The 115343-nt window shown below is 38.1% G+C and carries 115 protein-coding genes, 10 tRNA genes and 2 riboswitches (1 of these 127 running past the window's edge); of the genes, 35 read left to right on the top strand and 90 right to left on the bottom strand.

Features of this window, described 5'->3' with window-relative positions; all coding sequences use genetic code 11:
- The 5 genes from KJS37_RS07535 to KJS37_RS07515 form a co-directional block, all read right to left on the bottom strand.
- On the bottom strand, positions 1-236 hold the 5' end (the start) of the coding sequence (locus KJS37_RS07535; protein ID WP_213496658.1) for a glycoside-pentoside-hexuronide (GPH):cation symporter. The gene continues 1162 nt to the left of window position 1, outside the view; the window shows 236 of its 1398 coding nt (coding positions 1-236); the start codon lies at positions 234-236; its stop codon lies beyond the left edge, outside the window.
- Positions 237-404: 168 nt separating this feature from the next.
- Positions 405-1154 carry a MurR/RpiR family transcriptional regulator gene (locus tag KJS37_RS07530; protein ID WP_017368619.1) on the bottom strand — a complete coding sequence of 250 codons (750 nt, stop codon included), beginning with the start codon at positions 1152-1154 and terminating at the stop codon, positions 405-407.
- A gap of 10 nt (positions 1155-1164) precedes the next feature.
- On the bottom strand, positions 1165-2034 hold the full coding sequence (locus KJS37_RS07525) for an adenylyltransferase/cytidyltransferase family protein (protein ID WP_165713490.1): 870 nt from the start codon (positions 2032-2034) through the stop codon (positions 1165-1167).
- 22 nt (positions 2035-2056) lie between these two features.
- Positions 2057-3346 carry a peptidase U32 family protein gene (locus tag KJS37_RS07520; protein WP_017368621.1) on the bottom strand — a complete coding sequence of 430 codons (1290 nt, stop codon included), beginning with the start codon at positions 3344-3346 and terminating at the stop codon, positions 2057-2059.
- 186 nt (positions 3347-3532) lie between these two features.
- Complete coding sequence (locus KJS37_RS07515; protein ID WP_165714544.1) at positions 3533-4456, bottom strand: peptidase U32 family protein; 924 nt, start codon at positions 4454-4456, stop codon at positions 3533-3535.
- A 171-nt stretch (positions 4457-4627) separates the two neighbouring features.
- Here KJS37_RS07515 and KJS37_RS07510 point away from each other — a divergent pair, with 171 nt between their 5' ends.
- Positions 4628-4906, top strand: a complete 279-nt coding sequence (locus tag KJS37_RS07510) for a DUF3270 domain-containing protein (protein WP_017368623.1) — start codon at positions 4628-4630, stop codon at positions 4904-4906.
- A gap of 43 nt (positions 4907-4949) precedes the next feature.
- On the opposite strand, the gene KJS37_RS07505 is transcribed toward KJS37_RS07510, so the two are convergent.
- From KJS37_RS07505 to KJS37_RS07490, 4 genes are all read right to left on the bottom strand, one after another.
- Positions 4950-5771: a putative RNA methyltransferase gene (locus KJS37_RS07505; RefSeq protein WP_017368624.1), complete on the bottom strand. Its 822-nt coding sequence runs from the start codon at positions 5769-5771 to the stop codon at positions 4950-4952.
- A gap of 183 nt (positions 5772-5954) precedes the next feature.
- Positions 5955-6926: a S66 family peptidase gene (locus tag KJS37_RS07500; RefSeq protein WP_213496656.1), complete on the bottom strand. Its 972-nt coding sequence runs from the start codon at positions 6924-6926 to the stop codon at positions 5955-5957.
- A 124-nt stretch (positions 6927-7050) separates the two neighbouring features.
- Positions 7051-7629 carry a stage II sporulation protein M gene (locus KJS37_RS07495; RefSeq protein WP_213496654.1) on the bottom strand — a complete coding sequence of 193 codons (579 nt, stop codon included), beginning with the start codon at positions 7627-7629 and terminating at the stop codon, positions 7051-7053.
- Between the two features lie 136 nt (positions 7630-7765).
- A complete protein-coding gene (locus tag KJS37_RS07490) occupies positions 7766-8032 on the bottom strand; it encodes a hypothetical protein (RefSeq protein ID WP_213496652.1) in 267 nt (88 codons plus the stop codon).
- 344 nt (positions 8033-8376) lie between these two features.
- Between KJS37_RS07490 and KJS37_RS07485 the strand changes: the two genes are divergently transcribed.
- A complete protein-coding gene (locus KJS37_RS07485) occupies positions 8377-9003 on the top strand; it encodes a copper homeostasis protein CutC (RefSeq protein WP_096369070.1) in 627 nt (208 codons plus the stop codon).
- 22 nt (positions 9004-9025) lie between these two features.
- Here KJS37_RS07485 and KJS37_RS07480 read toward each other — a convergent pair whose 3' ends face one another.
- From KJS37_RS07480 to KJS37_RS07460, 5 genes are all read right to left on the bottom strand, one after another.
- Complete coding sequence (locus tag KJS37_RS07480) at positions 9026-10045, bottom strand: ABC transporter permease (RefSeq protein WP_213496650.1); 1020 nt, start codon at positions 10043-10045, stop codon at positions 9026-9028.
- Complete coding sequence (locus KJS37_RS07475; protein ID WP_165713495.1) at positions 10038-10778, bottom strand: ABC transporter ATP-binding protein; 741 nt, start codon at positions 10776-10778, stop codon at positions 10038-10040. Before KJS37_RS07475 ends, KJS37_RS07480 begins: the two co-directional genes overlap by 8 nt.
- 141 nt (positions 10779-10919) lie before the next feature.
- Complete coding sequence (locus tag KJS37_RS07470; RefSeq protein ID WP_165711941.1) at positions 10920-11765, bottom strand: Rgg/GadR/MutR family transcriptional regulator; 846 nt, start codon at positions 11763-11765, stop codon at positions 10920-10922.
- A gap of 55 nt (positions 11766-11820) precedes the next feature.
- The gene (locus KJS37_RS07465; RefSeq protein ID WP_165714550.1) at positions 11821-12462 is read right to left on the bottom strand and encodes an HAD family hydrolase; all 642 of its coding nucleotides are present in this window, start codon (positions 12460-12462) and stop codon (positions 11821-11823) included.
- Between the two features lie 110 nt (positions 12463-12572).
- Entirely contained in the window at positions 12573-14321 is a 1749-nt protein-coding gene (locus tag KJS37_RS07460) for a MucBP domain-containing protein (RefSeq protein WP_213496647.1), read from the bottom strand.
- Between the two features lie 199 nt (positions 14322-14520).
- Here KJS37_RS07460 and KJS37_RS07455 point away from each other — a divergent pair, with 199 nt between their 5' ends.
- Positions 14521-14916: an HIT family protein gene (locus KJS37_RS07455; protein WP_017368634.1), complete on the top strand. Its 396-nt coding sequence runs from the start codon at positions 14521-14523 to the stop codon at positions 14914-14916.
- Positions 14913-15140, top strand: a complete 228-nt coding sequence (locus KJS37_RS07450; RefSeq protein WP_096369065.1) for a hypothetical protein — start codon at positions 14913-14915, stop codon at positions 15138-15140. The genes KJS37_RS07455 and KJS37_RS07450 overlap by 4 nt, the downstream gene beginning before the upstream one ends.
- Before the next feature lie 4 nt (positions 15141-15144).
- Here the strand turns inward: KJS37_RS07450 and KJS37_RS07445 are convergent, their stop codons facing one another.
- The 9 genes from KJS37_RS07445 to msrA form a co-directional block, all read right to left on the bottom strand.
- Positions 15145-15501: a hypothetical protein gene (locus KJS37_RS07445; RefSeq protein WP_017368636.1), complete on the bottom strand. Its 357-nt coding sequence runs from the start codon at positions 15499-15501 to the stop codon at positions 15145-15147.
- 115 nt (positions 15502-15616) lie between these two features.
- On the bottom strand, positions 15617-16306 hold the full coding sequence (rplA, locus tag KJS37_RS07440; protein ID WP_003133341.1) for a 50S ribosomal protein L1: 690 nt from the start codon (positions 16304-16306) through the stop codon (positions 15617-15619).
- 89 nt (positions 16307-16395) lie between these two features.
- Entirely contained in the window at positions 16396-16821 is a 426-nt protein-coding gene (rplK, locus tag KJS37_RS07435) for a 50S ribosomal protein L11 (protein ID WP_003133340.1), read from the bottom strand.
- Between the two features lie 126 nt (positions 16822-16947).
- Positions 16948-17577 (bottom strand): putative bacteriocin export ABC transporter, encoded by a 630-nt coding sequence (locus KJS37_RS07430; protein ID WP_213496645.1) that lies wholly within the window; start codon positions 17575-17577, stop codon positions 16948-16950.
- A gap of 6 nt (positions 17578-17583) precedes the next feature.
- Positions 17584-19644: a DUF1430 domain-containing protein gene (locus KJS37_RS07425; RefSeq protein WP_213496643.1), complete on the bottom strand. Its 2061-nt coding sequence runs from the start codon at positions 19642-19644 to the stop codon at positions 17584-17586.
- A gap of 6 nt (positions 19645-19650) precedes the next feature.
- Entirely contained in the window at positions 19651-20049 is a 399-nt protein-coding gene (locus KJS37_RS07420) for a hypothetical protein (protein WP_165713499.1), read from the bottom strand.
- Between the two features lie 234 nt (positions 20050-20283).
- The gene (gloA, locus tag KJS37_RS07415) at positions 20284-20655 is read right to left on the bottom strand and encodes a lactoylglutathione lyase (RefSeq protein ID WP_003133332.1); all 372 of its coding nucleotides are present in this window, start codon (positions 20653-20655) and stop codon (positions 20284-20286) included.
- Between the two features lie 17 nt (positions 20656-20672).
- Positions 20673-20888 (bottom strand): YozE family protein, encoded by a 216-nt coding sequence (locus tag KJS37_RS07410; RefSeq protein WP_003133330.1) that lies wholly within the window; start codon positions 20886-20888, stop codon positions 20673-20675.
- Positions 20885-21400 (bottom strand): peptide-methionine (S)-S-oxide reductase MsrA, encoded by a 516-nt coding sequence (msrA, locus tag KJS37_RS07405; protein WP_019292236.1) that lies wholly within the window; start codon positions 21398-21400, stop codon positions 20885-20887. The genes KJS37_RS07410 and msrA overlap by 4 nt, the downstream gene beginning before the upstream one ends.
- A gap of 201 nt (positions 21401-21601) precedes the next feature.
- Between msrA and KJS37_RS07400 the strand changes: the two genes are divergently transcribed.
- The 3 genes from KJS37_RS07400 to KJS37_RS07390 all read left to right on the top strand — a co-directional run bounded on the left by KJS37_RS07400 (position 21602) and on the right by KJS37_RS07390 (position 25179).
- The gene (locus KJS37_RS07400) at positions 21602-22378 is read left to right on the top strand and encodes a MurR/RpiR family transcriptional regulator (RefSeq protein WP_165711935.1); all 777 of its coding nucleotides are present in this window, start codon (positions 21602-21604) and stop codon (positions 22376-22378) included.
- An 80-nt stretch (positions 22379-22458) separates the two neighbouring features.
- Positions 22459-23748, top strand: coding sequence for a PTS cellobiose transporter subunit IIC (celB, locus tag KJS37_RS07395; protein WP_046400840.1), 1290 nt, complete (start codon positions 22459-22461; stop codon positions 23746-23748).
- A gap of 18 nt (positions 23749-23766) precedes the next feature.
- A complete protein-coding gene (locus KJS37_RS07390) occupies positions 23767-25179 on the top strand; it encodes a glycoside hydrolase family 1 protein (RefSeq protein ID WP_213496641.1) in 1413 nt (470 codons plus the stop codon).
- A gap of 53 nt (positions 25180-25232) precedes the next feature.
- Here KJS37_RS07390 and KJS37_RS07385 read toward each other — a convergent pair whose 3' ends face one another.
- From KJS37_RS07385 to typA, 8 genes are all read right to left on the bottom strand, one after another.
- Positions 25233-26093, bottom strand: a complete 861-nt coding sequence (locus KJS37_RS07385; protein WP_017368645.1) for a CvfB family protein — start codon at positions 26091-26093, stop codon at positions 25233-25235.
- Positions 26094-26199: 106 nt separating this feature from the next.
- The gene (frr, locus tag KJS37_RS07380; protein WP_017368646.1) at positions 26200-26757 is read right to left on the bottom strand and encodes a ribosome recycling factor; all 558 of its coding nucleotides are present in this window, start codon (positions 26755-26757) and stop codon (positions 26200-26202) included.
- Between the two features lie 28 nt (positions 26758-26785).
- Positions 26786-27502: a UMP kinase gene (gene pyrH / locus KJS37_RS07375; protein ID WP_019292238.1), complete on the bottom strand. Its 717-nt coding sequence runs from the start codon at positions 27500-27502 to the stop codon at positions 26786-26788.
- Between the two features lie 90 nt (positions 27503-27592).
- On the bottom strand, positions 27593-28786 hold the full coding sequence (locus KJS37_RS07370; protein WP_213496639.1) for an acetate kinase: 1194 nt from the start codon (positions 28784-28786) through the stop codon (positions 27593-27595).
- A gap of 117 nt (positions 28787-28903) precedes the next feature.
- Entirely contained in the window at positions 28904-30097 is a 1194-nt protein-coding gene (locus KJS37_RS07365; RefSeq protein WP_017368649.1) for an acetate kinase, read from the bottom strand.
- Between the two features lie 84 nt (positions 30098-30181).
- The gene (locus KJS37_RS07360; RefSeq protein WP_165713504.1) at positions 30182-31117 is read right to left on the bottom strand and encodes a class I SAM-dependent methyltransferase; all 936 of its coding nucleotides are present in this window, start codon (positions 31115-31117) and stop codon (positions 30182-30184) included.
- 45 nt (positions 31118-31162) lie between these two features.
- Positions 31163-31393 (bottom strand): DUF3165 family protein, encoded by a 231-nt coding sequence (locus KJS37_RS07355; protein ID WP_017368651.1) that lies wholly within the window; start codon positions 31391-31393, stop codon positions 31163-31165.
- 74 nt (positions 31394-31467) lie between these two features.
- Positions 31468-33309: a translational GTPase TypA gene (typA, locus tag KJS37_RS07350; protein ID WP_017368652.1), complete on the bottom strand. Its 1842-nt coding sequence runs from the start codon at positions 33307-33309 to the stop codon at positions 31468-31470.
- A gap of 318 nt (positions 33310-33627) precedes the next feature.
- Here typA and KJS37_RS07345 point away from each other — a divergent pair, with 318 nt between their 5' ends.
- Genes KJS37_RS07345 through KJS37_RS07335 form a run of 3 tightly spaced genes read left to right on the top strand, consistent with a single transcriptional unit; the run spans position 33628 to position 35198 of the window.
- Positions 33628-33840: a YqgQ family protein gene (locus tag KJS37_RS07345; protein ID WP_003133311.1), complete on the top strand. Its 213-nt coding sequence runs from the start codon at positions 33628-33630 to the stop codon at positions 33838-33840.
- On the top strand, positions 33833-34801 hold the full coding sequence (locus KJS37_RS07340; RefSeq protein ID WP_213496637.1) for an ROK family glucokinase: 969 nt from the start codon (positions 33833-33835) through the stop codon (positions 34799-34801). Before KJS37_RS07345 ends, KJS37_RS07340 begins: the two co-directional genes overlap by 8 nt.
- 16 nt (positions 34802-34817) lie before the next feature.
- The gene (locus tag KJS37_RS07335) at positions 34818-35198 is read left to right on the top strand and encodes a rhodanese-like domain-containing protein (RefSeq protein WP_017368654.1); all 381 of its coding nucleotides are present in this window, start codon (positions 34818-34820) and stop codon (positions 35196-35198) included.
- Between the two features lie 39 nt (positions 35199-35237).
- Here the strand turns inward: KJS37_RS07335 and KJS37_RS07330 are convergent, their stop codons facing one another.
- Complete coding sequence (locus tag KJS37_RS07330) at positions 35238-35684, bottom strand: Dps family protein (RefSeq protein ID WP_096369051.1); 447 nt, start codon at positions 35682-35684, stop codon at positions 35238-35240.
- A gap of 110 nt (positions 35685-35794) precedes the next feature.
- Between KJS37_RS07330 and KJS37_RS07325 the strand changes: the two genes are divergently transcribed.
- Entirely contained in the window at positions 35795-36451 is a 657-nt protein-coding gene (locus KJS37_RS07325; protein WP_165713508.1) for a prepilin peptidase, read from the top strand.
- On the opposite strand, the gene dinB is transcribed toward KJS37_RS07325, so the two are convergent.
- The 4 genes from dinB to KJS37_RS07305 all read right to left on the bottom strand — a co-directional run bounded on the left by dinB (position 36399) and on the right by KJS37_RS07305 (position 42926).
- On the bottom strand, positions 36399-37496 hold the full coding sequence (gene dinB / locus KJS37_RS07320; protein ID WP_096369050.1) for a DNA polymerase IV: 1098 nt from the start codon (positions 37494-37496) through the stop codon (positions 36399-36401). The two genes, KJS37_RS07325 and dinB, sit on opposite strands and share 53 nt — an antisense overlap.
- Before the next feature lie 173 nt (positions 37497-37669).
- Positions 37670-39001, bottom strand: coding sequence for a UDP-N-acetylmuramate--L-alanine ligase (murC, locus tag KJS37_RS07315; RefSeq protein ID WP_165713509.1), 1332 nt, complete (start codon positions 38999-39001; stop codon positions 37670-37672).
- Between the two features lie 50 nt (positions 39002-39051).
- Complete coding sequence (locus KJS37_RS07310) at positions 39052-39681, bottom strand: hypothetical protein (RefSeq protein ID WP_017369624.1); 630 nt, start codon at positions 39679-39681, stop codon at positions 39052-39054.
- 134 nt (positions 39682-39815) lie between these two features.
- Positions 39816-42926 (bottom strand): DEAD/DEAH box helicase, encoded by a 3111-nt coding sequence (locus KJS37_RS07305; RefSeq protein WP_213496635.1) that lies wholly within the window; start codon positions 42924-42926, stop codon positions 39816-39818.
- Between the two features lie 556 nt (positions 42927-43482).
- Between KJS37_RS07305 and KJS37_RS07300 the strand changes: the two genes are divergently transcribed.
- Entirely contained in the window at positions 43483-44823 is a 1341-nt protein-coding gene (locus tag KJS37_RS07300) for an amino acid permease (RefSeq protein ID WP_213496633.1), read from the top strand.
- Positions 44824-44899: 76 nt separating this feature from the next.
- Here the strand turns inward: KJS37_RS07300 and KJS37_RS07295 are convergent, their stop codons facing one another.
- Complete coding sequence (locus tag KJS37_RS07295; protein ID WP_213496631.1) at positions 44900-45838, bottom strand: serine hydrolase domain-containing protein; 939 nt, start codon at positions 45836-45838, stop codon at positions 44900-44902.
- The gene (locus tag KJS37_RS07290; protein WP_213496629.1) at positions 45835-46611 is read right to left on the bottom strand and encodes a CppA family protein; all 777 of its coding nucleotides are present in this window, start codon (positions 46609-46611) and stop codon (positions 45835-45837) included. Before KJS37_RS07290 ends, KJS37_RS07295 begins: the two co-directional genes overlap by 4 nt.
- A 77-nt stretch (positions 46612-46688) precedes the next feature.
- Between KJS37_RS07290 and KJS37_RS07285 the strand changes: the two genes are divergently transcribed.
- The 4 genes from KJS37_RS07285 (at position 46689) to KJS37_RS07270 (ending at position 49159) form a co-directional block, all read left to right on the top strand.
- Positions 46689-47477 carry a CPBP family intramembrane glutamic endopeptidase gene (locus KJS37_RS07285; RefSeq protein WP_017369629.1) on the top strand — a complete coding sequence of 263 codons (789 nt, stop codon included), beginning with the start codon at positions 46689-46691 and terminating at the stop codon, positions 47475-47477.
- Between the two features lie 33 nt (positions 47478-47510).
- Positions 47511-47609: riboswitch (TPP riboswitch) on the top strand.
- Positions 47610-47665: 56 nt separating this feature from the next.
- Complete coding sequence (thiT, locus tag KJS37_RS07280) at positions 47666-48202, top strand: energy-coupled thiamine transporter ThiT (RefSeq protein ID WP_017369630.1); 537 nt, start codon at positions 47666-47668, stop codon at positions 48200-48202.
- 12 nt (positions 48203-48214) lie between these two features.
- Entirely contained in the window at positions 48215-48694 is a 480-nt protein-coding gene (locus KJS37_RS07275; RefSeq protein WP_165713514.1) for an aminoacyl-tRNA deacylase, read from the top strand.
- Positions 48695-48802: 108 nt separating this feature from the next.
- Positions 48803-49159, top strand: coding sequence for a DUF3397 domain-containing protein (locus tag KJS37_RS07270; protein WP_165711919.1), 357 nt, complete (start codon positions 48803-48805; stop codon positions 49157-49159).
- Positions 49160-49230: 71 nt separating this feature from the next.
- Here the strand turns inward: KJS37_RS07270 and KJS37_RS07265 are convergent, their stop codons facing one another.
- Entirely contained in the window at positions 49231-49446 is a 216-nt protein-coding gene (locus KJS37_RS07265) for a YdbC family protein (protein ID WP_213496627.1), read from the bottom strand.
- A 48-nt stretch (positions 49447-49494) separates the two neighbouring features.
- On the bottom strand, positions 49495-50760 hold the full coding sequence (murA, locus tag KJS37_RS07260) for a UDP-N-acetylglucosamine 1-carboxyvinyltransferase (RefSeq protein WP_165713516.1): 1266 nt from the start codon (positions 50758-50760) through the stop codon (positions 49495-49497).
- 229 nt (positions 50761-50989) lie between these two features.
- Between murA and KJS37_RS07255 the strand changes: the two genes are divergently transcribed.
- Positions 50990-51709 carry a hypothetical protein gene (locus tag KJS37_RS07255; protein ID WP_213496625.1) on the top strand — a complete coding sequence of 240 codons (720 nt, stop codon included), beginning with the start codon at positions 50990-50992 and terminating at the stop codon, positions 51707-51709.
- Between the two features lie 101 nt (positions 51710-51810).
- On the opposite strand, the gene KJS37_RS07250 is transcribed toward KJS37_RS07255, so the two are convergent.
- The gene (locus KJS37_RS07250) at positions 51811-53904 is read right to left on the bottom strand and encodes an ABC transporter ATP-binding protein (protein ID WP_017369635.1); all 2094 of its coding nucleotides are present in this window, start codon (positions 53902-53904) and stop codon (positions 51811-51813) included.
- Positions 53905-53957: 53 nt separating this feature from the next.
- The gene (locus tag KJS37_RS07245) at positions 53958-55691 is read right to left on the bottom strand and encodes an ABC transporter ATP-binding protein (RefSeq protein ID WP_017369636.1); all 1734 of its coding nucleotides are present in this window, start codon (positions 55689-55691) and stop codon (positions 53958-53960) included.
- Between the two features lie 317 nt (positions 55692-56008).
- On the opposite strand from KJS37_RS07245, the gene KJS37_RS07240 reads away from it, so the two are divergent.
- From KJS37_RS07240 to KJS37_RS07230, 3 genes are all read left to right on the top strand, one after another.
- Complete coding sequence (locus KJS37_RS07240) at positions 56009-57223, top strand: cation diffusion facilitator family transporter (protein WP_213496623.1); 1215 nt, start codon at positions 56009-56011, stop codon at positions 57221-57223.
- 1 nt (position 57224) lies between these two features.
- Complete coding sequence (locus KJS37_RS07235) at positions 57225-57683, top strand: MarR family transcriptional regulator (RefSeq protein ID WP_165713520.1); 459 nt, start codon at positions 57225-57227, stop codon at positions 57681-57683.
- A 96-nt stretch (positions 57684-57779) separates the two neighbouring features.
- Positions 57780-58973 carry an MFS transporter gene (locus tag KJS37_RS07230; protein ID WP_213496621.1) on the top strand — a complete coding sequence of 398 codons (1194 nt, stop codon included), beginning with the start codon at positions 57780-57782 and terminating at the stop codon, positions 58971-58973.
- 10 nt (positions 58974-58983) lie between these two features.
- Here the strand turns inward: KJS37_RS07230 and KJS37_RS07225 are convergent, their stop codons facing one another.
- Both KJS37_RS07225 and KJS37_RS07220 read right to left on the bottom strand, forming a co-directional pair.
- Positions 58984-59523: a folate family ECF transporter S component gene (locus KJS37_RS07225; protein WP_096369033.1), complete on the bottom strand. Its 540-nt coding sequence runs from the start codon at positions 59521-59523 to the stop codon at positions 58984-58986.
- Between the two features lie 43 nt (positions 59524-59566).
- Positions 59567-59665: riboswitch (THF riboswitch) on the bottom strand.
- A gap of 158 nt (positions 59666-59823) precedes the next feature.
- The gene (locus KJS37_RS07220; RefSeq protein WP_096369032.1) at positions 59824-62364 is read right to left on the bottom strand and encodes a M1 family metallopeptidase; all 2541 of its coding nucleotides are present in this window, start codon (positions 62362-62364) and stop codon (positions 59824-59826) included.
- A 236-nt stretch (positions 62365-62600) separates the two neighbouring features.
- Between KJS37_RS07220 and KJS37_RS07215 the strand changes: the two genes are divergently transcribed.
- Positions 62601-63401 (top strand): hypothetical protein, encoded by an 801-nt coding sequence (locus KJS37_RS07215; protein ID WP_213496619.1) that lies wholly within the window; start codon positions 62601-62603, stop codon positions 63399-63401.
- A 9-nt stretch (positions 63402-63410) separates the two neighbouring features.
- Positions 63411-63887 (top strand): effector binding domain-containing protein, encoded by a 477-nt coding sequence (locus tag KJS37_RS07210; RefSeq protein ID WP_096369030.1) that lies wholly within the window; start codon positions 63411-63413, stop codon positions 63885-63887.
- A 33-nt stretch (positions 63888-63920) separates the two neighbouring features.
- Here the strand turns inward: KJS37_RS07210 and tsaD are convergent, their stop codons facing one another.
- Genes tsaD through tsaB form a run of 4 tightly spaced genes read right to left on the bottom strand, consistent with a single transcriptional unit; the run spans position 63921 to position 66596 of the window.
- Positions 63921-64940: a tRNA (adenosine(37)-N6)-threonylcarbamoyltransferase complex transferase subunit TsaD gene (tsaD, locus tag KJS37_RS07205; RefSeq protein ID WP_096369029.1), complete on the bottom strand. Its 1020-nt coding sequence runs from the start codon at positions 64938-64940 to the stop codon at positions 63921-63923.
- A gap of 1 nt (position 64941) precedes the next feature.
- The gene (gene rimI, locus KJS37_RS07200; RefSeq protein ID WP_096369028.1) at positions 64942-65376 is read right to left on the bottom strand and encodes a ribosomal protein S18-alanine N-acetyltransferase; all 435 of its coding nucleotides are present in this window, start codon (positions 65374-65376) and stop codon (positions 64942-64944) included.
- A complete protein-coding gene (gene rimI / locus KJS37_RS07195) occupies positions 65366-65902 on the bottom strand; it encodes a ribosomal protein S18-alanine N-acetyltransferase (RefSeq protein ID WP_213496693.1) in 537 nt (178 codons plus the stop codon). Before rimI (KJS37_RS07195) ends, rimI (KJS37_RS07200) begins: the two co-directional genes overlap by 11 nt.
- Complete coding sequence (tsaB, locus tag KJS37_RS07190) at positions 65886-66596, bottom strand: tRNA (adenosine(37)-N6)-threonylcarbamoyltransferase complex dimerization subunit type 1 TsaB (protein ID WP_165713524.1); 711 nt, start codon at positions 66594-66596, stop codon at positions 65886-65888. The genes rimI (KJS37_RS07195) and tsaB overlap by 17 nt, the downstream gene beginning before the upstream one ends.
- Positions 66597-67004: 408 nt before the next feature.
- Between tsaB and KJS37_RS07185 the strand changes: the two genes are divergently transcribed.
- The 3 genes from KJS37_RS07185 to KJS37_RS07175 all read left to right on the top strand — a co-directional run bounded on the left by KJS37_RS07185 (position 67005) and on the right by KJS37_RS07175 (position 69624).
- Entirely contained in the window at positions 67005-67235 is a 231-nt protein-coding gene (locus KJS37_RS07185; protein ID WP_017369648.1) for a DNA-directed RNA polymerase subunit epsilon, read from the top strand.
- A 120-nt stretch (positions 67236-67355) separates the two neighbouring features.
- A complete protein-coding gene (gene rnjA, locus KJS37_RS07180) occupies positions 67356-69044 on the top strand; it encodes a ribonuclease J1 (RefSeq protein WP_014025424.1) in 1689 nt (562 codons plus the stop codon).
- 118 nt (positions 69045-69162) lie between these two features.
- The gene (locus KJS37_RS07175) at positions 69163-69624 is read left to right on the top strand and encodes a VanZ family protein (RefSeq protein WP_213496617.1); all 462 of its coding nucleotides are present in this window, start codon (positions 69163-69165) and stop codon (positions 69622-69624) included.
- 12 nt (positions 69625-69636) lie between these two features.
- Here the strand turns inward: KJS37_RS07175 and add are convergent, their stop codons facing one another.
- The 4 genes from add to KJS37_RS07155 form a co-directional block, all read right to left on the bottom strand.
- Entirely contained in the window at positions 69637-70671 is a 1035-nt protein-coding gene (gene add / locus KJS37_RS07170; protein ID WP_165711906.1) for an adenosine deaminase, read from the bottom strand.
- 181 nt (positions 70672-70852) lie between these two features.
- The gene (locus tag KJS37_RS07165) at positions 70853-71656 is read right to left on the bottom strand and encodes a DUF6273 domain-containing protein (RefSeq protein WP_213496615.1); all 804 of its coding nucleotides are present in this window, start codon (positions 71654-71656) and stop codon (positions 70853-70855) included.
- Positions 71657-71755: 99 nt separating this feature from the next.
- Entirely contained in the window at positions 71756-72190 is a 435-nt protein-coding gene (locus tag KJS37_RS07160; RefSeq protein WP_213496613.1) for a SprT family protein, read from the bottom strand.
- Positions 72171-74303 (bottom strand): Tex family protein, encoded by a 2133-nt coding sequence (locus KJS37_RS07155; RefSeq protein ID WP_213496611.1) that lies wholly within the window; start codon positions 74301-74303, stop codon positions 72171-72173. Before KJS37_RS07155 ends, KJS37_RS07160 begins: the two co-directional genes overlap by 20 nt.
- A gap of 95 nt (positions 74304-74398) precedes the next feature.
- Here KJS37_RS07155 and KJS37_RS07150 point away from each other — a divergent pair, with 95 nt between their 5' ends.
- The gene (locus KJS37_RS07150; protein WP_213496610.1) at positions 74399-75010 is read left to right on the top strand and encodes a nitroreductase family protein; all 612 of its coding nucleotides are present in this window, start codon (positions 74399-74401) and stop codon (positions 75008-75010) included.
- 68 nt (positions 75011-75078) lie between these two features.
- Here the strand turns inward: KJS37_RS07150 and KJS37_RS07145 are convergent, their stop codons facing one another.
- From KJS37_RS07145 to KJS37_RS07120, 6 genes are read right to left on the bottom strand one after another with little or no spacing between them, the layout of a single operon-like run.
- Positions 75079-76014, bottom strand: coding sequence for a serine hydrolase domain-containing protein (locus tag KJS37_RS07145; RefSeq protein WP_244851372.1), 936 nt, complete (start codon positions 76012-76014; stop codon positions 75079-75081).
- 10 nt (positions 76015-76024) lie between these two features.
- Positions 76025-76927, bottom strand: a complete 903-nt coding sequence (gene murQ, locus KJS37_RS07140) for an N-acetylmuramic acid 6-phosphate etherase (protein WP_213496607.1) — start codon at positions 76925-76927, stop codon at positions 76025-76027.
- Positions 76928-76939: 12 nt separating this feature from the next.
- Positions 76940-77788, bottom strand: coding sequence for a MurR/RpiR family transcriptional regulator (locus KJS37_RS07135; RefSeq protein ID WP_165713529.1), 849 nt, complete (start codon positions 77786-77788; stop codon positions 76940-76942).
- Between the two features lie 15 nt (positions 77789-77803).
- Complete coding sequence (locus KJS37_RS07130) at positions 77804-78283, bottom strand: PTS sugar transporter subunit IIB (protein WP_213496605.1); 480 nt, start codon at positions 78281-78283, stop codon at positions 77804-77806.
- Between the two features lie 38 nt (positions 78284-78321).
- Entirely contained in the window at positions 78322-79158 is an 837-nt protein-coding gene (locus KJS37_RS07125; RefSeq protein WP_061414255.1) for a PTS system mannose/fructose/sorbose family transporter subunit IID, read from the bottom strand.
- Positions 79151-79993, bottom strand: a complete 843-nt coding sequence (locus tag KJS37_RS07120) for a PTS mannose/fructose/sorbose/N-acetylgalactosamine transporter subunit IIC (protein WP_165711896.1) — start codon at positions 79991-79993, stop codon at positions 79151-79153. Before KJS37_RS07120 ends, KJS37_RS07125 begins: the two co-directional genes overlap by 8 nt.
- A 148-nt stretch (positions 79994-80141) precedes the next feature.
- Here KJS37_RS07120 and KJS37_RS07115 point away from each other — a divergent pair, with 148 nt between their 5' ends.
- On the top strand, positions 80142-80915 hold the full coding sequence (locus KJS37_RS07115) for a sulfite exporter TauE/SafE family protein (protein WP_096369013.1): 774 nt from the start codon (positions 80142-80144) through the stop codon (positions 80913-80915).
- Positions 80916-81127: 212 nt separating this feature from the next.
- On the opposite strand, the gene rpsD is transcribed toward KJS37_RS07115, so the two are convergent.
- The 21 genes from rpsD to KJS37_RS07010 all read right to left on the bottom strand — a co-directional run bounded on the left by rpsD (position 81128) and on the right by KJS37_RS07010 (position 103187).
- On the bottom strand, positions 81128-81739 hold the full coding sequence (gene rpsD, locus KJS37_RS07110) for a 30S ribosomal protein S4 (protein WP_003133217.1): 612 nt from the start codon (positions 81737-81739) through the stop codon (positions 81128-81130).
- A 188-nt stretch (positions 81740-81927) separates the two neighbouring features.
- Positions 81928-83298 carry an APC family permease gene (locus tag KJS37_RS07105; RefSeq protein ID WP_213496603.1) on the bottom strand — a complete coding sequence of 457 codons (1371 nt, stop codon included), beginning with the start codon at positions 83296-83298 and terminating at the stop codon, positions 81928-81930.
- Positions 83299-83568: 270 nt separating this feature from the next.
- Complete coding sequence (locus tag KJS37_RS07100; RefSeq protein ID WP_213496601.1) at positions 83569-84018, bottom strand: hypothetical protein; 450 nt, start codon at positions 84016-84018, stop codon at positions 83569-83571.
- A gap of 115 nt (positions 84019-84133) precedes the next feature.
- On the bottom strand, positions 84134-84778 hold the full coding sequence (locus tag KJS37_RS07095) for an ATP-binding cassette domain-containing protein (RefSeq protein WP_213496599.1): 645 nt from the start codon (positions 84776-84778) through the stop codon (positions 84134-84136).
- Positions 84779-84797: 19 nt separating this feature from the next.
- Entirely contained in the window at positions 84798-86834 is a 2037-nt protein-coding gene (locus tag KJS37_RS07090) for a DUF1430 domain-containing protein (protein ID WP_213496597.1), read from the bottom strand.
- 435 nt (positions 86835-87269) lie between these two features.
- A tRNA-Pro gene (locus tag KJS37_RS07085) sits at positions 87270-87343 on the bottom strand.
- A gap of 54 nt (positions 87344-87397) precedes the next feature.
- Positions 87398-87471: transfer RNA gene (locus KJS37_RS07080), tRNA-Arg, on the bottom strand.
- 115 nt (positions 87472-87586) lie between these two features.
- Positions 87587-88390 carry an energy-coupling factor transporter transmembrane component T family protein gene (locus KJS37_RS07075; RefSeq protein ID WP_165712499.1) on the bottom strand — a complete coding sequence of 268 codons (804 nt, stop codon included), beginning with the start codon at positions 88388-88390 and terminating at the stop codon, positions 87587-87589.
- A 1-nt stretch (position 88391) separates the two neighbouring features.
- A complete protein-coding gene (locus KJS37_RS07070) occupies positions 88392-89237 on the bottom strand; it encodes an energy-coupling factor ABC transporter ATP-binding protein (protein ID WP_213496595.1) in 846 nt (281 codons plus the stop codon).
- On the bottom strand, positions 89234-90067 hold the full coding sequence (locus KJS37_RS07065; protein WP_017369677.1) for an energy-coupling factor ABC transporter ATP-binding protein: 834 nt from the start codon (positions 90065-90067) through the stop codon (positions 89234-89236). Before KJS37_RS07065 ends, KJS37_RS07070 begins: the two co-directional genes overlap by 4 nt.
- Positions 90068-90133: 66 nt before the next feature.
- On the bottom strand, positions 90134-90628 hold the full coding sequence (locus KJS37_RS07060; protein ID WP_165712501.1) for a DUF2325 domain-containing protein: 495 nt from the start codon (positions 90626-90628) through the stop codon (positions 90134-90136).
- The gene (gene nrdG / locus KJS37_RS07055) at positions 90625-91224 is read right to left on the bottom strand and encodes an anaerobic ribonucleoside-triphosphate reductase activating protein (RefSeq protein ID WP_096369000.1); all 600 of its coding nucleotides are present in this window, start codon (positions 91222-91224) and stop codon (positions 90625-90627) included. Before nrdG ends, KJS37_RS07060 begins: the two co-directional genes overlap by 4 nt.
- Positions 91225-91417: 193 nt before the next feature.
- The gene (locus KJS37_RS07050; protein ID WP_165712504.1) at positions 91418-92863 is read right to left on the bottom strand and encodes an APC family permease; all 1446 of its coding nucleotides are present in this window, start codon (positions 92861-92863) and stop codon (positions 91418-91420) included.
- A 211-nt stretch (positions 92864-93074) separates the two neighbouring features.
- Entirely contained in the window at positions 93075-95315 is a 2241-nt protein-coding gene (gene nrdD / locus KJS37_RS07045; protein WP_213496689.1) for an anaerobic ribonucleoside-triphosphate reductase, read from the bottom strand.
- A 158-nt stretch (positions 95316-95473) separates the two neighbouring features.
- Entirely contained in the window at positions 95474-95986 is a 513-nt protein-coding gene (locus KJS37_RS07040) for a cysteine hydrolase family protein (protein WP_017369682.1), read from the bottom strand.
- 104 nt (positions 95987-96090) lie between these two features.
- Entirely contained in the window at positions 96091-97452 is a 1362-nt protein-coding gene (locus KJS37_RS07035; RefSeq protein ID WP_017369683.1) for an APC family permease, read from the bottom strand.
- 147 nt (positions 97453-97599) lie between these two features.
- A complete protein-coding gene (locus KJS37_RS07030; RefSeq protein WP_019291514.1) occupies positions 97600-98553 on the bottom strand; it encodes an L-threonine 3-dehydrogenase in 954 nt (317 codons plus the stop codon).
- A gap of 66 nt (positions 98554-98619) precedes the next feature.
- Complete coding sequence (locus KJS37_RS07025) at positions 98620-99810, bottom strand: glycine C-acetyltransferase (protein ID WP_165713558.1); 1191 nt, start codon at positions 99808-99810, stop codon at positions 98620-98622.
- Between the two features lie 226 nt (positions 99811-100036).
- Positions 100037-101044: a bifunctional threonine ammonia-lyase/L-serine ammonia-lyase TdcB gene (gene tdcB, locus KJS37_RS07020; protein ID WP_017369685.1), complete on the bottom strand. Its 1008-nt coding sequence runs from the start codon at positions 101042-101044 to the stop codon at positions 100037-100039.
- A gap of 24 nt (positions 101045-101068) precedes the next feature.
- Complete coding sequence (locus KJS37_RS07015; RefSeq protein WP_213496593.1) at positions 101069-102163, bottom strand: alanine dehydrogenase; 1095 nt, start codon at positions 102161-102163, stop codon at positions 101069-101071.
- Between the two features lie 178 nt (positions 102164-102341).
- Positions 102342-103187, bottom strand: coding sequence for an aldo/keto reductase (locus KJS37_RS07010; protein WP_096368992.1), 846 nt, complete (start codon positions 103185-103187; stop codon positions 102342-102344).
- Between the two features lie 120 nt (positions 103188-103307).
- Here KJS37_RS07010 and KJS37_RS07005 point away from each other — a divergent pair, with 120 nt between their 5' ends.
- From KJS37_RS07005 to KJS37_RS06970, 8 genes are all read left to right on the top strand, one after another.
- The gene (locus KJS37_RS07005; protein ID WP_003133193.1) at positions 103308-103787 is read left to right on the top strand and encodes an S-ribosylhomocysteine lyase; all 480 of its coding nucleotides are present in this window, start codon (positions 103308-103310) and stop codon (positions 103785-103787) included.
- A 14-nt stretch (positions 103788-103801) separates the two neighbouring features.
- Positions 103802-103951, top strand: a complete 150-nt coding sequence (locus KJS37_RS07000) for a hypothetical protein (RefSeq protein WP_017369688.1) — start codon at positions 103802-103804, stop codon at positions 103949-103951.
- The gene (locus KJS37_RS06995; protein WP_213496591.1) at positions 103948-104961 is read left to right on the top strand and encodes a Gfo/Idh/MocA family oxidoreductase; all 1014 of its coding nucleotides are present in this window, start codon (positions 103948-103950) and stop codon (positions 104959-104961) included. Before KJS37_RS07000 ends, KJS37_RS06995 begins: the two co-directional genes overlap by 4 nt.
- Positions 104962-105059: 98 nt before the next feature.
- Positions 105060-105902: an ABC transporter ATP-binding protein gene (locus KJS37_RS06990; protein ID WP_165712531.1), complete on the top strand. Its 843-nt coding sequence runs from the start codon at positions 105060-105062 to the stop codon at positions 105900-105902.
- Positions 105895-107397 carry an ABC transporter permease/substrate-binding protein gene (locus KJS37_RS06985; protein ID WP_213496589.1) on the top strand — a complete coding sequence of 501 codons (1503 nt, stop codon included), beginning with the start codon at positions 105895-105897 and terminating at the stop codon, positions 107395-107397. Before KJS37_RS06990 ends, KJS37_RS06985 begins: the two co-directional genes overlap by 8 nt.
- Positions 107398-107493: 96 nt before the next feature.
- The gene (locus KJS37_RS06980) at positions 107494-108762 is read left to right on the top strand and encodes a BaiN/RdsA family NAD(P)/FAD-dependent oxidoreductase (RefSeq protein WP_213496587.1); all 1269 of its coding nucleotides are present in this window, start codon (positions 107494-107496) and stop codon (positions 108760-108762) included.
- 83 nt (positions 108763-108845) lie between these two features.
- Positions 108846-108931: transfer RNA gene (locus tag KJS37_RS06975), tRNA-Leu, on the top strand.
- A 133-nt stretch (positions 108932-109064) separates the two neighbouring features.
- Complete coding sequence (locus tag KJS37_RS06970; RefSeq protein WP_213496585.1) at positions 109065-110099, top strand: YdcF family protein; 1035 nt, start codon at positions 109065-109067, stop codon at positions 110097-110099.
- A gap of 34 nt (positions 110100-110133) precedes the next feature.
- Here the strand turns inward: KJS37_RS06970 and KJS37_RS06965 are convergent, their stop codons facing one another.
- From KJS37_RS06965 to KJS37_RS06915, 11 genes are all read right to left on the bottom strand, one after another.
- Complete coding sequence (locus KJS37_RS06965) at positions 110134-110928, bottom strand: TraX family protein (RefSeq protein WP_213496584.1); 795 nt, start codon at positions 110926-110928, stop codon at positions 110134-110136.
- 215 nt (positions 110929-111143) lie between these two features.
- Positions 111144-112313 carry a class I SAM-dependent rRNA methyltransferase gene (locus KJS37_RS06960; protein WP_213496582.1) on the bottom strand — a complete coding sequence of 390 codons (1170 nt, stop codon included), beginning with the start codon at positions 112311-112313 and terminating at the stop codon, positions 111144-111146.
- Between the two features lie 47 nt (positions 112314-112360).
- A complete protein-coding gene (locus KJS37_RS06955) occupies positions 112361-113557 on the bottom strand; it encodes a phosphoglycerate kinase (protein ID WP_014025460.1) in 1197 nt (398 codons plus the stop codon).
- A gap of 92 nt (positions 113558-113649) precedes the next feature.
- On the bottom strand, positions 113650-114135 hold the full coding sequence (locus tag KJS37_RS06950) for a hypothetical protein (protein WP_017369695.1): 486 nt from the start codon (positions 114133-114135) through the stop codon (positions 113650-113652).
- A 391-nt stretch (positions 114136-114526) separates the two neighbouring features.
- Positions 114527-114612: transfer RNA gene (locus tag KJS37_RS06945), tRNA-Leu, on the bottom strand.
- A gap of 38 nt (positions 114613-114650) precedes the next feature.
- Positions 114651-114722 (bottom strand) — tRNA-Gly (locus tag KJS37_RS06940).
- A gap of 69 nt (positions 114723-114791) precedes the next feature.
- Positions 114792-114864: transfer RNA gene (locus KJS37_RS06935), tRNA-Thr, on the bottom strand.
- A gap of 11 nt (positions 114865-114875) precedes the next feature.
- A tRNA-Leu gene (locus KJS37_RS06930) sits at positions 114876-114957 on the bottom strand.
- 46 nt (positions 114958-115003) lie between these two features.
- Positions 115004-115076: transfer RNA gene (locus KJS37_RS06925), tRNA-Lys, on the bottom strand.
- A gap of 38 nt (positions 115077-115114) precedes the next feature.
- Positions 115115-115187 (bottom strand) — tRNA-Asp (locus tag KJS37_RS06920).
- Positions 115188-115189: 2 nt separating this feature from the next.
- Positions 115190-115262, bottom strand: a tRNA-Val gene (locus tag KJS37_RS06915).
- Positions 115263-115343 lie beyond the last annotated feature (81 nt).

Below are 115343 nucleotides of genomic sequence, written 5' to 3'. Positions count from 1 at the left end.
GTGCGTGTGTTATCAATAATACTCCCAATAATAGGATCAAAAGCAATTTCTATCAATCGAATAATGACGACAAGTGATGTTACAAGGGCAATCATTTTATCTTCATGTTCACTTCCTGCAAACATTTGACTTGTAACAAAAGCAATAAAGAATACACTAATCGCTGCATAATAGGTATCGTGACCCAAGGCACCTAGTGCATACGAAATTCGTTGTTTCATTTTTCCTCCCTCCATCGGGAACCTCCTTTTTTCGATTTCCTTACACCGAAATCGCTTACATTAATATGATAGCATTTTCTTATTTGGAAAAGTTTCCCATCAAGGAAAGAAGGTAGGAAATACTTCCTAAAATACCGCTTACAAAACAAAAAGCGAGTAGACTATTCACAACTCGCTTAGCTTTTATTTGTTTGTCATTGTTTTTTTATAAATAGAGTAAGCATCAAAGAGAACACGTACTAAAATATACAAGGGCAGTCGACTGTGCACATCAAGATCAAAGTAGTTAACCTCTAGGGTACTTTTATAACCAATCAGAGAGACATCTGCGAGACGTACCAATGGGCTTTGCTCCGTTACAGTCAAGGTCAAAATTTTTGCACCATGCGCTTTTGCTACTTCAGTTGCTTCGATCAGTTCTAAAGTTTCTCCGCTCAAGGACAGATTGATAATCAAACTATTCTCATTAACAAAACTTGCATAATAAGTCATATACTTGTAATCATCATGAAGCGTAACCGACTTATGAAAAAGTTGGAGCTTCTTCATCATCTCTACAGCAGCATGAGTGGACAGGCCACGCGCAAAGAGAATAATTTCATCCGCTTGGTCAATTGCACGCACAGCCTGTTCAATAGCAAGTGCTGAAATATTATGAATCGTACGTAAGAGTTCTTCTTCATTTTTGCCAATGGCAGCTAAAACTTCATTTGAAAAACCATTGATATTGGGAAGAGGCTTTTCTTTTATTGAATAGCGAAATTCAGCATAACCTGAGAAGCCTTTTTTCCTCACCGTGCGATTGATCGTTGATAAAGAACAATGAGCCAACTCTGCCAAATCTGTAATAGAAAGTTGGGGGATCTCGTCATAGTGCTCTTGAATAACTTGCCATGTATAGGCTTCAGCACTTGATAACTGTTGGTTAACCATGTTTCCTCTCCTAATATTTTAATCGGTCAATCTGAACTCCTGTATACTGACTAATCGCATCTATAGCATGATAATATCGCCCAAGATAAGCACGCGTGTCACGTATTGTTTCCTCATCATCCAAACGTACTACTTTTTCAGTAAGTCCTTGTTCTGCTATTTTCTTTAAAAGCGCTGCATCATTATCAGATGGAATCAAAAGAACCAAATCCATATCTGGCGACAAGGTATTGTCAATGAAGACAATGCCTTGATTACCAGCTGAAGTGATAGCCTGTTCAATTTTCTCTGCAAAGGGGGCATTGTTAAAAGAACGGGCTAAACGTCTCGCCAAGGTTGATTTGCCACTTTTTCTACCGCCAATAATGCCAACGATTTTGGTGAAGTGCCTACGAAAGACGGGATTTATCTCATTCCAATGCAATAGTGGATTTTCACGTATCTCCGTTGCAGATATCTTAATATCTTGCCTGTCAGCCATCTCTACCTTATAAGTCCGCGTATCTTGCGGAAAACGCGCACCTAGCTCAGTCACATATTCTGGCTCTCCCACATAAAAAGTAATTTCCTGACTCTGATATTTTTTTAATAAGCCAAATAAACGTGTGAACCACGCATCCCATCCTTGGGGCATTGGAGGCAGATCCGTCTCGTCTAACATTGCAACATTGATATCTGCTTCGTCCGCAAAAGCTTCCTGTAAATACTGATAACGCTGAGATAAAGGCAAACCAATCTTATCACCTCGATCATGGGTATAGCCTGATACAACTAAGAGAACCTGATCATTAAGTGCTGCACACTTATAGATTTGTTGTTGGTGCCCCTTATGAAAAGGAGCAAAAGTACCAAAATAAACACCTAATCTTTTCTTTTCCATTGTACTCCCCTAGTTGATCTTTTTAAGCACGTACTGTTTTAGCCGCTCCTGATTTTTCATAAAGATTGATTAACCCTGCACCTGATTTACGAATCATATCTCCAGGTTGTACAGGTGTTTCCACATCGATATGTAAAAGTGTCATTGGGTTTGGTGCACGGTCGATGGATTCTCCTGTTTCTGCCAAACGCAAGTTTTGAATGGTTGTTTCTGAATGACGGAAGCCCGGACCATAAAATTCAATCGTATCACCTTCAGTGATGACGTTACGTTGACGAATTGTCGCAACCTTGCTGTCTTCATCGTAAGCGACAACTTCGCCAATAAACTTGTATTCTGGAATTTTACGACGTGCACCGAAAAGTTGTTTATTTTCATCAGGAATACCATAATAAAAGCCTGTATCCAATTCACGTTGTGCCACTTTCCAAAGTTCATCAACCAAATCTGGCTTAATAGCCTCAAACTTTTCCGGACTTTCTAGATAAGCATCAATGGCCGCTTTGTAAACATTTGAAACTGTCGAAACGTAGTGAATAGATTTCATACGTCCTTCAATTTTTAAGGAGTTTACACCATTTTTGATCATGTCAGGAATATGTTCAATCATGCTCATATCAACAGCAGACATTGAAAATTCTTCGGGAATTTCACCTTTGATTGATTTGCGCTCACTACCAAAAGGCATATCATAAAGGTCATATTTCCAACGGCAGGACTGTGAACATCCACCACGATTAGCATCACGCATACTCATGTAGTTTGAAAGAACACAGCGTCCACTATAAGAAATACACATGGCACCATGGACAAAAGCTTCAATTTCTACAGATGTATGTTTTCGGATTTCAGCCAATTCTTCCATAGAAACTTCACGGGCTAAGACGACACGTTCCAGTCCTAAACCTTGCCAGAATTCTAAAGTTTCGTAATTTGTTGCTGAAGACTGCGTAGAGAGATGGATTGGTAAACCTGGTGCTTCGGCTGCACAAATTGCGATCAATGCAGGATCCGAAACGATTACTGCAGAAATTCCTAAATCACGCAGTGTACGGAACCATTCGCCTGCTCCTTCTTCATTTCCTTCATGTGTGACCATATTGGCCGCAACATATACCTTAGCATTGTGGGCTGAAGCATACTCTACGCCTTCACGCATCTCATCAAAGGTAAAGTTACCTGCGCGTGATCGCAAACCGTAGGCTTGTCCACCGATATATACAGCATCTGCGCCATAATCAATCGCTACTTTGAGTTTTTCCAGTGTGCCTGCAGGTGAAAGTACCTCAGGTCTTGTATAATTTTCTTGCATTTTTTCTCCTATTTTCAAGATAAGATTTTTGATAAGGTCTGCCGACCAAAACTTTTTTAATAATAAACTATGATTTTAATAAATCCTTGCACACATCTTCCTGAAATCTAAATACGGAAATACTTTCTTTCAAGAAAAAATGAACACTTTCGACCTAGTCCTTCTTTTTGTAATAGAAGGTGTGCATCACTTGATTTTATCAGGATCTAAATCATAAAAACCATGGGATAATGTACGTCCAGCTGGATGAAATTTACGCACTTCTTCTTCTAGCTGGAAAGCCTTGTCTGCAGTGAACTTTCCTGCCTCAATGGTATTTTTAGCTTCCACAAACAACTTCGTAATAGCAACAAAATCCGCGCCACGAGTGAAAATACCATCCAGTTTCCAATGGTCAAAGCCCATTTTAACCAAGTCAGAAAGTTCACTCATCATATTAAGATCATCGTTAGCAAAAATGTGTGTACCATGATTGTCTTCAAAGATACTATAGTGGGTATCTTCCCTTTTAGGTTCCGAAACAAAAAGATTACGTTCACGATCTTTTCCCGTCTCTTCTGTCTTAATAAAATTATAGTAATTTTGCACTAAAGGACGTTTACTTTGATGGATAACAGTTGCTCCATAAACCAATACCTCGCCGGGTACATCTAAGTTTCCCGTCATAGCTTCAAGTTCAGGTTTGGGAATCTCACGTGCCAATACGGCTTCGACAGCACCTTGCCCCGCCCAAAAATTAACTTGTCTACTTGAAGTTACCATTGTAGAGGCATCATAAGTAAAAGGAAGGTCATACTTGTCCCTCTGAAGTACGAAGATAACTCCTGCATCTCCTACAGCGATACGGTCTACTTTAATGTCTTGCAAGAAGTCTAAGAAGGGTTTGATTTTAGCCATCATGTCAACGTGCATTAGCGCATTCACTGCAACAGTAACCGTTTTTCCTGCTGCATGTGCAAGAGCTGTAATCTCACGAATTTCATCATAGCTAAGCGCTGTGGGTAAGCGTAACCCAAACTCGGCTTCACCAATATAAAGGGTGTCAGTTCCAGCAGCTAGTAGGGCTTTGGCTTGCTCCACACTTTCTGCGGTAGTAGTAATTTTAATCATAGACTAAATTATATCACTATTTATCGCTCTTGACACGTCAGATTTTCATTTTATTTTATTTTCCGATTAACAAAAAAGTAACATAAGACATGAAATTGTATTGCAAACATTTACATAATTTGTTATGATGTAGTGTAGAGCTTAATTATCAGGAAAACTTAGGAAAAAACTATGGAATTAAAAAATTTAAACGATTTCTATGAGAAGCAAGAATACTACTCATATGATGAGCTACATGCACAAGAAAGTCATCTGACAAAACGTGTCCATGAGCTGACTTTCTTTCTTAATGTCGCTAGCTTTTCAGTAATCATGGCTATGATGGTCTATATTTTTATTACAATCACAAGTAGTTTAGTTGCTGTGCCAGCTGCTCTTGTTGTTGGTTTTATCGTTTTCCTTGTTTGTAAAAAGGGAATTAAAAAGATTGTACATCTACTCATGAAATAATAAATTTTATTTTCTAACGAAAAAAACCTCTGCTGGAGGTTTTTTATTTTTGCCCTACCAAAACTTGCACATGGATAGTTGCTTGCATTGGGGGATTTTTTCTCGCTATTGTTTTTATCTCAGTGGATACTGCCCACTCTAAAGGACTCATTTCCAGAAAATCTAAACGTAATTCCTCAGGAATTTCAAAATTATAATGAAGTTCTTTTTCCACGGCATTAGGATATTCCTGCTTAAAGCGTTGAATAACCTCTGTATTGTCATAGTTAACTGGAAAGCCATAGACTTTACGTAGCTCTTGAAGATAATATCGGTCAGGTACAATCTTGATGATATTTCCCTCTGACTGTAACACACGGTTAAACTCTTTATAGTTTGAAGGTGTAAAAATATTTAAAACACTCGAAATTGAACCATCAGCAAAAGGCAATCTTGTTAAATCTGCCAAACTTAGAAAAGCTGAAAAGGGCAAATCTGTCGCCATTTCAATACCATCTTTGGCAATATCAAAGCCAAATTTGTTCCCTTGGTAAGACAACAACTCCAAAAACTTACCTTCCCCTGTCCCAACATCCAACAAATTACCAGGCAAAAGGGCTGTTTCAATTTCCTTAAGTACAGGTGCGTACATTCCAGCGGCGATTAAGCGACGTCTCGGCTCAAACATCTTCTTTGTATAGTGTTGCGTATCTGCTTTTGTTTGTAAAAAGTTAATATACCCCTTTTTATTCAAGTTAAAGGTGTGCTTATTCTCACAACGCAGTGCATAGGGTTCCAAAGAAAAGGAAGTATGGCATAAAGGACAGCTTAGGCTTTCTAAGTTTTGTTCTAAGTACATATAGGCTTTTTCGATTTTTTTTAACATAGACCTATTTTAACATACAACTGAAACAACATGTAACTCCTCTCATAAATCAATATCTAATCCTACTTCTTACTTAAATAGATAATAAATAGCTTTCAATAAAGTTCAACTAAAATATAGTAAAAAATATAACTAATTTTTTTCAAGCAAGGAGCTGTAAATCTAGGATATGCAGTCTTTTTATTATCCCTGTGATATTTGAATGACCATAGGGTCAGTAGAAATTTCAGCTATTCCTCCCAGAGGGAAGGTGAATATTGGTTGTGTATGGCCAAAATCAACATCATAAATTACGGGAATAGTCTTTAAAATAGGAAATTTATCCAAAATATAGTAAAGAATCTCTTCAGAAATCTCAGTATCTGTAGGAAAACGACCAATGACTAAACCAGATACATCAGTATGAATTTCTAATATTTGTGCCAAATATCTTGAAAATTCTAGAGGTATTCCGCCTTCTGAAAGTTCTAAAAATAAAATTGGAGACTTAACTTCAGGTAAAAATTTTGTCCCAGCTTGGAGGTTATAGGTTTGCATATTCCCACCCGTAATAACTCCCTTTACCTCTCCATGATTATAGATTTTCCATTTTGTTTTTTTGGGGGATCTAGTTATAGATTTATCAAACCACAAGTCGCTTGTCCATAAATCACTAGGTTCTAATGTATAATTTTTATTTTTCATAGCTTTTATCCAGCTTTGGGTCTGAAACTCTTGAAGTTCATCCATTTTAAAAGATGAATAAGAAGGGCCATAATACGTCACAAGACCTGTCTTGGCTCGTATTGCATTATGTAGACTTGTTGTATCAGAATAACCAATGAACATTTTGGGATTTTGTTTAATCAAATTCCAGTCTATATAAGGAAGCAACTCATTACAATTTAATCCCCCTATTGTGGTTAGTATTGCTTTCACGTTTTCATCAGAAAAAGCTTCATGTATGTCAGAAAGACGGGAGTTAATTGAACTAGAGTATAAACGATCATTTTCTAAGATATGCCTTCCAAAAGTTACTTTAAACCCCAAGTCCTCAAGCCTTATTTTAGATATTATATTGTCCTCAAATCCTCCTACTCTTTCGATCGAAGAACTAGGTGAGATAACTCTAATCTCATCTCCGTATTTTAATTTTGATGCGAATATTTTATCCATAGTATTGGTCACTTTCAAATAATTTACATAGTTTGTATTATAACTATATAATACCATTGAGCCTAATAAAACGATTAAAAAAACTCACAGTTTACTTGCTATGAGAGTTTAATTAATCTGTTTATCAAAATAGTTTTAAAATTAAATCTGCGAGATACGTTTCAAAAATTGCTGCAAGTATGATTACTGGAATAACATGTTTTAAATAGTCTATAAAAAGGGCCCTTATTTCAGAATGAAAGGATGTATTCTGTCTGTGTTTTATTTTGTCTCTAACCCATTTATTAATTTGATAGAGCATTGAAGCTAACATACAGTATGCAAATATCTCCAAGAAAAGATAAGGGAAAGCAGAGCATAAAAAAGTAATTGATTTGGCTATTGAGTAACGAAATAAAGCCCCGAATAAGATACCCGTTAAAATAGATGTAATAATAGCATTTGTTAAATATAAATAGCCTATTGGAATCAATGATAGGATGAACATTTGAAATGGAACCCTCACTCCATTATTTATAACATAGGATAAAATTTGATTTAGTCCCTGATTAGAGTTTGATGTTTCTGGAACATTTGTGCTTACTCCATTTAATAAATTTTCTAAATTAGGATTAATTACATAAGTTATTATCATGGTTACCAGAATTAATATAAACATACCCATAGTAAATTTAGTCGCTAATTTTATTCTTTCTATTTTCAATGTCAGTCCTTTTCTGTGTTAATTATATCCTTTTTCGATAAAAAAATACTTAATTAAAAAATAGTTAAAGAGTGAAAGATACGATAATCAAATTAATAATTGCGCGTATTGGCCACGTTTACAATTCATACTATTACTATTTACCTATTACTTTTTTATAAAAATAATATACCGAGGCACCTAAGAGTGAAACAAGAACCCATGCAAGAATTACAGTACAGACAACAATCGTTCCATATAAAAAAGGAGAATTAGAAAATAGTATTTCATTAAAAAATTCTTTTGTTTCTTGAAACTTAAAAATAAGTTTCTTAATCAGTCTTAGAAGTATGATAATAGCAACTACGATACTCGTATTTTTGAGGCTTTGTTTAAACGTAGTTTCTTGATTTTGTTTATTCATTTTCAATCTCCCTAATTAGTACTATTATCTCACAAAACACTCCAATTACACAAAAGTGCTTTGATTATGTACCACCTATACCTTTCACCTTCTTTGTTGCTTTTGATACTCTATTGTAAGCTTTTATCACACTCCTAATCTCAAAGTAAATCGTGGAATGGCGATATTAAAATCACACAAGAGACTCTATTCTACGCCTATAAATTTCTAGTACTCTCTTTTATTTATGTAATAGTTTCCGTAGCTATACTTGCGATAACATCACTTAGCTAATCGTTAAAAACAGTAACGTTGCTTTTTTTGTTATAATATAGAAAAAGTCAGAAAAGGAAATAAAGAAGCCAATGATTATTCGTGAACTTTGTGTTGAAAATTTTACCGAAATTCCTAAAGCAATCGCTGCAGGTGTGGAACGTATTGAACTTTGTGATAACCTTGCTGTCGGTGGAACAACACCGAGCTATGGTGTTATTCAGCAAGCTGCTGAATTTATCGGAGACCAAAAAACTACTCTAGCCGTTATCATCCGCCCACGTGGAGGCAATTTTGTCTATAATTCTTATGAGTTAAAGATTATGGAAAATGATATTCTCAAGGCTATTGAAGCTGGCGCACAAAACCTTGTTTTAGGAGCTCTAACAGAAGACAATCAAATAGACGTGGAAGCTCTTGAAACACTCATGGTCGCCTCTCAAGGACTTCCTGTGACCTTCCACATGGCCTTTGATGAGATTGAAGACCAACATGCAGCCATTGACACACTGATCGAAGCTGGTGTAGAAAAAATTCTTATGCATGGTGACAGTCTCGACAAGCCACTCAATACCGAAAAAATTGCAGATCTTGTTAAATATGCAAAAGGAAGAATTACTATTATTATCGGTGGCGGAGTAACTGTGGATAACTATGAAGAATATGCAAGCTTAACAGGTACACATTTCGTCCACGGAACAAAGATCATTGCAAAATAAAAAAACAGCTTAAGCTGTTTTTTTATTTGCCTTTCAAGCGCATCTTTATATAAAATTTTATTAACAGCAAATTCACCAGTAAAAGGAGAATCAGATAAAGGCGTGCTTGCAGAAAAATTAAGCCAAAAATAACTTCTACAACGGTTGCAAAAAGCATGATACGTGAGAGGACATCCTTAAGGGCTGTAAATTTTGAAGAGTGACGGAGTGGATAAATCCGCGTCAAAATTTGATATTCAAAAGAATCTTGTAGAGCAAAAAGTTGAAAAAGTAATAAGTAATTAAAGACCGATGCCAAAATAACAGCAAGTAACGGGTTGCCAATGAAAGTCAAGGCAAGTACAGCCAAGGCGATTAAACGTAGAGTCAGAGAAAGATAATCTCCTGAACGTAAAAAGGCACGACTAAAGAGGTATTCATAGGTGCGTAATGTCTTAGGCAGGAGAAAATCTAAATATTTTCGGCGGTGACTTTGAGTTTTCAGACCTTTGACATTGGTAAAAAGGGCAAAGAAACGTAAAGTATTCGTTTTGCGGTTTTCTTCATAGGCAATAAGTCTCTCCCAATAAATAATGCCATTGGGCATAAGTTGACGTAAGCGAAGGCCTAAACCTGCTGCTTTTAACAAGACTAAAAGAGAAAACCATAGTAAGAGATAAAGGAATGACCATTTTAAAAGTGGTGCCACAATCCCAACTAAAATAAGACTAATAAGCGCAGGGAAGACAAGCGAACGAAGGTAAGACAAAAGTAAGTGTTTGCGCACTCCTTTCTCTTGTGGTAGGAGAAACACTTTATCCGCAGGTTCCACAAAGCTTGCCAATCTTCCAAAAATCTGGCTTAAAATTGTGATTAAAAGGACTAAACCAACTTTTCCAACAGTAGTTAAACTGTGAGCTTGTAAAAATTGAGCATACTGTACGGCTAAAGCACCCAATAAAATCATCAAAAAGAGGACAAAATGATCATTAAAAACATAACGCAAATATTTGAGATTTTGCCGATAGTATACTTTGCGGCGTTCTTCAAATAAGCTATTCATGGGTATTTACACCTTTCGTCAATTCTAAATAAATCTCATCGAGGCTGGCGTCTTCCTTGCCAAATTTAGCACGTAAATCTTCCATACTCCCCGCAATTAACACCCTCCCTTCATGGAGAATGACAAATTTGTCACAGAATTTCTCCGCTGTTGAGAGAATGTGCGTACTCATCAAAATGGAAGCTCCAGCATCACGCATGGAAAGCATAAGTGTGATTAAATCTTGAATCGCTAAAGGATCCAAACCTAAAAATGGTTCATCAATAATGTAAAGACTTGGGTCCGTCAAAAAGGCACAAATAATCATTACCTTTTGCTTCATACCTTTAGAAAAATTGACCGGGAACCAGTCTAACTTATCTTCTAAACGGAAGGTTTTCAAGAGATTTTCTGCCCGAGGCATTGCTTCTTCTACAGGAACCCCATAAGCTAATGCTGTAAGCTCGATATGCTCACGAAGGGTGAGTTCTTCATACAAACTTGGTGTTTCTGGAATAAAACCAATCTTTTTGCGATAGCCTTCAAGATCTTCTTGGAGCGTAATTCCATCTAATTCAATCTGGCCAGAGTAAGGTGTGAGCAAGCCCATAATTTCTTGAATAGTTGTTGATTTACCTGCACCATTGAGGCCGATGAGACCAACTAACTCTCCGTTTCCTATCTCAAAGCTTACATCTTCAAGAACCGGATTGCCAAAGTAGCCTCCAGTCACGTTATTTATTTTTAGTGCCACGTTAATATCTCCATTTCTATTCGAATTTAGTATAAGTTAATTTTATCATATCACTCCTTCTTTTGCTTTCCTCTAACGCAACTCTTTTTCTCAATTTTAGTCGTTCAAAAATGAGGACAATATAAAAAACTTACTTATCATTCATGCACTTGATTTATTGCATATTTTCTCAAAATCTTTTTGGAAAACTTCCCGCAGCTCTAAGGCTCCAATCTCGGATAATATTTTTAAAGCACGCGCAATGAGTTTTTTCCCCGTAATTTGATTATCAAATGCGTAAATCCAACAACCTTTTACAAAGAGGGTCGATATTCGAATATAGGTGTCAAAGACTATTGTCAATTCCTCAAGTGCTTTGAGAAAACGTTCTGAATAATCCTTATAGCTTTGACGTATCATTGCAAGTGTCGCTCGAATGACAACACGAATAAGCAGGTTTCTAAATTCGGTTATTTCTTTCAAATAGTATTTATTTTGTGAAAGGATTCGCCAAACAATATCTTGCAGTAAAATAGGGTCGATTTCATCTAAGGTATTCACCAAAATATAGAGTTCATAACTATGCCAAATATAGTAACTTTTTAGTTTCGTCTCAATATAAGAAACTTCAAGCGGCGATAAATGGCTATAACAAGCTTTAGCAGAAAGTGCTATAACCTTATTTTCTTCTAAATCATAGGCATTATTTTCTACATATATATGTTCTAACAAATATAAATTCTTGTTAAAATAAGCGTACTCTATTTTTTTAAACTGATTCAACCAATAATCTTCTTCATCATTGTTGAGCATCAGCATGTAGGATCTGAATGTTGTATGCATTTCCTGTAAAGCAAGATCTAGTTTATCAAATGAAATCAGTGTTTTTCCATTTTCAAAGGAAGATATCGTTGACTTTGATAAACCAATGCGCTCAAAATCACGCAAAGAAAGTTTATGTTGGATACGTAATTTTTTAAAAACTTCCCCATATTTTTTATAAATCATAAAATTCATTTCCTAAATTTCACAAACTCAAAAGCTTTATTCAATACACTTCCGTTTAAAGGTTCAACAACTCGTCCACTTGCTCAATCAGAAAGTTAGGTTGCTGTGCTGCTAACTCGGTTGCATCGTGTGCACCCCAAGTTACAGCACATGTCTGTACCCCTGCAGCTTTCCCCATCTGTATATCGAAAATGGCATCACCAATCATTACTGTTTGCTTTGTACTTAAACCATACTGCTTCACAATGTAGAGCACCCCATCTGGCGCAGGTTTATAATTTTTAACTTGGTCTGAACCAATCACACCTTCAAAATAAGAAGCAATCTCAAGAAATTCTAAATTTCTCTTTAAAGCTGTAGAATGCTTACTTGAAACCACGTAAAGCCTCTTACCGGAATGGTACAGGTTTTGAAGAACTTCTTTGATGTGAGGAAAAAGAGTGAGATTTTCTTGCTCATAAACCTTATAGTACTCTCGAAAAGCACTTAACAGTGCCTCAAATTCTTTCTCCTCAAATATATGATCTGCAGCCATTTTTTTAAAAGATTTTTCGATAGGAATCCCTGTGTAGTAGTTAATCCTCTCTTCTGAGGGAATACTTAAGTTAAACTCTTGAAAAGCGGCTCTTGTTGCCAATATACCCGTGCTTCCCGAATTTGCTAATGTCCCATCAAAATCAAAAATATACCCATCCATGCTGAAGTTCTCCTCATTTATAATTTATTAAAAATTATTATAACATATATTTGATTTTTTTAAGATTTTTAATCTATTTTATATTTTGTGGTGAGTAATATTATTAAAGATTACTTATACTTATTAATCTTTTTTACAAAGAATATCACTCCTCCTATTAAAAATAAGAGAATGGCACCAATGATTGTCAAAAATTTTCCGTTATCTTCTCCTGTAGCTGGGAGATTAATTTGATGCGCTTGATTTTTAGTATACAAGTATTTTACTTCTTGTTTGGCATGAGTAAACACACCTTTGGGATTTCCTTGAACACCTTTTATACTATAACCTGAGAGTTCTTTCGGTGTCGAAACATATTTTTCACCAATGTTGCCTGTAAGAACTGTATCTTCTGCTATTTTTTTACCATCATCGCCTGTGTATTTTACAGTTACTGTTTCACCTTTTACTGGTAATTTAGTATAAACATAAGTAATAGTTTCTTCCTGGTCTGTGAAAGTCCCTGTGGAATTACCTTGTACTTCTTTGAGGGTGTATCCTTCAAATGCTTTTTGTTCTGAAGTATAAGTTTCTCCGACTTTTCCAGTTAGCTTCTCGTCATTAGAAAGTTTTTTACCTGATTCGTCAACATATTGAACAATCACATCACCAGCCACCTTGACAGGTATTTTAGTATAAATATAAGTGATTGTTTGCTCCTGATTCGTAAAGACTCCTGTGGGATTACCTTGTACTTCTTTGAAAGTATATCCTTCAAATTCTTTTTGCTCAGAAGTATAAGTTTGTCCGATACTTCCTTTGAGCACAATATTATCCATAAGGTCATTTCCTAATTCGTCAACATATTTGATGTGCACATCACCGGCAACGTCGCCTGTGCCTCCCCCACTTTGACCGTGGTAGGTTGCAGTAGAAACTGCACTATCAATTAGAGTTGCACCATCATAGGAAAAAGCTTGATTAGGATATTTATTATTGAGAGGATTAGATTTTAATTTTGTCTGATAATGTATGACCACTGAATTTGGTTCGGTGAGAGATGCTTCTGTGTCACCATGGAGATGTCCAAGATTTAAGGAAGTGGATTGACTCCCATCTGCATTGGGATTAAAAACCAAATCCGTTGATTCTGTTTTAATAACAGTATTTTTATAGTTTCTATAATGTATACTGGTCGAACCCGGTATATAATCCTGTGTGTTGCCCATCGTATCAACAAAATTCGCATCGGAAACTTCATAACCACCATTGTTTATGGTTATAGTCCAAGATACTATATTATTTGCTTCATAGTGCAATGTTTTGGCAATTGCACTGTTACCTGAACCTTCACCTGAGCTACTTTTTGAAAAATTAACGTGAATACTATTATTTAAATTATTTTTTGTCGGAAAGGCTAAATCATTCCCCATATCATAATTTAAAGTATTTTTATTAAATCCAGACCAAAAGTTAAAAAATAATGTACGGTTAGATAGATTGTTGATGACGGGCTCAAAAACAATATTAAGCATATTATTTTGGATAGTCACTGAACCTAACAATGTACCATCTTCTTTAGTCAGAAAAATTGGAGCAGTTCCTGTGTACTTTAATTCCTGTGGTAATGGCATTGAGTACGTTTGCGCCGTATCAATGACTGTACCGTTTGGAATACTAAGCGTATAGGTAGCGTTGACCAAAGAAACATCGCTTATTTTATTTGAGCTGATTGGTCCATTGTTATTACTTAGAACAACTTGATCTACAAATTGTATTGCACTTGGAGACTTTGTTTCAGCACTCACCAATGGGGTAAGATTCAAAATGCTCCCCAACATGAGGATGAAAAGCAATAATTGGTTTGTAATTTTTTTCATGACTTTACCTCCTATTTTGTTTTTCTTACCATGATAATACCAATTTTAAACATTAAAAACTATTTATTTGTCTTAACGCTTTCTAAAAAAATTTCTTAACAAGTTACACTAAGCAAAAACAGAAGAATTTGTTATAATTTACTTATAACAAAGTAGTGCTCAACTTTTGAGACTCTACAAATGGACAGGGAGATTTCTTATGGATAATTGTATCTTTTGTAAAATAATTGCTGGTGAAATTCCAAGTACGAAAATCTACGAAGATGATAACTTGGTAGCCTTTCTTGATATCACACAGACCACAAAAGGGCATACTTTAGTTGTACCTAAAACACATACACGAAATTTATTAGCAATGGAACCCGAGCAAGCCTCTCAGCTTTTCTCTAAAATTCCTGAAATCGCCAATAAACTTGTGGATTCTCTAGACGCCAAAGGGATAAATATCCTACAAAACAACGAGGAAATAGCTGGGCAAACTGTCTTCCACACTCATGTACACCTCATTCCACGTTATGCTGAAGATGATGGTTTCTCTGCTGCTTTCACAGCACATACTTATGATCTTAATGCAATTGCGGAGGAAATCTTATGAAAGAATTCATCAATGACGTCTCAGAAATCTTTTCACGGTTAAGCAAAGAAATAGATGAGGTCAAAGCAAACTTAGAAAATGTAAAAATTGAAGCAAAAAAGGCTGAGCTTACCGGACAAGAAATTCAAAGAAAGGTAAATGAATTTCAGGCCCTTGCTCAACCTAAGGTTGATAAAATCAATGAAATTTTAGAAAAACTTTCAGAAAAAAGTAGTGAAGAATGATTCACTACTTTTTATTCGGATGAATATAAAATTGACTGCCCCAAAAGATTCCTAAAATTTGGGAGATAACAAATGATCCAGCGATAATTAAAATTTCAGTCACATCGCTATCATATTGGATATATGTGAAAAAATAACGAGAATTATAAAAGGTAAAGAGGAAAAACACCAAGAAAATATCGATAATGAGTAAATAGGGCCATACACGAGTTCCGTCGAGTTTTACCAAGTGAAAAGTCGTAAAAAGTAATAGTAATGAAATTATTTGTAAACTTATCAAGGGGAATTCAAATACTGTTCCGATATAAATAATTATCCAAACGGCTGCTATAAAGCCTATCAGTAGGGTTATTCGTTTCATATTACCATTGTAACATGAAAAAGATTATTTTTCTAATTCAAATTACTTTAAATTACATAAATGTTTCTTTCAATATACAAAAAAAGCTCCCTAGGAGACTTTTTTAATTTTTAACTTAGAAGCTTGTTGTATCAACTTTAACACCAGCACCCATAGTTGTAGTAACTGAAAGGTTTGTGATGTAAGTACCTTTAGCTGTAGCTGGTTTAGCAGCAACAACTACGGCATTGATAGCTTTGAAGTTTTCGATAAGTTTTTCGTTGTCGAATGAAACTTTACCGATTGGTACGTGGATGTTACCAGCTTTATCAGCACGGTAGTTAACTTTACCAGCTTTTGATTCTTCAATAGCTTTAGTTACGTCCATTGTTACAGTACCAGTTTTAGGGTTTGGCATGAGGTTACGTGGGCCAAGGACACGTCCAAGACGACCTACAACAGCCATCATGTCAGGTGTTGCGATTACAACATCGAAGTCCAACCAACCACCGTTGATTTTAGTTACAAGTTCATCAGCACCAACGAAGTCTGCTCCAGCTGCTTCTGCTTCTTTAGCTTTTTCGCCACGAGCGAAAACAAGAACACGAGCAGTTTTACCAGTACCGTTTGGCAATACCATTGCTCCACGGATTTGTTGGTCAGATTTTTTAGTGTCGATGTTAAGGTTGTATGCAACTTCTACAGATGCATCAAATTTTGCGATTGAAGCTTCTTTAGCGAGTGCTACTGCTTCTTCAACGCTGTAAAGTTTAGTTGCGTCTACTTTTTCGATAGCAGCGCGCATTGATTTGCTTTTTTTAGCCATTTCTATATTTCTCCTTGTGGTAATATCGGTTGTCTGTTATTATAACAGCCTTCCACTTGTGTGGAAAATGAGCGATGATTAATTAAGAATTAACCTTCTACTACAAATCCCATAGATTTCGCAGTACCTTCGATCATTGACATTGCTGCTTCAAGTGAACCAGCGTTAAGGTCAGCCATCTTAGTGTTTGCAATTTCTTCAACTTGTGCTTTTGTTACAGTTGCAACTTTAACTTTGTTAGGTTCACCTGAACCTTTTTCAACTTTAGCTGCTTTTTTCAAAAGAACTGCTGCTGGAGGAGTTTTTGTAATGAATGTAAATGATTTATCTTCATATACTGAGATTACAACTGGGATAAGCATACCAGCTTGGTCAGCTGTACGCGCGTTGAATTCTTTAGTGAATCCCATGATGTTGATACCTGCTTGACCCAAAGCTGGACCAACTGGTGGAGCTGGTGTTGCTTTACCGGCAGGAATTTGCAATTTAACGAGTTTTTCTACTTGTTTAGCCACGATAAATTTCTCCTTATAATATTGTTTTCGTGATGTGGTATGATGATAGACCATTCTATCTTCCACGCCTATATGCTAAAAACATACTTAAATAGTCTATCAAATATGGATGCTTTTGTCAAGTCTCTATATTTCAATAGATTCGTCACATGCCGCAACAACAGCTGGGTCATGCGTGACAATGATGACTGTTTTTCCCTTTTCTACTTCTTGGCGTAACAATCCCAGTATCAAAACTCTATTTTGTCCGTCTAAAGAACCGGTCGGCTCATCAGCCAAGATAATCTTACTGCGTTTCAACAAAGCACGCGCCAGAGCTACACGCTGTTTTTCCCCACCAGACAAAGCGTATACTTTTTCGCTTAGCTTATGAGCAATACCTACTTGATTTAAAATCTCTCTCATCCTACGTCGCTTTTCTTTGCCTTTTATTTTCTCATACACTAGAGAGATATTGAGATTTCGCTCAATGCTCTCATCTTCAATCAAGGCAAAGTTTTGAAAAAGAAATGCTATCAGGTTGCGCCGCATAAGTAACGCTTCTTTGCTGTTTATCTTAGGTGCTTTTTTCCCTGATATATATAACCTCCCAGAATCTGCGCCTTCAATCAGTCCGATAAGATTAAGAAGCGTAGACTTTCCGGCACCACTTCTTCCGAGTATCGCTGTCATTTTCTGAGCTGGAATACTGAGGGAAAAATTTTCAAAACTCTGATGTTTCCCAAACTTTTTACTCACTTCTTGCAGTTCTATCATGTGTTTTTATGCTCCTTTCAAGGTGGTGACCAGTTCTTTCTTTTCGAGACGGGTGAGGAGGTGGAAGACTAAAAATAGCTCAATCAAAGCATAGAGTACGTAAGCTTCAACAATCACTAGTTCATGTCCGCGTAGCGTGGAGTGAACTAAGAAAATCAAATTTTGAATAACAATGAGGATAAACAGTATTTTATATGTTCTAAAATATGAAATGCCTTGCACCCGTCTAAGTACTAACTTCTTCTTATTCACCTTAAAATAGATTACCGTTGTGGATAAAATCATCAGGATAAAAAGCACAAAAGCTAAAACATTCATAAATACCCATGTTATCGGTTCACCAATAAAACGTTTGACCTCAATTTCTGCAATTTTTGATGTAGGAACAAAGGAAACAAAACTTGCAGCTACTAGGTCTTTCTTCAAACTTGGCAGTATCTCTAAATACGTTTTTTCTATGTTCTCTTTTATTGGAATCAAAACGCCTAGGGTATTATTTCCGTAAAACATATTACTATAAGTATTAACCCCAGCGTTATTTACCGTATGCACCTCAATTATATCTGCTACAAGTTCTTGTTTTTTACCATTGGAATAAACACCGCCTGCTTCCCCTTCAAATATAGGCATACTTTGTTTATCTTTCATCAAGAACACCTTGATTTCTGTTGCTCGAAACCAGGCGCCCTGCATCTCTAACAAGTCATTATAAGCTTTTTTTATCTCCTCTACTTTACTTTTATAGCGTTCGTTGACAAGTATAACAGCTTCTTTAGTGCTTTTATCTATGTAAATTGGGTTGTTTTCTCTATCTCTAACGGAATATTTATCGATATAGGTAGAGTTAACCTCTATCCCTTGATAATCTTTGAGGTTCTCATGCCCTAAGATTTTTTTGGTTGCGTGCAAACCACCGTTACTTTCGATATATTTAAATATCTCCGTGTGTCTCGAGCTATCTTTAGCTTCAGAATAACCTAAATTCCAGCCTGCAAAAACACCATAGTCGTCCAAGGGTGTCTTATGCATCAAACCCAAACTGCTATTTAATAAAAGGATAATCCCCATACTTGTAGAGACACTGGCCGCAAAGATATAAACTTTAACCAGATAAACCAAAATGTGGACGCGCTTTAAGAAAGACTTATTATTAGTTTGAGCCACTAAAGATGCTCGATTCACGATACCAATAACAAGCATTACCAGAATCAGACTTAGTCCCATCAACAGGCTGAGACTTATCAAATATTGAAAATCGAAAGCTTTCAGAAGAAAGCTACTGTTTAATAACCCTACAAAAAGCTGTACAAACAGAAAACTCTTCATATAAATCCGCAGAAGAATTTCCCAGTTCCCCATCCCATTAAGAGCATATATAGCAATCTCCTTACTGCGCAAGACCATCCAAACAAGAAGGAAAATAAAATAGAAAAAAAGAATCATCTTGATGAGAAAACGATACATATCGTTCCCACGAGTGATTAAAGGCTGGGGATTGTACCATTCAGGTTGAGAGGTTAAGCTGCTTGAACTGGTTGCCAGATTAAATCTTTGGTTTATTTTTTCACTCAAAGCTTCTAATATTTTTTCTTTCTCACTTGATTCAAAAAATACTGCGGCTCCTTGGTACTCTTCATCAGTTATTTTTTTTAGCGGTTCATTGATCACCGTTACTTTTGAACCGTGATCCATAAACTCTTTTTGACTTTGCTTTTTATAAGCGGTTTGAAAGTATGTGATACTGGCTATTGGTCGACTATAGTAGATATTTCCCTTACCATCATAGTCGGCACCAATAAAGCGGGAACGAACAGTAAAAGGAGTGTTGAACTCCCTTGATACTTCCTCTATAACTGAGATAAAATCTTTTCGTTCAAGTATTTTTACATCATCTGTCTCATAGCACTCAGTATCTCCTATCTCAGGAGGATAGATTTGGGTATAACTTGGCTTACTCACATAACGCGTAAGCCTATCTGACTCAATATCATTGTAGCGCATATAGGCAAGCATCACACTAACGAAAGAGAATAAAAGCAATAATGTAAGCTTTAAGACTTTATTCATTATTACTTACCACTTATTACCCCTTGCTTCATATCGCCACTCCATTTTTCCATAATAATCACCTGTAGAGGAAGTCCAAACTTTCCAACCAGGACCATACCAGCCACTCTTTTCTCGTTTCCCCCCAGACACATAGGCATGACTTTGATGAGACACCGCCCAGTTATAATACTCCGCTGTTAAGGTCTTTTTGCCCCATGCGGCATCTGGCCAAGTCCTAGAATAAGCCACCTGCCGTCCATGACGTGTAAAATTATTCTGTAAGATACGGACTGCGCGCTCTAGCTTTTCAAGGCTATCGCCAAAAACACCATCAGCAGAAGCTTTTTCAGCAGTGGCTAACTGGCTTGCCCCAAACAAAGCGAGTCCTAAAGTTGATAGTGCAATAAGTTTTTTGATTTTCATATAGCTCTCCTTTCAAATATGAATCTTTTTCTTACCTAACAATATTTGTTCATCTCCTTCCTTTGTTTTCTATTTTCTTTTATCAGTCTAACATAATAAGTTCCTTCTATTTTTCATCTATATTTTGTTTCCAAAAAAAATCAGACATACTTTAAGCTTGAAAAATGTAGTTGCTATATTCAATCGGAAATCAAAAAAAGACTGAAATAATTCAGTCTTTTTATTCTTTTTTATTTACTCTGCAATCACTTCAACCTTATAACCATCTGGATCAATGATGAAGTAATAACGTGTGTCGGAGTTAGGAAGGCCTTTAAGTTCTGTCACTTCAAATCCTGCTTGTTTTTGTTTTGTATGCAGTTCTTCCAAATTATCAACCGAAATAGCAATATGTCCATAGCCATTACCCAAATCATACGCTTCATGATTGTAATTATAAGTCAATTCTAATTCGTAGTCATCACCAGGTAAAGTCAGATAAACTAAAGTAAATTCATATTCTAAAAAGTCACGACGACGTTTTTCCTCAAAGCCGAAAGCTTCTTGATAAAACTTGATTGAAGCATCCAAGTCTTTGACGCGGTAACAAGTGTGTGCCATTTTCATTGTGTTTTCCTCCATTTTTAGGCTTCTAGGTACATTGCCCAGATATCGTCAAAAAGTCCCAAGTTAAAGTAAAAAGGGGCATAGGTTTCCAGATATGTGGAGACTTCATCAAAGTCTTTCGATTGTTTGGGAAACTGTGTATCTGCAAAGGCAAGATTAGCCAAACGTGTGACATCATCCACCTCAACTGGCGCCCGATGGCGCATCAAATAAGTATAAAAAGGCTGTCTCATTTCCAGTTTTCCTCCAAAAACTTATGACGTAAGCGGCTGGACAAAGCATAACGCTCAGGATTTGTTTTATAAAATCCTTGATGATAATCCTCTGCCGGCCAGAACTTTTGTGCGGGTTCTATCGTGGTAACAATAGGCTGATCAAAACGTCCAGAATTTTGAAGTGCTTCTTTTGACTTTTCAGCGACTTCTCTCTGTGAGTCAGCAGTATAGAAAATAACTGGACGATAATTATCGCCACGATCCTCAAATTGCCCAAACATATCGGTTGGATCGGTCTGCTCCCAGTAAAGTTCCACTAAATCTTTGTAAGTGATTTTTTCATTATCAAAGATAATCTCCACTGCCTCAGTATGCCCTGTCTGATGATTGCAAACTTGCTCATAAGTTGGATTATCAACATGACCGCCTGTATAACCACTTGTCACAGCAAGAATCCCTGTTTGTTCCTCGAAAGGTTGCACCATGCACCAAAAGCAACCACCCGCAAATATTGCTCTTTCTTTACTCATCCTTTTTACCTCGTCCTTATTAACTGAAAATATTATAACAAAAGTATTCTTTTCATGCACTTATTCTTTTCTTTCAATTTTATTTTTTAGCTTCAATTGTCTTATGATAATTTTTTTAGTACACTACTATTTAGAGAACTCATAACTGAATATCTAGAGTTGGTTTATCCGAAATTATTAATAAACAAAGAGAGGAGTTATATGTCATTTAAAGAAAGAGTATCTATCCACTATACTGAGTTGACAAAGACCGATCGTAAAATAACAGGCGAATTAATGAGAAGACCAGAGGTACTTATTGACCGATCTATTCAAGAGGCTGCCAAGGATCTTGAGGTTTCACCTTCTGCGATTATCCGTGTTGTAAAGAAACTACAATATCGTGGTTTACCGGACTTAAAAAATGCTTTAGAAAGATATATGAGTGAAAAAACTGAACTTGTTCAGAGCTCAAGAGAAGAACTGCTTTCAGAATCCATCATTGGTGAGTATAAGCAACGTCTGAATTTGATTCGTAGCTGTTTGTCGGAAAAACAACTGACCAGCATTGCGCAAATGATACGCGAGGCTAAAACAACACGAGTTTTAGGGATTGGTAGTTCTGGTTTAGCTGCTGAACAATTTGTCTATTCTCTCTTGTATCAAGATAAATATGTCGAAGCCATCACCAGCCGTACCAAAATATTTTACCTATCGCGCGTACTTGATCAAGATACACTATTAATCATCTTTACCGTTTCTGGAAATACGGATCTTTATGAGGAAATTTTTGAGCAAGCCAAGGAAACTGGGGCAAAGATTGTCCTCATCACAATGAATAGAAATTCCAAATTCAAACAAACTTCGACCGAGGTTCTGCTTCTGCCTTCAAATCTGACAGATTTTTCCAAACCAGACATCTATCAGCTGGACAACCGCTTTGCATTTATTGTTTTATCAGAAATTCTGGCAGCTTATTACATCCACTCTTTGGAATAAGTTTTATTTTTATTATTTAATTTGAAATATATTTTATTTCGTGTTATACTCTCTTTATAATATTTAAGGAGAGTTTTTTCATGAACAAATTTATGGTTTTGCTATCAGAAAAAGTTTTACCGGTAGCGTCTCGTTTGGGGCAAAACAAGTACCTCACTGTTTTGCGTGATGCCTTCATGGTCAGTTTCCCTTTAACAATGTTTGGTTCACTTATTGTCGTATTCAATAATTTACCCTTCTGGTCTGACTCGATGAAAGCAAACTTGGGTAACCTTTTTGGTAATGGTCAAAGCGCCACAATGTCAATTATGACCGTGTTCGTTACTTTAGCCATTGGGTACTACTGGGCGAAGTCAGAAGAAATCGAAGCTATTTTCAGTGGTGTCGTTTCTTTAGCTTCATTCTTGATATTGACACCTTTCGCTGCAATTATTACATCAGCTGATGGAGCTACAACTGTTGAAGGTACTGGGCTTCTTACTCTTGACCGATTGGGTGCAAAAGGGATGTTCTTAGGTATCTTTGCTGCCTTCATTGCCGCAAAAATCTTCGCTGCACTGACTAAAAAAGGTTTTACGCTTAAAATGCCAGACGGTGTTCCACCAGCTGTCGCTAAATCTTTCGCCTCTCTAATCCCAGCCCTAGGAACATTGCTTGTTTTCTTACTTATCAATGCGCTTATGGTTGGTGCCTTTACTACAAATCTTCATGATGTTATTTACAATGTTATCCAAAAACCACTGACTGGTTTAGGAACGGGACTTCCAGCAACAATCATTGCCGTATTCCTTGTCCAGTTCCTCTGGTTCTTCGGTCTGCACGGCCAAATCATTGTCAACTCTGTTTTTGAACCTTTCTGGCAAACAAATATGCTCGATAACGCTGCGCTTACGCAACAAGGAGCATCTGCCTTAGCTGAAAATGGACACATCGTTACAAAATCATTCATGGATACATTCACAGTAAGCTTAGGTGGATCAGGATCTACCTTGGCTGTCGTCCTGATTATGGCATTTCTGATGAAACATAAGCAATATAAAAACATTGGACGTCTGGGCTTGGCTCCTGGATTATTTAACGTTAATGAACCTGTAATTTTTGGGCTTCCTATCGTCATGAATGCTACAATCTTCATTCCATGGCTTTTAGCTCCTGTTGTTTCAGTCATTATCGCCTATCTCGGCTTTGCGTCTGGGTTAGTTCCTCTGACCACTGGGGCGCAAGTGCCTTGGACAATGCCAATCTTCCTTTCAGGATTTTTAGCAACAAATTCTATTATGGGTTCTCTACTTCAATTAGTTCAATTTGTGGTCATCGCGCTCATCTGGTTACCCTTCTTGAAAGTCATTGATCGTACTGAAACATTATAAAAAACAAAGGATAAAATAATGCAAGTTAAATTCCCTAATGATTTTTGGTGGGGGGCAGCAACCAGTGGCCCTCAGACCGAAGGTCGTTTTAATAAAAAACATGCCAACATGTTTGATTATTTTTATGAAATCAAACCCGAAAGTTTCTATAAACATCAAGGCCCAGATACAGCAAGTAACTTTTATAATGACTTCAAGAATGATATTCGCTTAATGAAGGAAGCTGGACTAAAAACAGTTCGTACCTCTATACAATGGAGCCGTTTGATTGATGATTTAGAAAAAAACACTGTAAATTCAGACGCTGTAGCATTTTATAATGCAGTCATTGATGAATTTATCGCCCAAGATATTACGCCAATGATTAATCTGCACCATTTTGATTTGCCTGTTGAACTCTACCATAAGTATGGTGGCTGGGAATCAAAAAAAGTTGTTGATCTCTATGCTGGCTTTGCTGAAAAAGCTTTTGAATGCTTTGGTGATCGCATCAAATACTGGTTCACCCACAACGAACCATTGGTTGTCGTGGAAGGAGGCTATTTATTCCAATTCCATTATCCAAATAAAGTCGATGGACACGCTGCTGTCCAAGTTGCTTACAACTTGCAACTTGCCTCAAGCAAAGCCATCGCAAAATACCGCGCGCTACAATTCGATGGAAAAATTGGGATTATCCTCAACCTGACACCGCCGTATCCTTCTACCAAAGAAGCAGCTGACCTTAAAGCCAGCCATATCGCTGACTTATGGTTGAACCGTCTCTATATGGATGCCTCTGTCAATGGCGAGTTTCCTGCTGAACTGGTTGAAATTTTAGATAAGGAAAACGCACTTTGGGAATCAACAGAAGATGAATTAAAACTCATCAGAGATAATACGGTTGACTTACTGGGTATTAATTTCTATCATCCAAATCGCGTACAACGTCCAAAATACTCGGCAAATTCCTTAGCTGTTGACTTTATGCCTAACAAATTCTGGCAAGAATTTGAACTGCCTTCATGCCGTATGAATGTCGATAAAGGTTGGGAAATTTATCCAAAAGCAGTTTACGACATTGCTAAAGATGTTCAAGAAAACTATGGAAATATCGACTGGTTCATTTCCGAAAATGGTATGGGTGTGTCAAACGAGGAAAGATATATGAATAGTCAGGGAATCATTGAAGATGACTATCGTATTCAATTTATCAAAGAGCATCTATACTGGTTAAATAAGGCGATGGAAGAGGGCAGCAATTGCTTAGGCTATCATTTGTGGACACCTATCGACTGTTGGAGCTGGCTCAATGCTTACCGCAATCGGTATGGACTCATCTCGACAAATATTCATACGCAAGTTAAAAGTTTGAAAAAATCAGCCCACTGGTTTAAAGCTTTGTCAGATAGCAATGCCTTTGAAATCGAGCCACTTACTAAGGAAGAATAATATTTTACCCTACTAAAAAAGGTTGGAAATCATTCCAACTTTTTTGCTATTAATCAAATGAGTTCTGTACCCTCAGGACTTTGTTTGATTTTTTTATTCTTCATCAAACCGCCAAGCGCTTTTTTAAATTGTCCTTTAGATATACCAAATGTCGCTTTGATATCATCTGGCGCTGATTTATCATTAAAAGGCATTTTTCCACCCATACTCTCAAGATAAGCAAGGATCATCTGTGCATCAGCATCCAACATCTCATAAGCACGTGGTTTCGCACTAAGGTTTAAACTACGGTCTTGATCACGGAAGCCAATGACACGTACCTGAAGCTCTTGCCCGATACGGAGTGTGCCAAAAGCTTCGTTAGGATGGATGAAACCAAGCATATTATTATCTGGAAGATAGACGAAGGATCCTGTTTCTTTGTTACGGTAAACAATCCCGCGTAAGTCTTGGTTTTGCATATTGTCATAGGCTGGTCCTGACATTTCCCAGAAATCTTGGTGCCAAGCTAATTTACCCCAAAGACGATCTTTCGCATCAACGACAATTTTAACAAAGAGCTTATCCCCTTTTTTAGGCCATTGATCTTTATCTTCTGGTAGCGGAAGATCATCAAGCGAAACCACGATATCTTTCCCAGCTAAACCAATATCAACGAAAGCGCCCAAGTCACGACGAACATCGGTCACTGTGCCCCAGCCGAATTTTTCGCGTGTCGCAGTTGGTTCTTGCGTTGTCATGCACATTTTGTCAGATTTATCCACATAGGCAAAACCTGTGACGATATCTCCTACCTGATGTTCGCCTTCTGATTTTGCAAGACGTATGATATTATCATCTTTCTGCAAAAAGTAAAATTGATCATTCTCAGCTGTAATAATCGCTGAAAATGTTGTTGCTAATAAATTATTCATTCTTTTTCCTTAAAAACGGCTCCGCAGAGCCGTTTATTTCTGATTGTTTTTTTGCTCTCGCGATTATATAGAATAAAATCTTTTACAATCAAATGACGATACAAACTTAAACATCCAAAAGTTCTTTTTCTTTTTCAGCAGCCATTTTATCTGCTTCTTTAACAGCATTATCTGTTATAGTTTGAATGTCTTTTTCGAGTACTTTTAAATCATCTTCTGTGATTTCTTTTGCTTTTTCTTGTTTTTTCGCTGTATCGATAGCATCACGACGGATGTTACGGATTGCAACTTTTGCACCTTCGATGTATTTACCCATCTCTTTAACCAGCTCTTTACGACGTTCTTCTGTCAACATTGGAATAACCAAGCGAATTACTGAACCATCATTTGCTGGTGTAATTCCAATATCACTGGCATTCAAGGCATGCTCGATATCTTTCAAGATTGTTTTATCAAATGGTGTAATCATCAAAACACGCGCTTCTGGGATTGTGATTGATGCCATTTGATTTAGTGGTGTTGGTGCGCCATAGTACTCCACAGAGATGCGGTCAAGCAAGCTCGCATTGGCACGACCTGCACGGATGTGACCAAGGTCACGTTGCAAGCTGTTCAATGAGCTATTCATACGTTCTTTTGCATTATCAATAATTTCGTTTGCCATGATTTTTCCTTTTTATTTTATTATAAATTTATTCTACAGTTGTTCCGATTTCTTCACCTTGAACAACACGTTTAATATTTCCAGATTCATTCATATTGAAGACAACAAGCGGAATGTGGTTGTCCATTGACATTGTTGAAGCCGTTGAGTCCATAACGTGAAGACCTTTTGTGATAACGTCCATGTGTGTAAGATTGTCAAATTTAACTGCTGTTTCGTCAAGTTTAGGATCTGCATTATAGACACCATCAACACCATTTTTAGCCATCAAAATAACATCCGCATTAATTTCTGCTGCACGAAGTGCTGATGTTGTATCTGTGGAGAAGTATGGCGAACCTGTTCCACCTGCGAAAATAACGACCCGACCTTTTTCAAGGTGTCGTTCAGCGCGACGACGGATATAAGGCTCTGCGACAGCTTTCATTTCGATAGCTGTTTGAACACGAGTAGGTACGCCAAGTGCTTCAAGTGTATCTTGAAGAGCTAAGCCGTTCATGATCGTAGCTAGCATGCCCATATAATCTGCTTGGGCACGTTCCATACCGATCTTTTCACCGGTCACGCCGCGCCAGATATTTCCGCCGCCACAAACGATGGCGATTTCTGCACCAAGAGCATATACTTCTTTGAGCTCTTCAGCAACTTTTTTAACTGTTTCAGGATCAATTCCAAATCCTTTTTCTCCAGCTAAAGCTTCGCCAGAAAGTTTCAAAAGTACGCGTTTATATTTAATATCAGCCATAGTTTCCTATCTCTTCTCTATTCTTTTTTATCCCTACTATTTTACCATAAAATTTAGCTGAAAAAAAGACCATATGGTCTTTTAACAAAATTATTTATTTTTTGCCGCTTCCACATCACGCGCAATAACCAACTCTTCGTCTGTTGGTATAACTAGGACTTTAACACGCGATTCTGGTGTAGAAATGATACCATTCGCACCACGGACGTTCTTTTCTGGGTCAATTTCCATACCAAACCATGACAAGCCTGCTACAATATCACGACGTGCATCGGTATCATTTTCCCCAATACCTGCTGTAAAGATAAGCGCATCTGCTCCATTGAGGACCCCAAAGTACTGTGCAATAAACTTTTTCGAACGATCAATAAACATTTCATAAGCCAAAAGTGCTTTTTCATTGCCAGAGTTACGTGCTTCTTCCAAATCTCGCATATCACTTGAAAACTCTGATACACCAAGTAAACCTGATTTCTTATTAAGAACATCAATAACATCCTGCGCCGAACGTAAACTAGGATCACTTTCAAGCATATAAGAAATCACAGAAGGGTCCATTTCGCCAGAACGTGTCCCCATCATTACACCTGCTAGTGGTGTGAAGCCCATTGAAGTATCAACAGACTTTCCACCTTCAATAGCTGTAATTGAAGCACCATTACCAATGTGGGCAGTGATGAGTTTTAAATCTTCAAGCGGTTTTCCGAGTACTTTTGCTGCTTCACGTGACACATACATGTGTGAAGTTCCATGCGCTCCATATTTACGAATAGCATAATCCGTATAGTATTTTGTTGGAATTGGATAACGAAAGGCTTTTTCTGGCAACGTTGTGTGAAAGGCTGTATCAAAGACAGCTACAGCAAGCGCATCTGGAAGCAAGCGTTTAAAAGCCTCGATTCCCAGCACATTTGCGGGGTTGTGGAGAGGGGCTAAAGTTGAAAGGTTTTTTATCTCTTCTAAAACTTCAGGAGTAATTACAGTAGACGTATTGAAAAATTCTCCACCCGCAACAACACGGTGACCAATAGCTGTAATCTCACGGAAACTACTAATGAGTTTAAAATGTATCAACTCGTCCATCAAAAGCAAGACCGCTTGACGGTGGTCAACAATATCCTGCTCTCTTTTATGCACTTGATCATCAAACTTTGTTGTTGAAATAGAATCTTTCAAACCAATACGTTCAAAAATACCTTTAGCAATAACTTTTTCTTCTGGCATATCATAAAGTTGCCATTTTAGTGACGATGATCCAGCGTTAACAGCGAGTGTTTTTTCCATATTTTAAAAATCCCTTCAATATGTAAGTGTTTTCTTTTTGTCTTACTAGTATAACATAACTTTAAAAAATATCTTAAAAGAAATATATAAAAACGGCTTTTTATTAGCCGTTTCTTTTTATTTCGCTTTTGCAGCTTCAACATCGCGTGCAATAACAAGCTCTTCATCCGTTGGAATGACAAAAACTTTAACACGTGATTCTGGTGTTGACATCTCTCCTTCAAAACCAAAAATATTTTTAGAGAAATCAACATCAATACCAAACCATGACAAACCTTTTAAGACACCTTCACGTACTGGTGCTGAGTTTTCACCTACACCTGCCGTAAATACAATTGCATCAGCACCATTCAAAACAGCCAAGTATTGGCCAATGAATTTTTGAATACGGTCAACATACATTTCGAATGCTAAGGCTGCATCCGCATCCCCAGCATCACGAGCAGAGATGATTTCACGCATATCAGAGGACAAACCAGAGACACCAAATAGTCCTGACTCTTTATTCATCATATTGACAACGTCTTGAGCATCCTTGAGTGAATCATCGTTAGCAATAAGATAAGGGAAAACAGAAGGATCCATATCTCCTGTACGTGTCCCCATCATAATACCTGCTAATGGTGTGAAGCCCATTGAAGTATCAATTGACTCACCACCTTTTACAGCAGTGATTGATCCACCATTACCGATATGGGCAGTAATGATTTTTGTATCTTTAATATCTTTACCTAACATTTTTGCAGCTTCTTGTGCCACAAACATATGTGAAGTCCCATGTGCTCCATATTTACGCACGGCGTTTTCAGTGTAATATTTTTTAGGCAATGGGTAACGGAAAGCTTTTTCAGGCATTGTTGTGTGGAAAGCTGTGTCAAAAACAGCTACCGCTGTTGCTTCAGGCAACAACTCCAAGAAAGCCTTTATACCAGCCGCATTTGCTGGATTATGTAGTGGAGCAAGTGGTGAAAGTTCTTCAATTTGTTTTAGTACTTCTTGATTGATCAAAGTAGATTTTTTAAACAACTCTCCACCAGCGACAACACGGTGACCTACTCCGGTAATCTCTGTAAATTCTTCAACAATATGGAAACGTTTCAAGTCTTCAAGTAAAATGTGAACGGCTTGTGTGTGGTCTACAATATCCAATACACGTTCTTCTTTTTGGTCGTCAAATTTTACCGTTGTGACTGAATCTTTCAAGCCAATACGTTCAATCAAGCCCTTTGCAAGAACTTTTTCTTCTGGCATTTCATACATTTGCCATTTCATTGATGATGAACCAGCATTAACCGCAAGAGTTTTTGTCATTTTATCTATCCTTCTTCTTTCAATTTTCTCTTAAATTATATCACAAAACCCAATTGAAGGCAGTGACTGGCTAAGAGTTTTTGGTCAAATCTTGACATTTTTCACAAACTCAGACATAAATTCTTGCAAAATAGAGCGGTCTGCTAAGTCAGACAAGGGGTAAACAAAAGTCGGTGTATTTGTCTGGTTTTTACTTAATAAATAAATCGATTTTCCTGCCCCTTTAAAGAGGGATGAAGGTAATGTAATGACTGCAGCAATATGTGCATGTTCTTTAATCCAGGCCTTCAAAAACTCTGACTGTGCACTTGTCAAAAGATTATCTGGAGCTAAGAAAAGTGCAAAGCCACTCTCTTTCAAATACTTGAAGGATTGCTCGATCATTAAGTGGTGCACATAGGTATGTTCTGATTTGTCATGTACTTGAAAATGGCTAGCAGCTTCATCGTCTGGATAATAACCAACTGGGAGATCACTTAGGACAACGTCCACAGCTTCCAAGGGCTGAGGTTTAACAGCATCCATTTGGAGAAAACTTGCTTCTGTTCCCATGACTTCTGACATTGAAGCAGATAAATCCAACAAGAGGTCGTCTACTTCAAAACCAACATAGTCTACTTCTTTTTGCAGATGAACCAAGAGCGTTTCCGCTAAATTCCCCGTTCCTGAACCAAACTCTAACACGCGAATCGATCGGTCCTTGTGCAACTCTTCAATGATGAAATTAAAGATAAAACCAATAGAGTCCGGTGTTAAATTATGATTTGCTTGCATCGGTGCAATACGAGAGCCTTGTAACAAGACAAACTGAAACAGTTTTTGCCATTCACTTTTCGTAAGATTCATTGAACGAACTTTATCGTTATTTTCCTTCGTCAGTGACGCCAGCTCTAAGGCGCCTAAGTAAGCTGCATTTTGTTCCACAAAAGCATCATAAAAATCCGTCATCAGCTCTGCTTGAATTGCCATGATATTCTCAAGGACCAACCCAAAAGCTTTTTCGATTTTCTCTATATCCATGTAACCTCCAAAAAATAGTCTGCCAGAGACAAACTATTTCTTATTTTATAATTTTTCAATTTCTAAAAGGGCCTTAACAGCGAGAGCTAAGAGTGCAATCACCATTGCGATTTCATATAAGGCTGCACGATGACTGACAGCTTGACCGATAGCTACAGCTACGATAAGGACAATCACTGACGCAAAAACAAAGATATCCGTACTTCTTCTCACATCCTTAGGCATTAAAAAGATGTAGCCCAGGGCAAATAAAACTAAAAGTATCAGATAAAACATGCTTTTCTCCTTATTTTTGGCTTCTTAGTCTTTTCTCAAATCCCTCTGCTGTTTCAAGCACCATGTCAAAACTATTATTCAGCAGTTTTTTTCTTTTTCGTTGCTTTTTCACGCATTGCTTTGTCAAGAATTTGTTTACGCAAGCGGATTGATTCTGGTGTTACTTCCATGTATTCGTCATCACCCAAGAATTCTAATGATTCTTCAAGAGACAAGATTTTAGAAGCGTTAAGCACTGAAGTTGAGTCTTTATTAGATGAACGAACGTTTGTTTGTTGTTTTGCTTTTGTAACATTAACTGTCAAGTCATTATCACGTGAATGTTCACCGATAATCATACCACCATAAACTTCTGTACCCGCTTCAACAAAGAGAACACCACGCTCTTGTACGTATCCCATAGCATATGATGTTACAGAACCTTGGTCCATAGAGATCAAAGCACCACGGCTACGTCCACCGATTGTTCCTTTAACCATAGGCATATATTGGTCAAAGGTGTGGTTCATGATACCATATCCACGTGTCATTGACATAAATTCTGTTGTGAAACCAATCAAACCACGTGCTGGAACTAAGAAGACCAAACGCGCTTGACCGTTACCAGTGATTTCCATGTCCAACATGTCACCCTTACGTTCTGAAAGGGCTTGGATAATTGATCCTTGGTATTCTTCAGGTGTATCAATACGTACACGTTCAAATGGTTCACATTCTACGCCGTCGATTTCTTTAACGATAACTTCTGGACGTGAAACTTGAAGTTCATAGCCTTCACGACGCATTGTTTCGATAAGGATAGACAAGTGTAATTCTCCACGACCTGAAACGATCCATTTATCTGGTGAATCAGTATTTTCAACACGAAGTGATACGTCTGTTTGAAGTTCTGCTTGCAAACGTTCTTCAACTTTACGTGCAGTTACCCATTTACCTTCGCGTCCTGCGAATGGTGAGTTATTTACAAGGAAAGTCATTTGAAGTGTCGGTTCGTCAATGTGAAGTACTGGCAATGGTTCAACAGCATCTGTCGGTGTAACAGTTTCACCAACGAAGATATCATCCATACCAGAGACGGCAATCAAGTCCCCTGCTTTTGCTTCCGTAATTTCTTGACGTTCAAGCCCAAAGAAACCAAAAAGTTTTGTGACACGGAAGTTCTTCGTTGAACCGTCAAGTTTAGACAATGTTACATTGTCACCAACTTTGATTGTACCACGGAAAACACGTCCAATACCAATACGACCAACGAAGTCATTGTAGTCCAAGAGTGAAACTTGGAATTGCAAAGGTTCGTCAGAGTTATCGATAGGCGCTGGGATATGTTCGATGATTGTGTTGAAGATTGGATCCATTGTCGCTTCTTGATCCGCTGGGTTATCGCTTAATGATGATGACCCATTAATCGCTGAAGCATAAACAACTGGGAAGTCCAATTGGTCATCATCGGCACCAAGTTCGATGAAAAGTTCCAAGACTTCATCTACAACTTCTTGTGGACGTGCAGATGGTTTATCGATTTTGTTCACGACAACGATTGGTGTCAAGTTTTGATCCAAAGCTTTTTTCAGCACGAAACGTGTTTGAGGCATTGTACCTTCATAAGCATCCACGACAAGAACAACACCGTCAACCATTTTCATGATACGTTCTACTTCACCACCGAAGTCCGCGTGACCTGGTGTGTCCAAAATGTTAATACGTGTATCGCCATATTCTACGGCTGTATTTTTAGCAAGGATTGTGATCCCGCGTTCTTGTTCAAGGGCGTTAGAGTCCATTGCGCGTTCAGCAAGGTTTGTACGGGCATCAAGCGTTTGTGATTGTTTAAGTAACTCATCAACCAAAGTTGTTTTACCGTGGTCGACGTGGGCAATAATCGCAACGTTTCTGATGTTTTCGCGTAATTTAGTCAATTTATTTCTACCTATTCTTTCGAAAAATTCATACGGAAATCGCGTCTCCGTAGCTTGAACGCTAGCTTTTATGGTGCGCCCAAACAATATATCAGATTTATTATAGCACACTTTTTGTCAAAGGCGAAAATGCACGCGTTTACAAGTTTTCTAAGGAATAAAATTGACAAATTTGACCTACTTCCTACTATGAACTTTAAGTTGTAATTTTGAAATACTCCAAACAGATTATCAGTTTGTAAAAAATTATGGACCAAAAACTCATTGAAAAACTTATCAATACTTGAAAACCGCTTACAGTTGCGGTAAAATAGAACAATGAAAACACTTTATGATGTACAGGAATTGTTAAAAAAATACGGTTTTATTAATTTCATGACCAATCGCTTAGATGCGATTTATTTTATGCAACAGGAACTTACAAATATGGTTGAGCAGGGAATTTTTGAGAAAAGTGATAAAGAATACCTCACTGCCCAACTTATTTTACGTCGTGAAGAAAGAATTGAGAAGGAAAAACTAAATGGCTAACAAAATTATTGGTATCGACCTCGGCGGAACTTCTATCAAGTTCGGTATTTTAACACTCGAAGGTGAAGTTCAAGACAAATGGGCTATCCCGACAAATATTCTCAGTGATGGAAAACACATTGTCCCTGATATCATTGAATCTATCAACCACCGCTTAAATCTTTACAACCTTGATAAGTCTGACTTTATTGGTATTGGAATGGGGACACCTGGTACAGTAGATATTGAAGCTGCTACTGTCCGCGGTGCCTTTAATCTTAACTGGGCAGATGTTCAAGAAGTTGGTGCTCCTATCAGCGAAGGTGTTGGTCTACCATTCATTCTTGATAATGATGCAAATGTTGCAGCTTTAGGCGAACGTTGGGTCGGAGCTGGTGAAAACCAACCTGACGTTGTCTTCATCACTTTAGGGACTGGAGTGGGTGGCGGTATTGTTTCTGCTGGAAACCTTATCCATGGTGTTGTTGGTGCAGCTGGTGAAATCGGACACATCGTGGTAGAGCCTCATGATGGCTTTGCTTGTACTTGCGGAAACTACGGTTGCTTAGAAACAGTAACTTCTGCTACTGGCGTTGTACGCCTTGCAAGAAAATTCGCAGAAGAATACGAAGGAAACAGCGAAATTAAAGCAAATATTGATAATGGTGACGAAGTAACTTCTAAAGACATCTTCATTGCAGCTGAAGCTGGTGATGCTTTTGCACTTAGCGTTGTTGATAAGTTTGCTTATTACCTTGGTTTTGCTTGCGCGAACCTCGGAAGTACGCTCAACCCAGCGGCTATTGTTATCGGAGGCGGAGTTTCTGCAGCTGGAGAATTTCTCCGTTCTAAAGTTGAAACTTATTTCCAAAAATATTCGTTCTCAACAGTACGTGACTCTACAAAAATCAAACTTGCTGAGCTCGGAAATGATGCTGGTATCATCGGTGCCGCAAGCCTTGCTTTAAAATTTAAAAAATAAACTTAGGAGAACTTAAATGATCTGGATCATTGACTTTATACTTTTAGCCCTCATTGTCGTCTTCTTCATCTATCCACGTTGGACGCTCAAACGTAATGCCAAAGTTGTTGAGGCACCTGAATTTGAACGTTTAATGGCTACTTCTCAACTTATCGACGTCCGTGAAGCTGCAGATTTCCGAGTAAAACACATTCTTGGTGCTCGTAATTTACCTGCTTCTCAGATGGAACAAAGTTTAAACGCCATCAATAAAAAGAAACCTGTGCTACTTTACGAAAATGGTAAGCCAACAGCATCAGTCAAAGTTGCTAAACAACTTAAAAAAGCTGGCGTACCAGAAGTTTATATTCTTAAGACTGGCTTGAATAACTGGCCTGGAAAAATTAAAAACGGATAATAAAAAAAGACCTTACCGAGTATGTAAGGTCTTTTTTTATTATCCAAGTTCTGCTTCGAGCATCCAGATTGTTTTTTCAACATCTCCGAGTGCAACTGTATAAAGGTCAACTGTAACCGCGTCATTTTCAGATTCAGCAATATCCATGCCTTCTTGGAAAAGTTTAGCCAAGTATTTGTAAGTATCTAGAACACCATGTAAACGTTCAGACATTGACTTATCCCAAGTAGCTGGTTGAAGTTCAATTTTTGACTTTTCATCAAACTCTTTAAGCGTTGAAACTGGCGAACCACCGATGGTAATTAAACGTTCAGCAAACTCATCTAAATGCTCGTTAAGTGCGTCCATGAACTCGTCCATTTTAGGATGCAGAGTCAAGAAACCAGAACCACGCATATACCAGTGTGTTTGATGTACAAGTGCTGCTGCTTGAGATAAATCTGCAACTGTTTGATTCAAAACTTCTTGTGTTTTTTCCTTAGACATAGAAACCTCCAATTTTTTATTTCTATTACAATTATATAAAAAAAAAGGTCAATTAGAAAATATTTTGCTTAAGATTGTGAGCTTTTTAGCTTTTTCTCGTATTAACAAATATGCTTATTTTTTTCTTCATTATCGGCACTGTATTTGGCTCTTTTCTTGGTTTAGTAAGTGAACGATGGGATACGGAAGCCTCGATTCTTTATGGACGCTCACAGTGTAGCTCTTGTCAGTCGCCTCTCAAATGGTATCAACTTATCCCTTTAATTTCCCAAATTATCTTTAAAAGCAAGTGTCGTTTGTGTGGTGTAAAATTTTCTTATAGTTATTTTATCCTAGAATTTCTTTCAGGAACTCTCTTTGCCGCATTGTGGTTTGATTTAGATTTTCTCCACTTTTTCACCCTTATTATTAGTTTACTTTTGAGCAAATTTGATATTGATTCTTATGCTTACCCTTTAAATATCGGTTTAGCGTTTACTGCTTGCTTCTTTATTTTATTTCCTGTTACCCCTATAGCTTATTTCTTATTAGCGCTTGCTTGTTTCACATTTTTTATCAATATTGGGATTGGTGCTGGAGATATCTTGTGGCTTTTCTTTGCCTCTTTTTCTCTCTCTTTAGAAGAAATGCTTATTCTTATCCAGCTGGCTTCTGCATTGGGACTCTGTTTTTTGCTTATCAAAAAAAGGAAAAAGATCCCCTTTATTCCTTTTCTTAGCTTTTCATATCTAATCGTAATTCTTCTGCCCCAAACCCTGTTAGGGTAACACCCAGCAGTCGTACACCTATTGTTTCATCATAATCAATCTCTTCTAGTAAATCTTGAGCGACATGTGCCAATGCAGTTGTTTCATTTATCTTCTCGGGAAGCTTTTTGCGTTTCGTAATTGTCTTAAAATCAGAATAACGTAACTTGAGGACAACTGTATCTCCCAGAAGTTGATGACGCTTCACATTAGTAGAAACGCGTTCCGAAAGGTTAGTAAGTTCCTGCTTGATGTCCTCTGCATTGTAGAGGAGTTTGCTATAAGTTCTTTCTTTGCCTACTGACTTCCTTTGACGGCTTGTCACTACGGGTGCATGATGAATACCATTAGCCTTCAAAAAAAGATTCCAACCATAAACACCAAACCGTTCTGCCAAGAGTAACGGGTCCGCCGCTTGAATATCAGCACCTGTAAAAATCTCTAACTCATGTAGTTTTGCTCCAGTAGCCTTACCTACGCCGTGAAATTTTTCAACAGGTAACACTGCTAGAAAGTCTTTTGCTGCTTCAGGCATAATTACCGTCAGCCCATGAGGCTTTTCATAATCTGAGGCAATCTTTGCTAAAAATTTATTGTAGGACACACCTGCTGAGCAAGTTAAACCGAGCTCAACAAAAATATCGTGCTGTATAAGTTTTGCAACTCTAATTGCACTGGTTGACCCTATCTTATTCCGAGTGACATCCAGATAAGCTTCATCAATAGATGCTGCCTCTACTTCATCAGTATAGCGGTTAAAAATTTCACGTACTTGTTCTGATATTGCACGATACTTTTCATAATTCCCACTAATGAAAACAGCTTGCGGACAAAGATCATAAGCTTCTTTGGCGCTCATTGCCGAATGAATCCCGAATGCTCGTGCTTCATAAGAACATGTTGAAACAACGCCACGCCCGCCAGTTTCCAGCGGGTTCCGTGCAATAACTACAGGTTTTCCCCTTAATTTTGGATTGTCCCGTATTTCTACTGACGCGAAAAAGGCATCCATATCAATATGGATGATTTTTCGCGACGTATCATTGACCAGTGGAAATGTTAACATGCTTTAATTATATCATAGAGCCGATAAGTGGTATGAATTTACAAACTGTAGTATCTCACTATTTAAAAGGAGACAGTATTTTTAAATAAGGTTAAACCATTGATAATAATTATTACTTTTAATCCTTTTATCTCCTCCTAAACTAAAAAACTTCCTAAAAGGAAGTTTTTATTTTACAAAGTATTTTTAGTTAATTGGCTAAGCAAATCTTCAAATGCCACTTCATACTGTTGGATATTTCCAGCACCCATGAAGACATAGACCCCACGATCATGGTCCAATAAAGGCGAAACGTTTTCCACAGAAATAACGCGTGCAGGTTTACGTACTTTATCAGCAAGATCTTGTGCTGTAATTTCATGGTGGTCAACTTCACGTGCAGAGCCATAAATTTCTGCAAGATACACCGTATCTGCTGAATCAAGAACTTGAGCAAACTCATCAGCAAAGGCAATTGTTCGTGTAAATGTATGGGGTTGGAAAACAGCCACGATTTCACGATCGGGATATTTTTGACGCGCTGCATCAATTGTTGCTTCGATTTCTGTTGGATGGTGCGCGAAGTCATCAATAATAATTGTTTCTCCAACTTTTTTCTCCGTAAATCGACGTTTTACACCAGAGAAAGTCAACAAATGGTCTGCGATATCATTCATATCTAAGCCAAGCTGATGGGTTACACCAACTACTGCTAAGGCGTTCGCAATATTATGCTTCCCGTAAGCAGGAACTACAAAGTGACCGATTTTTTCGCCTCGGAAATAAGCATCAAAAGATGAGCCACGTGTTGAGCGGATGATATCTTTTGCTTGATAATCATCTCCATCTTCAAAACCATAATAGTAAATCGGTGCTTCTGCTGTAATTTTACGTAAATACGGATCTTCTCCAAAAACGAAAATACCTTTTTTGATGTTTTGGGCATAATCTTGGAAAGCTGAGGCGACATCATCAATGTTTTGGAAATAATCTGGATGATCAAAATCAACATTGGTAATAATTGTATATTCTGGATGATAAGGCATGAAATGACGTTCGTATTCATCTGATTCAAATACAAAATATTCGCTGTCCGCATTTCCACGTCCTGTACCATCACCAATCAAGTATGACGTATCCACAGCATTTTTCATGACATGTGCTAGAATTCCTGTCGTTGAAGTTTTACCGTGCGCCCCCGCGACCCCAACGCTGATAAAGTCTTCCATGAAATGTCCTAAAAACTCATGGTAACGTTTAAAAGCAAAGCCGTTTTTTTCAGCAAAAGCAATTTCGACATTATTGTCGGTACGAAAAGCATTCCCTGCAATCAACTCAACTTCTGGTGTAATATTTTTCTCGTCAAAAGGAAGAATAGGAATCCCCGCTTCTTCAAGGCCACGTTGTGTAAAATAGTAGTCCGTCGTATCAGAACCTTGTACTTTTTTACCCATTTGGTGGAGCATAAGAGCGAGTGCACTCATCCCTGAGCCTTTAATTCCTATAAAATGATATACTTTTTCCATGATAAATAAGAAATTTCAGTCGGAACTGAAATCTTTTCTCCTTCTTTTATTTAAAGTCCGCGATCAAACAAGTTCTTCCGTTTGTTATCGAAATACTCGTTTTTTGCAGTTTTAGTCTTATCTTCTCCTTTTTGAGGAGAACCAGAAATAATTGCTTCATCAAGATTTAAACCACGTTTTTTCATGTCTCTGATGGGATTATTAGTTGCTGGACGTCTTGGAGACATCGGCTTTTGTTCGATTGTCTTCTTTTCGCCTGGTGCTGGTTTCGCTGCGTTAAGTACTGCTGATGAACGGCGTAAAGAAAAATCATCTTTATCGCGTTCTAGCGGATGAACATAGCCTTTTGGACGTTTAGGAAGTACTGCCGCTTCTCTTTTGGCCTTTTCTTTTGATTCATCAACACTCGTTTTTTTAGGCATTTTATCAAAAGAACTGTACCCACTATGATTGCTATTTAATGGACGATGTTGAGTGCTGTAGCTAACTTTTGTTTTTATTGGCTTATAGACATCTGAACGTTTTTTATCAGACATTTGAACACCACCAAAAGAAGCCTCGTCTTGTTGACTAGGATTCTTAGTAATCAGTTGTGAATTTGTCATGATGACGCGTGTGTCTTTTTCAAGCATTTCATCATCATCGATGATTGGAAATACGACTCTTCTTCCTTCGTTCATTGCTTGCCCTACTTATTTTTTTGTTTGTCTTGAAACTTTTCCTCTACGTTCCTTAAAAAGTTTGTCTAATCTTATTTTTTTCTTAGGTATGTGTTTCAACTATTATTATATCGCATTTTCAGCGATTTTTAAAGTTATAGTCCTAAAATTTCTCTGATTTCGGCTTCGCTGAGCGTCTTATCAATCACATCGCCATCTAAAACATTTGCAATCAGATCTTTTTTACGCTCCTGAATCTCCATGATTTTTTCTTCAATCGTCCCTTGTGTAATCAAGCGAATGACTTCAACGGTACTCTTTTGTCCCATACGGTGAGCCCTTGCTATAGCTTGTTCTTCAACCGCAGGATTCCACCATAGATCAACAAGGATAACAACATCGGCACTAGTGAGGTTAAGACCTACGCCACCCGCTTTTAGCGAAATGAGGAAGGCATCACGGCTTCCAGCATTAAAGGCTTGAACCATTTCTAAGCGTTCTTTAACTGGAGTTGAGCCTGTTAACTTATAGGCTGTGAGGTCCAATTTTTCCATTGCTTCTTCAATATAGGGAAAAGTCTTAGTAAACTGTGAAAAAATCAAAGGACGATGTCCTGAAGCCTTGACTTGCTCTAACAGCTCCATCAAACTATCTAGCTTACCAGATCCACCTTCATAGTTATCCATGAAAAGAGCTGGCGTGTTACATATTTGACGAAGTCGGGTAATCCCTGCAAGAATTTCAATACGTGATTTTTTAAGGCTTGCACTATCCATTTGGCGGACAGATTGTTGCATTAACTCTAACTGTGCTAAATATAGGAGTTTTTGCTCTTCAACCATGTTATTGCGTAAGGTCATTTCCATCTTATCAGGCAACTCTGTCAAAACTTCTTCTTTTTTACGGCGCATAATAAATGGATGGATAATGCGTGAGATAACTTCGGGTGACATTTTATTAAATGTTTCACGTTTTGGTAAAAAGCCCGGCATTACCACTTGGAAGATTGCCCAAATTTCTTCTAAACGATTTTCTAAAGGCGTTCCAGATAAAGCAAAAGTATGTTCAACATTCAATTGACTAAGCGCTCTATTTGTTTTACTGCTATAGTTTTTCACAGCTTGTGCTTCATCTAAGAGAAGATAGTTAAGCTCCTTCTCTTGATAATCATCAAAGTCCTTAAGGAAGCTGCCATAACTTGTGATATAAACTTGATGCTTCCCATGAATCAAAGCATCGCGATCAGCCTTCATACCGTCAACTACCACGTAATCAACCGTGTCCGTAAATTGATCAAACTCACTGGCCCAGTTGTAAATAAGGCTAGCAGGAGCAGTGACTAAAGCTGTTTCACCTTCTTTCAGATTTGACAATAAATAGGTAATCGCTTGTACTGTTTTACCTAGACCCATGTCATCTGCCAAAACACCACCTAAGTGATAGTGCGTTAACATAGACATCCAACGAACTCCTGTTTCCTGATAACTTCGCAGTTCAGCTTTGACATGCTCAGGTTTTTCGTATGGGAAGGTTTCTGGATGCGTGAGGTGTTCATAGAAGGCTTTAAATTCATTTGAAAAATTACTGCTTGAAATATTTTCAAATATTTTAGAAACTTGAAAACTGCGTGTCACATTGACTTCTAAGCTCGTCCCACTGATCGTAAAATTATCATCCAGTTCTCGTAAAGCTGATTTCAGTTCGCTGAACTTCTGGTCAAAGATAAATAATTTTCCGTTTTCACTGACATAGTATTCCGCATTGTTTTGCAACTGTGCAATAACATTTGCAAATTCATTCTCACCGATGCTTGGCATTTCAAAGGCAATATCTAACAAGCCTCCTCGACGATCAATCATGATTTCAGGGACTTCATCGACTTTCATATCCATTAGTCCAGGAGACAGTTTTACTTGACCTAATTTCTGGAATTGTGGCAGAATCTTGATAAAGAATGTTTCTGCAAATTGTGCCGAAAGCGTCACAGAACTTGTAAAAGAACGTGTGAAACCAAAACGAGCCATGAGCGTAAATATCTTATTTTCTAGGCGTAGGTCCCGAGAGAACTCGAGTGTTTCTAGTTCATGAAAGTGTTCCACTTTAAAATTGCCATAATCAAATTGAACCGAAAGTTCTATATTTTGTCCATCAGGATTAGCAAAGGTAAAAATCGGTGTAAAGGGGCGAATAACGAAATTTTCAGGGGCTGAAATTTGGCCCAAAGTAGAAAGTTGTTGCAGTGCTTGAGCTACTTTGTCCTTGTCCATATATGAAAATTGATTATGCTTCTCACCTTCTAATTCTTTTTGAACCAGCTGCAACAAACGTTTTTGTTCATGATCAACCTTATAAAAGACGTGATTATAGTATAGAAGGGAACCACTATAGAAGGAACTAAAGGCATTATCTTCGATTTTCAACTCGATAAAGTCCCTTTGGCTTGTCACACTAAAATTAAAAATCTCTGACTCTTCATCAAGAGCAACAAAGGTGAAATAGTTAATCAAGGCGCCTGATAACCTCAAGCTAAAACGTGACAAGTTAGAGGCTAAATCCATTGCCTCTTCAATAAAAAGATAAGGGAAATTGAGATAACGTCCATTTTTAATATACAGTTGGTTAGCCATTTGAGCATCAAGCTTGCCATGTATTTTAAGTAGGAAATTCAAAAAGTCCTGACTCGCTTCATCAAAATTATCAAAAAAGAGGTCAACATAATGCAAAGCACCTAACGAATATTGTCCAAAGTTTTGCAATGTTCTCAAAAAATACGGGATATCTTTGATTACATAAGCTCTACCTAAGCGTTCGCTATATAAGCGTAAGTCAAAATACATGAAGTAATCCATAGAAAAAACATCATAGAGTTGCGAGTTATCTTCGACATGGACTTCAATTGAAAATTGCTCAGCTCCAAAATTGACCTGTGTTTCGCCATTCAAAGCATCCAAAAAGGCAGCATTGGCAGCTAATTCGTCATTTGCTACCAACTCAATCTTTTCTATGTTTTTCTTGTCAACTTCAACTTCTTTATTTTCATTCTTGAGGTATTCTTCTACTGCAGCAATGTGCTTACAATAACGGTGATTCCGCTGAAAATCAGCACAAGAACAATAATCCTGTGCCCCGTCCATATCGTAAATTACTTGTTCTCCTTCAACCTCTGCAGAAAGTTTAAAATCCTCTATTGATGGATCAATTAAAAGTCCCTGGCTATACAGGGCTATTCCTTCACTGCGTACACGTGCTGGCATCATTCTGCTCATTTTATGTTTATCCTATTTTTGATGCCTTTTTGCACCAACTCTCTGTCTATTTTTTCTTCTAAATCCCTTTAAAACGTGCATACATTATACCATATTTTGCTATTTTTTTCACGAATTACCTAATAAAAAATAGAAAGTTATCTTCAGATAAAAAATTTTATAACCTCCAATTCCTTTCTGATTTTAATGTAAAGAACTTTTGACATTAAAATTTTAAAAGTCCACTTTTGTTTTTTTAATTTGTGCAAAAATTTGAATTTTTACATTATTTGTATTATACTTTACACTATTAAAATAATGAGGCTCAAAAATGATTAACGCTTATCACACAGTTTTGTTGTTGATTATGGGCTCACACTAAGTGCTGAAAGGTAAAGGTGTGAGTCCTCTTTGGCGTTGGTCAGAAAGGGGCAAAAAGATGTCCCTTTGGGCATCTTTTTTAATTTATTTTTATTGATTATTGCTACTCCAACGTGACAATAAAGTGAGAGGAGGCTTAATTTGACTTAGAATTTTAAATTAAAAATATTTATTTTATAAAGAGAGGAACTTATAATTGGAAAATAATCAAAATTTACAAAAGAGAATGGCAACACGCCATATCACTATGATTGCTCTAGGTGGAGCGATCGGGGCTGGCCTTTTTAAAGGGAGCGCTTCTGCCATTGAGTCTGCTGGTCCTGCTGTCCTTATTTCTTATTTCATCGGAGGTGTGGTTTTATTCTTCGTGATGAAGAGTTTAGAGAAGTTGGTCCTTAGCTCGGATGAACCACATGGTCTTTCAGGATTGGTTCAACCTTATCTGGGTAACCATGCAGCTGATTTTACAGACTGGGTGTATTGGTCACTTTGGATGATTAATATTATTGCCGAAGCTGTCGCTGCTGCTAGCTTTATACAGCTTTGGTTCCCTAATATCCCTTCATGGGCCTTCGTCTTACTCATCGCTATCCTAACATCGCTTATCAACCTACTGTCAGTAACATTCTTTGCCGAAACAGAATATTGGCTTGCTTTTATCAAAATCAGCGTTATCATTCTTCTTATTATTTTTGGTGTCATTTTAGTTGCACAAAACATTTTTAATACCAACTTGATATCTGCATTTTCAGGGATGACAAAATATGGTGGCTTTGCGCCACACGGACTTAAAGGTGTTATCAATTCTTTATTGATTGTTATCTATTCCTACGGGGGCTCTGAACTCATTGCCATTACTGTTAGTGAGACAGAAGATCCTAAAACTGCTATCCCACGCGCTATCCGAGGCGTTATTGGACGCATCATTTCTTTTTATATCGTCCCAATGTTCCTCCTGCTCCTTATCTACAACTGGAACGACCTGGCAACGTCAACAATGAGCCCGTTTGTCATGGTCTTTAACAAAATGCATATTCCTTTTGCTGCAGACATCATTAATTTCATTATTATTCTCGCGCTCTTTTCTTCAATCAACTCTGGCATTTATGCCTCTTCAAGAATTTTATTCTTCCGCTTAAAAAATCATAAAGGCAAGCTTTCGCAAAAGATTGCTACACTGAATAAAAGTAAAGTACCTCAAAGATCTGTTCTTTTCTGCTCTGGAACACTTTATATCGGCGTTGTTCTTTCTTACTTCTTAGGAGACAGCCTATTTAACTATCTTGCCGGTTCTTTATCTTACACTGTCCTTTTAGTTTGGTTTTTAATTAGTCTCGCAGGCTTCTTATTGGCACGCAAAACCAAAGCTTTAGGTACTATGAGCATGAGTCTTATTGCTCTCATTGCTTTGTTATTAATTTTCTTTGGTATCCTTACAACTAATCCTATTGGAGTAACTCTCTTTACCGCACTTCTTTATTTCATTATATTGATAAGTTATCGTAAAAAGAATGATCCTGTAGACAATATTGGATAAAAAAATATTAAACACTTTCTCAATAACAGGAAAGTGTTTTTTTATAGGAAAAGAAAAAACCGACACTCAGGTCAGTTTAAATTTTTATGAGTATTTCAATCAGTCGGTCACGATCTACAATCCACTGTGCCCGCTCATCCTTCAAGTGCACTCGATTGGATAAGAAAATTACCGCTTTCTTTGATTCGAGATTCATCAGAATGAAAGTGCCTGTGTAACCTGTATGAAGCAACCACTGGTCGTGTATAAAATCCCAAGCTAAACTTCTTGGGCGATCTCCCGCTGCATAATTTTTCTGCAAAGCCAAATATTTTGTGTCTGAAAAATAACCTTGAACAAATTTAACCAAATCAATCATCGGTGCAAAAAGTCCTGCTGACCCACAGTGTGTTCCTAGTACTTTTGCTTTTGGATCATGAACCGACCCCACTCGTGTATCCAGACTTGTAGGCACGGCATTAGTAACAGGTCCAAAAGATGTCTCAGACATGTTCCATTTTTCAAAAACCTCTGCTTTAAAGACTTCATCTAAAGATTTCTCATAAAGCTTTTCAAGCATAAAACCCAACAAAATAAAGTTGATATCTGTGTAGTGACAACTTTTATTTTCCGTCACTTCGATATGGTCAATCGCATCCTTTAAACCTTTAAAATCTAACTTATCACGGTTTTCAATAAACGGATTTATACCCGTTGTATGCGTAAGAAGCTGTCTCAAAGTAATACTCTCATCATGAAAATCAGGATAATAATCCGTAAACGGAGCATCAAGCTCTAACTTCCCAGACAAAACGAGATTAATAACAACTGTTCCTGTGCCTACAACTTTTGAAACGGAAGCTAAATCCCATTTTTTACCTGCAACCAATGGTTTTACTTTCGGAAGGATTGCTTGGTTGCCTCGAACAAACTCTTGAACCTCTGCTTCTTCCACAATAGCAACATGGCAGCCCGGGAAAATTTCTTGTGCTATATAGTCATCAATTGTTTCTAAAAATTCTTTTTCATTTTTCATAGGCCTTGCTTTGTAAACCAAAGTTCCATGTGATGTGGAATATCAATAGCTAACGTTTTCGCTTTGTTATCCAAATACAGTTTTTCGTCAGGTAAATTATCAGCGAACTGAGCTAAGTCAAACGACTGCGAAACTTGAAAACGTAAAAGCATCAGGTCAAGTTTTTCATCCATATTAGCTGTCAAATCAGGACCTTCACTTTGGCAAAAGACGAGATGCAAACCAGCAAGGTCTAAAAGATTACCTTGCGCTTTTACACCGAGAATTTTTTCATATTCTGCAATAATAGACACTTCTGGAATATTAATTTGTACCTCTTTGATAGAAAAATCAGATAGTCCTGCAAATTCCCCCTCATCAAAGTCAACATCAGATTTAGCAACCTCTGTTAAATCTGACCAATCGTTTACAGAAACCATCAGATAAACATCATTTTCTGGAGAAACAGCCTCAAAAGCCCAACTGTCTTTGACCTGATAAAGATGTGCTACTTGGTCTAAGTTACGCGCCAAAAGCTGTTCAATTTCTTCCTCATCAGCTTGGATGACTGTGCGTCCATGTTTCTTCATCCCTTGAACAGGAGTCACACCCGGTGACTCCTCTAAGATTAACCTTGGTTCTTTTGCCTCATAACCAGATAAAAAAACTTCTGCATTTTCTTCGTGTAAGACTTTCATGCCAAGCACATCACGATAAAAATTTAAATTTTCTTCGCGATTGAGTACACGATAGCCTGGTAAGCAAACTTCTAAATTGTTTATGAATTCTTTCATTCTGATTCTCCATTTATCTTCTTATATTTTATTAAAACTTATACAAATTATCAATGATTATATGTTAGAATTGTTCTATGATTAAATTTCGAGACCTTATAAAAAAACCTTGGACCTGGACTATTCTCCCTGCTTTTCTCTTCGCTCTTCCTTTTTCTTTAGGAGCTGGCTGGATGCAATGGTTAGGGCTAAGTTTCCTTCTTTACCTAATTAGTTTAATTTTCACTTATAAGAAATCAATCTGGCTGGCTCTCTTTGTGCTTTCTTTACTACCAAGTTTTGCTACAGCACTTATCAGCCAGTTGCATTCTGGAAAAGCCTTTTCTTCTCTTGATCAAATAATATTTTTTGTGATTTTCTTTGTTGCTCTAGGCTTGTCTTACTTTCTTGCTCGCCGTCGAAATATTATTCCGCCGATTGCTATCAAAGAATTCCCCTTGGGCAAAATTGCCCAAGGCTTTGGTTCTCTTTTCTTGGTTTCACTCTGTGTCAATATTTTAGCACAGGCGCTTGGTTTACAAGCAAGTACAGAAAATCAAGAGGCTTTAAACAGTCTCGCCCAGGTTATTCCTTTAGGTATCTTTGCTGTCCAAACGATCTTTGCTGGCTTCTTTGAAGAACTTACTTACCGCGTTGGCCCTTTCGAAGTTCTCTTTACAAAAAATAAAATGCTCGCTTTTTTGACAGCAGCTCTCCTCTTTGCAGGTATGCACAGTCCAACAGATCTTTACAGTTGGCTTGTTTATGGTTCAATGAGTTTAGTGCTCACCATGTTCTACTTTAAATACCGTAATTTCTACCTCAATATGGCCATCCATATGGCTTGGAATTTCCTTGGAATAAGTATGACATTTTTGCTAAAGTAAACATCTTATGATATATTAATACTGTAAAATTAAAATTTGCACAATGGGTGCTCGAGGGAAAACCAAGAGCTGAGAAACACCATTTGACCTGATCTGGTTCGTACCAGCGTAGGAATGTGTTTGTATAGAGGATCGCTATCCTCACTTCTCTCTAACCCTCCTTTGTGCCAACAAAAGGAGATTTTTTTATGTCTGATTCTAAAGTTTTAGAACTTACTGAAACGGCTATTGCTGCTGCATTAGCTCTTGTCTTGAGTTTCATCTCGATAAACTATGCTCAAGTTTTTTATCTTGAGCTGGCAGTTATTCCCTTACTGGTCTTGGCCTTGCGCCGCGGTGTTTTTTGGGGCATGACAGGTGGGCTGGTGTTTGGCTTACTTTTGATTGTATTAGGTCAAGCAACTATCTTGACTCCAGTACAGGCCTTGCTGGAATATATCGTTGCACCGATTTCTCTTGGCTTCGCTGGCATCATACGCAAGAAAGATTCGAGTCAAACACGCACAATCTTTGCTGCTGCTTTTCTCGGCGTTCTTATCAAATATTTTTGGCACTTTGTCGCTGGTGTTATTTTTTGGGGGAAATATGCTTGGAAGGGCTGGGGTGCGATTCCTTATTCATTTGTCGTAAATGGAATGAGTGGACTTGCAACTGCAACACTCGCTGCTCTGGCTCTCGTTATTATCTCTAAGAGTGCAGCTCAGATTTTTCAAGCGAAAAAGTGATATAATGAACGCATGAGCAAGAAAAAGAAACTGAAAAAAACATTAGTTGAACAAATTCTGGACAAAGGTCAAGTCAACCATGAAGGGCTTGCTCTCAATGCTTTAGAAGCAGAGCTCATGCCTGAAGACATCCAACGTCGTGATATCTATAAAACGCTCGCACTTATAGGAGATAAAACGGGTCCAATCGTGGGGATCCTTCCTCTGACAGAGCATCTTTCTGAAAAGAAATTAGCAAAGGTCTCTGGAAATAAGAAGGTCCACATGATTCCTCAAAAAGATTTGCAGAAAACCACTGGATACATCCATGGTGCTAATAATCCTGTCGGTATCTGGCAAACCAAAAGGTTCCCTATCTATATCGATACCATTGCACTGGATGCAGATAAAATCATTGTATCTGCCGGTGAAATCGGCCGTTCTATACGCCTCAATCCAAAAGAACTCGCAACTTTTGTACAAGCTGAATTTGCTGAAATTCGTGAAATTTAAATAAAAAGGAAAGCTTAACTATGGCTTTTCTTTTTATTTTTACATCTCGATTTATTGTTCCGACAAATAACACTTTACAAAAGTACCCAAAACCGCTAAAATTAAGCTATGTTACCTAAGATTATTGCCACCCTATATCCGCTTTTAAGCTGGATTGTATTGGTTTTCGCTTTTAAATTTTTGCGGATTCGCCACTTGACGAATCGAAAACTTCGCATTCCTGATATTTTTGTCCTCTTCTTAATTTTTGGGCTCCAACTTTTTTCAGAGCAATTCACTGCCATTAATATTTTGCCTTATTACTTCTTGATCCTTTCAATTTTAGCTCTCGTCTTATTGTTAATGGATTTATTCTATTTTAAAGACTTCAAATATAAGCGCTTCTTTAAGCTTTTTTGGCGCATTACTTTTGTGATTACTTTTGCTCTTTACATCGCTATGATTGTCATGATTTACATGCATTGATAAAAGAACCATACTAATGGTTTTTCTTTTTATATATGATTCATAAAAAAAAACCAGAAAAACTGGTTTTTTTATTTGTTTCCGAGCTCTTTCAAAAGAACAGCAAATTCTTCATCTGTCAGTGTAATCCCCTTGCCCATCTTTTCATGGTCGGGCGACCACTGACGCAAATCATATTTAGCTTCCATGCCATTCCACGATACACGGTTAAGCTCTTTGGTCCAGCCTTTGGCATTTTCAGATAAGGTAATAAGATGTTCCTCAATTTCATACTTTAAATCAGCCATACGCACCTCCTATATTAATGATACGGAAAAATTTTCAACTTTTCACAGTTAATCTTCAATAAGTTGAATATCAACACCCAAAGCCGTCATTTTTTCAATAATACTATCATATCCACGAAGGATAAATTCAATATTTTCAATCGTCGTTGTACCTTCGGCAATAATACCAGCCAAGACCAGACTTGCCCCCGCACGCAAGTCGGTAGCACGAACATGAGCACCTTGAAGTTTATTAGGTGCTTCATAGATAATATGATCATCCACTGTTGAGATTGCAGCACCCATACGTGCCATTTCTGGCACATGATTGACACGTTTTTCATAAATCGTATCCATTATCCAACCACGTCCTTGTGCTTTTAGTAGAAGCGGAGTAATTGGCTGTTGCAAATCAGTTGCAAACCCAGGATAAGGTACAGTCTTAATATTGATTGCTTTCAAGTTTTCTGAACGATGGACCTCGATAGAGTCCTCACGAATGGTCATACGTACGCCCATTTCTTCGAGTTTAGCAATAAATGATTCTAGATGTTCATAGATAACATTGTCAACGATGACGCCATCTCCCATCGCTGCAGCCAAAGCAAGATAAGTTCCTGCCTCGATACGGTCAGGAATAACCGTATGACGTGCACCATGCATCTCTGTTTTCCCTGTGATACGAATCACATCTGTACCAGCCCCACGAACTTTTGCCCCCATATTATTCAAGAGTGTAGCTACATCAATGATTTCTGGTTCACGTGCTGCATTTTCAATAATGGTTACACCTTCTGCTGTACTAGCCGCAAGCATTGTATTAATTGTTGCACCAACAGAAACCATATCCATATAGATAGTTGTACCGTTTAATTTTTCTTCTTTAGCTTCAAGGTGCATAGCATCTTCAAGATAAGATAATTCTGCTCCTAAAGCTTCAAAAGCTTTAACATGAAGATCCATAGGACGTGGGCCTAAATCGCATCCCCCTGGCAAACCAACCGTTGATTTCCCAAAACGACCAAGAAGCGCTCCATTAAAATAATAAGAAGCACGTAAAGAGTTTATCTTACCATAAGGCAATGGCTTTGAAGTCACATCACGTGTATCAATCGTCAAAATGCCCGCATCAGTATCACGTTGAATTTTTGCCCCCATAATTTCCATGATATCGACCAAACTTGCGACATCAGAAATATCGGGTACACCTTCAAGTGTAACAATATCATTAGCTAAAATCGTTGCCGGAATAAGGGCAACTACGCTGTTCTTGGCTCCCGAAATCGTTACCTTCCCTGAGATACTTTTACCGCCATTGATTACTATTTTTTTCATAAATTATTACTCTATCACTTATTGTTTTATTTGAGACATGAAATACATGTACCCTCTATTCTACCATTTTTCCCGCCTTTTGAATAGATAAAAAGCATCCTTTTTTTCTTGATCATTCTTTAGGAACACTTATTCTTTTCTCTACCTAAAACTTTATTGTATATTACTATTTAACATTAGAAAAAAATGATAATATAACATTGAACACAAAAAACAAAGAAAGGGATAAATGATGAATTTTTCACTTAAAACTTCTTTCATCCCAAATAAAAAGAAATCAAAATTTTTTAAAGCAAATTATTTTTTTAATATTAATAACGATATGCTCAGTCACTTGGAACGTGCTCAAATAAGTCCGGTTCCTTCTCTCAATAAAGCAGATTATCAGGGCTATAATAAAATAATAAACACAGAAGGGAAATGGATTGGTATGAGCTCTGAACTCCTCCCTAAAAATCAGAGCTACTCTCTTAAGAACAAGACCCTCAAACTTTCCGGCTATACCTTTGAAGGCTGGGCTAAAGTACGCAACCGTCACAATGTACTGGCTCACCCTCAATCTCAAGAACAAGCTCAACTTTATGCTGGCCCAACTTCTGTTATACATCGCACGAGGGTCTATAATCCTAACTTCCTTTGGAAACCTCAAGAAAAACATCAGTTTGAACCTCTTGGCCAAATCTATGATTTTCATGCGCAGTGGACACCAATCAAATACCCCGTACGCTACAGTGCTAAGACAATTTGGAACGAGCCTCTCGAATGGCATCATCCTGAAGGTATGCGGAGTATCGAACAAGGCTATATTTCTCCAGCGAAAGTAAAATTACCTCACTATCACTTTGTCGGCTGGCAAATCGATGATTCTCCCTTAAGTAAAGAACAGCTAATCATCCCTTCTGGTATTGGTTCTGTCGATATTATTGCTATCTTCGAACAAATATCATAATTGAAGGTTGATAGATACGTTCTCTTATTTTTGGAATCTGAATCACATCAAAAACGCTCGTTGAGACACGAGCGTTTTTATATTAATATCTATCCTTAATTTTATTCAAAGACAAACTGATTGTGGTAAAGTTCAGAGTAGAAGCCACCAAGATTCACAAGTTCATTATGGTTTCCTTCTTCAATAACTTCACCGTCCTTAAGGACAACAATCTTGTCTGCATTAAGTATTGTTTTCAAACGGTGGGCAATAACAAATGATGTACGACCAGCAATTGCTGCTTCCATAGCCATTTGAATTTGTTCTTCTGTAACCGTATCAACGTTTGATGTTGCTTCATCAAGAATAAGCAAATCTGGGTTAGTCAAGATAGTACGGGCAATCGAAATTTGTTGTTTTTGGCCTACAGAGAAGACATTGTCGTCGTCATCCACCAGCGTTTCATAACCCTCTGGTAAACTCTCAATAAACTCGTGGATATGTGTCGTCTTGGCTACTGTAATAACTTCATCCATAGTCGCATCTTTTTTACCAAACTTGATGTTGTCCGCAATGGTTCCAGAGAAAAGGACAGACTCTTGCAAGACAATCCCGACTTTTGAACGTAATGAATCTAAGTCAAATTCACGAATATCGGTACCATCAAACTTGATCCCACCTTTGTCCACATCATAGAAACGGTTCATGAGGTTCATAACAGTTGTTTTACCTGATCCTGTTGGACCAACTAAGGCAACCATTTGACCTTTGTCCACATTAATATTGACATCTTTAAGGACTGGTTTACCTGGAAGATAACTAAAGTCAATATCTTCAATGTGTACACCTTCAGAAATACCTTCAAAAGTTTTACCATTTTCAGGACGTACTTCTTCTTTTTCATCAAACATCACATTCAGACGTGTTGCACCAGTTACCGCAAGTTGCAATTGACCGAAAGATGAAGAAATCTGCATGATTGGGTTGTAATATTGTTGCGCATATTGGATAAATGTAGCAAGCAAACCAAAGGCTGCAGCAGTTGATAATGAAGCATCATTAAGGAGGATATTAGCACCTGCAAAAATAACCAAAGCCAAAGTCAAGAGGGAGAAGCCATTCATCAATGGGAAAATCATACCTGACCAAGCTTGAGCTGCGAAGGTTGTTTTACGTACTTTATCATTACGTACTTCAAAACCTTCGATTGCATCTGCTTGAAGTCCTTCAACGATAATCGCTTTTTGCCCAGAGATTTTTTCATCCATATAAGCATTAAGTTCGCCGACTTCTTTTTGTTGTCTATCCGTGTATTTCTTAGCTTGAATAATGATAATCACAGCGCAGAGAACGGCCACAGGAGTTGTAGAAATTGTCACTAATGCCATCTTGACATTTTGGTCGAAAATCATATACAAAATCCCGATAAACAGGGCAAAGTTAGTGGTAACGTTCACTGCTGCTTGATTCAATGTGTTTTGAATATTATCCAAGTCTGAGGTAAAGCGGGCGAGAATATCTCCATCCGCATGACGGTCAAAATACGAAATTGTTAGGCGTTCCAACTTACCAAAGAGACCTTTACGCATACGGTTTGTTGAGTGTGCAACGATACGTGTAAAGAGCAAGCTATAGATAAGTTGCGCAATACCTGTCATCACGTAAAAGGCAAGCAACATCCACATTGAACGCATGAAATCAGCCTTGCTTGGTGCTTGTGACGTAGCCACCTTCATCAAGTCAGAAATAGACTGACCGTTAAGGTTGGCACGTATCGCTTCTGGAACATTCGCGTCTGTAAGTTGGTGCCAATCTGTTGGAATCTTAGCCATAGCTTGAAGGCTGTCAATTGTTGTTCCCGAAGGTAAGTTTGAAGTTACCGCTGCTGGAACATTCGCAGATGTCAGACTATGCCAGTCAACCACTTGTCCAGTAGCTTTTCCCATTTGCGCAGCAATTTGTTGCAGAGCATCCTGAGCTTGATTTGCTCCTGCTGCTATTTGTTGTAAACCCTTCACCGCTTCATCAGCGTGTTGATGACTAAAATAATCACCAACATAAGTCGAAAGATGTGTAATAGAATCCCCAAGAAGTACGGGTGCTTTAACTTGCAGATAAGTAGCCGCAATGATAAATATCGCAATCACGAGGAATTGTAATTTATATTTTTTGAAGTAGAGATAGAAGAACTTCAATGCACGAGATGTATCATTCATAATCTTTTTTCATTTTCTTGTTTTTCATAAACAGATTGAAGAACACTGAAAATTTAGTCCTCCTTTGCTTTCTGTGTATCATAGATTTCACGGTAAACGGCAGAGTTCTCAACGAGCTCTGCGTGTGTGCCTTGCGCCACAAGTTTACCTTCATCAAGGACAAGAATATTGTCCGCATGAACGACAGATGAAATCTTTTGAGCGATAATAATAGTTGTCGTATCTTTTAAGTCATTGCTCAAAGCTTCTTGTACTAGTTTTTCAGACTTAGCGTCAAGCGCTGATGTTGAGTCATCCAAGATAAGGACTTTCGGATCTTTGATAATACCACGTGTGATCGACATACGTTGTTTTTGACCACCTGAGAAGTTATTTCCACGTTCTTCAACCTGTGATTCATAATGCTCTGGTAGTTTTTCAATAAACTCTGCTGCCTGCGCAATGCTGGCTGCACGGCTCATTTGCTCCAAGGTCGCATCTGCTTTCCCTTGTTTTAGGTTGCCAGAAATTGTCCCAGAGAAAAGGATTGCTTTTTGCAAGACAATCGAAATCGTGTTTTTCAGAGTAGTTTTAGAAACATGGCGTAAATCTTTCCCACCAACGCTAACTGTGCCTTCAGTTGGGTCGAAAAGGCGTGGAATCAATTGAGCCAGGGTTGATTTACCAGAACCAGTTGCTCCGACAATACCAACCATTTGTCCAGGTTGAATTTCAAAACTGATGTCTTGTAATGTTGGATGTTCATCGTTAGGATAAGCAAAAGAGACATGATCAAACTTAACAGAACCACTAAGTTCCTCATCCGCAACATCTTCAAACTCCATCGCAGGCTCAGTTTTTAAAATTTCGTTAATACGTCCAATCGAAACAAAACCACGAGAGGCAAACATTGACATCATACCACCCATGATAATCGCCATCATGATTTGCATCATGTATTGGATAAAGGACATAATCCCACCAAGCGTATTGGCTGCGGTATTCAAATCACGTGTTACATAAGTAGAAACTAGTAAAATTGCGCCAAAAACAGCCAATTGTGAAATGATTGTAAATGCTGGAATCATTGCCGCAAAAGTATAACCTACAGCCATATTGTGTCCTAATAATTCATCAGATGTAGCATCAAATTTTTGGATTTGATCCTTTTCTTGAACAAAGGATTTAACGACACGGGCACCACGCAGGTTTTCTTTAGCTATTCCATTGATACGATCCATCAATTTTTGGAAGACCATAAAGTGAGGACCCATTGATTTCATTGATAACATCGTTACTAGGACAATAAGAACAACCATCACAATAATAATCCACCAGAGTTCTGGCATTGTTATAATGGACAAGATAAAGGCACCAATAAAGAGCAACGGTACTCGAATCAAGACTTGGAAAGTCATCATCAAAAGTGTTTGTACTTGGTTGATATCATTGGTCATACGAACAACAAGGTTGCCTGCATTAAACTTCTCAATATTTTCATAAGAGAACGTTTGAATTTTTCGGAAGGTTTCTTCACGAATATCCGCAGATACAGACTGAGCAATCTTTGCAGCAGTTACGGTGTTAAGGATTGAACCAATTAATCCCACAGCGGCTATAAGTAGAAGATACACCCCATAATGATTAATTTTATCGACCTTATCTGATATCGAAATAGATTCTGCCATAACACTCAAAATGTTCTTCATATATTGAGGCTGCCAAAGAGCAGCGCCAACTTGAAGAAGCATGGTAGCAAGGGCAGCGAAGACAAGCAATTTGTACTTGCCGATGGCTTTCATTACCATAAATAAAAAAGTTTCCTTTCATTTTCTTGTCAAAAATAACAAGAATAAATACGTTAGCTGAAAAATTATAACATTTAAGCATCTATTTTGCAATGCTAATAACTAACACTATTAGTCTTTTCTTTAGTTTATAACAGAAATAAACTAACAATTTAATTTTAACGTTTTTTTATAAGAGTGTCAATCATTTGCGACAGCTTATTTAAAGCAGAATGTAAGTTCAGAATCATCGGCTTTCAAGGATACAAACGTATTTTTGGGGGTGCTATTTGCTCCCTTAAAAGCACCTCTACTTCTTTTTTGTTATAATTAAGTTTATGAATAATAGCAAAATTTCACGCTCTCACAACCTTAAACTCGCCGAACGAGGCGTGTGGGTCAGTATAGCTGCTTATATATTTCTATCTCTTTTACAACTTGGAGTGGCACAAATCACAAATTCGGCCTCTCTCCTCGCAAACGGCTTTAATAATGTCACCGATATTTTGGGAAATATTGCTATCGTGATTGGTTTACGCATCGCACGCATCCCTTCTGATAACGACCATACATATGGCCACTGGAAGGTTGAATCAATCGCCAGTCTGATCTCTAGTTTCATCATGTTCTTTATCGGTTTTGAAGTACTACGCCAGACAATCGTTGGTTTTATAGAAGGAAGTTCCACTGAAATCAACCCTGTTGGTGCTGCAGTGGCTTTATTTTCTGCTTTTGTGATGATTGCCGTTTACCTCTACTCTAGCCGTTTAGCAAAAAAAACTCAATCGAAAGCACTTGAAGCCTCCAGCAAAGATAATCTTAGTGATGCACTGACCTCCCTGGGTACAACTGTCGCCATTGTGGCAGCAGCTTTACATTGGATATGGCTCGACCGTATTATGGCTCTTGTTATCTGCGGTTTCATCCTTAAAACTGCTTATGATATTTTCCGCGACAGTGTTTTTTCACTCTCTGATGGTTTTGATGACAATCTTTTAGCAGATTATAAAGAAGCGATTGAGCTCGTAAACAAAGTCAAGTCTGTAAAGATGATTCGGGGGCGTACCTATGGCAGTAATATCTTTCTAGATGTAGTTGTTGAGATGTCCCGCGATCTTTCTGTCTATGAAAGCCATGCTGCTACCGAAAAAATAGAACGCATGCTCATGGCTGGTTTTGATGTTTATGATGTTGATGTCCATGTCGAACCCGCTGCGTTACCTGAAGAAGAACACTTTGCTTCACGTGCATTAGAGCTTTTGCCCAAAGAAGAGGCCCTTCTCAACGGTAAACATCTTGATCAACTTTTAGCACCACAATTTCAAGCTATTACGACAAAGGGTAAAATTATTCAGCAGGAAGAATATATGGCAGGTGCTGTTGAAACAGAAGATTTAGCCATTAAAAATTACCAAGCAGAGCAAGTCAGCAAAAAAACATTTATCCTCACCTATCATTACTTAGATAATCAAAAAAGTTACACTGTATCAAGTATCTGGCGCAGAAATGAATATTGGCGTTGCATTTATCGTCAAGTGACAGGAGAAAGCTAGTATGAAACAACAAGAAGAAATTATGCTGAGCCTTACAGATCTCTTTAATAAAATGGATCAACTTCGAAAACCTCAAATGGTCGAAAAATTCAAAGGCTATTCATTTTTGGAAATCGCCTGCATTGAGTTCATTGCCAAGCTTAATAACCCAAATGTCACACGGCTGGCAGAAGAGCTATATGTCACTCGAGGTGCAATTAGTAAAGCAACAAAAAAACTCCTCCAAAAGCAAGACATTATAACATTTAGAAATCCCAACAACAACAAAGAGATTTATTTTAAACTGACTTCAAAAGGAAGGAAAATAAATCAGCAGCACGAGGATCTTCACAAAGCTTTTCTACTCAATGATCAAGCAGTCTTTGATTCCTTCAGCTCTGAAAAATTAGAATCGATACTAGAGTTTACTCAACTTTACAATCAACACCTTGATAAAGAACTCCGTAACAACTCCATATAGCATGGGGTTGTTTTTCTTAATTTATTTTTTGTTGACAAAGAAACAATAATAAGTTATACTTTTATAGTTTCCGGGGAAACATTAATGAGGAGTTATATGTATACACTAAATAAACACGCATTGAGTTTTGGCTTATTTTCCGTTTTTCTTACAGGCCTTGGCTTTACCATTATCAATCCTGTGGTTCCTTTTTTACTGGAGCCCTATACCTCATCACAAAATCAACCCTTAGTCATCAGTTTCTTGACCTCTATTTATGCCTTATGCACTTTTCTTGCAGCCCCAGTTCTAGGAACATTGAGTGATTGCTATGGCCGTAAACCGATTTTACTTTTCTGCTTGCTTGGCTCTGCCTTGGGTTATCTCATCTTTGGTATGGCTGGAGCACTGTGGCTCTTTTTCCTTGGCCGTATCATCGATGGTATTTCCGGAGGAAACATTGCCACTTTATTTGCCTACTTTTCCGATATTACGCCAGCTGCTTCCCGCACTAAAATATTCGGATGGATTTCTGCCCTTGTTGGAGTTGGAACATTGTTAGGTCCAACTTTTGGAGGACTGTTAGCTCATTATGGTAACCGCGTTCCCTTTTATTTTGCTGCTGTTCTCAGCTTATTTAATCTCTTCTACGGTATTTTCTTTATGCCTGAAAGTCTTTCACCAAAAGAAAGACTTGTTAAGCTAGATCCACATCAGCTTTATCCCTTTGCACCTCTCAAAAACTTATTTGAGATAAAACAACTGAACCGGTTATTTCTAGCTGCACTGTTGTTGTGGTTGCCAAATGGTGCATTACAAGCTATTGTTGCTCAGTTTTCTTTAGACAACTTCTCTTGGCAACCGGTGCAAATTGGTCTTCTATTTTCTATTATGGGACTTCAAGATATTTTTAGCCAGGCGCTCATTATGCCTTTTCTATTAAAAAAATTGACGGACCAATACATCATTAAATGTGCGATAGTTGCGGAACTCTTTGGCTATATTTTTATGGCTGTCTCTGCCTTTACCCTGCATCCTTTCTATTTTGTAATTGGTATTTTTATCTACGGTTTTGGTGATTCTATTTTTGCCCCACCATTCAATGGAACTCTTTCTAAATCAGTCGCTGAACACCAACAAGGACAGATTCAAGGGAGTAGCCAAGCTTTGCAAGCACTAACGCGTATTTTAGGTCCTATTATTGGTGGACAACTTTATGTTCTCTTCGGCTCCTCGGCTCCTGCCTGCATGGGAGTTATCCTGTTAATCTTTGCTCTGACAATTTTCAAAACAAAAAACCGTCAAAAATGACGGTTTTCTTTTATGTTTTTAGACGCCTCATAATCTGCGGTAAACGTTGAATATTATCAAATACCAACATGAAAATAACCGTTCTTATAGGAATCTGTACAAGCAAAGGAAGTCGCGTAGCTAAGAGAACCTTAAAAGGTGTCTGATACATGAGCGAAAGCCAAAAAGTATTAAGTAACACGGTTTGAAGAAGCATTGTTACACTTACAACAGCTAAAATGTAGAGCCAATCTTTACCTCGTGTTAGACTGAACTTCTTGTTATAAAAAGCCCAACCATAGATAAAGCCGACTAAAGCTGCTGTTATAGTCATACCTGGCGAGGAAATACTTCCTCGGAACAAAACGCCAAATATATCACCCAGCCCTAAAGCTAAACCTGCCCATAAAGGGCCAACAAAGAAGCCAATCAAACCATCAGCAATAAATCCTGGCGATAACTTCCAAAAACTGCTCCCAAAAGTAAAAGAACGTAAAATGATGGACAATGCCAGCAAAATCGCCAAAAAAACAAGCTGTATGAGTGACAGCTTCACAGTAAATCTTTTCATATAGTACCTCCCAAGGATCTGGTGAGTAACTGATTATATGAGAATCAGCGGATGCAAGCCTCTACCGCACTTGAAAAACTCAAGTTTCGTCTGTGAACGACATCCCATTTCACAGCACTTAACGCATTGGCCCTACTCTGTTAATTTTTTTACTTTTATAGTTTACCACATACCTTGTTCAGATAATTCTCAATTTCAAGGCTTTTCTTTTACATTGGGTTTTAGATGTTTACAGAAGTTTTCTATAGAGAAAAAAACCTCTTAGAATTCAGCGCTTTCTGATTTCTAAGAAGTCTTTTTTTACAATTCTTTTTCTACATCTACGATGGCAGCTTCAACTGCACTCTTTTGATTATTAATCAATGATACACGCGCATCAATTTGTTTAATGGCCATCTCGATTGAACGTTTAAGCCCTGGGTTACTCAATTTTGGTTCAAAGAAAGCTTTATATTCTTCAAACTTTTCGGCTGTCTTAAAGACATTACCTGGATAGATGACAAACTTATCATAGCTCATATCACCCCCAAGTTTTTCGGCAATCCAATCCCAGTTTTCTTGCTCCCAAGTCCATGCAGCATCTTGAGCAAAGTCTTTGGCTAAGAGGTAGAACCAAGAGAATGCAATATCTTGTGGTTTAACAATATCCGCATTTTTGAAATCTTCCAAGAGTCCTTTAATTGCTGCTTCATCACGGACATTGGCTACAGCTGCAGCTAATTCACGTTTTAGTTCTTGGAGGCTTGTTTTCACATAAGTATCCATATAAGAAGCTACAAGTTCCGCAGAATTACTTGTTTTAATTTCGTTATTCAAGACAATTGGACGAATATCTGCAGGAATAGTTGCCACATTGTCTTTATGCGCTGCGTAAATCTCACTTGCTTTTTCTACTGCTTCAGGATTTTCAGAGTAGAGTGTACGTGAGAGCACTGTGCCACGTAAAGTTTCATCTCCAGCTGATTCACCAGCTTTTTTCTCCCATCCCAAACGTGCATAGTTTTTAGCAAAAACTTTACCTACAAGTGATTTGTATGATTTTTCTGTAGTTGATTCATCGTCAATAAAGATGTCTAATTCACTAAAAATTTGGTTGAGCGCTTGATTGACAATATAGCTTTCTTCATTAGCAAAGGCAGGTAAGATTTTCACAACATCAGCGTAACTGATAACCTCACCTTTGGCAAGATACTTACGGTCTTGAAGAATTTGGAATTTCGTAATATCTTCAAGTTTTGTAAGGTTGGCCACAAGATTATCTAAAAGTTCACCTTTATAATCAATAATATAATGTGCTGCATGTGCTTCATTGAAGAAGAGCGGTTGACCTTCATTCTCAGTTTTAAGTGCCGCATATCCTGGAATTTCAACTTTTTCCGTAGTCAATGTATCTGGCAAACCTTTCCAGTTTGTATTCAATGGAATTTGCCACAAACGTCCTTTATCTTCACCTTTACCAATGAAGAATTGTTGTTGGCTTAAAACAAGCGTATCATCCACAACTTCCGCAGTCAAGACAGGATAACCTGGTTGGTTTACCCACGAATGCATAAATTCACCTACATTTTTACCTGATGTACTTGAGAGTGCATCCCAAAGATCATCACCTACGGTATTGCCGTATTGGTGCGTTTCAAAGTATTTGCGTAATCCTGCAGAGAAGTCTTCATCACCCAACCATTTACGTAGCATGACCATCAAGCGTGAGCCCTTAGCATAGACAATAGCAGCATCAAAGAGTGTGCCAATTTCGTCAGGATGGTTAACATCCACGTGAACAGATTGAACACCATCTGTAGCATCACGATCTAAAGCAAGGCTGGCTTCCTTAACAGAGAAGCTTTCCCAAACCTTCCAATCAGGTTCGATGGCATCAATGGCCACATATTCCATATTGTTGGCAAATGATTCATTGAGCCACAAGTCATCCCACCAGCGCATTGTCACCAAATCACCAAACCATTGATGCGCCAACTCATGCGCAATAACTGTTGCTACATACTGTTTGCTGGCAACTGTAGCATTTTCTGGGTCAACTAGCATGCAGACTTCACGATAAGTGATACAGCCCCAGTTTTCCATAGCACCCGCTGAGAAGTCAGGTAGTGCAACATGCCAGCTGTGTGGCAATGGGTAAGGTGTTTTATAGTAGTCTTCGTAAAATTCAATGGAACGAATCGCGATATCTAAAGGAAAATCTAAGACAGCTTCAGAATGTGCTTTCGTTGAGAAAGTACCTACTTCTACACCAGATTTTGTACGTCCTTTTTTATACTGCATATCTCCAAAGACAAAAGCAAGAAGATAAGAACTCATACGAACTGTACGTTCAAAGACGTGAATCCCTTCGATATTGAGAAGTTCTGGCATATTGGAAATGATAATATCACCTGGTTCTTCATCAAATTTAACTGACAGGTCAAAAGTAGCCTTAGCTTCTGGTTCATCAATTGATGGGAAAGCTTGACGGGCAAAATGCGATTCAAATTGGGTACCGATAAGCATTTTCTTCTCACCATTTACTTCGTAATATGAAGGGTAAATTCCCATCATATTATCTGTGATTTTACCTTCATATTCAAACGAAACAGTCACTTGACCTTTTTGGCCAACTTTAACTGTAAGTTCTTCGTTGGCATTATCCACAGTAAAATCTGCTTCAACACTAAAAGCAGAAACTTTAGTAATGTTCAAATCTTTTTGGTGGAAATAAATGGTCTCAGCTTTAGCTTCACCTTTGATCGCTACCTGACCTTTAAAAGTCTTTGATTTGCGGTCAATATCAAGGAAAATTTTATAATTTTCTGGTACAAATGTTTCAATTAAACGTTTTACTGCCATAATGTTGTTCGCTTCCTTTTTCGTTAGTTTACTTAATTATAGCAAATTGTTTAGAAAATTTCGAGAAAAGCTTTGCTTTCCCACATTTAATTTTTAAAGGTGCTTACGTAAATTATTAAATAGACTATTTTTCATTTGTATCAAAAAAATTTGCTTAAATAAGTAGAATTTCTTTGACAAGATAAAGTATATTCAAAAAAAGATGAAAAAATAGACTTTTCTGTTAAAATAAAGTTATGAAAAAAACAAAGTTTTCAGTAACGATTGATGAAAAGGGAAAGCTCCTTCTTGAGCTTTCTTCTGGTGCCACGATCCGTATCTTTGAGAGTAATAATAGTCGTTTTGCCCTCAAACAAGGCGAAATATTTTTTCTAACGAAAAAAAGCCAGATTATTATGATTGCTGCCGATAAAAAAATAATCCCTAAGGTGGAATTTGATAAAGTTATTGTCCTTGATCCTAAGGCATATGAAATAGACACTGCCTATCTTGAAGCTTTTCTCCTCGACAAAGCTCAAGAAGCTTCTATGAAGTTAGCCGTCTTTCCTGAAAGGATTAAACTCCCCTCGAATGTCTACACCCTCTGTAGTAAGGCTGCTGATGAATTTTTGCCTAGCCTTGAAGCGTTCGGTTTTAAACTCGCAAAGAAGAAAGCTTTTTCCGCTAAAGCGCAACACCGCTGGAAAAAGGCTATCTCAGATATTCCATTTCATATTAAACATGAAGGAACATCAGGCACAGTCATCTGGCAAAAATCTACCGAAATGCGTCTGCTTGCAGGTGCAAAAATGCTGCCTAATGATGCAGCGCCTAAAAGGGTCGATGGTACGCTTGGCTTCACTGCAAAATTTGCGTTAAACCTTAGGGAAGAAAACAAAGAAAAATTTAATCCTGAAACTTGGACCACCACTGAAGACATTATCCTACGTTCTGTCAACGAACTCGGTCATTTTCTCTACTTTGCTGGAACAAACAGTTGGTTAGAAATGTTTGATGAAGAAGGCCGTTCAATCCATGAACTAAGCGTCGTTAATTAAGGAGCGATTATGATTGATTATACTCTTGAGCATAAAAACTCTTTTATCCTATCGGCATATGGTTTTCCTATTCAAGCTTCACTGCAAGACTATCACTCTTTAGCCCTTGAAAGAGAAGTATTTGAGACCAGTCTGCAAAAAAATGGTCGTTTAGCAAAACTCAAAAAAAGCGCTAAAAACGAGCGTGAGTGGTCTGTTCATACGGATTACCTCGGAAAACCTTGGAATTATTTTGCAGTGGAAAGCCGAAAGGGATTAAAGGAGGATTGTCGTTTACTTAAATTTCCTGAAAATGACTATATCGTGATTGCTGATACAGCAGATAAAGGAAAAATCTTTGAACATCTGTCTTATCAAGCTTTTCGTAAAATCCTTCCTAAAGTTGTAGATTACGCTTATCTTGGTGGTCCACATCTTGCTTATCGACAAGAGCGAGCTGATGGCAGCTATTACGGCGAAATTTGGTTGCCTGTCGTAAAAAAATAAAAACACTCAGAAGTATTCTGAGTGTTTTTATGCTCAAATATCACCAAATACAAGACTAGGGCGCGCATTAAGTGACAAATCCGCGAACTGTTCTTTTTCTAGCTCGACAGTTGCCGCAGCAGCAATCATCCCAGCATTATCACCACATAGGCGAAGAGGTGGCAAAATAACTTTAATATCCTTCATATCAGTTGCAAGGCGCTCACGTAATCCTTGATTAGCAGATACACCTCCACCAACGATTAAGGTTTTGGCCGGGTATTGTTCAAGTGCGCGTTTTGTTTTCGCAATCAAGACATCGACTACTGCTGCTTGAAAGCTGGCCGCCAAATTTTCTAAATCAGTCGCTACTAAATCTTGCCCTTGCTGTTTTGCATTATGAACAAGATTGATAAATGCCGATTTAAGACCGCTAAAAGACATTTCCAAACCATCTGCTGCAGTCATCATTGCACGTGGAAAAGCATAAGTATCCTCTCCTTTATGTGCCAACTCATCAATTTCCTTACCTGAAGGATAAGTTAATCCCATGACACGGCCGACTTTATCGTAGGCTTCCCCTGCTGCATCATCCCGTGTTTCACCAATTTTTTTGTAGTTTCCCTCAGATTCTACATAAACTAACTCCGTATGGCCACCACTGACTAAAAGAGCCATGGCTGGATATTCAATGGTATCCACCAAAGCTGCAGCCATAAGATGACCAGCCATATGATTAACGGGGATTAATGGGAGCTTGTTGGCCCAGGCAAAAGTTTTAGCGGCCATGATACCCACAAGTAAAGCCCCAACAAGTCCTGGACCTTCTGTTACAGCTACAGCTGAGAGTTCTTTTGCAGTAATTCCAGCTTGCTCTAGAGCTTCGTCAATACAAGCAGTAATTTGTTCCACGTGATGTCGGCTAGCCACCTCAGGGACTACTCCGCCAAAACGTTTATGGCTATTGACCTGACTTGCGATAACATTAGAGAGAAGTTCTGTGCCATTTTTCAAAACGGCGACAGATGTCTCATCACAAGAGGTTTCGAAAGCTAGTATATATTTATCATTCATTTTATTGTATCTTCCTCATTAGAATCGCATCTTCTGTCGGGTGCGAATAGTAGTTTTTTCGGGTATAAAAAGCCTCGAAATTATATTTTTTATAGAGATTTTGCGCCAGTTTGTTGGATTTCCTTACTTCTAAAAAAAGGGTACCAGAAAAGTTATTGATTTGATCCATTAAGGCACTTGCTATTTTTTTGCTTCGAAATTCTGGCTTCACTGCAAGATTGGTAATCTCCATTTCTTCCATGACCACTTGAACTGCTAGAAAACCAACAATCTCATCATCTACTTCTGCTAGAAAATAGACATCCCTTTTCAGATTACTAAGGAGATAAACTTCAGACCAAGGTGACTCTCCATAACAAAGGTCTAGAATTTCTTTTAGTTTAAGAGCTATGTCCCGCGTATCTAACCTTGCAGAATCAAATCGTTTAATTTTCATGTTCAGTTCTCAACTGTCTCGACATCCATACAGCATCGCCACCATCCTCATAATAGTGAGAAATCAGCTTTCCTGTTGAAAAACCTAAACGGCGGTAAAGCCCTTGGGCTTTTGTATTATCCCGACGCACTTCAAGCGTCATCTGTTGCTTACCAAGAAGTGTCATCAGACGAATCATTTGATTGACGAGATTACTCCCAACTCCTTTTCCTTGATAGTCTACAGCAACTGCAAGATTCGTGATATGTACGACTTTCCCGCGTTCAGTAAGACGGATTCCAATGAAACCAATAAGTTTACTATTAACTACTGCCGAAACAAAGAAAGCATTCTCATCTTGAACAATCTCGTGCTCAAAATGCGAAAAAGTCCACGGAACTTCTCCATCATAGACATCACGCTCAATCGCGAGCATGTCTACAATATCTTTACGCTCTGCCAAGCGATAATCTACACCCTCAATATTTGACTTAAAATCTACCTCATCCATATTCAGATAGCGACGCGGTTCAAATCCTTTGAACATATTCGCCAGTAGCGTTTTCAGATTCTTCATGTGTCTCCAACCATTTCTCTTCTGCTTCAACTTTTTTCAAATAATTTGGAGCAAAGCCATGAACCGCTACAGGTTCTAGTTTTTTTCCAAATAGAGCGATTTGATAAGCTGAAGGTAGTTTATCTAAACTGTCTTCAATAATTTCAAAATTTGTAAATCCTGCAGCCTCAATCTCAGTCACAAAGTTTTCTGTTTCACCTGTAAACACAAGCGGAAGATCCTTGTCTAAGTGGGCTAAGAATTCGTGAAAGACACAATGCTGTCCGGGAACAATTTCTTCCTCCCCTTGGTAAAGAGCAGCGTAGGCATTACCACGACGCGCATCCATCACAGGAACAATAGCTCGATCTGTTTTCAGTCTTCTCGCAATAGCAAAAAGACTTGAAACACCAACAATTTCCTTATTTAAACTGTAGGCAAGTGTCTTTCCGACAGTTGCTGCCAAGCGCAAACCAGTATAAGATCCAGGGCCTTGAGCTACGACAATACGATCAAGTTCACTCGCTTCTACTGCGGATTGGTGCATCAGAAAGTCAACAGATGTCATCAGAGTAGTGCTATGATTTTTCTTTAAATTTAGAGTAATCTCTCCCAACAAAACATCATTATCGACAAGTGCCACAGACAAGGCCTTACTCGAACTGTCAAAAGCTAAAATTTTCACGAGATTATATTCTCCATTCTTCTTGTTTTATTATACCCTAATACTTGCAGCTTGATAGGCATTTTTAAACTTATCGCTTACGCAAGTCAGCCCAAAGCATACAGCTCTTTTTTAACATCTAGAAGTATACGATAGCATCTATTATAACATTTTTTATATGTCTTGAAATTTTTCGATTTGCTATTTTAAATTTTTATTTAGTTATGACAAAGTAGTACCATTAATTTTGCTTAATTTTTTGTCTGTCTTTTACTTCTTTGAAAAAGCTTTTCTTGCTGTAAATGCTTTGGCTCTATAAACCTTTACTTTTCATTATTCCCATTTTATGCTAAAATGGAAGTAACTGTAAAACTGAAACACTCGGAAACAAAAGAAAGGAAGGCGAATTTTTATTCGCTCAAATATAATATGATTTTCAAAGCATTTTACCAAGAAGACAAAACTCGTTCACCACGTCGTGAAACAACCAAGGTTCTCTACCTTGACCTCGATGTTACAGATACACGTGAAGGTGTTATCTTAGCACGCGAACTTTTGGCTGCAAACACAGACTATCACGTTGAATTTATCGATTCACTATCAGACGAAGCCGTTGAATATGAAAAAGAAAACGGTGGCCTTGAAATTACAAGCTTTTAATTAAAAGAAGATGCTTGCAACCCGCATCATCAAAAGATTTACTGCAAAACACTTTAGAAAGGGACGAAAGTCACAACTCTAAAGTGATTTTGTCATACAAATATGTATAGAAAGAAAACAATGATTAAACCATTAAAAATTAACTCCGAAGAAGTCGCAGTTTACGCCATTGGCGGACTGGGCGAAATCGGTAAAAACACCTATGGTGTCGAATATCAAGATGAAATTATCATCATCGACGCCGGTATAAAATTCCCAGAAGATGACCTCTTGGGTGTCGATTATGTTATCCCTGATTATAGTTACATTGTCGAAAATATCGATCGTATCAAGGGTCTCTTCATTACCCACGGACATGAAGACCACATCGGTGGTATCCCTTTTTTGCTTAAGCAGGCCAATATCCCTATCTATGCAGGTCCTTTGTCCCTTGCTTTAATTCGTGGAAAATTGGAAGAACATGGTCTTTTGCGTGATGCAAAACTCTTTGAAATCCATGCAGATAGCGAAATTAAGTTTAACAACTTAAGTGTTAACTTCTTCCGCACAACCCACTCCATTCCAGAACCTTTGGGAATTGTTGTTGAAACACCTCAAGGTAAGGTTGTAGCTACAGGTGACTTCAAGTTTGACTTTACACCCGTTGGTGAACCTGCTGACTTGCACCGCATGGCCGCTCTTGGTGAAGAAGGCGTTTTGCTTCTTCTCTCAGACTCAACCAATGCCGAAATTCCAATTTTCTCTCACTCTGAAAAAGTTGTTGGTCAAAACATCATGAAGATTTTTGAGCGCATTGAAGGACGCATTATTTTCGCCTCTTTTGCTTCAAATATTTTCCGTTTACAACAAGCTGTTGATGGCGCTGTGAAAACTGGACGCAAGATTGTTGTCTTCGGTCGCTCTATGGAAAAAGCTATCGTTAACGGCCTTGAACTTGGATATATTAAAGCCCCTAAAGGGACTTTCATTGAGCCAAATGAAGTAAATCAATACAATTCAAGTGAACTGCTCATTATGTGTACAGGTTCTCAAGGTGAGCCAATGGCTGCTCTAAGCCGTATCGCCAATGGTATGCACCGCCATATCACACTGCAAATGGGAGACACCGTTGTCTTCTCATCTAATGCAATCCCTGGTAACACACATGGTGTAAACCAGTTGGCCAACACAATCACTGAAGCTGGCGCAACCGTAGTTTATGGTAAGATGAATAACATTCACACTTCCGGTCATGGAGGTCAACAGGAACAAAAATTAATGCTCCGTTTGATTAAACCAAAATACTTCATGCCTGTTCATGGTGAGTACCGTATGTTAAAAATTCATGCGGGACTTGCCCAGGATACTGGTGTCCCTAAAGAAAATTGTTTCATTTTTGAAAATGGTGATGTTCTTGCCCTAACTGCTGATTCAGCACGTTATGCTGATCATTTCCCTGCTGCGGATACTTATGTTGACGGTTCAGGTATTGGTGATGTCGGTAATGCAGTGCTTCATGACCGTCATGAGCTTGCTGAAGATGGTATTGTCCTGGCTGTTGCCACTGTAGATTTCAAAAATAAAACAGTCCTTGCAGGCCCTGATATGTTAAGCCGTGGATTTATCTACATGCGAGAGTCTGGGGATTTAATCCGTAACGGTCAGCGTGTACTTTTCAACGCTATCCGTGAAGCCATGCTCAATACAGAAAATGTTAACGAAGCTGTCGTTGCACGCGCGATGCGTGAAGCACTGGCTCCTTTCCTCTATAAGCAAACTGAACGTCGTCCACTCATCGTTCCGATGATTATGACACCTGATGAAAAATAATACAAAAACCACATCAGAAGATGTGGTTTTTTATTTGCTATTCTAGGCGCATTAAGCTTATTTTCAGTTATTTTACTATAATTAAGGATAAAAAACGTTTAAATATCTGAGGGCTTTCATGTATAAATTCTCCAAAATTATCTTTGCTTATTATCTTCTATTTCTATTTTGGGGGATTCTTTTTAAATTTGACATTGCACATACGATAAATACAGCCCATTTATTCCCTTCCCGCAGCCTAAATGTGTCACCTTTTGATGCTTCTGGTGGACGTTTAGAAATCCTTTTTAATGTCCTTATTTTTATCCCTTTCGGTTTTTTTATGGGCCGCTTTTCAGAACGGAGCTTTTTTGGAAAATGGGGGGCAATCTTCCTTGTCAGTCTTTTTGTCGAAATTCTTCAATTTATTTTCGGCATCGGAGCCACCGATATAACCGACATCATCACAAATACCTCTGGTGGTTTGATAGGACTGTTGCTTTATCATGCCTTTCAGAAAAACGAAAGAAGACAAGATGTAATAAGCTTGTTTTTTGGTGGCTTTCTTCTTTTCTTTACTTTCGTTCTTTTGCTTCATTAAAAAGAGCTGATGTTACTCAGCTTTTTTTATTTGGGCATACTCAATAGAAAACCGCTGATGGAGAGTTTCTTTTTCTTCCTCACTAATAAAGGCACCATCAATAGCATAATGATTGATTCTTTCAAAATCACTCACTTGAAAATCATACCACGCTGCAATTTTCTCATATTCCTTTTGCAAGTTGGTATTACTTACTGTGCGATTGTCAGTATTTATGGTTACATGAAGACCTTTCTTATACAATTCTAAAAAAGGATATTCTTCAAGATGGCGGATAGCTTTTGTTTGAAAATTACTGGTTGGTGCCATTTCCAAAACGATACCCAACTCTATCAAAACATGTTGATAGTCTGGAAGCTCTTTCGTCATGATGCCATGTCCCAAACGTGTTGCTCCCATCTCGACAGAATCAATAATGTTTTGTTCACAGCCAGGGCATTCTCCTGCATGCAGTGTGACTTGTACCCCACGACATGTCACCTTATCCAGCAAGTTTTTAAATTTTACTTGAGGGTAATTTACCTCATCGCCTGCCATATCAAAGCCAACCAAATGTTCATCGTTTATCTCATCAAAAAGCGGAACCAACTTATCCAAACGCTCGATTGGCACCTGACGAAGACCACAAAGGAGAACATTTGCGACAATATCAAAGTCTTCTTCAGCACGAGAAACACCAGCAATAACAGCTTCTACAGCTTCTTCAAGTTCAAGATTTTTTTCCAGATGCTGACCAGGTGCAAAGCGAATTTCAATATACTTGACATTATCCTCAGCAGCTTGACGAACCACATCATAAGCTGCCAGCTCAAGATTAGTATAGCTTTGTAGTAACGGAAGAACGAAGTCAAAACGCTCCAGATATTCTAAAAGACTTTGAGTTGTTTCTGGCGCTTGTGCACAATTCAGTATTTCATCATCACTCATATTTAAATCGTACCCTATGTTATTAGCCAGCTGCTTAATACAAGGCAAACTGAGTGAACCATCAAGATGACAATGAAGTTCAACTTTCGGCATTAAAGCAATGGTTTCTGAATTAAGCATTAGATTAGAGCCCCCATAAAAATATATTTTTTCTATTTTACGCTTTTTTCTTACGACATGCAAATTTTTTCGTCAAGAAAAAAGATATTGGAACACGATATTCTTACATGCATTGGTGAGCGATTTTATTTTTAAAACTTTAAGCGAAAGGCGTCCAATGTTAATTTTTACCCCGACCTCTTTACTTATCTATTTTAAGCACATATTCCTTATGCCCATTGATTTCTTTCTCCTCCACCTCTGTTTCTGGTGGAAGTGTGAAGGCTGGACGGACATGAGCGGGGTAGACTACGCCCCCGCCTGATAACATTCCCTCGTAGTTAACTGCGCTAACTACTGTGGAGGCTGTCGCAAAAGCCGTACGGAGCCACCAGCTATAAGGGGTAGAATCCCCTTCTAAATAAGCTAGCCTATCCTCCTTTACTCCCCCTTTTCGCTTAAAATACATTAAGTTACGGTCATCTTCAAAACGAACTCTATGCTTATAATTCCCTACATCAACGTCCGAAAGCAAGAAAAGTTGCCGCTTTATTTTTTCTATGTGCCCCGTTCCTGCATTTTCTTCTGAAGGCTTTATCCCTAGCTCTGTGAGAGGAATATTTTCTTGTATACCTTTAGACAAACGCTTGATAAAGTCCTTGTGCATAAAGGCATCCGGTATACTGTGGCCATAATAAGCTTCCTTCCAGCCATCTCGAAAAGACATGGGTGGATCTAGCAGGTATTTGCGAAGCAACAAGACATTGCCTTGATTAATGTAATTTTTCGTGAGCACCAGATAGGGCACCAACTTTCCTTCTTCTTTGATGTGAATGGTGTAGCCCAAGCGTTTGTCCTTGTCATAGGCTAAATCTCTTAATACTTGTGGCTCTTTTGCGGGTAATAGATAAATAAAGTCCTCTCTTTTCACAACTATAAACACAGCAATAAGTATTTGTAGCAAACTTAATCCTAAAAACATCATCATCTTTTTTTTACTTTTCAATCGTCTCTCTCCTTAAAAATCGTGATAAATCCTTCACTAACTAATACGAGAAAAAAACGAAATTAACACTAAAAAGAGCAAAGAAAAAAGAACAAGAAATTATCCTTGCTCTTTTAGTTTCCCTCGGCATTTACCACAGGCATATTTTTTTAGATCAATTTTACGTTGACGTTGATAAATCTGCTGACAGCTTTGACACACATAAGTATGTTTAGCCTCTCTTATCGATGGAGCATAACGTAAACCTCCTACTTGAGCAAGTAAATCCTTAAACTCCCTGTCTTTATGCTTATAACCTCTTTTCTGGGCATAGAGATGATAATGAACCAGCTCATGGAGAATAATACCATCAAACTCTGCTCGATTTGCCATTTTAGGGTTAAAATCCAAATGCATATCCTTAGGAAAAAAGCGGCCTCCCGTACTGCGTAGACGACTATTCCACTGGGCAGTATGCAGAAATGGACGCGCAAATTTCTCTACAGAAAGTTGACGCACATGGTCTGTTAATTCCTCATTGTTCACGTGGCTCAACCAAAGTTAAATTAATCTTACCGCGCTCTTGGTCAATGGATTTTACCCAAACGGTTACGATTTGTCCGACAGCAACAACTTCATGAGGATTTTTCACAAAGTTTTTACTCAAGTCAGAAACGTGAATCAATCCGTCATTTTTAATACCAATATCCACAAAGGCACCAAAATCGACAACGTTACGCACTGCTCCTTCAAGTTTTTGGCCCACACGTAAATCGCTCGCGGAAAGAACATCTTGACGTAAGATTGGTGCATCAAAATTGTCACGTAAATCACGTCCTGGTTTTGTCAAATCAGCAATAATATCTGTCAACGTTTCGCGACCAACACCAAGTTTTTCTGACATTTCCACAATATTTACTTTTTTCAAAATTGCTGCGGAATTCGCATCGAGAGAAGCTATATTAAGTGTTTCAAGTAATTTTTCGACCACCTTATATGACTCTGGATGGACTCCAGTATTATCAAGAAAGTTCTTTGCATCAGGAATACGAAGGAAACCCGCTGCCTGCTCAAAAGCTTTCGCACCTAAACGAGGGACTTTTTTCAACTGTACACGGCTCGCGAGCGCTCCATTTTCCTCGCGAAATTTTACGACATTATTGGCTAAGGTTTTGTTAAAACCAGCAACATGTGAAAGAAGCGCAGGGCTGGCCGTATTTACATTGACACCAACTTGGTTGACCACAGTTTCGACAACAAAGTCCAAGTTTTCGGTAAGTTTCTTCTCTGCAACATCATGTTGATATTGCCCTACACCAATAGCTTTTGGTTCTATTTTCACTAACTCAGCCAGAGGATCTTGCAGCCTTCTTGCAATGGAAATAGCCGAACGCTTTTCTACCGTCAAGTCCGGAAACTCTTCACGCGCCAACTCTGAAGCCGAGTAAACAGAAGCCCCAGATTCACTCACGATGACATAAAAGACATCAGACAGGCTATTTTCTTTTAAGACTTCGGCCACAAATGCTTCGGATTCACGACTGGCTGTTCCATTACCAATAGCTATCATATCAACCTTATATTTAGAAATAAGCGCTGCTAAATCCTTCTTGGCTTGGGCGATTTGACTCGCATTGGCAGGTTTTACGGGGTAGATGACAGTTGTCGTCAAGAGTTTACCTGTCGCATCAACAATGGCAAGCTTTGCTCCTGTACGATAAGCAGGGTCAAAGCCCATCACTGTACGCCCTTTAAGCGGTGCCACCAAGAGCAGGTTTTTCAAATTTTCACCAAACACTTCGATAGCTGCATCTTCAGCTTTTTCTGTTAATTCGGCACGCACTGCACGTTCCATCGCTGGAAGCAGCTTTTTCTTCACTGCTTCTTTAATAGCTAAACTCATATATTTGTTGTTTCGCGCAGCAAAACGATTTTCAAAAAAGCGTAAAATCTTATCTTCATTATGTTCAAATTTCACAGAAAGAACGCCCATCTTTTCGCCACGATTTAAAGCAAGCACACGGTGGTTTGGAAGTTCAGAGATTTTCTCCGCAAATTCATAATAAATTTGGAACACTTTTTTCTCATCAAGGCTTTGCTCTTTCAGACGACTTTCTAAGAGACTGTTTTGTTTCACTTCACTCAAAAGCCAGCTCCGCAATTTAGCATCCTCAGAGATCGCCTCTGCCAGAATATCCATCGCACCTTGAAGTGCCTTTGCTGCCGTAGCGAAAGTTTCATTCGTATACTTCTCTGCTTCTTCTTCAAGACTTGGTGTATTTTTAACAATGAGTTGCGCAAGAGGGAAGAGACCGTTTTCTTTCGCCACTGTGGCTTTTGTGCGACGTTTTTCTTTATAAGGAAGATAAAGGTCTTCAACTTCGGACAGCTTCTCAGCCGCTGCTATTTGAGTCTTAAGCGCATCCGTTAATTTTCCTTGCTCCTCAATCTTGGACAGAACCGCTGTTTTACGATCCGAAAGTTTTGTCAGGCTGTCATTTTCGTCAATAATTTTTTTGATTTCAACTTCGTCTAAGCTTCCTGTAGCTTCTTTACGATAACGGGCAATAAAAGGTACTGTGTTACCTTCTGCTGTAAGTTCAAGTACTTTTTGAACTTGTGAACTTTTAATCTTTAGCAATTCAGCTATTTTTTTCGTATTTTCCATTCTTCCATTTTACCATATTATCCTCATTTTCAATTCATGTGATTTCGATGTTTATTTGCTAAAATAGCTCTAGTAAAAAGTAGAAAGCGAAAGAAATGGAATATTTAAAATTAGCTCACTCACGCCATGCGGTCAAAAAGTTTGATAAAAAGAAAGTCCCTCTCGAAGAGATTAAAGACATTATTAAAATAGCCCGTTTAGCCCCTTCAGGCATCAATATACAAAGTTGGCACTTTGTCGTTATTGATTCAACTGAAGCCAAAGCCGAACTTTTAAAAGAAGTCAATCCTTCAAACCATGAGCAGATTGAAACAGCAGGTGGCTTGATCATGATTTTTGCGGACAGTCAATATGCCGAACGCCTTAGACTTATTAGCGAGCGTGGAAGTGACGAGCTGTCAAGTCTTGACATTGAACGTTTCACCCAACGCTATCAAGCTTATGTAAATAGCTTTGATTCTGAATATCTCAATACCTATATGTCTATGACAACTGGCCTTGTCACAATGAACTTGCTCTATGCCATCTATGATAAAGGTTATAAGGCCAATGTTGTCCTTGGCTATAAACGCACAGAAAAAATCAATGAGATTCTCAACGTCGATAAAAAATACCGTCCAGAACTCATCATCCCTTTTGGAACTTCTGAGGAAACTGGCCAACCAAGCTTTCGTTTGGGGCTTGAGGATATTATGGAAATTCGGTGATAAAAAATCTGCTTCAATGCAGATTTTTTTATTTTATCTCATAAAGCTAAAGTATCTTGGAATCTTTCCTAAATCTCACTTTCAAAAAATTTTTCTATTATATCTTGGCGAACACAAATATAACTCTTGTTTTCCCGATTAGGATATGTTCGATTACTCAGCACAACTAAAGCACGCATCTGTAAAAGATCTAAACATATTACACCTCCCGTAAAACCTGTATGATAGAGCTGCCCAGCACCACGAGAAAGCCAGCCTAGTGTCCGCCCCGAAACCTCGAGTGTCTGCAAAGTCGTTAACAGCTCATCAGATAAAATATCCCCTGAAAAAACTGCTCTAACAAAAGTTTCTAAATCTCCAATCGTGCTGAAAAGTCCCGCATGACCTGCTTCTTTTTCCCAGAGATAGGCTTTCCCATCGTGAACAATACCTTTAATCTTACCTCGAGATAGCGTAATCTCTGTCGGTACAGCAGAACTTTCATTTGGAAAATAGGTCGTCGATACCATACCCAAAGGCTCAAAGACATGAGTGCGAAAACTCTCCTCAAGTCCACAACCGTCTATTTTTTCAATGATTTCTCCCAGGAGTAAATAACCAATGTCAGAGTAAATCGTGTACCTTTCATTAGGCAAAGGGAGGTCAGTTTTCTTCAAAAAGTTCCAAAAAAAGTCTTGTGAAAAGTCTGTTTTATCTGTGAAGTCCGCAGGAAATCCCGCACGATGTAAGAGAAGGTCTTCGATTGTTATTTTCAACTCTGTAAGCACAGGAAAAAAATGGCCAATCGAATCTGAAAGAGATATTTCTTCGCGGTCTATGAGTTGAAGGATACGCGTTGTTGTCCCGACCGCTTTAGTTAGGCTAGCCATGTCATAAAGGGACGATGACGTGACTCCCTCATCATAATCTATTGTCCCACCACATACTGTTTGACTGTCTTGATTTTCCATATAAAAAGCCGCAAAGCCAGGTGTATCTTCCCGAACTACTGCAGCTTCCAACATTTTAAAAATATTACTTGCTTTCTCGGATAACATTGGCAATATTCCCATCTTTTTCCTTAAGTAACTTTTTAGCTTCAATGCTTGAAACATTTAATTCCAGCATCAAAATTGCGACATTAACACGCTCCCCAGACTCGTAAAAGACCTTCTCTGCCTCTTCGAAACTCACGCCTGTCGCCTGAGAAACGATACGAATCCCACGATTCACTAATTTCTCATTTGTCGCTTGGACGTTAATCATCAAATTCTGGTAAACCTTACCTGTTTTAACCATAATTCCTGAAGAAATCATATTGAGCACCATCTTTTGTGCAGTTCCTGATTTCATACGGGTTGAACCTGTAATAACTTCAGGACCAACAGCAACATCTATCCCTACATCAGCTACGGCAGCCATTTCACTGTTTGGATTTGCAGATACTGAAATCGTCAGTGCGCCCACTTTTTTGGCATATTCCAACGCTGCCAAAACATAGGGCGTCCGGCCACTTGCAGATAACCCAATCAATATATCTTGAGGCGTTAGCTCAACTGCTTTTATATCAGCTAATCCTAGTTCACGAGAGTCTTCGGCACCTTCAATAGCCTTGTAAACTGCTTCGTCCCCTCCTGCGATAATTCCAAAAGCCCGTGTGGCGGGAACGCTGTAAGTTGGCGTTAATTCAACACCATCCAAAAGTCCTAACCGGCCACTCGTTCCTGCCCCTATATAAATGATACGACCGCCTGCCGCGAAACGTTCAGCAGCATGATCAATAGCTCGAGCAATTTCAGGTAATACAGCTGCAATCCCCGCTGCTACTTTCGCATCTTCATTGTTCATGATTTTAACCATTTCTAAAGTCGAAACTTGGTCTAAATTCATGGAATTCGGATTACGTCCTTCTGTAGATAAATTCTCAATTTTATTCAATTTTTTCTCGCTTTATTTAATTTTTTTTATATTTTCAGCCGTTTCCTTCATACGCTCCGTCAATTTCGGTCCAATCATCTCTTCAATAACACCGAGATATAACACTGTAGCTACTTGAAATGATGACTCAAAAGAAGCAATCGCGCCTACCCGTAACAAGTGCTCTGTTGTAGGGATTGCAATCACACCACTCACACGCCCACTCAGTTCATCTGACTGATTTTTAGTAATAATATAAGATTGAGCACCACGTTCACGCGCAATATCTAAAGCAGCTAACACTTCTTTTGTTTCTCCAGAGTAAGAAAAACTTAAAACAACGTCTTGCTCATTGAGGTAAGCCAAATTTTCCATCACCATATGCCCATCCCAACTATGCAAAGCCAGAAAACCAGCACGGTTAAATTTGTGAGCCAAATCATAAGCAATGACACCTGATGAACCTACACCAATAAGATAAATTCTCCTCGCTTTTTTCAAAGCAAAAATAGCATCTTGTATCACTTTCTCATCTAGAAAATTAGCAGTATCTGAAACCGTCGTGGAGAGCATAACAGCAACCTTATCAATAATCATTGATAAGTCATCATTTTTTTGGACAATGGGATCAATCTCTATGATATCGCTTGAAGCCACAGTATGAGAACTTTGTGCCATGGCAATCCTAAATGTATCCAAACCATCATAGCCAAATTTACGAACAAACCGTGTGATAGCGGAAGCAGATGTATCCGACTGTGCTGCAATTTCAGCAATACTCATAGTCAAAACATCAGGATGTCGCAAAAAAGTATCCGCCACCCTTTTTTGACTTTGGTTGAGCGCTTCATAATTTTGCTTGATTTCCATTCTGATATTCATAAGTACTTCCTTTTTCTATTTATCATCAATCATACTCATAATGGAGACGTCACTTTCACCTGGTACCATACGAGCAGTAATTTTTGTTCCTTTTTCTGTTAGTTCCCTGAGCTGTGCAATATCTTGGGGCGTTAAAAATACAGATTTTTTGATTTGAACTGCATCTTCTCCTTGTTTAGAGATATTTCCTACATTAAATTCATCCAATACGCCAGCATCAACTAAAGCTTTCATATCACCAATTGTTTTTGTTAAAACAAAAACACGTTCATCACCAAAGCGATTTTCCTTAAAATTCACAATTGCACGACGAACACTGGACACGGTCAATTTTTTCCCCGCTGGTTTTGCCAGTTGCAATGCACCGAGAACCATGTCATCCTTCCATGCACTATCATTTGCCACATAGAGTCGCTCTGCATTAACTACATTTAACCACACGGCAGCAACCTGCCCATGAATCAAACGCTCATCTACCCTTGCATGTATAATCATTTTACTATTTCCTCATTCTTCTTTCAATTAAAATTCTACTAGTTAAAGAGGTTACCAACAGCATTTAACATAGGCTGTAAATTTCCTAAAATCATACCCAAAGCAATCAGGACAAAAATCAAGCGTGTAGAGTTCATCTTCTTTTTACCTAGAAGCCAGTAGCTAAGTCCGACAATTGCAAGTGGCACAAGCCCTGGTAGAATTTTATCCAACATTTCTTGCACATTCATTGTTACTTCGCCCATTTTATAGGAAAGTTCAAGTTTATAGGTAATCACAGAAGGAATTAAGCCCCCTACCACGGTCAAACCAAGAATAGCTGCTGCATCAGTCAAGACTTTCATTTGTGATGCAAAACCAACAGCAATTTTTTTACCTTGTGCATAACCAATCTGAAGGAATTTCCAGCGCACGACGAGTACAGCCAGTCCAATAATCAAAGGAATAATTAAGCTAACAACTTGTCCTGCTTGAGCTAAGTAAGCCGCCATTGAAAAGACCACAGCACGGTAGATAGCAATAAAAAGCGTATCCCCGACACCAGCAAATGGCCCCATTAAACCCGTTTTAAGACCGATAACTGCTTCTTCATCTGTTTCATTGAGTTCTTCTTCCATAGCTATATTCGCACCAATAATCAGATGACTCATGGCTGGTGTTGTATTAAAGAAGCCAATATGTGTTTTCAAGGCTTTAGCCATTTTTTCTTTATTGTTACCATAAAGGCGACGTAAAGCTGGCATAATGGTGTAGGCATAGCCTAGACCTTGCATACTTTCATAATTCCATCCCCATTGGAAACCAAAGAGATTGCGAATGTAAACTTTTTTTAAATCTTTTTTTGTGATTTCTGGTTTATTATATTGTTCAGTCATTGAAGTTGACCTCCTCATCTGCGTAGAGATTATCAGATAAATCTGATCCTGTAGCTGTAGCAGCTACAGGTTGTGGCGCTGCAGCTTCTTTCACTTTATTTTGTTGATTGATTACCGCGATACCAGCAAGTGCAAGTCCAATAAGAGCGACTCCCAGCACTGAAAATGTCTCAGAAAAGTAAGCCATTAAGGCAAAACCGATAATAAAATAAGACCAATATTTTTTAATCGGGAGGTAGTGAAGCAAAATTGCAATACCCATAGCAGGAAGAATTGCTCCTGCCGCTTTTAGCCCATTCATTACCCAAACAGGTATTGCTTCATTAATAAGATTAACAACATGCTCTCCGAAATAAAGACCAATAAATACTGGAATCATCCGTGATAATGTCCACGAAAATATTCCAAATACGTTGCTCATTTCCACACCCCGAGCATTGCCGACTTCAGCAAATTTGGCTGCTCGCTTTTGCCAGAATAAATTAACCATACGACCCAAAATATCCATTTGTGTGAGCAAAAGTCCAATCGGAATAGCGATACCAATGCCGTATTCTACACCTTTACCTGAAAGAATGGCATAGGCTGTTCCCATAATAGCTCCGCTTAAAAAATCAGGAACAGTAGCCCCACCATAAGTTGCGACTCCAAGTGTCATCAACTGTAGCGTTGCACCGACCAGAAGTCCTGTTGTAAGATCTCCCATAACAAACCCTGTAAATGCAGCTGCAAAAAGTGGCGTGTAAGGACCGATTTGAATAGAAATCTGATCTAGTACACCAATGGCTGTATAGACCAGAAGAACAATGATGATTCCAATGGAAAGTGTATCCATATTTCCTCCTCCGCCTTCTTTTGAAAGCGTTTTTATATTTTAGATAATCCTATTGTAGCGAAAACGAAAATATTTGTCAATTATTTTAAAATAAAACAACAAACGAAAATTAATTTCGTTTGTTGTTTTTTTATGTTATACTGTTCGTATGAATATTTTACAATTTTTTCTCTATCCTTTTATCATTATCATAGCAAATGTGATTGGAGCAATCAGTGGCATGGGCGGTGGATTAATCATCAAACCCCTGCTGTCCCTACTTGGATTTCACTCACTGCCTGAAATCGTATTTTATTCTAGCGTGGCTGTCCTTGTTATGGCACTTTCTTCAACAGCGCGCCAAATTAAAAACGGCATCAAAATTAACGCTCGAAATGTTACTTTTTTGTCTATCGGCTCCGTCTTAGGCGGAATGCTCGGACAGCGGGTTTTACAATTTTCTTTTAAAATTATTGGAAATGAAAATACAGGTCAACTCCAAGCTTTCCTACTCATTATTTTATTATCTGGCGTTTTACTCTTAGGACGTTTAAACATTCAGTTTAATAAACAACTCAATACTCTTTATTTCTTATGTGGACTGTCTCTTGGGACCGTATCTGTATTTCTAGGAATTGGGGGAGGACCTTTCAATGTCGCTCTTCTTTTACTGATTTTCCCTCTAAAAATCAAAGAAGCAACGACCTACTCTATCGTTTCTATTTTATTCTCACAAGTTTCAAATTTAGTTACAACTTTAATTTTTTCGAATGTATTTGCATATGATTTAAATATCTTATGGGTAATCATTCCTGCTGCATTTATTGGAGGAAATCTTGGCGCATTACTTAGCGGAAAACTTAGTGATCGGAGTATTAACAGACTCTTTAATATCGTAGTCATCATGATAATGCTTATTACTCTTATTCCAGCTTTATTTTAATCACTCTATCAATTCCATCATAATTGGTAATAATATATTCTTACTATACTAATTTAATAGATCCTTTTAGTATCAGCTCAATAAAAGCACTGAAAAACAGTGTTTTTATTTTTATGAAATGTAATTGAAACCACAATCTATCATGTAAATTTTGAAAATAAAAAAACTCTAAGCCAAATATGACTTAGAGTTATAACTCGTGTGAAACGAGATTACATCATTTTGTTGTAGAATTCGACGATAAGTGCTTCGTTGATTTCTGTGTTGATTTCATCGCGTTCTGGAAGACGAACGAGTGAACCTTCAAGTTTATCAGCATCGAAAGATACGAAGTTTGGACGTCCTTTAGTTGCTTCAACAGCTTCAAGGATTGCAGGAACTTTCATAGATTTTTCACGAACTGAAATAACTTGACCAGGTGCTACGCGGTATGATGGGATATCAACGCGTTTGCCGTCAACGAGGATGTGACCGTGGTTTACGAATTGACGTGCTTGACGACGTGTAGTTGCAAGACCAAGACGGAACACAACATTATCCAAACGTTGTTCAAGCAAAGTCATGAAGTTGAAACCAAGAGTTCCTTCTTTAACACGTGTAGCTGCTACAAACAAGTTACGGAATTGACGTTCAGAAACACCGTAAGTGAAACGCAGTTTTTGTTTTTCAGCCAATTGCAAACCGTATTCAGAAAGTTTTGAACGGTTGTTAGGGCCGTGTTGACCAGGTACGTAGTTACGACGTGCAAGTTCTTTACCAGAACCTGTAAGTGAAATGCCGAGACGGCGTGATTGTTTCCAAGATGGACCAGTATAACGTGACATGTTAATGTCTCCTTCAAATTTTTTTGAAGAATATTGACAGCCTCGAATTCGTGCATTTCACTTTCGCCTTACAGCTTCGGTTACTTCGTAACAAGGGAAATGTTGACGAGTTTTCTAGCTGACTGCTATATTCAACTTTACTATTTTAGCAAAATTACCAAAAACTGTCAACATGACAAGTGAATCATTTATAGTATTCTTCTTAATTTAGATTTTACTTTAACAACTGCTGCAACACTATCGCTGCTTCGCTTCATTTTCGTCTGGTAATAAAACACAGGAATACCGGCAAGCGTAATAGCAATCCCAATCATCGCAAGAACGGGCTGCTGTGTAATAGTCGTCCACATGATAAACAAGGCACCCAACATTCCAATGACAGGGAGGACTGGATAAAGGACTACTTTATAAGGGCGGTGCAAGTTTGGCTCCTTTTTGCGGAGGATAAATACTGCAAGAATTAACAAGAAGGAGAAAAACCACATTACAAAGATGACCAGATTTGTCAGGATATCAAAGGAACCTGCTGCCATAAAGATGCAAGCTAAACTCCCAACCAAGGCCGTTGAAACAAAGGGAATGGCATTTTTATTGAGTTTACTCAAGTGTTTTGAGAAAGGAAGTGAGTTTTCTAAAGCTAGAGCATAAGGCACACGAATTGCTGTCATCGTGTAGCCATTGAGCGTGCCATAAACAGAAACTAAAATCCCAATCGTTACGAGCTTACCACCATTTACACCAAATAATTTTTGTGCAGCATCTGAAGCTGTATTTGCATTTCCTGCAATCTGATCCAGAGGCAGAACTTTCAAAAATCCTAAGCTAATAGCAATATAAATAAATGAAATAACCAATAAACCGATAGTGATGACTTTAGACAAATGTTTTTGCGGGTTTTTCATCTCCCCCGCGATATTCCCTACATTCATCCAACCGTCAAAGGCAAACAAGCTCGCGACCAAAGCGCCACCAAGACCGGCAAAGAATCCGATATTTTGTCCCGCCTGAATTGGAAACAACTGTACATCCACTTGCGAATTAGTAGTCAAACCAAAAATAATAATCAAAAAGATTGGGATTAACTTTAAAATCGAAGTCAACTGCTGAAAACGTGAAGTAAAACGTGATCCCAGTAGATTAATAGACATGATAGTCAAAATAGAAGCAATAGCGATGGGTAATAGTAAACTATTAGGCAAACCAAGCAAATTCAGCACTTGTGTCGCAAAAATGATTCCCAAGGCTGCCATATTTCCAGGATTATAAATTAATACTTGTACCCAGCCAAAAAGAAAGCCTACTAGTTTTCCATAACTACGCTCTAAATATTTTACAGCACCACCTGTTTCCGGAATGGCCGCGGCCAGTTCCGCGATACTGAGTCCTGCACATATCGTTAAAATACCACCCACCACCCAAGCAAGCAAAGTTAGCGATGCAGATTGGGTTACTGCGACCATCGCAGCAATTTTAAAGAATACTCCAGCTCCAATAACGGTTCCCACAACAATAGATAAGGCTCCGAAAAAACCAACATCATTTTTCAAGTCTTTTTCCATATAATATCTTCCTTAAGTAATATATTCACTAATTTTTTTAGTGTTATGCACTATTATACTTTAAGTACTTCTACACGCCTAACAATTTGCGGGGCTTTAGAAGATTGTTAAGCAAATGTAATTCTTTAGATGAATTAAAGAACAAAAAACTCAGCTACGAAAACTCCTCAGCAAACACAACTCAACGGCTGTCCGAAGACAACAGCTTTTTATCCACTGCTATTTTTTCAAACCACCCTTACAGAAGACCATGAACAATCTCCTTAAAAATTAATACCAGTTTGTCGGATTATACCAACAAGAAAAAGTATCAAAAGTTCTTCCGTGAGCAGTAGCAAATGCCCATTTTTTAAATACAGCATTTGCTATTCTGGTGTCCGTACCTACTTTAGCTTTCGCACCATGTCTTTGATATTTAGAGCTGTAATGGTTAGAATGTCCTTTTTTCCTTCTCCCCAAATCATAAAGGTCAGAAAAATATACCCATCTCCCTGAAGCATGATTAATAGCTGGTCTTGCTTTCTTATTAGTGTTAGACCCTAAATTACTTTCTACAATATTACCCTTAGAGTCAAAATGGATATATCCCTCAGAATCTGATGTGTGTGTGATATCCCCATACGGCTCTAGTTTATCCGCAAAAGCAGCTGAACCCCCTAGTAAACTTCCTAACAGTCCAAAAGAAAGTACTAAAGTTGCTAAATATAACGTTTTTTTCATATTTACCTCCAAAATATTTTTTATATACAATGTTGCTGTGTCTCCGAGAATTTTAAAGACTTAGATTGTTCATGATCTTGTGTAAGACTGATTTTTAAAAAAGGGCAGTGGAAATTTAAAGTTCTATGGTTTTATTTCCTTTCTTTGCCAGTTCCTCATCATGAGTGACAATGATTACTGCTTTCCCATTTATTGATTGTTGAAATAAAATATCAGTGACGATATCTCTGTTGAGTGAATCTAAAGAGCCTGTAGGTTCATCTGCTAAAATAAGTATGGATGGTTTTAAAATAATTCGCGCGAGTGCCACGCGCTGTTTTTCTCCTCCAGATAAACTGCTAATCGTTGTGGATAGTTTTTTATTTAAATTGACCGCATTCAGTGCCTCCTTTTTTTGTATTACTTTCTCTTTCCTGCTTAATTTGCTATATTTTAAGCCTATTTCTAAATTAAAATTAATTGTTTCTTCTTCAACTAGACCGAAGTCTTGAAATAAAAAAGATATTTTATTTCTCTTTATTTTTAGTTTTTCTTTTGCTTTCAGCTTTGCTGTTTCAACACCTTCAAATAAATATTCTCCTGAACTTACCGTGTCGTTCATCCCTAGTATGTTTAACAGCGTTGTCTTTCCAGAGCCGCTCACACCTTTGATGGTAACAAAATCACCCTTATTTACAGTAAACGCATTAATTGAAAAAATGGGATTATCCTGTATTTTTTTTTGGACATTAGATAGAGAGACTATTTCGTTTTTATTCATCACTTTCCCCTTTAAAGATTTAATTAGACTTTCTTTTTTCAACTCTAAACAAAGTCATACTGACTATAATGACATTAAGTACCATGGCCAGAAAGATATTAATAACAAATTCTTTGCTGATTTCAGACAAGAATCCAGCTATAGTTAAACCCATCATTAGTTCGAATAGCAACAATAAAAAGACGGATGCATAAGTTTCAAAAAAGGAATAACCGTTTAGCCTTAGCAAATAAAATTTTTTATTATTATACTGGAAAAAATAGGCCGTCGTAAGTAAGCAAACAATAGAAAAGACAAATACAGTCAATAAGGAGCTGATTAATAAATAGCTGAGCGAACCGGACAGTCTTTTTATTAGCGTAATCTCTGACTTTTCATAGGGGACAAAAGAAGGTAAATTATCCGTCAGCCTGTTTTTCTCTAAAAGCCCGCCAAGCTTTTTACTTGACTGCCCAGCTGTTTTTATTTTGATTGGCGGATACCTATCACCATTAAAAATATTCCTGTCCCAACTGTCACTGTTTTTGAGTGTTAAAATATCTAAAATAGGATAGTCATCAATCCATGGCTTATTGGGAACAAAACTGTAGACAGGTTGTTTATCTTTGATATAGATAATCTCCGTTAATTTATCCTCAAATTGGAGTAAGTCTTTAAAATAGTATTCTTCTATCTTCTTTAAGTCATCAGTTCCCTTGAATCTTTCGGGAATAAGTAATATCCTTTTTTCTTCACTTTCTTCTATAAAGATTCTCTGATTATTTTCATCTAAAATCTCAAATTTTTTTAAATAATTAGGGTTAAGTTGTATCTCTCTCCCAAACACTTCGTTCTCTTTTATATTATAATGCTCTATATTTACGAGCAAGCTTCCGTTTTGGTTTAAGTAGCGATAAATTTCTTCCTCTTCTTCTGCTCTAGAATCCTTGTCATGGTCAAATTCAAGTTGATTTTTTCCCACAACAACGGGGTAAAAAACATGATAGTTATCTTCACTTATTTTTTTAGGCACTTCACTATTAAAAGTGATATTGGATGCTTGATACATAATCCTTGCTAAATCTAGGTGCATTACGACTAACATCATCAGAAAAATAAGTTTTATCACTGTTGGCAATACGTTGATAAATAACTTTTCTCCTTTATTTTTACTCTCTTTTTTTCTCCGACTTAACTTTTCCACGACATAAACCATCATCATCAACCAAATATAACTCAAGGATAGGAGGAGACCAATGTTGATCATAAAATTGACACAATAGATGCGTGAAATGCTTCCTAATAAATAGGTAAGTAAAGCAATGGATGCAAAAATACAAGTTGCATACCCCTTGCCGATAAAGTTATTGATACTCGCTACGATAGAATAGCCATTTTGTCGTAAAATATGAATTTTTTTATGAACCGAAAAAATCCAAAAACTTAACATCACTATAAAAAAGGCTATGCCAATCTTTAAATAGCTTGAAATATTGTAAATATCCCGACCTGATACTAAGTCGTAATTTTCACTTTTTTCAAAATCCGAAAAATCTTTATAAGTATAGTTCTGACCAAAAGCTTTGTTATAAGCGTTTTTTATCTGTTCTACCGTATCTTTATATTTATTTTTATCCTCTGTTTTTATAAAAACTTGCCACTCAAATTCATTTTTGTTTTTTAAATTATCTATACTGTCTATAGTTAAGACTGATTTACTCAACGGAGGAGTGTACACGCTTTTTTGATGTGTCTGAGGTGCATACAAGGTTATCTCTGCTTTTTCTAAGAACTTAAAATTAATCCCTTCTTTGATAAAGTACCCTTGGTCTACAACTTTGTAGAGCGTAAATAATCCCTCCTGTTTTGAAATTTTTTCTATAATATCAATTGCTCTATCATTCTCTTCTTTACTGGTTATTTTTTTAGGTTTTTTTACAGGAGAATAACTGTCCGTATACCTAAAAAAGTCTGTCACTTTATCTCTTGAATATTGCTCTACCTGAAAAATAAACATTCCAAATAAAATGCTGAGTAGAAGAATAGCAAGATTAAATTTTAAAATTCTTTTTTTCAAAAAAGCCTCATTTCATGTAGTTCTTTTTCTCTAAGAGTCTATTTATAATACTTTTTGATAGATTATGCATTTTTCCTTTCGAACCCTCAAAAGATTTGACTGGCCAATCTCCTAAAGCTAACAAAGCAATGCTCATCATTCTAAAAGACTTTCTTAGTTTTTTCCTCTTCATGCGTTTCCTCTTTTCAAATAATTTTTATTTATGCCTACACTATTATTCGTAAAAAAACGTGATATATAACAAAAAAAAGCAGAAAGTCCATTTTTTAATGTGCTGCTTCTAGAATGACCGGATTACTGATAATTTAGGACAAAACAAAAATAGACTCCGAAGAGTCTATTATTTAACTTAATGAGTTCAGCCACAATGCAAGGCTCTTTTTATTTCCAACAAAAAAACTCATCCACGAAAGATGAGTTAGGGTTAGTCGGTAATCGGGAAGACAGGATTCGAACCTGCGACACCTTGGTCCCAAACCAAGTACTCTACCAAGCTGAGCTACTTCCCGAAGGTATGAAAATTTTTTACAATAATAAAACGGGCAAGCCCGAATTGATTATTATGCACCCGGCAGGATTCGAACCTGCAACCGCCTGATTCGTAGTCAGGTACTCTATCCAGTTGAGCCACGGGTGCTTTTCTTAACTACCTGACTATTATAGCAAATCAATTTTACGAATGCAAGAATAAACTCATAAATAAACAAAAAAAACTGAAATTATTCAGTTTTTCTATAAGAATTGCTCTACAATTAGTGGTTAAAGACGTTCCATGTGAGTAAAACAGCTGCCAATACAAAAATGCTCAATAATAAAATAAAATCATTTTTTGACCATTTGAGCTGACGATATTTACTACGTCCATCGCCTCCTTGATAACCTCGTGACTCCATGGCAACTGCTAAATCTTCTGCACGACGGAAGCTCGAAACAAAGAGTGGAATCAATATTGGGATAATTGAGCGAACTTTTTGCAAGAGATTCCCTTCACCAAAATCCATACCTCGTGCCTTTTGGGCATTCATAATCATGGTTGTATCGTCCATCAATGTTGGAATAAAGCGAAGTGAAATCGAAAGCATAAGACCTAATTCATGTACTGGAACCTTGATTTTCTTCAACGGCGCTAATCCAGTTTCAATACCATCTGCCAATGTTAACGGCGGAGTGGTTAACGTAAGCACTGTTGACATAAAAATAATCAGCACAAACCGAAAAAAGATATAGAGCGCGTTAATCAAGCTCTCTGTTGAAATCTTCAATATCCAAAATTGAAAAATAATATGTTCTCCAGGTGTAAACAGCATCTGAAAAATAACGGTAAATAAAATCAAGCCAATCATCGGTCTTAGTCCTTTAAGGAAATAAGAAATAGAAATTCCTGATAAAAGTACACCGGCGAAAGTATAAAGAATTAAGAGTAAATAGCCTAACCAGTCATGTGCAAAGAAAATCACGATAACAAAAATAAACATGACTAAAAGTTTACTGCGAGGATCCAAGCGATGAATCAGCGAATTTCCGGGAATATAACGTCCCATGAGCATATTTTGCATTCTATTTTTTCGCCTCCTTCAGCATTTGAATCAACTCTTGACGTTTGATTGGTAAACGGTCAAAGGCAATGCCTCGTTGCTCTAACTTTACGGCAAATTCCGTTGTTTTAGGTACGCCAAGCTCATGTTGCATCAAGAAGTCAACATCTTGAAAAACATCTTGAGGTGTGCCTGATGAAATAACACGTCCTTTTTCTAAAAGGTATACCTTGTCCGCATATTCAGCCACATCATCCATATTATGTGTAACCAAAACGACTGTCTGACCTTCCTGATGCAGATGACTAAAGAGCTCCATCATCTCAATACGTGCTTTAGGGTCCAAGCCAGCTGTCGGTTCATCAAGAACGAGCACTTTGGGCTCCATTGCTAAAATCCCAGCAATGGCAACGCGACGCATTTGTCCGCCTGATAATTCAAAGGGTGATTTTTCAAAGTTTTTTTCTGCTAAACCAACAAGTTCGAGTTTTTCACGCGCAATTTTAAGCGCCTCTTTTTGTGAGACACCAAAGTTTTGAGGACCAAAAGCAACATCCTTCAAAACCGTTTCTTCAAAAAGCTGACTTTCTGGAAACTGGAAAACAACCCCCACTTTTTTACGTGCCGGTTTAATTTCTTTTTGCTTACTGCTGGCCTGAATAACAATATCGTCAATATTAACCTTACCTTCTGTGGGTTGCAGCAAGCCATTAAAGTGTTGTAATAGTGTTGATTTTCCTGAACCGGTATGGCCAATAAGTGCAGTATAACTTCCTTCTGCCACCTCTAAATTGATGTCAAAGAGCGCTCGACTCGCAAAAGGAGTATTCGGTTGGTAAGTGAAATTTACCTTATCAAATTTAATCATTTTCTCAGTCTTTCTGCTAAGAGTTCTGCCAGTTCTTCTTCATTTAAATATTTTTCTGGCAAGTTAAAGTCCGCTCGTAAATCCTCGGCTAAGTTCGATGTGAAAGGCATGTCTAAACCAAAATTAATCATATCCTCACCAGAACCAAAAAGTTCCTCTGGCTTGGCAGATTTGATAATTTTACCCGCACGCATGACCAATACACGATCAGAAAGGGTAGCTTCATCAAGGTCATGGGTAATTGAGAGTACTGTCAGATTATATTCTGCCTTAATCTCACGGATTACGCGCATGATTTCCGCACGTCCTGTCGGATCAAGCATGGAAGTTGCCTCATCAAGGATAATAATTTCTGGACGTAATGCGATAATCCCTGCAATAGCAACACGTTGTTTTTGCCCTCCAGATAATCGCGCAGGTTCCTTGCCTTTAAACTCCAGCATATTGACTTGTTTTAAAGCCTGATCCACACGCAAAATCATCTCCTCACGCGGAATCCCCTGATTTTCCATTCCAAAGGCAACATCATCCTCGACAGTTGCTCCAACAAATTGATTATCAGGGTTTTGGAAAACCATGCCTATTTTTTGACGAAGTGCCCAAACGTTCTCCGCACTTAAAATTTGACCATCAATTTTTATATTTCCTGATACATTTTCAAGTAATCCATCAATAGCGCGAGCTGTTGTTGATTTTCCCGAACCATTTTGACCAATGATAGAAACCCACTCTCCTGATTGGACAGCAAAAGATACCCCATCTAAGGTGGGCGCTTCTTGATTTTCTTCATATTTGAAAGTTAGATTTTCTACTTCGAGGATTTTATTCATAAAACTAATTATACCAAATGACTTGCATTTTCGCTATCTCTCATTTTTACAAAAAAAGCCCTAATGTCAAGGCTTAAATATTTTTGCAAAATCAACTTCCTCTTCCGTAACTTTAAAGTCCTTCAGAGCCGTTTTCAAGGCAAGATTTTTTGCTTTTTTAGGAAGCTGATAATTCCCCTTAAAGTCGCGTATAGTAGGCTCACTCAACTTTTGTTGAGAGCTTTTTTTCTTTGAGACTTTTGGTTTCATAGCTTTTTCAGCCAACTTCATTTCCGGAAAGGCAAACCTAAGCTTTTCAATAATCTTTTCTACACCAAAATTACTGCCTATCCAGAAAGGCGTATCACTTGCTTTTGCTGCTTCCTTTGCAAATCGTACTGAAGCATGAGCGACATTGAGGTTCCGAATCATCACAAAGTCCGCTTGCGCCACTAATTGGTCAATTTCTGAACGCTTGGGCTTTTTCTTATCAAAACCGAGAAAACCGATTTCTACAGCCGCTAACCCTTCACGTAAATCATGCCAATAGCCTGATTCACAAATTACTAACACAGTCTTCATATTAACTTTTCCTTATGAATTTGTTCCACAGCTGCCTTGCCGTCATTGAGCTTTTCCCAGATAACTACTCGATTTTCAGCTAAGGACTTTTTCACATCGATAATCCGTTGATTTGAAGAGCCTCTAAATTGGAGCAATAAGTTTTTCTTGCTAAGTTTAAAACGTCCATCAACAAGTATATCGATATTTCGCAAAAGTTCAAGTTTAGTTTCATCTTCTTGTAAAAGCTCTTCCCAAGTGTAACCCGTCCAAGACCAGATGTCCTTTTCAGGCAGCTCTTCGCGTATACGCTTGACAAGCGGTAAAGCTACACCAGTGTTGAGGAAAGGCTCACCGCCTAGTAATGTCAAGCCTTGAACATAAGATTGGCTCAAGTCTGACATGATCCTTTCTTCTAATTCCTTTGTATATGGACTACCGTAACGAAAATTCCAGGTTGCTTGATTATAGCACCCTTCGCAGTGGAATTTACAGCCGGATAAGTAAAGCGAGCAACGTACACCTTCACCATCAACGAAATTGAAAGGCTTATAATCTGAAACATAACCTTGTTCCAAATCTGAAGCAAGCCACTCTTGTGGTTTTGGATTATTCATCTGTCATCACTCCTATCTCTATTTTATCTAAAATTTCGCAATTCATCCTCTTAATCACAATGAAGAGGATATCATGCAGACAAGCCTGATAAAGCTTGACGTTCCTCATTAGACCCTTTAGGGGCAATGAGGGTAGCGTATCAAAAAATGAGCAATTTCTCCCGAAACTACTCATTCTATTATACTACTTTTTTTAGACTAAATCATTTGACTTTTTTTGCTCACGACGTGCAATAAACGGAAGAAGCATCCCAAGAAGAATCAAGACAACTGGTGTCAAGATATTGGAAGTCAATTGGAACCACCAAGCAGATGGGTCGGTAGCAAAATCAACTTTTGGTACCATACCAAGGACACATGCTATTAAAGTGAACAAGAAACACCAGATACCTGCAAACATCGCCAAGCGTTTTTGCTTGATAAATTTGTACTCAGAAGTAAAGTGTTTAATTGCACGGTTAAGCATGATGAAGGCAAAGAATACCCACATGTAACGCATTGGCATCACGACTGAGTTTAAGTTTGTCAGCCATTTGACCAATTCGTTCATATTACCAATTCCAAGCAAAGGCATCAAAATAACGATACTTACCAAAATTCCTGTCAAGACGAAACCATTGATCAATGTTCCCTTCGCAGTTGTTTTACGTAGCCAAGCTGGAACAAATTGTGGGTCTGCGTCAGCAAGCAAAATACGCAATGGTGCATCAATCGAAAAGGCAAGCGCAGCAATTTGACCGATACCTTGTGTAAAGGCATAAACATACATCAGGCTATTGCCGATGCCATAGTGTTCGCCAAGCATTTGAAAGGCTGCATAGGCACCATTGGCCATGAGGTCATCAGGCAGGTTACCACTTGTAAAGAGCATACCCATCGCAACTGAACCAAGAACAGCACAGACACCTACCATAGCAGCAAGCATAAACATTGCTTTTGGAAATTCACGTGCAGGATTCTTCATTTGGTTGACATAAGGCGAGATTTTTTCGGCACCACCAACAGCAAAAACCAACATTGAGATGGTTGTGAAGTAACTGAAGTCGAATTTAGGGATATATGTGTTGATATTCCCCATGTCTGGTGTTGCAATCGCAAAGTCTTTTGCAATGAAAGGAACGCTGACAGCCATCACGATAAAGAGCAAGCTCATGACAAACATCGCTGTTCCTGCGAGACCCCCAATAACTTTAAGCGTATTTAATCCTTTTGTTGCGAGCCAGAGGAAAAGAAGGAAAATAACCAATGAAATGATTGCGACCATCGGAACAGACATCAAACTTACGAGCTGCCCATCCCCACGACCAATCCAACCAAAGGCAATCAAAATCGCTTGAGGTTTTTGGGCTAAGTACGGGATATGCACAACCCAATACGTCCATGCTGCATAATAGGCAAGACGTTTTGTTGAAGTTTGTTCAACCCACGAGCTCACACCACCTTTACTGTCTTTAAAAGTCGAGCCCAACTGCCCAACAATAAGTGCGTAAGGTACAAAATAAAGTGCCAAAATTAAAATCCATGAGGTAACAACTGTAATCCCTTGCTGTGCAAAGTTATTGACCACATTTCCCATACCCCAAACCATGTTGAAGGCAATAAATGCGACGGTAAACCATCTTATTTTTTTAGTGTCCATATTACTCCTTAAATTTTTTTATCACTCTGCGGACAAGACAAAGTAATTTTTTTACGCGCTTTTTACAAATATAAAAAAGCGGTTGCATTAAAATTATAAAATAAAACTTAAACACTGTCAATATTATTCTTGAATTTTCAATAAAATTTTAAAATTATCCCTGCTTCTTTATCTTCTAATAAAAAAAGTGAACCTTAAGATTCACTCTCTTTTATTTTACAAATTTACTCTTTGCATGGTCTACAGCTTCACTGTCAATACTTTCACCATCTTCCAGAACACCTACGGAACCATTCATATGTTTCACACGCGCTGAGATTTCTTTATGGCGGCCATGAACCATTGGTCGGGCTTGGGGGTTACCTAAGTACCCACATGTTCGTTTTACCACATCACATGTTTGCGGGTTATCATTGTCACATTGAGGGCATTTAAAGCCACGTTCTGTTGCTGTGAAGTCTCCTTCGAAACCACATTCATAACAGTGGTCAATCGGTGCATTTGTTCCTAAATAACCGATGCGATCATACGCAAAGTCCCAAACGGCTTCAAGTGCACGAGGATTTTGTTGAATCATTGGATATTCCGCATAGTGGATAAAGCCACCATTTGCATAAACGGGATAATCTTTTTCAAACTCCAATTTTTCAAATGGTGTTGGATTTTTACGTACATCATAGTGGAAACTATTTGTATAGTAATCTTTATCAGTAATATCAGCTACTGAACCAAATTTTTCTTTATCCATACGGCAGAATCGGTCGGTCAGACTTTCACTTGGTGTAGAGTAAACAGAAAAATGATAGCCAGTTTCTTTGCTCCAGTCTTTACAGTCTTGGTTCATGCGTTTTACTATGTCCAGTGTAAAGTCTTTGGCTTCCTTGTTATTTTCCCAAGTTGGCCCATAGAAACTTGTCGCAACTTCATAGAGACCGATATAACCAAGGGAAACTGTCGCACGCTCATTTTTATACAACTCATCGACTGAATCTTCAGCTTTCAAGCGGCCCAATGCACCATTCATAAATAGGATGGGGGCATTTTTGGGTTGAGCTTCTTTTGTGCGGTTAACACGGAAAACCAAAGCATCTTTAGCAATTGCAATACGCTCATTAAAGATGTCCCAGAATTTTTCTTTATCACCTGCTGCTTCAAGCGCAATGCGTGGAAGGTTTACCGTTACAACTCCAAGGTTGTTACGCCCAGCAGTAACTTCATTACCATTTTCATCTTTCCAGCCATGAAGGAAGCTACGACAACCCATACTTGCCTTAAATGACCCTGTTAACTCGACAATCTTATCATAAGACAAGATATCTGGATACATACGCTTTGTGGCACATTCTAGCGCCAAGTTTTTAATGTCATAGTTTGGTGTACCCACTTCGAGATTTAACCCGCGTTTCAGTGTGAAAATTAATTTAGGGAAAATTGCTGTACGATGCTCTTTTCCCAAACCTCCAATACGCACTTTCAGGATAGCTTTTTGGATTTCACGTGCATACCAATCTTCTCCCAAACCGAAACCAACGGTAACAAAAGGTGTTTGGCCATTTGAAGTGAAAAGCGTATTGATTTCATATTCCAAAGATTGCATCGCATCATAAATATCTTTTTTAGTTTTTGCTTGAGCATAGGCTTCACGTTTTTCCGGCTGCTCAATCCACTCTTCTGCATCTTTTAAATGCTTCGCATAGTTCAATTTTGCATAAGGTGCCAAAATTTCATCAGCACGATCAAATGAACAGCCACCGTATTGTGAACTGGCCACATTCGCAATAATTTGTGAAGCTTGAGCAGTCGCTGTTTGAATAGACTTAGGTGAATCTACTTGAGCATTTCCTAATTTAAAGCCATTTTCAAACATATTTTTAAAGTCAATCAAGCAACAGTTTGACATCGTTGTGAAGGGAGAATAATCCAAATCATGATAGTGAATCTCCCCTTTTTGGTGGGCATTCGCTACATGAGGAGGAAGCATTTTTAAACCAATGGCTTTAGAAACAGCACCCGCAGTTAAATCACGTTGCGTATTGAAAACATCACTGTCCTTGTTGGCATTCTCGTTGACGACCGTTTGATCTTTGTTGATTAGTTTTTCGATAGTAAAGTTAATATCTGTTGCTTTACTTCTTTCAAGGTCACGTTGTGTCCGATAAGTTGTATAAACTTCCGCCCATTTCGTTTCGCCAAGTTCCATCAATAGATGTTCCACAATACTTTGAATTTCATAAATTTTAACATTATCCGTAAAACGCGTGAATATTTCACACACCACACGATCACAAATTTCAGCTATACGATCTTCTGAAGCTGGCGGAACTATTTCATCTCCAGCTTTTTGCAATGCCTCAAAAATTTTGCTGCTGTCAAACTTTACGGAGCGACCATCACGCTTAATCACACTAATTTCTTGATCCATTACGATGGTGCTTTCCTCAACCATTTTCATTCTTTGTTCCCCCATTTTTAATTCCTTGTGCCTCTATTCTATCAAATATAATTCCCTTTTTCCACTATATCTAGTAGTATTTTTTATGAAAATAAAAGAAAGCATACTATATATAGTGTTTCGTAGAAAAATAAAAAAAGAGCTTTTTTTCACTCTTTTTAATCGTTAATTACATTAATTTGGCAAGATTTCATTGTTTCCAAGGCTGCACGGTGACTTTCTGGAGTCACACCCGCACAGCATGAGGCATCAACAGTAATTTTTACTTCTGGAGCAAATGACTTGATCAATAAAGCGTTTGAAACTACGCATATATCTGTACATATACCAATAAGTTCTACTTGTTCAACGTTCTCGTCACGTATGTATTCTGCAAGCTCTACTGAACCAAAGATATTCTTTTCGAAAACGCGTTTAAAGCCAACTTGTGCTTCTTTACGTATCTCCCAACCCTGAGTCCCATTTTGACAGTGAATCACTGGCAAGTTTTGACCTTCTTGAGATGTCAAATAATCCTCAAAGTGTGTATCTTGTGTGGCTAAACGTTCATTTCTGGCATAGGTTGCCAGCTTCTCAATAACCTTTGGAACAATGTCTTGCGCTTCTTTTGTGCCCAAAGAACCATCTATAAAATCATTTTGAAAGTCAATCAGTACCAGTAATTTTTTCATAAGCAAATTATAGCAAATTTACTTTAAAAAGCAAAGACAAGGTAAAAGCCAACTAGTATACTAGACACCAAAATAAAAAACTCCACCAACGGAGTTTTTATATCTTAGCGATGGTATTTCTTATCTAAATGATTGTAAACAGGAAGACCGATTAAAGTAAAGACAACACCAACCAAGGCTGGGATTTGGTTACTCATATAATCTGAACTGATCAAAGTCATTACTAAGATGAAGACACCACCAACAATTGCGATAATTGGAACAACTGGATAAAGTGGTACTTTATATGGACGTACTAATTCTGGTTCACGTTTACGTAAGATAAAGACCGTAATGAAGACCATAGTGTAGAAAATCCAAATGACGAAAACCAACATATTTGTTAAGAAATCAAAAGCATCGCTTGAAAGCATTGTTACTACCAACATAATCGCTGCGATAGCAACTTGAAGGATACCTGAGTTTACGGGAACACCACTCGCTGAGAGTTTCTTGAATGTTTTCCAGAAGGGGAAAGATTTTTCTGTTGCTAAAGCGTATGAAGCACGCATACCTGTCATAGAGTAACCATTAATCGTACCATATACAGAAATCAAGATACCAATTGTGACAAGTTTACCACCCATACCACCAAATATTTTATTGGCAACAATAGCAGGAAGATTTGGATCATTTTCCATCAAAGTTGGAATACCTAAAGTACGGATATAAGCCGCATTGATAAAGACATATACAAACATGATGGCAACAATACCGAGAATAATCGCACGTGGCAAATGTTTTGCTGGGTTTTTCATTTCGCCAGCAATATTACCAGCATAGATCCATCCATCATAGGCAAACATAGTTGCTAAGAGGCCTGAACCAATAGCAGATGCTAGGGACAGATTTTCTCCTGCTGTGATAGGGAGCAATTGGAACTCAACACCACCAGGACGGAGTAAGCCAACAACAACAATCAAGGCAATAGGAATCAGCTTGATAACCGTCGTAACAGACTGCAAGCCGCCTGCAGCTTTAGAACTGATGAAGTTAATCAAGGTAACTGTAACAGCCGCAATTACACCAACTATAGCTGTATTGGCGGCACTCACATTCATGCCAAACAAATTTAAAAATTGTGTACCAAATACAACAGATAGCGCTGCAATATTTGCAGGGAAGTAGATAATAGATTGTGCCCAACCTAAGAGAAATGACCAACGTTTACCAAAACCACGTTGAATGTAACGAATCATCCCACCTGTTTCAGGGATAGCGGCGGCAAGTTCAGCGGCAGTCAAACCACCACAAATTGAAATGATACCACCAAGTACCCAAACCAATATGTGCAATCCTGGTTGGCCAGTAAGTTCCGCCACGCGGCCAGCCTTGAAGAATACACCTGCACCGATAACCGTACCCATTACTGTTGTAAGGGCAGGGAAGAAACCAAGCGTTCGCTTCATTTCATTTTTTTGTTCCATAAGAGCTCCTCTTTCAAAGATAAATTTTTGATAAGATTAATAATAACAATGCTGATTCCTAACATCAGCATTAGAGAGTAACCTTGTAACCGATTACTCTCTTATTTTAACATAATTTTTAATTTTGTGATGGAATGAACTTAGTTTTTAGCCTTTTAATTTTTCAGTAAGTTTTTCAAGCATTTCTTTAGTCATTGCATCCAAATCATATTTAGGATTGAAGCCCCATTCTTCTTTGGCACAAGTTGCATCGATAGAGTTTGGCCAGCTATCAGCAATACCTTGGCGGACTGGATCTACATCATAATCCATTGTGAAGTCTGGCATGAATTTTTTGATTGATGCAGCAATTTCTTCAGGCTCAAAGCTCATCGCTGTGATATTGAAAGCGTTGCGGTTTACTAATTTGTCTGCAGGTGCATTCATCAAGTCAACAATCGCATCGATAGCATCCGGCATATACATCATATCCATCTTTGTTCCTTCAGCGATGAAGCTTGAGTAATGACCATTTTTAATTGCTTCATAGTAGATGTCAACAGCATAGTCTGTTGTTCCTCCACCAGGCAATGTTTTATATGAAATCAAGCCTGGGAAGCGTACACCACGTGTATCAACACCAAATTTAGTGTAGTAGTAATCACAAAGCAATTCCATAGAAACTTTAGTCACACCATACATTGTATTTGGACGTTGAATTGTAACTTGAGGCGTGTTGTCCATTGGAGTACTTGGTCCAAAGGCAGCAATAGATGATGGTGAGAAGTATTGGAGGTTAAGTTCACGCGCTGTTTCCAAAGCATTAACCAAGCCGCCCATGTTCAAGTTCCAAGCAAATTGAGGTTTTGCTTCAGCAACAGCTGAAAGAAGTGAAGCTAAGTGAATAATAGTGTCAACACCATTATCTTTAGCAATTGCCATCATTTTGTCACGGTCCATTACATCCAAAATTTCAAAATGACCATCAGTGACAACTGGATTACCTTCAACTTCACGTACATCTGTTGCAATAACATTATCAACACCAAGATCTTTACGAAGACGTTCAGTTAATTCTGATCCAATTTGTCCGAGTGCGCCTGTGATGAGTACTTTTTTCATTATATTTTCTCCAATATATTTATTATATGCTTATTTGTAATAGAAAGTTTTTCTTACCTTAAGAGATTAAATCAATCCGATTTCTTTACCCACTTTGGCAAAAACAGCAACGGCTTCATCCAACATTTCTTTTGTATGTGCCGCTGTAGGCATTGCACGTACACGTCCTGTTCCAAGTGGTACAGTTGGGAATACGATAGGTTTAACATAGACACCATTTTCAATCAATTTCTTAGAAAACTCTTGTGTTTTTGCTTCATCTCCGAGAATTACTGGTGTGATTGGTGTTTCAGATACACCTGTATCAAAGCCGGCTTTTTGCAATTCTTCTTTGAAGTATTTTGCGTTATCCCAAAGTGTTTCAACATACTCTGGATGATCATGCATTAAGACAAAGGCTTCTTTTGCTGCTGCTGCTGCACCTGGTGTCAATGAAGTTGAAAAGAGGAAAGGACGACCTTGTGATTTGAGCCAATCAACCAAAAGTTTTGAACCTGCTACATATCCGCCCACTACACCAATCGCTTTTGAAAGTGTACCGATTTGGAAGTCAATTTTGTCTTGTAAGCCAAAGTGTTTTACTGTGCCGGCTCCGCCGCCCATAACACCAGAACCATGCGCATCATCAACATATGTAATCAAATCATATTTTTCGGCAATTTCGACAATTTCTGGCAGTTTTGCAACGTCACCATCCATTGAGAAGACACCGTCTGTGATGTACATTACTTTATTATATTCACCAGACGCGGTAGCTTCTTTTGCTTTTGCTTCAAGATCAGCCATATCTTGGTGTTTCACGCGAATAATTTTAGCACCTGAGAGACGACACCCGTCAATAATTGAGGCGTGATTCAATTCATCAGAAAGAATTGCATCACCTTTTTTCATGACAGCGCTAATCGCTCCCATGTTACAATTGAAACCAGATTGAAACGCAATAGCAGCCTCTGTACCTTTAAATTCAGCAATTGTTTTCTCCAATTCAATATGGATGTCTAAAGTACCGTTGATTGTACGTACGGCACCTGCTCCTGCTCCATATTTATCTGTTGCATCTTTTGTCGCTTGAATTAATTCAGGGCGTGTTGCAAATCCCAAATAGTTATTTGAAGCAAGGTTAATCATCTTGTTGCCCGCAACTGTAATCTCAGGACCATTGGCGCTATCTAAGACATCAATGGTGTTGAGCAAACCTTTTTGTTTAAGGTCTCCAAGCCCATTTTCGAGGAACTGTGTTAAAACTTTTGAAGTCATTCTATAACCTTCTTTCAATTTTTAGTTACATGTTTTGTAACCGTTTACAGTAAGTTTAACACTTTTTTTTTACTCATGCAAGGATTTTTTGCACTTTGATTAAATTTTAATTTAAATTACATGTCTTTGTGAATTTCGTGATATCAGGGTAAATTATCTCACGATTAAAAAAAGACTGAACTATACAAAAAAAGACACTGAAATTCAGAGTCTTTTGTTTTAAAAATTATTGATCATTGTCATTGGCAATAAGGAAGTGATCTACGACATCTTCGATACGGGCCAAGTCAACATTCCCACCTGAAACGATAGAAACAACTTTTTTCCCTTTCACATAATCATCAACTTTACCTGAGAGAATGGCAGCTGTAGCAAGAGCTCCGGCACCTTCCACCACGATTTTTGTACGTTGAATTAAATCTTTGATTGCCAATTCGATTTCTTCTTCTGTCACAAGAACCATATTATCAACGATTTGATTGACTACTTCAAACGTTAGTTCCCCAGGGTAAGCCACATGACACCCATCTGCAATCGTTGGAGCTTCGTCATGGTGTACTTTTTTACGCTCTCTAAAGGATGCAGTCATACCATGACAGTTTTCAGCTTGAACACCAATAACTTGGATATTAGGATTGAAGGATTTCAGGGCAACAGCAACACCCGAAATCAAACCACCACCGCCTACTGGTACCAATACTGTGTCAACATCCCAAAGATGATCTAAGATTTCAAGACCAATTGTTCCTTGTCCAGCCATTACCTCTGCATCGTCATATGGTGGAATATAGGTAATGTTATTTTCTTTAGCGTAAGCTTCACAAAAGGCTTTGGAGTCGTCAAACTGTTCACCTTCAAGCATTACTTCTGCGCCATAACCACGTGTGGCATCAACTTTGGCTTGAGGTGCTCCTTTTGGCATAACAATAATACTTTTGATCCCCAAAAGTTTTGATGTTAAAGCCACACCTTGAGCGTGATTTCCTGCTGAACAAGCAATAACTCCACGGTCCTTTTCTTCTTGTGACAATTGAGCAATCTTATTGAAAGCACCACGGAACTTGAATGAACCTGTTAATTGCATATTTTCAAGTTTCAAGTAAACTTCACCACCTGTTCTAGCAGTCAAGAACATTGACTGAATCAAAGGTGTTTCACGTGCATATTGTTTGACAGTATTTTGAGCTTTTTTAATATCTTTAATTGTAATTGGCAGATTTGCTAAATTTGGCATAATTCTTTTTCCTTAGATTTATTTTTAGAGTTCCGTATAAGTAACATCGATTGAATCCGCAAGTGCTTTGGAAACGACTTTTCCTTTGTAAACACTCAAACCAGATAAAAGTTCTTTTGATTTCAGCGCCTCATCTAAGCCTTTGACTGAAATATCCTTAAGGAAAGAGATATTGCCTTGAGCCAAAGCTATCGTCGCTGTACGAGGTGTTGCTCCTGGCATATTTGGAACAGCATAATGAATAATACCGTGTTTGATAAAGACTGGATCTGCATGGTTTGTTGCATGATCAATTGTTTCAACTGTACCACCTTGGTCAATAGCAATATCCACGATAACAGATCCTGGTTTCATAGATTCAACCATATATTCTTTAACTAATTTTGGTGGTTTAGCGCCTGGAATCAAGATTGTTGAAATAAAGACATCTGCAAGTTTAATATTTTCTTCCAGAGCTTCAGTTGTTGATTTAACGATTTCAACTGTTTTGCCTGCATAGCGTTCTTTAAGTTGGGCGATACGCGCATCACCAAGTTCAATGATAACAACTTTACATCCCAAAGCAACAGCCATATCGGCAGCATTTTCTGCAGCATTACCACCACCGAAGATAACAACTGTACCAGCCTCGATACCTTCAATACCAGGAAGAAGAATTCCTTCCCCTTCATGTTGTTTTTCAAGATAATATTGCCCAATATTAACTGCACGACGTCCCGCAATAGCTGACATTGGCTTAAGCAACTCTAGCACACCATTGATTGAAATATTTTCACCAGAAATAGCTGTTACGCCGACTTCCATCATTTTTTCAACACAAGCTTTGTTCGCTGCCAAGTGTAAGAATCCCCAAATTATTTGTCCTGGTTTGAAATATTTATATTCAGATTCCATTGGTTCTTTGACTTTAACAATAAGCTCTGCTTCCCAAGCAGTTTCTGTATCAACGATTTGTCCTCCTGCTGCTTCGTAAAGGTCATTTGTAAAACCACAACCTGCACCAGCATTGCTATCGACAAATACTTCATTACCTGCTTCAACGAGAATTTTTACGTTTTCTGGAGTCATCCCTACACGCGCTTCACCTTGTTTTGGGTCTTTAATTACACCAATTTTCATTTTGTTTCTCCTTTGTGAATTCTTTATCAATTAAATGATAGCACTTTCATTCTTTTTTAGCAATCATTTTTGTGAAATAAAACACTTTTTTAACGCTTTATTATTCTTCCTGTCTATATTCTGTCAATTATAAAAAAAGACATTCAAATCTTACAATTTGAATGTCTTTCAACTTATTTTAGTGATCAACTTCGTCTGGGTTGCGTGCTAGACCCGCTTTACCATGAAGGCTGTCGATAAAAGTAATATCTTCTTCGGTCAAATCAAAATCAAAGATATCCGCATTTTCTTTAATACGGCTGGCCGTCACAGACTTAGGTAAAGGAAGATAGCCTTTGTGTAAACTCCAACGTAAAACGACTTGGGCAACTGTTTTACCATATTTATCTGCAATATCAGTCAACTCAGTAACCGCAAATATTTTTCCAGTACCAAGTGGACTATAAGCCTCTGTCAAGATATCATGTGCTTTATTGAAGGCAACAACCTCTTCTTGCTGATCCGAGGGATTAACCATAATTTGGTTGACAACTGGTTTAATTTCGGCTACTTCTAGTAAAGGTTCTAAATGTCGTGGATGGAAGTTAGACACTCCAATAGCACGGACTTTCTTATCACGTACGCCTTCTTCCATTGCTTTCCAGACTGCAGCATTGCGCTCTGCAAAGTTCGGGCGAAATGCTTTTGGGTTTGGCCAGTGAATAAGATAAAGGTCTACATAGTCTAAGCCTAATTTTTCCAAACTTTCATCAAGAGCCGCTCGCGCATCTTCTGTTGTGCCAACAGCCCAAAGTTTTGTCGTAATAAACAAGTCTTCGCGTGCAATCCCACTATCTTTAATCGCTCGACCAACGGACTCTTCATTTCCATAAACAGCTGCTGTATCAATATGACGGTATCCAACTTCTAAGGCTGTTTTAACAGCTTGATACGCTTCTTCGCCATCTTTAGATTGCCATGTTCCAAAACCAACTTTTGGAATTGTCATACCATTTGCGAGAGTGTAAGTTTCTGTAAGTGACATAATTTCTCCTTTTCTTTACTTTCTAGCTTCATTCTATCACTTTACGAGGTCAGACAAAAAAATTTTGGTTCAAAAAATGGTAAAATAGAAGAATACTAAAGAATACTGGAGGTAAGAAAAATGGCTGAAGTAGAATCATTCCAGCTCGATCACACAAAAGTTTTAGCACCCTATGTGCGTCTAATTGGGACAGAAACAGGCCCTAAGGGTGACATTATTACCAACTTTGACGTCCGTTTTGTGCAACCTAATCACGGTGAAATTCCTACAAGCGGACTACACACTATCGAACACTCAATGGCAAGTCTGATACGTGACCGTATTGATGGTATGATTGACTTTTCTCCCTTTGGATGTCGCACTGGTTTCCATATGATTATGTGGGGCGAGCCAACTGCTGAAGAGATTGCTAAAGTAATCACTTCATCTTTGGAAGAGCTCGCAGGAGACAGTTTCACTTGGGATAATGTCCCAGGTGTTGCCGAAAAAGAATGTGGTAATTATCGTGATCACTCATTGTTTTCAGCAAAAGAATGGGCGAAGAAAATATTGAGTGAGGGTATCTCCTCGGATGCTTTCGAACGTCGCCTTGTAAAATAGAGAGAAAGAGAACTATGGGAAAGTATCAATTAGACTATAAAGGACAAGCCTCTGTCCAAAAATTCCACGAGAAAAATTCAAATAAAAAGACAGACAAGTTGTCAAAAATTGAAGAATTAAAAAAACAACACTTAGCTAAAAAGAAAAAAGAGAAGAAAGCATGAAAAAGTTAAACATTGCTTATGTTGGTTTTGGGAAGTCCACCAATCGCTATCATATTCCGTATGTTAAAATTCGTGAGCACTTCAACATTGCGCGCATTGTCAATCGTAGCCTAGGTAAACGTCCTGAGCAAGCTATTCTTGAGGCTGAAGGAACCGTTTTTTCAACAGACATCAATGATATTATTCAAGATGATTCAATTGATTTAGTCGTTGTCGTCACTCCAGGTGCTGCACATTACGAAACGAGTAAAAAGCTTTTACTGGGTGGAAAAAATGTTATCTGTGATAAACCGTTAGTGGAAACGTTAGAACAAGCCAAAGAATTAGTTGGTATCGCTCAAGAAAATAATCTCTTCTTTATGCCTTTCCAAAACCGTCGTTTTGACAGTGATTTTTTGACGATTAAAAAAGTTTTGGATGCGGGTTACTTAGGAGATTTGCTTGACATTACTGTCACTATGGATCACTATCGTCCAACAGATACAACTGCTGGAAAAAACTTTGACGGTGCCTGGTATGGCCATGGTGTACACATGGTTGACCAAATGGTTTCACTCTTTGGACATCCAAAAGATGTACAGTACGATATCCGTTCAACACGCGATTCAAATGCTGTGGACGATTACTTCTCTGTAAACTTGCTTTACACTGATTTCCGAGCAACCGTCCAAGCCACTGAACTGGCTGCGCTCAAACGTCCCAAATGGGTGCTTTATGGTTCTAGAGGAACTTTAATTAAAGAAAACGTTGACCAACAGGAAAATGATTTGAAGGTAGGAATCTTCCCAGGAAGTGAAGGTTTTGGGGCCGATACACCGCAAGATTTTGCTCAATTGACATACTACAATCAAAATGGAGATCGTATTGAAAAGTCAATTCCTACAGTTTCAGGCGATTATGGTCGTGTCTATGATGCGGCTTATGATTCACTCGTGAATGGAGCTGAAAAACTTGTTTCGGATGAGCAAATTTTGACGGTTATTGAAACTTTAGAAAATGGCTTTAAATAAAAAAGTCCTCTTTGAGGGCTTTTTCTATACCCTTCCATCCAGAAAAATAGTAATCCATTTCCTGAAAGAACTGAAAGATAAAATGTTAAAATGACACTATGACTATTACATTTAAAAATGTTACTAAAAAATACGGAGACAAAGCCGTACTTTCAGATATCAACTTATCCATAAAAAGTCATGAGTTTTTTGTCCTCGCAGGCTCTTCGGGTGGTGGAAAAACAACATTACTCAAGATGATTAACCGGCTCATCGAACCCAATCAAGGACAGGTTCTCATTGATGATCAAGATATTCAAACAATTAACTTAAGGGACTTGCGTCTTCAAATAGGATATGTTCTCCAACAAATTGCGCTCTTTCCTAACATGACCGTTTTAGAAAATATTAGTATCATCCCAACCATGAAAGGTTGGAGCAAAAGAGAAATACGTGAGCGTGTACTCGAACTCCTTCCTTTAGTTGGTCTAGATGCCGAAAAGTATCTTAACCGCTATCCTCACGAACTTTCTGGGGGTGAAGCACAGCGGATTGGTATTTTACGTGCTATCGCCTGTAAACCAAAGATTATTTTAATGGACGAACCTTTCTCCGCTCTGGATCCTATCTCCCGTAAACAGCTACAGGAACTGGTCAAAGATTTACAAAAAACCTTAAAAATCACAACGGTTTTTGTTACCCACGATATGTCTGAAGGAATGGCGATGGCTGACCGTATCGCTATTCTCAAAGATGGTGAACTTCAACAAGTGGGACGCCCCCAAGAAATTTTAAATGCTCCAGCAAATACTTTTGTAGCGGACTTCTTCACTGATTATCAGCAAGATCTATCTCAATATAAATTAAAAAATCTTGAACAAGTCCTTGCAACTCATGATTTTTCGGAAGAAACGCCTTTGGGGGAAATCTTAAACAGTCTGGAGGACGATACTCATGAATAATTTGATTGCTACCTTTCAACAGCAAGAACATCAGTTTTGGACTGCTCTTTTAGAGCATGTCCAAATTTCTTTAGTTTCTCTGTTTATCGCTATTTTAATCGCGCTTCCTCTTGCTTTACTTTTAAGACGTTATCCCAAAACTGCTGAGCCTGCACTACAAATTACAGGAATTTTCCAAACTATTCCAAGTTTGGCCCTTCTTGGATTATTGATTCCTTTCATTGGTATTGGCTCTTTGCCAGCCATTGTTGCATTAGTTGTCTATGCCCTTTTTCCCATTATCCAAAATACCTACACAGGACTTCAACAAATTGATCCATCCTTAATTGAAGCTGCAACGGCTTTTGGAATGAATCGGCGGGAGCGCTTGATGAAGTTTGAACTGATACTTGCTCTACCCTTTATTATGGCAGGTATTCGTACAAGTGCAGTCATGATTATTGGGACCGCAACTTTAGCTGCACTTATTGGAGCAGGCGGACTCGGAAATTTCATCCTCTTAGGCATTAACTCCAATGATGTTAACCTTATCCTGATTGGAGCGCTTTCCTCTGCTTTACTGGCCGTTATTTTCTCAACCTTACTCCGCTTCTTGGAAAAAGCAAAAATTCGGACCATTCTGATTAGCTTCTTTGCTGGGCTTTTACTCTTGTTGGGTTCATATTATCAGCCTCATTCTAATACTCATCCACAGATTACTATTGCTGGAAAACTCGGAGCTGAGCCGACACTTTTGATAAATATGTACAAGGAAGTTATTGAGAAGAACAGTGATATCGAAGTCACACTCAAGTCCAACTTTGGAGACACAACCTTCCTTTACAATGCTTTAAAATCAAATAAAATCGATATTTATCCTGAATTTTCTGGAACAGTCTTAACGACATTTTTGAAAAAAAATACGACTTCCACCGACCCCAAAAAAGTTTATGAAGAGGCGCGCGCAGGCATTGCTAAGCTTGACAACTTTACTTATCTTGCACCTATGGAGTTCCAGGATACTTATGCATTAGCTGTTAAAAATAGCTATGCCCAGAAACATCACCTTAAAAATATTTCTGATCTGCAAAGCTTGCCTTCCGTTAAAGCTGGATTCGACTTAGAATTTGCACACCGTCAGGATGGCTATATCGGAATTCAAAGTTTATATGGGTTAAGTTTTGATGTGAAGACAATGCAAACAAGCCTGATCTACAATGCTTTAAACAGTAATAACATTGATTTGGCACAAGTCTACTCCACAGACAGTCAAATCAAGCAATATGAACTCACTGTACTGAATGATGATAAAAATCTTTTCCCACCCTATCAAGCCGCTCCTTTGATGAACAACAGTCTCCTAAAAAAATATCCCCAATTAGAAAAAATTTTAAACGAACTCTCAGGAAAAATAACCAATAAGGAAATGATTGACATGAATTACGCTGTCAATGTTGAACAAAAAGATCCCGCTGCTGTAGCCCACGATTTTCTGGTGAAACATAGTTTGGTTTAAAGACTGAGCTTAAGAACTCTTACCTAAGAGTTCTTTTTATATATTTCGTAAGCGAGCTCCAGAAATCAGCACCAGAAACTATGCTATAATGAAGTTATGAAAAAATATGATGTAATCGTTGTTGGTGCTGGACCTTCAGGTATGATGGCTGCCATAGCTGCTGCTGAAAATGGTGCCCACACAGCTTTAATTGATAAGAACAAAAAGGTTGGAAAAAAACTATTGATGACTGGAGGTGGACGATGTAACGTTACTAACAGTCATTCTGTGGATGCGATTATTACTCATGTTCCTGGAAACGGGCGCTTTTTACATAGTGCTTTTGCTCAATTTTCAAACTTGGATATTATTGATTTCTTTGAGAAAAATGGTATTCCGCTCAAGGAAGAAGATCATGGCCGTATGTTCCCTGTAACAGATAAATCTCGCACAATTGTTGAGGGACTTTTCAGTAAAATAGAGGAACTTCAAGTGGACTATTTTCCAAACTCTGCCGTAACTGAGCTCAACATAGAGCATGGCACTATTACCGGACTCGAAACAGAAACAGACAGCTTCGCGGCCTCTTGTGTTGTCTTATCTACTGGCGGTCGCGCCTATCCATCAACAGGCTCCACCGGCGATGGTTATAAATTAACACGAAGTGCTGGACATACAATCACAACCCTTTATCCGACAGAATCTCCATTAGTTTCTTCTGAAACATTTATCAGTGAGAAAAGTTTACAAGGTATCTCCCTTCGAGATATTCGATTGAGTGTACTTAATGCTAAAGGGAAAGTCATCATTGACCACCAAATGGATATGCTCTTTACACACTTTGGTATTAGCGGACCAGCAGCACTTCGCTGTTCTAGCTTTATCAACCAAGAGCTGGCTAAAGGCGCAGAAAGCGTGACTGTACAGCTGGACAGCTTCCCTGACATATCTGTAGCACAACTCTTAAACGACTTGAAAAATACTGCGCGTGACAATGGAAAGGCTGTGAAAAATGCTTTTGCAGCACTGACTCAGGAACGCTACTTACTTTTCTTACTCGATAAAGTTCAAATCGACGCAGATATGCCTGCAAAGCAACTCACTGAAAAACAATTAGAGAGACTCTCCCATATCCTTAAAGCATTTCCAATCCAAATCGATAAAACTTTTCCGATTGAGAAATCTTTTGTCACTGGTGGCGGTGTACACCTTAAAGAAGTTAATCCAAAGACAATGGAAAGTAAATTAACACCCGGTCTCTATATGACAGGAGAATTACTTGATATCAACGGTTATACTGGTGGCTATAACATTACATGTGCTTTTGTAACAGGGCGTGTAGCAGGTACCCATGCTGCAGAAATGGCTTCTTATATGAAATACTGAACAATCTTTATAAAAACATCTAAAAAATAAGTTCATCCTTGCATTCTTCTTCGTGAAATGGTATTATATTAAAGTACCAATTCGCGGAAGTGGCGGAATTGGCAGACGCGCAGGATTAAGGATCCTGTGGCCTATCTTGGCTGTGCGGGTTCAAGTCCCGCCTTCCGCATCGTAAAAACACCGGTTTCATGCCGGTGTTTTTTTATATTTCTTATTTCAAACAAATACCGCTTCAGTAATACAAAATACTAGTTTACCGAGGTGCGAACATGATATACTAATTTTAACTATTGGAGGATTCTATGCTTTATCTACTCTTTTTTCTTGCTATTTCTGGGATAGGCTATTTGCTAATTAAATTTAAAGACCGCAGTATCTTTGGGGGGCTACTTCTTGCTGCCGGCTTGATTCTCTCATTTTTCACCCTTTTAATTCTTGGACTCGTTTTCCTTGATAAAACCTCCTCTCATGGTTCAATGCTTGCTTTAGCAATTTTTTATTTACTTCTCCCTCTCATCTTTTTAGCTGTATGCATCTATCTCATTTTCAATTCACAAACGATGCGTACTAAAGAAGGAAAAAGTTTAACTGCAAAGCTCTCCGCTGCCATGGGCTTAAACTTAATCATCAGTTTCCCTCTTTTTCTATTTTTAATCACAGGTGTATTCAAACTACCACTTTTTCTGGATATAATTTTGTTATTTATCCTCTTACTTGATTTAATACTATCCTTCATCTTTATTGCTTACCTCTTTTATTCTTGGATGTACCAGATGCTACCGCTTAAAAAGCATATTGACTATATTATTGTACTTGGATCTGGTATTTCTAGTGAAGACGTTCCACCGCTTCTAAAAAGCCGCTTGGACAAAGGGATTGAATATTTCTACAAAAATCCGAATGCGAAATTTGTTGTGAGTGGTGGGCAAGGTACTGATGAACCTGTTTCTGAAGCTTATGCTATGCGTAAATACCTCCTCTCTCAGCATATTCCTGAAAATATGATTATTTTAGAAGATCAATCAACTACAACTTATGAAAATATGCTTTTTTCAAAACAGCTTATTGAAGAAGATTGGCTCACAAGATTTGAGGGTGGACACCCAGCGCCAAGTATTATCTTTTCAACCAATAATTATCATGTACTCCGTGCACGTTTATATGCCCGTAGAGTGCATCTTAAGGCTGAAGGGGTTGGTGCACCAACAGCACTTTATTTCTTACCCACAGCCCTCATACGTGAATACGTGGCCCTCTTATCACACAATAAAATATGGGTTATGAGCCTCATTGGTTTTGTTTTCTTCGCTTTATTATATAGCTTTTTACCAATATAAAAACACACGGTTAATAAATGACCGTGTGTTTTTGTTATACTACACCTACCAAGACATAGCGTAAGATGTACAGAATAAGCAAATGTGCGGGATAAAAATAATAGAAAAGATCTCTTTGCCACTGTGCGCCATTACCGCCACGTTGACCATTGTAGAGGAAAATGAAAGGTAAAACAGTAATAATCATAAATTCATTTGAAAAACTGAGTACCTGGTAAAGCGTGCCTGCTGCACTCCCTGTAAAATAGCCCACCAAACTCCATACAAGCAACAGAAGACTAAAAGTAATAATTCCTGCTGAAATTTTTGCCCATCTTCCTCGGAAAAAATAGAAAATGAGAACCAATACAAGCTCGTACGGGCCACCCTCACTCAACAGGATAAGGGGCAAAAGCAATAGAATGACTAAGCTATATGAAAAACACTTAAGCTTCGTCCCTTGATTTTTACGAATAATATCAATTGCCCAGATCAAAGCAAATAGGAGTGCCAGCGTCATGAAAATATTTTGACCTGCAAGAAGTAAAAATATATCAAATTGCCCATAAGGATCCTCAAAACTGCTCCGTGTCAGCAAGTTGAAGCTAATGTTGATGGCATACATCAGTAGACCACCACCTAAAAGCCTTAAAAAATATTTTTTTCGACTTCTTGTATAATGAAAGCCTTCGACCATCATAAATACAAATAGAGGTGCGACAAATCGCCCTAAAAATCCTACCCGGGTAGGTAAGCCAAAGTAGCTTCCAAGATAAATGTTAATATGATCGATAACCATAAATACTATACCTATGATTTTTAAATCATAGCTAGAAAATATTTTTTTCATACTCTGTTCTCCTTTATTTGTGAAACAGATTTTCTAGAAGAAACCAGCCTAGGTGAAGAAGATGAAGAAACAAGAGAACTGCTTCTACTGAGACGGCTTTTTTTAGAAAAACTGATACCCTTTTATTATAAAGGAGAATTGTACATCCTCTCTTACATTTCAGTAATTTATGGCTTATTAAAAAACTGCTGAAGCAACTTTCCAACAGTTTTTTCTTATTTTTTGATTTGAATAAACAAGACTTTCAAATAATCACCTTCCGGGAAAGAAGAAGCCACCTTGAAGTCGGCAGGCAAGTGCTCTTCCTGAAAAATATCAAATTTAACATTTTTATTTTTAAGAGCCTGTTCTACCATTTTACGGAATTTCTCACGGCTAACATTAGCAGCGTTTGTAGAGGCAATCAAAAGTCCTTCTTTATTTAAAATATCGATTGATTCTTGAACGAGTTCCCCATAATTCTTCGCCACCGAAAAAGTCTTCTTCTTGTTACGAGCAAAGCTTGGTGGATCTAAAACTACTACATCATAACTTAATTCTTTTTTCTTGGCATAATTAAAATAACCAAAAACATCCATAACGTAGATGCGTTGACTCTCAGGATCGATGCCATTCATTGTAAATTGTTCTCGCGTTTTATCCAAAGAACGTTTAGCTAAATCAACTGAGGTTGTTTGGCTTGCTCCACCAAACGCTGCTGCGACCGAAAAAGCGCCCGTATAACTAAACATATTAAGAAGGGTCTTACCTGCCACTAAACCACTTGCTAAAGTACCTCTGACTTCTTTTTGATCTAAGAAAATCCCTGTCATTAACCCTTCATTCATATATGTTGCATAGGTCACACCATTTTCCTTAACGGCCAAGGGTTCTGGGGCAACTTCCCCCCATACATGTCGTGTTTCAAAATTTGGACCATCAAACCGAATTTTTTCATAAATTCCTTTGATTTCAGGATAAACAGAGCGAAAAGCAGCTATAATGTCTGTACTTTGCGTATAGATAAAAGGGTTGTACCAGCTAAAAACAGCATAATCAGCATAATAATCTACAGTTACCCCACCTAATCCGTCTCCTTCACCATTAAAAAGCCGGAAAGCTGTAGTAAGCTCATCTTGGAAAAAAGAAAGACGTGCGCGCTTAGCTTCTTCAAATTTCGCTGCATAGAAGCTTAGATTTATATCCTCTGAGATCGGACTTAAAAGCCAACCAGCGCCTTTATTTTGTTTTGATAAATAGCCTCTTCCCAGAAAGTTTTCTTGTTCATCAACAAAGTCAATAAACCCGTCTTCCTGAGGAGTAGACTTTAAATCTTCGGCAACAATTAAGGGAAAAGCGCGGCGGAGCTTTTGTGCAGCCTGCTTTTTTACTGTGATTTTCTTCATAGTATTATTGTATCAAAAAAACAGACCATGGTCTGTTTTTTATTGCATTATTTTTCTGTAAGAGCATCAAGTCCTGGAAGAACTTTACCTTCGAGAAGTTCCATAGAAGCACCACCACCAGTAGAGATCCATGAGAATTTATCTGCACGGCCAAGGTTGATTGCTGCAGCTGCTGAGTCTCCACCACCAATGATTGATTTTACACCTGGTTGAGCAATGATGGCATCCATAACACCGATAGTACCTGCTTGGAAGTCAGGGTTTTCAAAGACACCCATAGGACCGTTCCAAACAACTGTTTTAGCACCTTCAAGTTCTTTAGCAAAACGTTCAACTGATTTAGGACCTGCATCAAGACCAAGGAAACCAGCATCAACTGCTTCACCTTCAGTGTCTTTTACTTCAGTGTAACCAGCAAAAGCATTAGCTTCTTTTGAGTCTACTGGCAAGATAAGTTTCCCGTCTGCTTTTTCAAGCAATTCTTTCGCCAAGTCAAGTTTATCTTCTTCAACCAAAGAGTCTCCGATTTCGATGCCTTGTGCTTTGAAAAATGTGTACGCCATACCACCACCGATGATAACTTTGTCTGCTTTACCAAGCAAGTTTTCAATAACACCGATTTTATCTGAAACTTTTGAACCACCAAGGATCGCTACGAATGGGCGAACTGGGTTTTCAACAGCTTCTTGGATGTAAGCAATTTCGTTTTCAAGCAAGAAACCAGCTACTGCTTTATCCACGTTAGCAGAAATACCTACGTTTGAAGCGTGCGCACGGTGAGCAGTACCAAATGCATCATTTACGAAGATACCGTCTCCAAGTGAAGCCCAGTATTTACCAAGTTCAGGATCATTTTTAGATTCTTTTTTACCATCAACATCTTCAAAACGAGTGTTTTCAACAAGCAAGATATCGCCATCTTTTAATTCAGCAATAGCAGCTTCCAACTCAGCACCACGAGTAGTTCCTGGGAAAACAACTTCTTTGCCCAATTTTTCGCCCAAAGCTGCTGCTACTGGAGCAAGAGATTTACCAGCTTTATCTGCTTCTTCTTTAACACGACCAAGGTGAGAGAAGAGAATTGCACGTCCGCCTTGTTCAAGTACATACTTGATTGTTGGAAGAGCTGCAGTAATACGGTTATCATTAGTAATTACACCATCTTTAAGTGGGACATTGAAGTCCACACGAATAAGAACTTTTTTACCTTTAAGATCTACATCTTTAACAGTCAATTTTGCCATTTTCTGGAAATCTCCTATAAATTTTTATTTAGTAATAAAGTAATTATATCACAATTTGAACAAAACTTTCTCTTCAAGCATTGTTAATAAAGTCACTGTTCATCATATAATATTTTTATTATTTTTTCTTTCAAACGATGTTTTTCCATTCGATGCAGTTCATCACCAGCAAGGTAACTTTTAAGAAGAGCACGGTAGCGTAAATTTAAGTTTTCTAAAACTTCTTCAAGCAAACTGCCAGAAATCAGAGTATGTTCTGGACTGGCTACTTTTCCTTTTAAAGCATCTGAATATTCGTAAATATCTAGCCCAGTCCCACAGTCAAAACCCCTTTTAAAAGCCCGCTCCCTTCTTTTAATATCAATAAGTCTCTGCTTATAACGTACTTTAAAATGGCAAAAAAGTTTTCTTTGTGTCACACCATCCTCAAGTAAATCATATAATACCAAACGCCCTTCCTGCTGATAGTCATCTATCGTCCAAAAATTTATCGGAATCAAACGACTATTCTTCCATACAATATGTTGAACAGAATGAAATATTTCTTCCAGCTGCTCCATATCTAAATTATGCTCCATCCTTCTACATTTCTCTCCCCTCTAGAATAACATCCAACTTATCGTAACTTATTTGTTTCCTCCTTTTGTAATGTGTTCTACTCCTATATAGTAGAATACCATAGCTAGAAATAAATACAATTATCAAATTATTTTTATTCTTTAAATTTCTAAAACATAATCGAAATTATGGACATTTTTTAAGTTCCAGAATACAAATTGACATTTTATCAAAAAAACTAGAATATTAGCACGTATCTTTTCATCTTAGAGTAATAAATAACAATTCTCTGATATTTAACAAATCAACTCATAACCTCATATTTCAACAAAAAAACAACTCGCTTAATGTACCAGTTGTTAATATAATCTATAAAAAAACCAAGAGTTAGTAAACTCTTGGTATAAGTGATGCCGAGGACCGGTTTCGAACCGGTACGAAGGTTACCCTTCGCAGGATTTTAAGTCCTGTGCGTCTGCCAGTTCCGCCACCCCGGCAAAATATGGAAAATCCCCCACTAAGGGAGAACTAACAAAGCGAACGACGAGATTCGAACTCGCGACCCCAACCATGGCAAGGTTGTGTTCTACCCCTGAACTACGTTCGCAACGCTTAAAGAAAGACAAGCTCTCTCAAACCCTCTATCTGGCTTCACTAGGTCCAACAGTTAAAGGAATGCCGACTACATGATTCGAACACGCGACCCTCTGATTACAAATCAGATGCTCTACCAACTGAGCTAAGTCGGCTATAAAAGAAATGCGGATGAAGGGACTTGAACCCCCACGCCCTAAAGCACTAGAACCTAAATCTAGCGTGTCTGCCAATTTCACCACATCCGCTTGACAAGTTCTTTTACGCTTTATACCTCAACCTAATGTTAAAGTATGACCCGTGCTGGGCTCGAACCAGCGACCCTTTGATTAAAAGTCAAATGCTCTACCAACTGAGCTAACGAGTCTATTTCTTTTATTACCTTTCAAGTAAGTCTACTTGAAACGGTTCCGACGGGAATCGAACCCGCGATCTTCGCCGTGACAGGGCGACGTGATAACCGCTACACTACGGAACCTATGGGAGTTAACGGGATCGAACCGCTGACCCTCTGCTTGTAAGGCAGATGCTCTCCCAGCTGAGCTAAACTCCCAATCACTTGGCATTTACCATATCTCACAGGGGGCAACCCCCAACTACTTCCGGCGTAATAGGACTTAACTTCTGTGTTCGA

This window comes from Lactococcus formosensis (assembly GCF_018403745.1).
GTDB lineage: Bacteria > Bacillota > Bacilli > Lactobacillales > Streptococcaceae > Lactococcus > Lactococcus formosensis.
Note: the sequence above shows the minus strand (reverse complement) of the source record. Positions and strands in the feature narration are given on the sequence as shown.

Bases quoted from the DNA above. Each gene is read 5' to 3' on its own strand.
- KJS37_RS07530 (WP_017368619.1), bottom strand. From the start codon at position 1,154: ATGGTTAACCAACAGTTATCAAGTGCTGAAGCCTATACATGGCAAGTT.
- KJS37_RS07525 (WP_165713490.1), bottom strand. From the start codon at position 2,034: ATGGAAAAGAAAAGATTAGGTGTTTATTTTGGTACTTTTGCTCCTTTT.
- KJS37_RS07520 (WP_017368621.1), bottom strand. From the start codon at position 3,346: ATGCAAGAAAATTATACAAGACCTGAGGTACTTTCACCTGCAGGCACA.
- KJS37_RS07515 (WP_165714544.1), bottom strand. From the start codon at position 4,456: ATGATTAAAATTACTACTACCGCAGAAAGTGTGGAGCAAGCCAAAGCC.
- KJS37_RS07510 (WP_017368623.1), top strand. From the start codon at position 4,628: ATGGAATTAAAAAATTTAAACGATTTCTATGAGAAGCAAGAATACTAC.
- KJS37_RS07505 (WP_017368624.1), bottom strand. From the start codon at position 5,771: ATGTTAAAAAAAATCGAAAAAGCCTATATGTACTTAGAACAAAACTTA.
- KJS37_RS07500 (WP_213496656.1), bottom strand. From the start codon at position 6,926: ATGGATAAAATATTCGCATCAAAATTAAAATACGGAGATGAGATTAGA.
- KJS37_RS07490 (WP_213496652.1), bottom strand. From the start codon at position 8,032: ATGAATAAACAAAATCAAGAAACTACGTTTAAACAAAGCCTCAAAAAT.
- KJS37_RS07485 (WP_096369070.1), top strand. From the start codon at position 8,377: ATGATTATTCGTGAACTTTGTGTTGAAAATTTTACCGAAATTCCTAAA.
- KJS37_RS07480 (WP_213496650.1), bottom strand. From the start codon at position 10,045: ATGAATAGCTTATTTGAAGAACGCCGCAAAGTATACTATCGGCAAAAT.
- KJS37_RS07470 (WP_165711941.1), bottom strand. From the start codon at position 11,765: ATGATTTATAAAAAATATGGGGAAGTTTTTAAAAAATTACGTATCCAA.
- KJS37_RS07465 (WP_165714550.1), bottom strand. From the start codon at position 12,462: ATGGATGGGTATATTTTTGATTTTGATGGGACATTAGCAAATTCGGGA.
- KJS37_RS07460 (WP_213496647.1), bottom strand. From the start codon at position 14,321: ATGAAAAAAATTACAAACCAATTATTGCTTTTCATCCTCATGTTGGGG.
- KJS37_RS07455 (WP_017368634.1), top strand. From the start codon at position 14,521: ATGGATAATTGTATCTTTTGTAAAATAATTGCTGGTGAAATTCCAAGT.
- KJS37_RS07450 (WP_096369065.1), top strand. From the start codon at position 14,913: ATGAAAGAATTCATCAATGACGTCTCAGAAATCTTTTCACGGTTAAGC.
- KJS37_RS07445 (WP_017368636.1), bottom strand. From the start codon at position 15,501: ATGAAACGAATAACCCTACTGATAGGCTTTATAGCAGCCGTTTGGATA.
- rplA (WP_003133341.1), bottom strand. From the start codon at position 16,306: ATGGCTAAAAAAAGCAAATCAATGCGCGCTGCTATCGAAAAAGTAGAC.
- KJS37_RS07430 (WP_213496645.1), bottom strand. From the start codon at position 17,577: ATGATAGAACTGCAAGAAGTGAGTAAAAAGTTTGGGAAACATCAGAGT.
- KJS37_RS07425 (WP_213496643.1), bottom strand. From the start codon at position 19,644: ATGAATAAAGTCTTAAAGCTTACATTATTGCTTTTATTCTCTTTCGTT.
- KJS37_RS07420 (WP_165713499.1), bottom strand. From the start codon at position 20,049: ATGAAAATCAAAAAACTTATTGCACTATCAACTTTAGGACTCGCTTTG.
- gloA (WP_003133332.1), bottom strand. From the start codon at position 20,655: ATGAAAATGGCACACACTTGTTACCGCGTCAAAGACTTGGATGCTTCA.
- KJS37_RS07410 (WP_003133330.1), bottom strand. From the start codon at position 20,888: ATGAGACAGCCTTTTTATACTTATTTGATGCGCCATCGGGCGCCAGTT.
- msrA (WP_019292236.1), bottom strand. From the start codon at position 21,400: ATGAGTAAAGAAAGAGCAATATTTGCGGGTGGTTGCTTTTGGTGCATG.
- KJS37_RS07400 (WP_165711935.1), top strand. From the start codon at position 21,602: ATGTCATTTAAAGAAAGAGTATCTATCCACTATACTGAGTTGACAAAG.
- celB (WP_046400840.1), top strand. From the start codon at position 22,459: ATGAACAAATTTATGGTTTTGCTATCAGAAAAAGTTTTACCGGTAGCG.
- KJS37_RS07390 (WP_213496641.1), top strand. From the start codon at position 23,767: ATGCAAGTTAAATTCCCTAATGATTTTTGGTGGGGGGCAGCAACCAGT.
- KJS37_RS07385 (WP_017368645.1), bottom strand. From the start codon at position 26,093: ATGAATAATTTATTAGCAACAACATTTTCAGCGATTATTACAGCTGAG.
- frr (WP_017368646.1), bottom strand. From the start codon at position 26,757: ATGGCAAACGAAATTATTGATAATGCAAAAGAACGTATGAATAGCTCA.
- pyrH (WP_019292238.1), bottom strand. From the start codon at position 27,502: ATGGCTGATATTAAATATAAACGCGTACTTTTGAAACTTTCTGGCGAA.
- KJS37_RS07370 (WP_213496639.1), bottom strand. From the start codon at position 28,786: ATGGAAAAAACACTCGCTGTTAACGCTGGATCATCGTCACTAAAATGG.
- KJS37_RS07365 (WP_017368649.1), bottom strand. From the start codon at position 30,097: ATGACAAAAACTCTTGCGGTTAATGCTGGTTCATCATCAATGAAATGG.
- KJS37_RS07360 (WP_165713504.1), bottom strand. From the start codon at position 31,117: ATGGATATAGAGAAAATCGAAAAAGCTTTTGGGTTGGTCCTTGAGAAT.
- KJS37_RS07355 (WP_017368651.1), bottom strand. From the start codon at position 31,393: ATGTTTTATCTGATACTTTTAGTTTTATTTGCCCTGGGCTACATCTTT.
- KJS37_RS07345 (WP_003133311.1), top strand. From the start codon at position 33,628: ATGAAAACACTTTATGATGTACAGGAATTGTTAAAAAAATACGGTTTT.
- KJS37_RS07340 (WP_213496637.1), top strand. From the start codon at position 33,833: ATGGCTAACAAAATTATTGGTATCGACCTCGGCGGAACTTCTATCAAG.
- KJS37_RS07335 (WP_017368654.1), top strand. From the start codon at position 34,818: ATGATCTGGATCATTGACTTTATACTTTTAGCCCTCATTGTCGTCTTC.
- KJS37_RS07330 (WP_096369051.1), bottom strand. From the start codon at position 35,684: ATGTCTAAGGAAAAAACACAAGAAGTTTTGAATCAAACAGTTGCAGAT.
- KJS37_RS07325 (WP_165713508.1), top strand. From the start codon at position 35,795: ATGCTTATTTTTTTCTTCATTATCGGCACTGTATTTGGCTCTTTTCTT.
- dinB (WP_096369050.1), bottom strand. From the start codon at position 37,496: ATGTTAACATTTCCACTGGTCAATGATACGTCGCGAAAAATCATCCAT.
- murC (WP_165713509.1), bottom strand. From the start codon at position 39,001: ATGGAAAAAGTATATCATTTTATAGGAATTAAAGGCTCAGGGATGAGT.
- KJS37_RS07310 (WP_017369624.1), bottom strand. From the start codon at position 39,681: ATGAACGAAGGAAGAAGAGTCGTATTTCCAATCATCGATGATGATGAA.
- KJS37_RS07305 (WP_213496635.1), bottom strand. From the start codon at position 42,926: ATGAGCAGAATGATGCCAGCACGTGTACGCAGTGAAGGAATAGCCCTG.
- KJS37_RS07295 (WP_213496631.1), bottom strand. From the start codon at position 45,838: ATGAAAAATGAAAAAGAATTTTTAGAAACAATTGATGACTATATAGCA.
- KJS37_RS07290 (WP_213496629.1), bottom strand. From the start codon at position 46,611: ATGAAAGAATTCATAAACAATTTAGAAGTTTGCTTACCAGGCTATCGT.
- KJS37_RS07285 (WP_017369629.1), top strand. From the start codon at position 46,689: ATGATTAAATTTCGAGACCTTATAAAAAAACCTTGGACCTGGACTATT.
- thiT (WP_017369630.1), top strand. From the start codon at position 47,666: ATGTCTGATTCTAAAGTTTTAGAACTTACTGAAACGGCTATTGCTGCT.
- KJS37_RS07275 (WP_165713514.1), top strand. From the start codon at position 48,215: ATGAGCAAGAAAAAGAAACTGAAAAAAACATTAGTTGAACAAATTCTG.
- KJS37_RS07270 (WP_165711919.1), top strand. From the start codon at position 48,803: ATGTTACCTAAGATTATTGCCACCCTATATCCGCTTTTAAGCTGGATT.
- KJS37_RS07265 (WP_213496627.1), bottom strand. From the start codon at position 49,446: ATGGCTGATTTAAAGTATGAAATTGAGGAACATCTTATTACCTTATCT.
- murA (WP_165713516.1), bottom strand. From the start codon at position 50,760: ATGAAAAAAATAGTAATCAATGGCGGTAAAAGTATCTCAGGGAAGGTA.
- KJS37_RS07255 (WP_213496625.1), top strand. From the start codon at position 50,990: ATGATGAATTTTTCACTTAAAACTTCTTTCATCCCAAATAAAAAGAAA.
- KJS37_RS07250 (WP_017369635.1), bottom strand. From the start codon at position 53,904: ATGAATGATACATCTCGTGCATTGAAGTTCTTCTATCTCTACTTCAAA.
- KJS37_RS07245 (WP_017369636.1), bottom strand. From the start codon at position 55,691: ATGGTAATGAAAGCCATCGGCAAGTACAAATTGCTTGTCTTCGCTGCC.
- KJS37_RS07240 (WP_213496623.1), top strand. From the start codon at position 56,009: ATGAATAATAGCAAAATTTCACGCTCTCACAACCTTAAACTCGCCGAA.
- KJS37_RS07235 (WP_165713520.1), top strand. From the start codon at position 57,225: ATGAAACAACAAGAAGAAATTATGCTGAGCCTTACAGATCTCTTTAAT.
- KJS37_RS07230 (WP_213496621.1), top strand. From the start codon at position 57,780: ATGTATACACTAAATAAACACGCATTGAGTTTTGGCTTATTTTCCGTT.
- KJS37_RS07225 (WP_096369033.1), bottom strand. From the start codon at position 59,523: ATGAAAAGATTTACTGTGAAGCTGTCACTCATACAGCTTGTTTTTTTG.
- KJS37_RS07220 (WP_096369032.1), bottom strand. From the start codon at position 62,364: ATGGCAGTAAAACGTTTAATTGAAACATTTGTACCAGAAAATTATAAA.
- KJS37_RS07215 (WP_213496619.1), top strand. From the start codon at position 62,601: ATGAAAAAAACAAAGTTTTCAGTAACGATTGATGAAAAGGGAAAGCTC.
- KJS37_RS07210 (WP_096369030.1), top strand. From the start codon at position 63,411: ATGATTGATTATACTCTTGAGCATAAAAACTCTTTTATCCTATCGGCA.
- tsaD (WP_096369029.1), bottom strand. From the start codon at position 64,940: ATGAATGATAAATATATACTAGCTTTCGAAACCTCTTGTGATGAGACA.
- rimI (WP_096369028.1), bottom strand. From the start codon at position 65,376: ATGAAAATTAAACGATTTGATTCTGCAAGGTTAGATACGCGGGACATA.
- rimI (WP_213496693.1), bottom strand. From the start codon at position 65,902: ATGTTCAAAGGATTTGAACCGCGTCGCTATCTGAATATGGATGAGGTA.
- KJS37_RS07185 (WP_017369648.1), top strand. From the start codon at position 67,005: ATGATTTTCAAAGCATTTTACCAAGAAGACAAAACTCGTTCACCACGT.
- rnjA (WP_014025424.1), top strand. From the start codon at position 67,356: ATGATTAAACCATTAAAAATTAACTCCGAAGAAGTCGCAGTTTACGCC.
- KJS37_RS07175 (WP_213496617.1), top strand. From the start codon at position 69,163: ATGTATAAATTCTCCAAAATTATCTTTGCTTATTATCTTCTATTTCTA.
- add (WP_165711906.1), bottom strand. From the start codon at position 70,671: ATGCTTAATTCAGAAACCATTGCTTTAATGCCGAAAGTTGAACTTCAT.
- KJS37_RS07155 (WP_213496611.1), bottom strand. From the start codon at position 74,303: ATGGAAAATACGAAAAAAATAGCTGAATTGCTAAAGATTAAAAGTTCA.
- KJS37_RS07150 (WP_213496610.1), top strand. From the start codon at position 74,399: ATGGAATATTTAAAATTAGCTCACTCACGCCATGCGGTCAAAAAGTTT.
- KJS37_RS07145 (WP_244851372.1), bottom strand. From the start codon at position 76,014: ATGTTGGAAGCTGCAGTAGTTCGGGAAGATACACCTGGCTTTGCGGCT.
- KJS37_RS07135 (WP_165713529.1), bottom strand. From the start codon at position 77,788: ATGAATATCAGAATGGAAATCAAGCAAAATTATGAAGCGCTCAACCAA.
- KJS37_RS07130 (WP_213496605.1), bottom strand. From the start codon at position 78,283: ATGATTATACATGCAAGGGTAGATGAGCGTTTGATTCATGGGCAGGTT.
- KJS37_RS07125 (WP_061414255.1), bottom strand. From the start codon at position 79,158: ATGACTGAACAATATAATAAACCAGAAATCACAAAAAAAGATTTAAAA.
- KJS37_RS07120 (WP_165711896.1), bottom strand. From the start codon at position 79,993: ATGGATACACTTTCCATTGGAATCATCATTGTTCTTCTGGTCTATACA.
- KJS37_RS07115 (WP_096369013.1), top strand. From the start codon at position 80,142: ATGAATATTTTACAATTTTTTCTCTATCCTTTTATCATTATCATAGCA.
- rpsD (WP_003133217.1), bottom strand. From the start codon at position 81,739: ATGTCACGTTATACTGGTCCATCTTGGAAACAATCACGCCGTCTCGGC.
- KJS37_RS07105 (WP_213496603.1), bottom strand. From the start codon at position 83,298: ATGGAAAAAGACTTGAAAAATGATGTTGGTTTTTTCGGAGCCTTATCT.
- KJS37_RS07100 (WP_213496601.1), bottom strand. From the start codon at position 84,018: ATGAAAAAAACGTTATATTTAGCAACTTTAGTACTTTCTTTTGGACTG.
- KJS37_RS07095 (WP_213496599.1), bottom strand. From the start codon at position 84,778: ATGAATAAAAACGAAATAGTCTCTCTATCTAATGTCCAAAAAAAAATA.
- KJS37_RS07075 (WP_165712499.1), bottom strand. From the start codon at position 88,390: ATGCAAAATATGCTCATGGGACGTTATATTCCCGGAAATTCGCTGATT.
- KJS37_RS07070 (WP_213496595.1), bottom strand. From the start codon at position 89,237: ATGATTAAATTTGATAAGGTAAATTTCACTTACCAACCGAATACTCCT.
- KJS37_RS07065 (WP_017369677.1), bottom strand. From the start codon at position 90,067: ATGAATAAAATCCTCGAAGTAGAAAATCTAACTTTCAAATATGAAGAA.
- KJS37_RS07060 (WP_165712501.1), bottom strand. From the start codon at position 90,628: ATGAAGACTGTGTTAGTAATTTGTGAATCAGGCTATTGGCATGATTTA.
- nrdG (WP_096369000.1), bottom strand. From the start codon at position 91,224: ATGAATAATCCAAAACCACAAGAGTGGCTTGCTTCAGATTTGGAACAA.
- KJS37_RS07050 (WP_165712504.1), bottom strand. From the start codon at position 92,863: ATGGACACTAAAAAAATAAGATGGTTTACCGTCGCATTTATTGCCTTC.
- nrdD (WP_213496689.1), bottom strand. From the start codon at position 95,315: ATGAAAATGGTTGAGGAAAGCACCATCGTAATGGATCAAGAAATTAGT.
- KJS37_RS07040 (WP_017369682.1), bottom strand. From the start codon at position 95,986: ATGAAAAAATTACTGGTACTGATTGACTTTCAAAATGATTTTATAGAT.
- KJS37_RS07035 (WP_017369683.1), bottom strand. From the start codon at position 97,452: ATGGAACAAAAAAATGAAATGAAGCGAACGCTTGGTTTCTTCCCTGCC.
- KJS37_RS07030 (WP_019291514.1), bottom strand. From the start codon at position 98,553: ATGAAAAAAGTACTCATCACAGGCGCACTCGGACAAATTGGATCAGAA.
- KJS37_RS07025 (WP_165713558.1), bottom strand. From the start codon at position 99,810: ATGACTTCAAAAGTTTTAACACAGTTCCTCGAAAATGGGCTTGGAGAC.
- tdcB (WP_017369685.1), bottom strand. From the start codon at position 101,044: ATGCCAAATTTAGCAAATCTGCCAATTACAATTAAAGATATTAAAAAA.
- KJS37_RS07015 (WP_213496593.1), bottom strand. From the start codon at position 102,163: ATGAAAATTGGTGTAATTAAAGACCCAAAACAAGGTGAAGCGCGTGTA.
- KJS37_RS07010 (WP_096368992.1), bottom strand. From the start codon at position 103,187: ATGTCACTTACAGAAACTTACACTCTCGCAAATGGTATGACAATTCCA.
- KJS37_RS07005 (WP_003133193.1), top strand. From the start codon at position 103,308: ATGGCTGAAGTAGAATCATTCCAGCTCGATCACACAAAAGTTTTAGCA.
- KJS37_RS07000 (WP_017369688.1), top strand. From the start codon at position 103,802: ATGGGAAAGTATCAATTAGACTATAAAGGACAAGCCTCTGTCCAAAAA.
- KJS37_RS06995 (WP_213496591.1), top strand. From the start codon at position 103,948: ATGAAAAAGTTAAACATTGCTTATGTTGGTTTTGGGAAGTCCACCAAT.
- KJS37_RS06990 (WP_165712531.1), top strand. From the start codon at position 105,060: ATGACTATTACATTTAAAAATGTTACTAAAAAATACGGAGACAAAGCC.
- KJS37_RS06985 (WP_213496589.1), top strand. From the start codon at position 105,895: ATGAATAATTTGATTGCTACCTTTCAACAGCAAGAACATCAGTTTTGG.
- KJS37_RS06980 (WP_213496587.1), top strand. From the start codon at position 107,494: ATGAAAAAATATGATGTAATCGTTGTTGGTGCTGGACCTTCAGGTATG.
- KJS37_RS06970 (WP_213496585.1), top strand. From the start codon at position 109,065: ATGCTTTATCTACTCTTTTTTCTTGCTATTTCTGGGATAGGCTATTTG.
- KJS37_RS06965 (WP_213496584.1), bottom strand. From the start codon at position 110,928: ATGAAAAAAATATTTTCTAGCTATGATTTAAAAATCATAGGTATAGTA.
- KJS37_RS06960 (WP_213496582.1), bottom strand. From the start codon at position 112,313: ATGAAGAAAATCACAGTAAAAAAGCAGGCTGCACAAAAGCTCCGCCGC.
- KJS37_RS06955 (WP_014025460.1), bottom strand. From the start codon at position 113,557: ATGGCAAAATTGACTGTTAAAGATGTAGATCTTAAAGGTAAAAAAGTT.
- KJS37_RS06950 (WP_017369695.1), bottom strand. From the start codon at position 114,135: ATGGAGCATAATTTAGATATGGAGCAGCTGGAAGAAATATTTCATTCT.